Here is a 115343-nt window from a genome sequence, read left to right as displayed (position 1 = left end):
GATCGCGAAGTCGAATGCGCGCAGCACGTGGAAGCATTCGTGCGCTTCAGAGAGGTCGGGCTGAGCCTGCTCTACGACCACGCCGGATTCGGCGAAGCGCTCGGCCGCCTTGCGGGTGATCGCGGCGACCTCGGGATCGACCGGGGTGATGCCGAGGTCGGGCGAATAAGCCACGCGCAGCGGCTTGGTGCGCGCGCGCGCGGCGGCGAGGAACGAGGTTACCGGCGAGGGCAGCGACAGCGGATCGGCGGCGTGTTCGCCGCTCATCGCGTCGAGCAACAGGGCGACGTCCTCGACATTGCGCGCCATCGGGCCCTGCACGCCGAGATTGCGGTCGATCGCTGCTGCGGGCGTGTGCGCGACACGGCCGAAGCTCGGCCGCAGGCCGACGACGCCGCAGAAGCTCGCCGGATTGCGCAGCGAGCCGCCCATGTCCGAGCCGTGGGCGAGCCACGCGGTGCCGCTGGCGAGCGCGGCCGCAGCGCCGCCGGACGAGCCTGCCGCCGAGCGCGACAAATCCCACGGATTGCGCGTCGCCCCGAACACCTCGTTGAAGGTGTTGGCGCCGGCGCCGAATTCCGGGGTGTTGGATTTGGCGTAGACCACCCCGCCACTGGCTTCGAGGTGCTCGACCATCAGGTCGGAGCGGGTAGGGACATGGTCCTTGAAGATCGGCGACCCCTGGGTCGTCCGCACGCCTTCGACCGCGGTGAGGTCCTTGATCGGCACCGGAAGGCCGGCGAGCAGGCCGCGTTCGGACTGCGGCTTCTTCATCAGGTCGGCGGCACGGGCGCGGGCGCGATCGAAGCACAGCGTCGGCAGCGCGTTGACGGCGCCGTCGACCTCGGCGATCCGCTGCTCCAGCGCGTCGAGCAGATCGAGCGGCGTGACCTCGCCGGTTCGGAGTTGGTCGACGATCTTGCAGGCCGTCGCTTGAATCAGCTCGTGGTGTGCCGCCATCCTGTTGTCTCTCCTGACTTGATCGGCCGGCCGTGCGGGTGCAAGGCAGGCGGGCGATTATGCCGTCCGGCTACGACGCAATGGGTAGCCCGACCTGCTTTTCAAGTCACCGGTTCGGGCCTTATATCGCGCCATGGGTCTCTTCTCACATAACGACTCGAACGGCCACAACCTGTCCGGGTTCTGGCAGTTGTCGCACCGGTTCTGGCTCAGCGGCACGCCCCGCGTGACCGGCCTGATCGCCCTGCTGATCACCGTCGTGCTGGCGCAACTGGCGGTGCAATTCTATCTCAATTTGTGGAATCGGCATTTTTTCGATGCGCTGGAGCGGCGCGACGGCGCCGAACTCTGGACTCAAACTTTCGTGTTTCTGGCCTTGGCCTGCACCAGCATTTGCCTGGCCGCGACCTCGGTGTGGGCGCGGATGACCGGGCAGCGCAATTGGCGTGAGTCGATGACCCGCTCCATCCTGGCAAAATGGTCGCTTAAGAGCCACGACGAGCCGATGAACTGCCATGATCACGGCGCCGAGAATCCCGAATACCGCCTGGCGGAGGACGTCCGCGTCGCCACCGATGCGCCGGTCGACCTGATCCTCGCCTTCCTGTCCTCGGTGCTGACGGCGCTGACGTTCTTCAGTGTGCTGTGGAGCGTCGGCGGCAGCATCGCCGTCAGTCCGTTCGGCTTTCGTCTGGAAATCCCCGGCTATCTGGTGCTCGGCGTCATCGGCTACTCGACGCTGATGACCGCGCTGATGCTGTGGTTCGGACGCCGGATGACCAGCATCAGTGAACAGCGCAATCAGAACGAGGCCGAATTCCGCGCCGCCGCGGAGGTGCTGCGCGGCTGCCACCCGGCGACCGAGGCGGTCGAAGCCGGGTGGATGGACAAGCTCGAGCGGCGCCTCCAGGCGGTACTGCGATCGTGGCGCGATCTATGCTGGCAACTGGTCGACATGACGCTGGTGTCGCACGGCAACTTTCTGTTCGCGCCGGTGGTGGCGTATTTCCTGTGCTTTCCGAAATATCTCAGCGGCGCAATGTCGCTCGGCGAGGTGACGCAGAGCGCCGCCGCGTTCGTCACGGTGCAGGGCGCGGTGAACTGGCTGGTCGACAACTATCAGCGGCTGGCCGACTGGCGATCGTCCGCCAATCGCGTCGCGGCGCTGCTGGCCGCGATCGACAGAATGCCGGACGATAATTCCGCGTCGGTGGAGGCAGCCGAGCCGTTGCCGCGCTGACCGCGGGCGCTTAAGTTGTCGTCTCGCCGCGGGCCCGGCGAATGACGTCGGCGTACCAGCGGAACGATGATTTCGGAATTCGTCGCTGCGTCGCGTAGTCGACATAAACGAGGCCGAAGCGGACCTTGTAGCCCGACTCCCATTCGAAATTGTCGAGCAGCGACCAGACGAAATAGCCTCGGACGTCGGCGCCCGCGGCGATCGCCGCATCGAGGCCGGAGATGTAGTCGCGCAGAAAGGCGATGCGGCCGGGATCGATCACCGCGCCGGTATCGTCGGGCTTCTCGATGTTGCTGCCGTAGCCGTTCTCGGTGACGTAGACCGGCTTGCCGTAGCGGCGGCTGACCTCGATCAACGTGTCGCGAAAGGCGTCGGGCTCGATGGTCCAGTCGATCGGCGTGCGCGGAATGCCATCGGGTTTGGCGCCCCAGCCGAGACCGATGATCGCATTGGGATCGGAGTTGATATACACCGGGCTGTAATGGTTCAGCCCGAACCAGTCGAGCGGACGGTGGATTCGCGCTATGTCGCCGGGCTGGATGTGTGGAGCGATCGCGTCGCGGATCAGCGAGGGATATTCGCCGAGATATTGCGGATCGGAGAATGCCCGGTTCCAGTAATCGCCGATCAGCGCGGCCTCGGTGATGTCCTCGGGCTTGTCGGTCGACGGATAGATCGGCTGATAGTTGGTGACCAGCCCGATTTGGGCGTCGGCGACGGTTTGGCGCAGCGCGTCGACTGCCGCGCCGTGGGCGAGATTGACGTGGTGGATCCAGCGATGCAGCTTGTCGTCGGCGCTGCGGTCGCGGGCGCCGAAAGACCGGCTGAACAGGCTGAAGATGCCGGGCTCGTTGAAGGTGACGAACCGCTTGACGCGCCGGCCGTAGCGTTGGCCAATCAACCGGGCATAGTCGGCGAACCAGTCGACGATGTCGCGATTGAGCCAGCCGCCGCGATCTTCGAGCGCCTGCGGCAGATCCCAGTGATACAGACAGAGCCACGGCTCGATTCCCGCGGCCTCGAGTTCGTCGATCAGCCGGTCGTAGAAGGCGAGTCCGGCCTCGTTCACCGCGCCGGTGCCTTGCGGCAGCACGCGCGGCCAGGCCACCGAGAAGCGATAGGCCTGCAGGCCGAGCGCTTTCATCAGCGCGACGTCTTCCTTGTAGCGATGATAGTGGTCGCAGGCGACGTCGCCGGTGTCGTTGTTGGCGACCTGGCCGGTGCGGCAATAGGTGTCCCAGACGCTTTGACCGCGTCCATCCTCGTTGGCCGCGCCCTCGATCTGAAAGCTCGCCGTCGATGCACCCCAGATGAAGTCGGGCCTGACGTGGGTCAGCGATGGCAGGCCCGGCATCGGCTCGTTGGTGGGCGGTGCGAGCTTGTCCATGGCCTTCGTCTCCGAATTGGCGGCTTTTGGGTTCTGATACGCCGCGCCGCCGGGCGATGCGCTTGCGCTGGATCAAAACGCGACTTTGTGCCGCCGCGGCGATGGCGCTCGCGGCGAGCCGGGCCCCGTTGTAGCAGCACGTCACGACGGGACCATCGATGGCGTCATGGCTGCCCTGCGCAAGCGCCGCGTCCACGCTCGCCGTGGCAAATGTGTGCGGTGCAGCGTTGATCGCCGGCGGCGTTTGGTCCACATCGTTGTCGCCTGCTCGGCTTTCGAAATCGGCGAACTCACGCGATGGATCAGAACATGAAGAAGGACGAATACCGGATCGCCGTCATCCCCGGCGACGGCATCGGCAAGGAGGTGATGCCGGAAGGGCTTCGTGCGCTCGAAGCCGCCGCGAAGAAGCATCGCGTCAAGCTGAGATTCGATCATTTCGACTTCGCCAGCTATGACTATTATGAAAAGCACGGCCAGATGATGCCGGACGATTGGAAGAATCTGATCGGCGGCCACGACGCGATCTTCTTCGGCGCGGTGGGCTGGCCGCAGAAGATCCCGGACCACATCTCGCTGTGGGGGTCGCTGATCAAGTTCCGTCGCGAGTTCGATCAATACGTCAATCTGCGCCCGGTGCGGCTGATGCCTGGCGTGCCGTCGCCGCTCGCCGGGCGCAAGCCGGGCGATATCGATTTCTGGGTGGTGCGCGAGAACACCGAGGGGGAATATTCATCGGTCGGCGGCCGGATGTTTCCCGACACCGACCGCGAATTCGTCACCCAGCAGACGGTGATGACGCGGACCGGTGTCGACCGCATCCTGAAATTCGCCTTCGACCTCGCGCAATCGCGGCCGAAGCGGCATCTGACGTCGGCGACCAAGTCGAACGGCATCTCGATCACCATGCCGTATTGGGACGAGCGGGTCGAGGCGATGGCGAAGGCCTATCCCGACGTGACGTGGGACAAGTATCACATCGATATCCTCACCGCGCATTTCGTGCTGCATCCGGACTGGTTCGACGTCGTCGTCGGCTCCAACCTGTTCGGCGACATCCTGTCCGATCTCGGCCCGGCCTGTACCGGCACGATCGGTATTGCGCCGTCGGGCAACATCAATCCGGACGGCGATTTCCCGAGCGTGTTCGAGCCGGTGCACGGCTCGGCGCCGGACATTGCGGGGCAGGGCATCGCCAATCCGATCGGGATGATCTGGTCGGGCGCGATGATGCTCGAACACCTCGGTGAGAAGACCGCTGCGGATTCGATCGTCAAGGCGATCGAGCGGACGCTGGCGGAGGGCACGCTGCGCACGCGTGATCTCGGTGGTCAGGCCGACACGACGGCTTGCGGCAAAGCTGTGGCGGAAATGGTGGAGTAGGGACGTGCGCTGCTAACGCCGGATGGCGATGACCGGTCTCTGGCTACGTCGGCCGACCGGGGTGGACGGCTTGCAGATCGTCCGGCGACGGAGCAGCGGCCTTGGCCGCTGCGGTTTGCGACGGCGGATCGCGATCGGGTGGTCCGGCTTGCGGCTCGGCAGTTGCGGCTGTGGTTGCTTGGACCTGTCGCGCGCAGGACGCTTCGTCCGCTTCGCGTCGGGGCGCCGGCCGATGGGACGCTGCTTCAGCACCACCGGCTTGTGTAGTTCGCGCGCGCGGACGACGAGCACGCGGCGGGTCGCGGCGGGGATGATCGGCGGCGCAACGATCGCGGAAAGGACCGTGGTCGCCGGCGCGGCGAGCGCCGCCGTCGGCGGCGCAATGGCTGGAGCGGTCTCGATCAGCACGCCATGTGCGCTGGCATCGGGAATTCGCACCCCACGGGGTGGTGGCGCCCGGGTTCCGCGCAGGATTTCGGAGACGTAGAACGCGGCGATCAGCAGGGCGGCGCCGTAGACGATGTCAGCCCTGAACATCAATCCCGCGCCGGTCACTGCGAGTGCGACCGTCGCCGCCTTCAGCAGCTTGTCGCCGTCTCCGAACAATGTGTCGAGCCACATCCAGTTGCCGCGTCGCCAAATCGGCGGCAGGAGCTTGATGTCCAGCGCGTTGCGAGCTGCCGCGAAGCCGATGTCGCGTGCTGCGAGGAGATACCAGGCGATCCCGAATGCCAGCAGGAAGGCTACCGTTCCGCCCAGTCTGGCGGCCGAGCCGACGATGATCACGAGCCCGACGGCACAAGCCGCAAACCAGTCCTTCATGTGCGCCTCCTCTGCTGCTGCGGAAGTGTCGCATGCGGATGGTCGATCCGGCCTTGATCCGGATCACGGCCCGTAAGCAGCGCGCCGCGCGAATCTGGTAGCTAATTGCCGCCCCCGGGTCGCCGGAGCTTGTTAGCTACTCCACTGCCGCGATCCGCCGGCAATGCGCGAGCGATGCGGCGATCAGGTTGTCACTCGCCTCGGGCGTGCGGAATGCCGAGTGGGCCGACAGCGTGACGTTGGGCAGCGTTGTCAGCGGATGGTCCGCCGGCAGCGGTTCGATCTCGAACACGTCGAGCGCGGCGTGGCGCAGATGGCCGGATCGCAGTGCCTCGATCATCGCGGCCTCGTCGGTGAGGCCGGCGCGCGCGGTGTTGACCAAGATCGCGCCGGGCCGCATCGCGGCGATGCGTTCGCGCGACAGGAAACCGCGGGTCTCGTCGTCGAGCAGCAGGTGTAACGAGACGACGTGGCTGTCGCGCAGCAGCGTGTCGATGTCGACGAACGTCACGCCGGGCGTCGGCTTCGGCGTGCGATTCCAGGCGATCACCTTCATGCCGGAGCCATGCGCGATCCGCGCGACCTCGGCGCCGATGCCGCCGAATCCGATCAGGCCGAGGGTCTTGCCGGTGAGTTGCATGCCGTCCTCACGCAGCCATTGGCCGGCGCGCATCTCGCGGTCCATCAGCGCGAGGTTGCGCGCGGCCGCCCACATCAGCGCGATGGTCGCCTCGGCAACGGCCGTATCGCCATAGCCGCGGATCAGATGCACCGAGATGCCGAGTTCGGCCAATTCCTCGATGTTCATGTAGCTGCGCGCGCCGGTGCCGAGAAACACCACGTGCTTCAGGCCGGCGCATTGCCGTGCGATATCGGTCGGCAGATAAGTGTGATCGATGATCGCGATCTCGGCGCCGGCGAGTACGCCGGGCAGCTCCTCCGGCGTCACGTCGGGATCGCGATGGATCACCATCGGCGGATCGTCCGGCAGGGCCTGAGCTTCCATGATCATCGCCAGCGTTTCGCTGGCGTCGACGAACACCGCGTGCATCCTGGTCCCCCGGTTTTGTTTTACTGTTACTTCGCGACGCCCGCGAGCGACAGCACCGTGTGCAGCAGCACATTGGCGCCGGAGGCGCAGTCGGTCTGCGTAGCGTCCTCGAGCTCGTTGTGGCTGACGCCGTCCTTGCACGGCACGAAAATCATCGCCGTCGGCACCTTGGCGTTGAGATTGCAGGCGTCGTGGCCGGCGCCCGAGGTGATGCGGCGATTGGCATAGCCGAGCGCGTTCGCTGCGCTCTCGACCGCGCCGACCAGCGTCTTGTCGAAATGCGTCGGCTCCTTGCGCCAGACCAGATCGAGTGTGACCTCGACCTTGCGCTTCGCCGCGATCCCGGCCGCCGCGGCGCGGATGCGCTCGTCGAGTTGCGCGAGGATCGCCGCGTCGGCGCTACGCGCGTCGATGGTGAAAGCGATCTCGCCGGGGATGACGTTGCGCGAGGGTGAGGCGATCACGGCTTCGCCGACGGTGCCGACTGCATTGCCGAGTTCGACCGCGATGGCTTCGATCGCCAGCACGATTTCCGACAGCGTCGCCAGCGCGTCGCGGCGAAGATTCATCGGCGTCGATCCGGCATGGCTTTCGAAGCCGGTGATCCTGCCGTCGTACCACAGCACGCCCTGACCGTTTTCGACGACGCCGATGGTCTTGCCTTCGGCTTCGAGGATCGGCCCCTGTTCGATGTGCAGTTCGAGGAAGCCGCTGAACGGCTGCGCGCCGACCGGCAGATCACCGCGATAGCCGATGCTGTCGAGCGCCTCGGCGACGCTGATGCCGGCGGCGTCCTTGCGCCCGAGAATGTCGTCGACCGTGAAATCGCCGACGAAGGCGGCCGATCCCATCATCGCCGGCGCGTAGCGCGAGCCTTCTTCGTTGGTCCAGTTCGTGACGCAGAGCGGCAGCTCGGTTTCGATGCCGGCGTCGTTCAGGGTGCGGATCACTTCGAGTGCGGCGAGTGTGCCGAGGATGCCGTCGAACTTGCCGCCGGTCGGCTGGGTGTCGAGATGCGAGCCGAGCCCGAGCGGCGGCTTCGACATGTCGCGGCCGCGGCGCAACGCGAACATGTTGCCGAGCCCGTCGACCTGGACGTCGAGGCCGGCGTTTTCGCAGGCGGCTCGGAACCAGTCGCGGACCTGCTTGTCCTCCGGCCCGAGCGTCAGCCGTCTCACGCCGCCTTTCGGCGTGGCGCCGAATTGCGCGGTGGTGTGGATGGTGTCCCACAGCCGCGACGAATCGATCTGCAGGTTCGAGGCAGGCTTGGTCATGCGATCTCCGGACGAAGCGCCGACGGCGCGAGGAAGGGTGAAGATTTCAACGCCGCGCGGCGCGCGTCAACCTGCCACTGGCTCTTCGGCGGGCAGAATGTCTGGTGCCAGATGAGACGTCTCCGGCATGAAGCCTCCGGAGTGTGCGATCTCGGCCGCAAGTTCGGCGACGCGCTCGATCGCGATGGTGTCGGGCGAGGCGAGCCAACTCGCAGAGAAGCGCAACGGCGAAATCTTCAGATCGGTCTGCAGCAATTGGAGCCGGCGGTCGGCGAGTTCGTCCTCGACGATCGCGGTCGGAATCACGGCCACGCCCAGACCCTGGATCGCCATGTGGATGACGGTGCCGAGCGACGCTGAGGCGTGCAGGCGGATCGGCGGCAATTCCGGCTTGTTGAACAGCGAGCGCACGATCTCGTAGGGCTGGGTCTTGCGCGGGAAGGTGATGATCGGAAACCTGGCGAGATCGTTCACATTCAGCAGTCCGGTGCCGAGGCCGAGTGATGGGCTCGCCAGGAAACCGATCTCGTAGTCGCACAGCACGCGGCTGCGCACCGTCGATGCCGTCATCGGCCCCAGCAGGAACGCCAACTCGATCTCCTGCGCCAGCAGCCGCGCACGCAAATTCGGGGTGATGTCGACCTCGATCTCCAGCGACAGGTTGGGATAGAGCCGGTTCACGCGTTCGATCAGTCGCGGCAGCCACGTGTGCACGATGGTTTCGGCGACGCCGAGCCGCAACACGCCGCGCATGCTGGATTGATCGCCGATCGCGGCCAGCATCTCGGTACGCAGCCCGATCAGCTTCTCCGCATACAGCATCAGTTGCCGTCCGCTCGGCGTCGGCGACGCCATCCGATGGTCGCGCTGCAGCAGCCGCACGCCGAGCTCGCGCTCGAGTTGGGCGATGCGCTGCGAGATCGCCGGCTGGGTGGTGTTGAGTTTCTGCGCCGCGCCGCGAAAGCTGCCGAGCGTGACGACCCAGAGGAAGGTTTCGAGCGCCTTGAAGTCCACCATGGGGCGACTCCTCTTCAAGAGATAACGGCAATTTATCGTTTCTGATCAGAAACAAAGATTAGACATTATATTAGGCTTGCGCTCCATTGCTGTCGAGAGACTAGGCAGGGCGATGGAATGACTGTTTTTGCGGCAAGTCAGCAGTCTGCGGCCGGCGCAGGGATGCTGCCCTCGCATCAGGCCCGGCTGGCCTGCCGTGCCGGACAGGCCGACACCACCGCGGGCGTTGCGCCCGGCTATGTCCAGGGCAACCTGGCCATCCTGCCGGAGAAATTTGCCGCGGCCTTCCACCGCTTCTGCCAGCTCAATCCGAAGCCGTGCCCGATCATCGGCATGTCGGATGTCGGCAACCCGATGATTCCGGCGCTCGGCCTCGACCTCGACATTCGCACCGATTTGCCGCGCTACAGGGTGTGGCGTGACGGTGAGGTGATCGAGGAGCCGACCGACATCATGGCGCATTGGCGCGATGATCTGGTCGCCTTCGTCATCGGCTGCTCGTTTTCGTTCGAGGAAGCGCTGCTGGCGGACGACATTGCGATCCGGCACATCGATTGCAAGGTGCGCGTTCCGATGTATCGCACCAACATCCCATGCGCGCCGGCCGGCCCATTCGCGGGGCCGATGGTGGTATCGATGCGGCCGATGAAGCCCAAGGATGCCATCCGCGCCGTGCAGATTACGTCGCGTTTTCCCTCGGTGCACGGTGCGCCGGTTCATATCGGCCTGCCGCAATCGATCGGCATCGCCGACATCGCCAAACCCGACTACGGCGATCCGGTGCCGATCGCGGACGACGAATTGCCGGTGTTCTGGGCCTGCGGAGTCACTCCGCAAGCTGTGATCGCGGCGGCGAAGGTGCCGTTCGCCATCACCCATGCGCCCGGATTGATGCTTGTCACCGACTTGAAGAACAAGCACCTTGCGGTGCTGTGAGGCCCATTGATTTCGTCCCTTGACCATCAGCGCTGGTAGCAAAGGAACTGACCCATGAAGATCAATCGCCGTCATCTCGTGATCGGAGGCGCCGCCAGCGCCGCCGTCCTGCCGTTCGGAACTGCCGCGCGCGCGCAGGCCAAGGAAGTCGTGATCGGCGTGATCTATCCGCTGTCCGGCGCCAGCGCCCAGATCGGCGTCGACGCCCAGAAGGCGTTTCAGACCGCGGCCGAACTGATCAACAACAAATACGATTTCGACCTGCCGCTGGCCCGTGACGAGGGCCTTCCCGGTCTCGGCGGCGCCAAGGTGCGGCTGGTGTTCGCCGATCACCAAGCCGACCCGCAGAAGGGCCGCGCCGAAGCCGAGCGCCTGATCACGCAGGAAAAGGTCAGCGCCATCGTCGGCACCTATCAGAGCGCGGTCGCCGTCACCGTCAGCCAGATCTGCGAGCGCTACCAGGTTCCCTTCCTGTCGGCCGACAATTCGTCGCCGAGCCTGCATCGTCGCGGCCTCAAATACTATTTCCGCGCCGCGCCGCACGACGAGATGTTCTCGCAGGCGATGTTCGACTTCTTCGATGCGCTGAAGAAGAAGGGCAAGAAGATCGAGACGCTGGCGCTGTTCCACGAGGACACCATTTTCGGCACCGACTCGTCGAACGCCCAGCTCAAGCTCGCCAAGGACCGTGGCTACAAGATCGTCGCCGATATCAAGTATCGCGCCAACTCGCCGTCGCTGACCGCCGAGGTGCAGCAACTCAAGGCGGCCGACGCCGACGTGCTGATGCCGTCGAGCTACACCACCGACGGCATTCTGCTGATCCGCACCATGGGCGAACTCGGCTACAAGGCCAAGAACATCGTCGCGCAGGACGCGGGCTTCTCGGAGAAGGCGCTGTACGACGCGGTCGGCGACAAGATCCCGGGCGTGATCTCGCGCGGCTCGTTCTCGCTCGACCTCGCCGCCAAGCGGCCGATGGTCGGCAAGATCAACGACATGTACAAGGAGCGCTCCGGCAAGGACTTCAACGACTACTCGTCGCGGCAGTTCATGGGCCTGATCGTGATGGCCGACGCCATCAACCGCGCCAAATCGACCGACGGCGAGAAGATCCGCGAGGCGCTGGTCGCCACCGACATGCCGGGCGAAAAGACCATCATGCCGTGGAAGCAGGTGAAGTTCGACGCCGAAGGCCAGAACACCTTCGCCGACCCGGTGTTGCTGCAATATGTCGGCGGCAAGTTCGTGACGATCTTCCCGGAACAGGCCGCAGTCGCCGAGGCGATCTGGCCGATGCCGTAAGCGACGGCTCGCAGCCATTCGCCGTCATTGCGAGCGCAGCGAAGCAATCCAGAAGTTCCGAGTACGGCGCCCCTGGATTGCTTCGTCGCTTCGCTCCTCGCAATGACGGAGACGTGTTCTTTCTGTTCGGGAGCGTTGCCTTTGACCACCGCCACGATCATCCAGTCCCTGGCCAGCGGTCTGCTGATGGGACTTCTCTACGGCCTGGTCGCGGTCGGTCTCGCGCTGATCTTCGGCCTGATGGACGTCACCAATTTCGCCCACGGCGAATTCCTGATGCTGGCGATGTACATCACCTTCTTCCTGTTCACCTTCTTCGCGATCGACCCGTTGCTCTCCGCGCCGTTGGTCGGCGGCGCGATGTTCCTGTTCGGAGCCGTGGCCTATCTGTTCGTCATCCGCTTCGCGATGCGGGCGAAAGCCAATATTGGCATGGTGCAGATCTTCACCACCTTCGGCCTCGCGATCCTGATGCGGGGCCTCGCGCAATATTTCTTCACGCCGGATTATCGCAGTATCAACGTCTCCTGGCTCGGCGGCAAGACGATCTCGTTCGGCGGGATCTTCCTGCCGGTGCCGCAACTGGTCGGCGCGCTGGTGTCGCTTGCGGCGTTCGGCGCGCTGTACTTCTTCATGAAGAAGACCGATTTCGGCCGCGCGCTGGAGGCGACGCGCGAGGACGCCGGCGCCGTGGCGCTGGTCGGCATCGACAAGAACAAGGTGTTCGCGCTCGGTTGGGGGCTCGGTTCGGCCCTGATCGGATTGGCCGGCGCGGTGATGGCGATGTTCTTCTACATCTATCCGGACGTCGGCGCCTCGTTCGCGCTGATCGCCTATGTCACCGTGGCGCTCGGCGGCTTCGGCAGCGTGTTTGGTGCCTTCGCCGGCGGCATCATCGTCGGCCTCGTCGAGGCCACCACCGCGCTGCTGTTGCCGCCATCGCTGAAGGCGGTCGGCATCTACGCGGTGTACCTGCTCGTTGTCTTCATTCGGCCCCGTGGCCTGTTCGGATCGATCTGATGGACGAGGCTCATCTCAAGCGCCGCCGCCGCGATCTCATCGTCGCCACCGTGCTCGCCTGTATCGCGGCGCTGGTGCCGCTGTTCGTCAAGGACGTCTACGTCCAGAACATCATGGTCTTGACCTTGATGTACGCAGCGCTGTCGCAGGCCTGGAACATCCTCGGCGGCTATTGCGGCCAGATCTCGCTGGGCCATGCGCTGTATTTCGGGCTCGGGGCCTATACGACCGCGCTGCTGTTCACCAAGTTCGGCGTGCTGCCGTGGTTCGGGATGCTCGGTGGTGGCCTGATCTCGGCGGCGATCGCGCTGGCGCTCGGCTATCCGACCTTCCGGCTGCGCGGGCATTATTTCGTCATCGCCACCATCGTGATCGCCGAAATCGGCTTCCTGCTGTTCCACAATTGGGACTGGGCGGGCGCCGCGCTCGGCATCGACATCCCGGTGCGCGGCGACAGTTGGGCCAAATTCCAGTTCACCCGCAGCAAACTGCCTTATTACTACTTCGCCCTGGTGTTCTGCTGCGTCGCCTGGCTGGTGACGTGGTGGCTGGAGAATTCGAAATGGGGCTATTGGTGGCGCGCCGTGAAGGACAATCCCGAGGCTGCTGAAAGCCTCGGCGTGGTGGTATTCAACTCCAAGATGGGCGCTGCCGCGGTGTCGGCGTTCCTCACCGCGATCGGCGGCGCGTTCTACGCGATGTTCGTGTCCTACATCGACCCGGAAAGCGTGATGACCTTCCAGTTCTCGCTGCTGATGGCGCTGCCCGCGGTGCTGGGCGGCATCGGCACGCTGTGGGGGCCGGTGCTCGGCGCAGTGATCCTGATCCCGCTCACCGAACTGACTCGCTCCTTCGTCGGCGGCTCCGGCCGCGGCGTCGATCTGATCCTCTACGGCACCGTGATCGTGCTGATTTCGCTGGCGCGCCCCGAAGGCCTGATCGGATTGTTCTCGCGGCGACCTGCCTCGAAGGGAGTGCCGCAATGACCGCGCCACTGCTCGAGACCCGCGGCGTCTGGCAGCGTTTCGGCGGCCTGATCGCCAACAGCGACGTGTCGATCTCGGTCGACCGCGGCGAGATCGTCGGGCTGATCGGACCTAACGGCGCCGGCAAGTCGACGCTGTTCAATCTGATCGCCGGCGTGCTGCCGCCGACGCAAGGTTCGATCATCTTCGATGGCGAGGACGTCACGAAGCTTCCGGCCACGGCGCGCTGCGCGCGCGGCATCGCCCGCACCTTCCAGGTGGTGAAGAGCTTCGAATCCATGACGGTGATCGACAATGTCATCGTCGGCGCGCTGATCCGCACCACGGTGATGCGCGAGGCGCGGCGCAAAGCGCACGAGGTGCTGGCGTTCTGCGGGCTGGATGCGCGCGCGGATGTGCTCGCGAACCAGCTGATCCCTTCGGAGAAGCGCCGGCTCGAAGTGGCCCGCGCGCTCGCCACCGAGCCGAAGCTGCTGCTGCTCGACGAGGTGTTGACCGGGTTGACGCCGACCGAAGCGCAGACCGGCGTCGAATTGGTCCGGCGGGTCCGCGACACCGGCGTCACAGTGCTGATGGTCGAACATGTCATGGAGATCGTGATGCCGCTGGTCGATCGCGCCATCGTGCTGGATCTCGGCAAGGTGCTGGTCGAGGGCAAGCCGGCCGACGTCGTGCGCGATCCGAAAGTCATCACCGCCTATCTCGGGGATCGCCATGCTGTCAGTGCGTGACGTCACTACTGCCTACAAGGGGCTGGTCGCGATTTCGCAGGTCTCGATCGAAGTCGAGAAGGGCGAGATCGTCTGCGTCGCCGGCGCCAACGGCGCGGGCAAGTCGACGCTGCTGAAGTCGATCGCCGGCGCCGAACGTCCGCGCTCGGGGCAGGTGTCGTTCGACGGCGAGCGCATCGACGGCACGCCGCAGCACCTGATCACCGCGCGCGGCATCGCTTACGTGCCGGAGAACCGCAGGCTGTTTCCGCGCCTGTCGGTGCACGACAATCTGCGGCTCGGGAGCTATCTGTTTCGCGGCAAGGTCGACCGCGAGCAGCCGCTGGAGCTGGTGTTCAGCCTGTTCCCGCGCCTCAAGGAACGGCTCGAGCAGCGCGCCGAGACACTCTCCGGCGGTGAGCAGCAGATGCTGGCGATCGGCCGCGCGCTGATGACAAGGCCTCGCTTGCTGATGCTCGACGAGCCGTCGCAGGGCATCATGCCGAAGCTGGTCAGCGAGATCTTCCAGTCGGTGAAGAAGATCCGCGACGCCGGCATGACCGTGCTGATCGTCGAGCAGCGGATGGCCGAATGCCTCGAAATCGCCGACCGCGCCTACATCCTGCAGACCGGCCGCGTGCTGATGCAGGGCAAGTCCGCGGAGCTGATGGACAACCCGGACGTCCGCAAGGCGTATCTGGGGTTGTAGCCGGCCGGTTTGTCGGAAAGGCGGGCCGGCATGAGCCGGCCGCCAGTTGTTCGATCGTCTATTTCACCAGCGAACACTCGCCGTCCTTCAGCGGTCGGAACGCCTTGTCGGCGGGGATGGTCGAGACCAGCGTGTAGTAATCGTAGGGATACTTCGAGTCGGCGGGCTTCTTCACCTCGAACAGATACATCGGGTGAACCACACGGCCGTCCTGGCGAATGGTGACGTCGCCGAACAGTTTGTCCTTGCCGGAGAATTTCTTCATTTGCGGAACGACCTGCTTGGCGTCGTCGCTCCCGGTCGCGGCGACGGCGTTGAGATACGCGAGCGTGGAGGCGTAGACGCCGGCCTGGTTGCCGCTCGGCATCTTGCCGTTCATGCCGGGGCGCGCCGCGAAGCGCTTGGCGAAGGCGCGGGTGTCGTCGTTCATGTCCCAGTAGAACGCCTCCATCAATTGCAGGCCTTGCGCCACCTTCAGGCCCATGCCGTGGACGTCGTTGATGAACAGCAGGAACGCGACCAGCTTCTGGCCGCTCTGCTGAATGCCGAATTCGGCGGCCTGTTTGACGGTGTTGATGGTGTCGCCGCCGGCATTGGCGAGGCCGATCACACCGGCTTTCGAGCCCTGCGCCTGCAGCAGGAACGAGGCGAAATCCGAGGTGCCGAGCGGGTGCTTGCTCGAACCGACCACCTTGCCGCCATGGGCCTCGATGTACTTGGTGGCTTCGGCCTCGATGCCCTTGCCGAGCGCGTAGTCGACCGTGATGAAGTACCAGTCCTTGCCGCCGCGGCCGATCATCGCCGCCGCGGTGGTGTTGCCGGTGGCCCAGGTGTCGTTGACCCACTGAATCGTGTTCGGCGAGCAGGCCTTGCCTGTGAGGTCCGAGCTCGCGGTCGACGACGCCAGGAACGTCATCTTGGTGTCGCGCAGCAGCGTGTTGATCGACAGGCCCACCGAGGAATTCGGCACGTCGACGATCGCATCCACGCCCTCATTGTCGAGCCAGCGGCGCGCGATCGCGTTGCCGACGTCGGCCTTGTTCTGGTGGTCGGCATAGATGATCTCGACTTTGACGTTCTTGCCGCCGCCGGCGAAGTCCTCCGCGGCCATGCGTGCGGCTTCGACCGAGCCCATGCCGTTGGTGTCCTGGAAGATGCCGGAGATGTCGTTGAGCACGCCGACGCGCACGACATTGCCGGAAATCTCGGCGTTGGCGGTGCTGCAGAGCAGGCACGAGAGTGCGAGGCCCAGAAGGCTCTTGGTGCGGTTCATGGTTGGTCTCCCCTTGTCGATGTTGTTGAGCGCGCCGGTGTTCCGGTCACGAGGTCGCTTCGTCAGGTCTGTCGTTCGGGCAGGCGCAGCACGAGCCCGTCGAGCTCGGGCGCGATCTTGATCTGGCAGGACAGCCGGCTGTTCGGAAGCCGGTCCGACGCGGTGCCGTCGAGCAGATCGTCTTCGTTGGCATCGACCGGCGGCAGCTTCGCCAGCCAGAGGTCGTCGACATAGACGTGGCAAGTGGCGCAGACGGCGTTGCCGCCGCATTCGGCGACGATGCTGTCGATGCCGTGGTTCAGCGCCGCGAACATCGCGCTGTCGCCGATCGCGGCGTCGACGATCTCGCTGCGGCCGTCGGGATGGATGAAGGTGATACTCGGCATGGTACTCTCAGGCAGGAGTCAGCTTGACCGGCAGGCTTTCCAGCCCGCGCAGCGTGTTGTTGAAGCGGCGCTTGACCGGGCCGTCGATGTCGATGGCGGCGACCTTGCGGGCGAGCGCGGACAGCATCACTTCGCCCTCCAGCCGCGCCACCAACTGGCCGACGCACATATGGACGCCGGAGCCGAAGCCGACATGGCCAGAGGTCTTGCGGGTGATGTCGTAGAGGTCGGGATCGCTCCAGCGTCGCGGATCGCGGTTGGCGGACCCCAGGAACATCAGCACCTTTTCGCCTTCGCCGATCACCGCGCCGCCGAGCTCGACCTCGCGCGTCGTCGTCCGGAAAAACGTCTGCACCGGGCTCTCGAACCGCACCGCTTCTTCGAATGCATTGCGCGCCAGCGTCGGATCGCTGCGCAGCCGCTGCAATTCGCCGGGGAAGCGGGCCAGGCAATACACTGCGGCGCCGATGCCGTTGACGGTCGTGTCCAGCCCCGCGGACAGCAGCGAGCGCACCAGCAGCGGCGCTTCGTCCGGGGTGATTTCGCCGGTGTCGGTGAAGGCATGGATGCAGGCGCCGAAGCCACCCGGAGCGAGGTTCGGCCGCTGGCACTGCTCGTTGACATAGGCCTGATGCGGCGCCGAGCGCTCGATCGCAGTCTGGCGCAATTCATTGGGCGGCCCGAATGCGTTGAACACCAGGCCGGCATAGGGCAGCAGATGCTCGCGACCTTCCTGCTTCAGCCCCATCGCATCGGGAAAAACCGATAGCGGATAGGCCTCCGCGAGATCGGCGATCGCATCGATGCAGCCACGTTGCAGCAGTTCGTCGACTTTGGCGTCGGCCGCCGCCGCGAAGCCGTCGCGGATGGTCTTCATGGTGGCCGGCGACAGCACCTTGCTGAGCACCGCGCGCGGGCGCGTATGGGCCGGCGGATCGGCCTCGAGAATCAGGCTCGGCGGCCGCCACGGCTTTTCCTTCTTGAAGTCGCTGAGCCCAACCCCGCGGCTGGAGCAGAACGTCGTCGGATCATTGAGCACCGCATGGACCTCGGCGTAGCGCGCCACGCCGTAGACGTTCCATTTGTCGAGATAGACGACGGGCCCGGCGTCGCGCAGGGTTTGCTGATCCGGGTAGGGATCGTCGAAGAAGTCGAGCGAGAACGGATCGATCGCGAGATGCGGAATAGTGCTGTCGTTCGGGGGCGCGGAGATCGACTCCGCGGAGCTATTGCTGATCATTCGAGCCTCTCCATTCGGATCCGGCCGTTTCGGGCCTTGTGAAGTCGCGCGCCATGTCTTTATGTCTGGTCGTCCGCCGCCAGCTTCGAAAGCGATATGACCGCCAGATCTGTTTCCCGGAAGCCGAACCGAAAAGCATCAGAGCGGCCCGAGGCGAGAGGTCCGACGCTCGATCTCGAGCGTTACGTGCCGGCCTTCATCACCTTCATCGCCAACAAGCTGTCGAACAGCGCCACCGCGTTCTATCAGGGCCATTTCGGCGTCAACGTCACCGAATGGCGGATGATGTCGCTGCTGGCGATCGAGCCCGGGATTTCGGCGGCGCGAATCTGCGAGGTGATCGGTTTCAACAAGGGGCCCGTCAGTCGCACGCTCGCGGACATGCAGCAGCGCGGCCTGATCGCCATCCGCACCGACCCGGACGATGGCCGGACCCACTCGATTTCGCTGACGGCGAAGGGGCGCGCGACGCACGACAAGGTGATCGTCGCCGCGCTCGAGCGCGAGCGGCGGCTGATGTCGTGCCTGAACAAGAGTGAGCAGGAGGTGCTGATCGATCTGCTGCGGCGGCTGCACGACAATCTCGACGCCGTCACCGGCGACAAGGTGTAGCGCCGTCCGGTGCGTCGAGATCTGCGATGGGGCCCGACCGGCATTGATACATGCAGACGCAATGCTGCGATGGCCGGCTGCTGCGCTGCCGAGCATGACTCCTCCCTGAACACGGCGACCGGGTCGCTCTTTGTTCGGAATAATTTGCACGAAATCGTTGCCTTGGCAACAGTCTCCTCGTCATGAGGGCCAAGCGGCTCGAGGGCCGATAGAGCAGGGACCGATCGATGCCGCGCTTTGCCGCTAATCTCAGCCTGATGTTCAACGAGCACGCTTTCCTCGATCGCTTCGATGCCGCGGCAGCCGCGGGTTTTACCGCGGTGGAATTTCTGTTTCCGTATGATCACAGGCCCGACGACATCGCCGAGCGGCTGAGGCGCAACAATCTCATGCAGGCGCTGTTCAACCTGCCACCGGGCGATTGGGCCGGCGGCGAAAAAGGCTTCGCGGCGCGGCCGGACAAATTCGAGGACCTGCAGCAGAGCCTGCACACCGCGCTGCCTTATGTGTTGGCGACCGGGGTCAGGCGCGTGCATCTGATGGCCGGGCTCGCCGACCGCCACGACGGCGCGGCGGCGCTGGCGTTTCGTCGGTCGCTCGCGGTCGCGGCGCATTTCTTCGCGCCGCACGGCATCGACGTGCTGATCGAGCCGCTCAACCAGCGCGACGTGCCGGGCTATTTCCTCGACGATTTCGGTTTTGCGCACGACCTGATCCGCGAATTGCAGATTCCGAACCTCATGCTGCAGTTCGACGTCTATCACTGCCAGATCCTGCACGGCGACGTGGTGATGCGGCTGCGCGAGATGATGCCGACGATCGGCCACATCCAGATCGCCAGCGTGCCGTCGCGCCACGAGCCCGACGGCGAGGAGCTGAACTATCCGTTCCTGTTCGCTGAACTCGACCGGCTCGGCTATGCCGGCTTCGTCGGCGCGGAATATCGGCCGCGTGGCGCCACGCTCGATGGGCTCGGCTGGTTCGCGCCCTTTGCCGGAGCGCGGATGTGACGCTGGCGCTCGGCTGCATCGCGGACGACTGCACCGGGGCGTCGGATTCGCCGACACCTCGCGGTGAAGCCGTCATCCGTTCGTCGTCGAGCCCCCTGCCGATCGAGTGATAGTCAGTCCATTCTCGCATGCGTGGTATGCATTTGATAATTAATACAAGAGTTAGGAACTATTCGTAACGATCAATTGCGCGTGGCTGGACCGGGGGCGGCGACCTCGCGCTGATCGGCCACCGACGACGGTGGATCGATTTTTCGCGCCTCCATCTCGTGAGGCCTCATCTTATGTTTTCCAGACTGTCGATCCGCGCCAAGATCACGATCGTGGTGGCGTTCATGCTGGTGACGATGTCCGTGTTGGGCGCTGTCGCCGTGCAGAAGCTGTACGCGATGAACGCCAGCACCGAAGACATAGCCACCAACTGGCTGCCGAGCGTTCGGGTGCTCGGCGAACTGAGGGCCGGGGGCATCACCTACCGCAACGTCATTCGCCAGCACATGCTGTCCTTCGCGGCCGAAGAGAAGCAGGCGATGGAGAAAACCCTCGAGACCGTCAAGGGCAACATCGCGAAATCGCGGGCGGCCTATGAACCGCTGATCACCACGCCTGCAGAACGCGCGCTCTATCAGGAATGGTCCGGGCTGTGGGGAGACTACGTCCGGGCGACCGAGGAGGTGCTCAACCGATCCCGCGCCGATATCGGCAAGGTCTCGCAGGAGACCCGTGATTTCAATGCCAAGACCGCGAACCCGATCGGCGTGAAGGCGGACGACGTGCTGCAGAAGGATATCGCCCTGAACAACGCTGGCGCCGACGCGGCGACCAAGTCCGCCGAGCAGACGTTCCGTTCGGCGATGGTCATGTTCGTCAGCATCCTCGTTCTCGCCGCGGCCGCCAGCATCGGTCTCGGCATATTCCTGATCCGCGACGTGTCGCGCGGCATTTCCTCGATCATTCAGCCGATGCAGGCGCTCGGCCGTGGCGACCTCACCGCGACCGTGCCGCATCAAGGCGAGAAAACGGAAATCGGCGCGATGGCCGATGTGCTGCAGGTGTTCAAGCAGGCGCTGATCGACAAGAAGGCCGCGGATGAAGCCGCCGCGGTCGACGCCGAAGCCAAGATCGCACGTGGCCAGCGTGTCGACGCGATCACCCGGCAGTTCGAGTCGATGATCGGCGAGATCGTCCAGACCGTGTCCTCGGCGTCGACCCAACTCGAAGCGTCGGCGGCGTCGCTGTCCTCGACCGCCGGTCGATCCCAGGAAGTCACCACCGTCGTCGCCTCGGCCTCCGAAGAGGCGTCGAACAACGTCCAGTCGGTCGCCTCCGCGACCGAAGAAATGGCCTCGTCGGTCAACGAGATCAGCCGCCAGGTCCAGGATTCGGCGCGGATCGCGGGCGAGGCGGTGTTGCAGGCGCAGAAGACCAATGCCCGCGTCAGCGACCTGGCGCAGGCCGCGACCCGGATCGGCGATGTCGTCGAGTTGATCAATTCGATTGCCGGCCAGACCAACCTGCTCGCGCTCAACGCCACCATCGAGGCGGCGCGGGCGGGCGACGCCGGACGCGGATTCGCCGTCGTTGCCAGCGAGGTGAAGGCACTCGCCGAGCAAACCGCCAAAGCCACCGGCGAAATCAGCCAGCAGATCGCCGGCATCCAGTCCGCCACCCAGGAATCCGTCGGCGCGATCCAGGAGATCGGCAACACCATCGGACGGATGTCGGAAATCGCCTCGACCATCGCTTCCGCGGTGGAAGAGCAGGGCGCCGCGACCAAGGAGATCGCCCGCAACGTCCAGCAGGCGGCCCAGGGCACACAACAGGTGTCGGCGAACATCGTCGACGTTCAGCGCGGCGCTGGCGAGGCCACGGCGGCTTCGACGCAGGTGCTGTCGGCGGCCCAGTCATTGTCGGCGGAAAGCGGCCGGCTGAGGGCCGAGGTCGGCAAGTTCCTGGAGTCGGTGCGCGCAGCCTGAGGTCGAGGAGCTCCAGCATCAGGCCGCTCGCGATCACTCTGTCGTGAGCGGCCTCTCGCAGCATTCAACTGCGCGCGATATCGCCGTGCATCAGGGTTGTTCGTCCACGTGGTGGCTTGGCTAATTTCGGGTCTTCGGCAATAGTTGCGCAGGTGCACCGAAGCAGCAGCACCTGCCCTACAAGAAGATCGGGAACGGCCTGACGGATGATATCGCTGGTTCGCATCGCTCTGAGCCGGCCCTACACGTTCGTGGTGCTCGCGCTACTCCTGCTGATCGTCGGGCCGCTCGCGGCGATGCGCACCCCCACCGACATCTTTCCCGAGATCCGGATTCCGGTGATCGGCGTGGTCTGGCAATACACCGGCCTGCCGCCGGACCAGATGGCCGGCCGCATGACCACGCCGTTCCAGCGCGCGCTGACCACCACGGTCAACGACATTGAGCACATCGTCGCCAACTCCTATAACGGCTTCGGTATCGTCAAGATCTTCTTCCAGCCCAACGTCGACATCCGCACCGCCAACGCCCAGGTGACGGCGATCTCGCAGACGATGCTGAGGCAGATGCCGCCCGGCGCGACGCCGCCTCTGATCCTGAACTACTCGGCCTCGACGGTGCCGATCATCCAGTTGGCGCTGTCCGGCGACGGCTTGACCGAGCAGAACCTCGCCGATCTCGCCATCAATCAGCTCCGCACTCCGCTCGTCACAGTACCCGGCGCAGCGATTCCGTGGCCGTTCGGCGGCAAGCAGCGCCAGGTCCAGATCGACCTCGACCCGGCCGCGCTGCAGGCCCGCGGCCTGTCGGGCCAGGACGTCGCCAACGCGCTCGCCGCACAAAACCTGATCACCCCGGTCGGCACCCAGAAGATCGGCGAGTTCGAATACGTCATCCAGCTCAACAATTCGCCGAAGCAGATGGCCGATCTCGGCAATCTGCCGATCAGGGCCGTCAACGGCGCCATGGTCTATATCCGCGACGTCGCCTCGGTGCGCGACGGCAACCCGCCGCAGACCAACATCGTCCATGTCGACGGCAACCGCTCGGTGCTGATGATGGTGCTGAAGGCGGGCGCGGTGTCGACGTTGGACATCATCTCCGGCATCAAACGCAAGGTCGCCGAGGTCAAGGACGCGCTGCCGGAGACGCTGAAGATCGCCTTCATCGGCGATCAGTCGGTGTTCGTGCGCGGCGCCATCACCGGCGTCGCGGTCGAGGGCGTGATCGCCGCGCTCCTGACCAGCGTGATGATCCTGCTGTTCCTCGGGAGCTGGCGCTCGACGATCATCATCGCGGTCTCGATTCCGCTGTCCGTTCTCGGCGCGATCGTCTGTCTGGCGGCGATCGGCGAGACGCTGAACATCATGACCCTCGGCGGCCTCGCGCTCGCGGTCGGCATCCTTGTCGATGACGCGACGGTGACGATCGAGAACATCAACTGGCATCTCGAGCAGGGCAAGGAGGTCGAAACCTCGATCATGGACGGTGCACGCCAGATCGTGACGCCGGCCTTCGTGTCGCTGCTGTGCATCTGCATCGTGTTCGTGCCGATGTTCTTTCTGGAGGGCGTCGCGCGGTTCCTGTTCGTGCCGATGGCCGAAGCGGTGATGTTCGCGATGATCTGGTCGTTCATCCTGTCGCGCACGCTGGTGCCGACGATGGCGAAATATCTGCTGAAGCCGCACGTGCATCACGGCAGCCTCGACGGCAAGCAGCGTTCGCGCAATCCGCTGGTTCGTTTCCAGCAGGGTTTCGAAGGCCTGTTCGCCCGGTTCCGCCACGGCTATGGCGACCTCCTGACGCTGGCGATGGGCCATCGCAAGCTGTTCGTCGTGGGCTTTCTCGGCGTCGTTGCGGTGTCGTTCGCGCTGGTGCCGTATCTCGGGCGTAACTTCTTCCCGTCGGTGGATTCCGGCCAGATCCTGATGCACGTCCGCACCCAGGTCGGCACCCGCGTCGAGGAAACCGCCAATCAGCTCGCCGAGGTGCAGAAGGCGATCCGCAAGATCATCCCGCCGGACCAGATCGAGACCATGACCGACAACATCGGCATGCCGATCTCGGGCATCAATCTGACCTACAACAACACCGGCGTGATCGGCACGCAGGACGGCGACATCCAGATCAAGCTGAAGGCCGAGCACGAGCCGACCGAGAAATACGTGCGGGCGCTGCGCGAGCAGTTGCCGCGGCAGTTTCCCGGTATGAGCTTCGCGTTCCTGCCGGCCGACATCGTCAGCCAGATCCTCAATTTCGGCGCGCCGGCGCCGATCGACCTGCAGGTGCGCGGCGCCAATCTCGCGGCGAATTTCGAATACGCCGGAAAGCTGCTGGCGAAGATCAAGCGCATTCCCGGCGTCGCCGATGCGCGGATTCAGCAATCGCCCAACAACCCGATGTTCAATATCGATGTCGACCGCACCCGCGCGCAATATGTCGGGCTGACGACGCGCGACGTCACCAACAGCCTCGTCGTCAACCTCGCCGGCTCGTCGCAGGTGGCGCCGACCTACTATCTCAACCCCGACAACGGCGTGTCGTATTCGATCGTGATGCAGACGCCGCAATACCAGATCGACTCGCTGGGCAAGCTCGAGACGATCCCGATTTCGGCCACCGGAAGCGCCGGCGCCAACGCGCCGATCCTCGGCGGCCTTGCCGATATCAAGCGCTCGGCCGGCAACGCGGTGATCTCGCAATACGACATTCAGTCGATGGTCCAGATCTTCGCCACCACCCAGGGTCGCGATCTCGGCGCGGTGTCCGCCGACATCCGCAAGGTGATCGACGAGACCCGGGCCGAGGTGCCGAAAGGCTCGTCGGTGGTGCTGCTCGGCCAGGTCGAGACCATGAACAGCGCGTTCTCGGGGCTACTGTTCGGCCTGCTCGGCGCGATCGTGCTGATCTATCTGCTGATCGTCGTCAACTTCCAGTCCTGGGCGGATCCGTTCGTCATCATCACCGCGCTGCCGGCGGCGCTCGCCGGCATCGTCTGGATGCTGTTCGCCACCGGCACGACGCTCTCTGTGCCGGCGCTCACCGGCGCGATCATGTGCATGGGCGTCGCCACCGCGAACAGCGTGCTGGTGATCTCGTTCGCCCGCGAGCGTTACGCCGTGCTCGGCGATCCGGTGCGGGCGGCGCTGGAAGCCGGCTTCGTCCGGTTCCGCCCGGTGCTGATGACAGCGCTGGCGATGATCATCGGCATGGCGCCGATGGCGTTCGGACTCGGCGAAGGCGGCGAGCAGAACGCGCCGCTCGGCCGCGCCGTGATCGGCGGCCTGATCTTTGCTACCATCGCGACGCTGATGTTCGTGCCGGTGGTGTTCAGCATGGTCCACAAGAAACAGCCGGCGCAGGACGAAGCCCCGGTCGCGGAGATGTCGCATGTCCACTGACGCCCCGCCGCGCAAATCCCGTCGCGGGCTCGGCATCGCCGGCATCCTGCTCGCCTGCGGTGCGGTCGCCGTCGTCGTCACCGGGATCAGCGCACGCGAGAAGAGCAGCGCGGACCTGCGCCACTGGACCGACGAGCAGGCGATCTCCAGCGTCGCGGTGACCCGGCCGGACGGTAAGGTGCTGACCAATACGCTCGATCTGCCGGGCCGGCTCGAGGCCTATTCCCGCGCGCCGATCTACGCCCGCGTCTCCGGCTATGTGAAGAGCTGGAGCGCCGACATCGGCGCTCGGGTCAAGGCCGGGCAGGTGATCGCCGAGGTCGAGGCGCCCGATCTCGATCAGCAATTGCTGCAGGCGCGCGCCGATCTCGCCAGCCAGCAGGCCAGCGCGCGATTGTCCGAGGCGACGCTGAACCGCCGCAAGACGCTGCTGGCGTCGAACTTCGTCTCGGCGCAGGAAATCGACGAGCGCAGCGCGGACCTCGCCAACAAGAAGGCCGCGGTGAATTCCGGCCAGGCCAATGTCGAACGGCTGGAAGCACTGGCCGGCTACAAGAAGATCACCGCGCCGTTCGACGGCGTCGTCACCGAGCGCAACACCGACGTCGGCGCGCTGATCAGCGCCGGCTCCAGCGCCGGACCCGCGATGTTCGTGGTGTCCGACATCGCGAAGCTGCGCGTCTACGTCAACGTGCCGCAGACTTATGTGCCGATGATCAAGATCGGCGCCAAGGCGGTGATCACGCTGCCGGAATATCCGAACCGCAGCTTCCCGGCGACGGTCGAGGCCTCGTCGCAGGCGGTCGACGTGTCCTCGGGCACCACGCGGATGCAACTTGCCCTGGACAACGCCAAGGGCGAGTTGATGCCGGGCGGCTACGCCAATGTGAAGCTCAGCCTGGTGCGCGACGAGGTGTCGCTCTACATCCCGGCCAGCGCGCTGATGTTCAACCGCAGCGGGCTGCGCGTCGCGGTCGTCGGCCCCGACGATCGCGTGCAGCTCAAGACCGTGACGATCGCTCGCGATCTCGGCCGCGAAATCGAACTCGCCTCCGGCCTCTCACCCGATGACCGCATCATCGTCGCGCCGCCCGACGGCATCGCCGACGGCGAGAAAGTCCGCGTTGTCGGCAATGATGCAGGCAAGGCCGGCAAGCCGACCGCGTCGGAGAAGCAGGACGTGAAGGGGTAGTTCTCCGTCATTGCGAGGAGCCGTAGGCGACGAAGCAATCCAGCAGCTCCGTGCACGGCGCCGTTGGATTGCTTCGCTTCGCTCGCAATGACGGAACGCATTGCTTGCGCCACGAGCATCATTGTCGCTGAGAGCTAGACAGCACGCCACTCCAGCACGCCATCGGCGCTCGTCGTGATCGGACCGTTCGTGCCGACCGGACTGCGATCCATGTTCGTCAGCACGGCCAGCGTCGCCTGATCCTGCGCCGGCACCCGCGCCAGCGTGCGCGCGCCGTCCGAGGTGCGTAGCACCACGACGCCGTGTTCGACGTCGCCCTTGCCGGTGAAGATCACGGTGAAGCTCTCGACCGTGCCGTCGCCCGAGGCGTCTGTCACGAACGGCGGGACGTCGCCGTAAGCCGCATCGGCCTTCGTCTGTACGCTGACGCTCTCGCTCAGCGCTTGTTGCGATGGCGTGCGCGACAGCACCAGCGCGTGGTGCTTGGTGACGAAGCCCCCCTGTCCATACAGCAGGCCGAGCCTGGCGCCGCCCCGCAGCCTGCGCACCATCGCGCAGGCCGCGTGGGTCATATAGGTGTTGAGCGGCGCGCCGAAGAAGGTGAGGCCGCCGGTCACCGTCGGCTGCACGTCGTCGCCGAGCCCAAGCGTGCGCCGCGCCATTTTCGGCACCACAGGGAAGCAGGAATACAGCTCGATCGCGTCGAACACGCGGCCGTCGCCGCCGACCATCGCCTTTATCGTCTCCAACACCGCGTTCTGGGCGTGGCTCTGGTGGAATTGATCGCGGGCGAGATAATCGCGCGGCTCTTCGGCCGAGGCGCCGCCATGGATGTAGATCAGTTTTTCCTCGGCGATGCCTGCCTCGCGTGCCTTCGCCAGCGAGGTCAGCAGCACTGCCGCGCCGAGATTGACGCTCGGATTGGCGACCATCAGCTTGGTATAGGGCCAGGCGATCAGCCGGTTGTCGGGCGAGGGCGTGGTGATCTCGCTCGGTGCGAAGGCGCGCTTGATCCAGGCGTTCGGATTGGCCGCGGCGGCCTGCGCGTAGCGCGACCACAGCACGCCGGATTCGTCGAGCGCCTGCCGCGGCGTCTGGCCCCAATGCGCGGCCGTCGCCGCCTCGTACAGCGGATACACGGTGATCGGCCGCGCGACGCCGAGCTGCGTGGCGATCGGCTTCTGGAACGCGGCGCCGCGCTTCGGTTCGGGCGCGTCGCTCGCGAACGGCGTCCACGGCAATTCGAGCTTGGCGCGCGCCGCCTTGGTGACGGTCGATTGCGCCTCGGCGCCGCAGACCACGGCGACGTGCGCTTCGCCGCGCGCGATCCGCAGCGCCGCTTCGTGGATGAAGCGGATCGGGCTCTCGCCGCCGACCGGCCCGTAGTAGCAGTGCCGCGGCGAAACGCCGAGTTTCGCGGCGAGCTGCTGCTCGGGCGCGTGATAGCGCCAGCTCAGGAAGTTGACGATATCGAGCGAGTCGATCTCGCGCAGCAGATGCACAGAGCTGTCGTCGCCGGCGCGTCGCGCCGCCTGTTCGAGCAGCGCCAGCGGCTCCAGCCCTTGCGCAATGTCCTTGGGGTGATCGGCGATTTCGCCGATTCCGGCGATGACGGGAATGCGCTCGGGCGGGAGTTGGCTGGCCATGGTCTTCTTCTTTGATGGGTCGTGGTCGTCAGAACGCGGTGTAGCCGCCGTCGATCACGAAGGTGTCGGCGGTGTGATAGGACGACGCCTTGCTCATCAGATACACCGCGATGCCGCCGAAATCCTCGGGCTCGCCGAACCGGCGCACCGGAATGCGCGGCATCACGTTGGCGACGAATTTGTCGTTGCCCATGATCCCCGCGGTCATGTCGCTCTTGATCCAGCCCGGCAGGATCGCATTGGCGGTGACGCCGTTGCGAGCGAGTTCGACCGCGAGCGCGCGCACCAGCGCGTTGATCGCCGCCTTGGTCGCGGCGTAGTGCTCGTTGCGCGCGGTGCCGAAGATCGAGGCGAGGCTCGAGGTCGCGACCAGCCGGCCGAACGGATCGCCGTTCGCGGCGCGGTCGGTCATGTGCCGCGCGGCGGCCTGGAAGGCGTGGAAGACGCCGTCGAGATTGGTGGCGAACATCGTGCGCCATTGCTCTTCGGTGCGTTCGATGAAGGGCTGCCGTCCGCCGCCGCCGATGCCGGCATTGGCGAAGCAGCCGTCGACACGGCCGAAGGCTTTCAGCGTCGCCTCCATCGCGGCCTTCACCGAGGCGGGGTCGGTGACGTCGCAGATCTGCGCCTCGGCCTTGCCGCGCGCGCCGGCGAGGCTCTGCACCGCCGCCTTGTTCTTCTCGGGATTGCGGCCCCAGATCGAGACGTTGCAACCGGCGGCGGCGAGCGCCTGCGCCATGCCGAGCCCGATGCCGCCATTGCCGCCTGTGATGACCGCGACGCGTCCGTTCAGATCGAAAATGCTCATACAGCGTTTCCATTTTTGTTTGTCGCGCGCTAAACCATTCGCAACGGCATGCGCGCTGTTATCGTCGGCGGACCATGGACAAGCGCGCTGCAAAAATCAAATATGGCTCCGGGTTCGCGAGCCTTCCACGCCGCGGAATAACGCGGAGCAAGCGCGAGGAAACAGATGCAGTTCAAACACGTCACGCTCGATTTCGACGGCCCGGTCGCGGTCCTCAAGCTCGATCATCCGGAAGTGATGAATGCGGTCTCGATCGACATGCTGGGCGGCCTCGGCGAGGCGCTCGACGCGATCGAGGACAAGCGCGCCGAAGTGCGCTGCCTGGTCATCACCGGCGCGGGCCGCGCGTTCTGCACCGGCGCCAATCTGCAGGGCCGCAATTCCGGCAACAACATGAGCCAGAGCGGCAAGGGCGCCGGCGCCGCGCTCGAGACCGCCTTTCATCCGTTCCTGCGCCGCTTGCGCAAGCTGCATTGCCCGATCGTCACTTCGGTCAACGGGCCTGCCGCGGGCGCCGGCATGAGCTTCGCGCTGATGGGCGACATGATCCTGTGCGCGCGTTCGTCCTACTTCCTGCAGGCGTTCCGCCGCATCGGCCTAGTGCCGGATTGCGGCTCGACGTGGTTGCTGCCGCGCCTGGTCGGCAAGGCGCGCTCGCTCGAATTGTCGCTGCTCGGCGAGAAGCTGCCGGCCGAGAAGGCGCTGGAATGGGGCCTCGTCAATCGCGTCTACGACGACGCCGAGCTGTGGACCGAAACGATGAAGCTTGCGCAGGAACTCGCCAACGGCCCGACCATAGCGCTGTCGCTGATCCGCAAGCTGTATTGGGACTCGCCGGAAAATTCGTTCGAGGAGCAGCTCAACCTCGAATTCGAATCCCAGCGCATCGCAGGCTCGACCGACGACTTCAAGGAAGGCGTCGGCGCGTTTCTCGAAAAGCGCCCCGCGAAGTTCCAGGGCAAATAAGCGCGCGATGGCCGCAACGGCTTTTGTCGAGGCGCTGGCGCGCAGCGTGCGATCGTGGTGCGCCGGCGCGACCGGCGTCCGCGACGTCGCGCAACTCTCCGGCGGCGCCAGCCAGGAGACCTGGTCGTTCGTGATCGAGCGGCCGGACGGCGACATCGCGGCGATCCTGCGCCGCTCGCCGCCGGGCTATGGCAGCGTTTCCGGACGCGCCGCGGGGCTGGAGGTCGAAGCCGAATTGATGCGGCTCGCTGACGAGGCCGGGGTGCCGTCGCCGCGCGTGCTGCACGTTCTCACCGAGCGTGACGGGCTCGGCGACGGTTTTTTGATGCAGAAGGTGGAGGGCGAAACCATCCCGCGCAAGATCCTGCGCGACGAACTATTCGCCGCCGCACGGCCGAAACTGGCGCGGCAGATCGGCACCATCCTCGCCGGCCTGCACGGCATCGACAGCGCCGCGCTGCCGGGCTTGCGGACGATCAGTTCGACGCAGGAGATCGAGCTGCTGCGCGCCGACTATCGCAGCATGGATTGGCCGCGGCCGGTGTTCGAACTGGCGCTGCGCTGGCTCGCCGATCACGACCCCGGCGTCTCCAAGCAGATCACGCTGGTGCACGGCGATTTCCGCCACGGCAATCTGATCATCGGGCCCGACGGCGTGCGCGCCGTGCTCGATTGGGAACTCGCGCATCGCGGCGACCCGATGGAAGACCTCGGCTGGGTCTGCGTCAATTCGTGGCGGTTCGGCGAGATCGACAGACCGGTCGGCGGGCTCGGCTCGCGCGAGGAGATGTTCGCGGGCTATCAGGACGCCGGCGGAACCGTCGATGCCGATCGGGTCAAATTCTGGGAAGTAATGGGCACGTTGCGCTGGGGCATCATGTGCTGCGGCATGATGCAGCGGTTTCGGCAGGGTCCCGACCACTCGATGGAACGCGCGATGATCGGGCGCCGCTCGTCGGAAACCGAGATCGATCTGCTGCGGTTATTGGCGCCGCGCGCCTAGATAACGAAGGGGCGAAGCCGAGATGCAGGACGAACCGAGGCCCGACGAACTGATCAAGGCGGTGGCCGATTTCCTGCGCGAGCAGGTCGCGCCGCAGCTCACCGGCCACGCCGCGTTCAAACTGCGCGTCGGCATCAACGCGCTGGATCTGGTGACGCGGCAGCTCACGCTGACGCAGGCGAGCGACACCGACGAGCTCGCGCGTCTGAAGGAACTGCTCGGCCATGACGGCGCGCTGCACGACCTCAACCGCGAATTGTCAGAACGCATCGCGTCGGGCGCGATGGATCTGTCGACGCCGGGTTTGCAGGATCATCTGTGGCGCACCACGCTCGCCAAGCTCGCCGTCGACCAGCCGAACTACGCGAGCTATCGGCGCGAGCTGGAAGGCGCGGGACAACACCTTTCAGCAAACGCTCCGTCATCCTGAGGTGCGCGCCCTTGCGCGCCTCGAAAGATGAGCCGCAGGCCATCGACGTCAGCGGCTCGTCGCCGCATCCTTCGAGGCTCGCCCGAAGAGGGCGAGCGCCTCAGGATGACGACTCGGTAGTTGCCGTCCGGCTTCGCTCGCTGCGCTCGCGCCCCGGATGACCGACGTTGGTTTCCCGTCATTGCGAGGAGCACCCGGATCGGCGCTTTGCGCCGTCCGAGTACAGGCTCCGCGACGAAGCAATCCAGCGCTGCGCTCGGAGCTTCTGGATTGCGTCGCTTCGCTCGCAATGACGCGGAGAGGCGGGCCGACGAACTACTTCGGGCCGACGAACTACTTCCCAACCCAGTTCGGCTTGCGCTTCTCCGAGAACGCCTTCGGGCCTTCGATGTAGTCCTGCGAGGCGACCATGGCTTTGACCGCCGGATAGTCGCGCTGCTCGGCGATCGCTTGCGGCAAGGAGACTTCGAGGCCGCGCATCAGGGCCTGCTTCGAGGCGCGGATCGACATCGGAGAGACGGCGCAGATCGCTTCGGCCCAGCGCTCGGCGGCGGCGAGGGCCTCCCCCGGGGGGACGACTTCGTTGACGAAGCCGAGTTCCAGCCCCTCCCGGGCGGGGACGTGGCGGGCGGTGAGGATCATGCCCATCGCGCGCTTCAGCCCGATCTGGCGGGGCAGGCGGTGCAGGCCGCCGGCCAGCGCGGCGAGGCCGACGCGCGGCTCCGGCAGCGCGAATGTGGCGTTCTCCGCGGCGATGATCAAGTCGCAGGCGAGTGCGATTTCGAAACCGCCGCCCATCGCCACGCCGTTGACCGCGGCGATGATCGGCTTGTCGCAATCGAACCGCGAGGTCAGCCCGGCGAAGCCGGTCTCGCCCCAGCCGCGCTTGCCGCCCGAGGCCTGCCACTTCAGATCATTGCCGGCGCAAAACGCCTTGTCGCCGGCGCCGGTGATGATCGCGACCCATTGCTCGGGGTCGGCGGAGAAGTCGTTGAACACGCCTTCGAGTTCGTAATGCGCGTCGGTGTGCAGCGCGTTGTAGACCTCAGGTCGCGACAGCGTGACGATGGTGATCGGGCCCTTGCGGGTCACGGTGGAGAATTGCAGCGCCATCGACGTTTCCTCTTTTCGTTGGGCAGAATTGGTGCGGCTGAAGCGCGCTTGACTTGTCGTTCGCGGCGCATGTTAATCACTCGCTTAACAAGATCAACAACAACACGAACACCGTGGGAGCACGCCTTGGATTTTTCCCTGCCGCCGGATCTGGTCGCCTATCTCGCCGAGCTCGATCGCTTCATCGACGCCAAGATCAAGCCGCTGGAACAGGCGGACGACAACATCCGCTTCTTCGATCATCGCCGCGAATGGGCGCGCACCGATTTCGAGGGCGGCGGACTGCCGCGGCACGACTGGGAAGAGCTGCTGCGCAAGGCGAAGAACATCGCCGATGACGCCGGGCATCTGCGCTTCGCGATTCCGAAGCGCTATGGCGGGCAGGACGGCACGAATTTGTGGATGGCGGTGATCCGCGAGCACTTCGCCGCCAAGGGCCTCGGCCTGCACAATGATCTGCAGAACGAGCATTCGATCGTCGGCAATTTCCCGATCGTCAAGATGCTCGACCTCTACGGCCGCGACGATCAGAAGGCGATGATCGACGGCTCGATCACCGGAAAATATCGCATCACGTTTGGTCTGACGGAGCCCGATCACGGCTCGGATGCGACGCATATGGAAACGCGTGCGGTCGAGGCGGTGCGCGACGGCAAGAAGGGCTGGGTGATCAACGGCGAGAAGATGTGGACGACCGGCATGCACGTCGCCACGCATTGCGCGCTGTTCGCCCGCACCACCGGCCAAGACGGCGACGCCCGCGGCATCACCTGCTTTCTGGTGCCGGCCGATGCGCCCGGCGTCAAGGTCGAGGAATATCTCTGGACCTTCAACATGCCGACCGATCATCCGCGGGTGAGCTTCACCGACGTCTTCGTCACCGAAGACGCGTTGTTCGGCGAGGTCGGCCGCGGCCTGTCGCTGGCGCAATGCTTCGTGCACGAGAACCGCATTCGCCAGGCGGCGAGTTCGCTGGGTGCTGCGGTGTTCTGCATCAATGAAAGCGTCAAATACGCGCGGGAGCGAAAACCGTTCGGCGAGGAACTGGCGCGCAACCAGGCGATCCAGTTTCCGCTGGTCGAACTCGCCACCCAGGCCGAAATGCTGCGCCTCTTGATCCGCAAGACCGCGTGGGAGATGGATCAGATGACCCAGGCGCAGGTCGAGCACACGCTGTCCGACAAGGTGTCGATGTGCAACTACTGGGCGAACCGGCTGTGCGGCCAGGCCGCCGATCGCGCGATCCAGGTCCACGGCGGCATCGGCTATTCGCGGCACAAGCCGTTCGAACACATCTATCGCCACCACCGCCGCTATCGCATCACCGAAGGCAGCGAGGAAATCCAGATGCGCAAGGTCGCGGGATTCCTGTTCGGCTATATGGGTGTGAACAAGAGGTGATCTCATCAGTGCCCCGGACGCGCTGCGGCATGCCATGCCGCGGCGCAGATCCGGGGTCCCGGTGAGTGGTGCGCAGCCAGACCGGGGTCCCGCATCTGCGGAGCAGCGCTGGCGCGCTGCGCCGCGTGCGGGACACAGGAGGTCTGCGTTGAGCGGACGCGATATTCTCTGCGTCGTCATCCTGAGGTGCTCGCCCGCAAGGGCGAGCCTCGAAGGATGCGGAGACCCGCACAGCCGGTGCCTTGCGGCCCATCCTTCGAGGCTCGCTGCGCTCGCGCCTCAGGATGACGGCGTGCGCGTCGCGAGATTCGCGACGCGCTGACGGATTCGAATATCAAACAGCCACGCGAAATCCGTCTCGCGGCTCCGCTGAGCCCGAGTTCTGCACCCGTCGCTTCACAGCGAGGGGTGGGGGCGCGCCGCGTGGCGCGGGTGATGGTGGTTCTCGCGATCACTTCTTGCGAAGGATCGCGCAACGCCTCGTCGGCGCGCCCACCTGCGGCGGTTTTCGGCTTTCAGGCCCGTGCTTCCGTTGACAGGCAAGGGTAATGAAACCCCACGGTCCGGCGGATTTCGCCGCCTTCACCTGCCCCCGTGCAGCGAACTAACAAGTCGCAGAGCCTCGTAGTAGGCCCGGACGGGTCCCCGAAGCCTCCCGGACGTGCGGGTGCGAGCCGCAACGCGCAGGACGCCGCGTCCGTCCGACTCCACCGGCACAGCGCCGGCTTCATCGAACCATCGTTCCGGGCTGGTTTCCCAGCCCGCCGATCTGTCCCGCTTGTACGACGCCTCGCGAAGCGCCCCTCACGGACAGGACGAGACGGATTATAATCATAATAGGAATTCTGTCAAGGGCGATGTGATGGGTTTCGCTGCGCTCAACCCATCCTACGGCCACGAACAAACCTCTCGTTCGTCATTCCGGGGCGCGCGCAGCGCGAACCCGGAATCTATAACCCTTGGTATCGATGATGGAGCAATACGACTTCGGCGCTGTGCATCGACATCGTCACGGGGGTTATGGATTCCGGGTTCGCTCACTTCGTGAGCGCCCCGGAATGACGAACGGGAGGTGATTTGCGCGACGAGAGACGTTGGCCGTCGCGCGCAGCGCCAACGCGCCTAGTTCACCTGGCGGTCTTTCCCGGTCCAATACGGATCGCGCAGATGCCGGCGCAGGATTTTGCCGGAGGCGTTGCGGGGCAGGGCCGGGATGAAGTCGATCGACTTCGGCGTCTTGAAGCCGGCGATGCGGGTGCGGGTGAAGCCGATGATGTCCTGCGCGGTGGCTTCCTTGCCGGGCTTCATCACCACCACGGCTTTCACCGCTTCGCCCCATTGATCGTCCGGCACGCCGACGACGGCGACTTCGGCGACGTCCGGATGATCGCAGATCGCGCTCTCGACTTCGGCCGGATAGATGTTCTCGCCGCCGGAGATGATCATGTCCTTGATGCGGTCGTGGATATAGACGTAGCCGTCCTCGTCCATGTAGCCGGCGTCGCCGGTGCGCAGCCAGTTGTCGCCGTCGATGGTCTTCTTGGTCGCCTCCGGCAGATTCCAGTAGCCGGCCATGTTGGAGCCGGAGCGGGTGGCGATCTCGCCGACCTGGCGCGGCGGCAGCGGCTTGCCGTCGGGATCGAGAATCGCGATCTCGACGCCGGGCAGCGCCTTGCCGGCCGAGCGCATCCGCTCCAGCCCTTCGACGTGGTCCTCGGGCGGCAGCGCGACGATCGTGCCGGTGGTCTCGGTCATGCCGTACATCTGCACGAAGCCGCATTTGAAAACGTCGATGCATTCCTTCAGCAGCGCCGCCGGAATCGGCGAGGCGCCGTACAGCATGTATTTCAGCCGCGAGAAATCCACCTCGCGGGCGCGCGGCTGCCGCACCACGAATTGCATCGCGGCGGGCACCATGAACAGCTTGGTGATCTTGGCCTGCTCGAAGAAGTCGAGCACCTTGGTCGGATCGAATTCGCGCGCGATCACGCCCTTGGCGCCGTGATAGATGCTCATCATGCCCCAGCCGGAGCCGCCGATGTGAAACACCGGCATGGCGATCAGCGAGACGTCGTCGCTCGACCAGATGTTCCACTCCGGCGTGTTGTCGCGGCCGGCGCGGACCAGCGACAGGAAATTGGCGTGGCTGAGCATCGCGCCCTTCGGCTTGCCGGTGGTGCCGGAGGTGTAGAGCTGGATCGCGATGTCGCTCGGCGCCACCGCGACCTGCGGATCGTCGCTCGGCTGCGCGTCGCGCCATTGGGCAAAATCCTGCCACTCCGGCGCGCCGCCTTCGGTGGTGATGATGGCGCGAACGCTGGGGATCTGATCCGTCAGGCCGCGGACCTGATCGACGAATTCAGGGCCGACGAAGAGGATCGCCGCCTTGCAGTCCTCGACGATATAGGCGATCTCCGGCCCGGCGAGCCGCCAGTTCACCGGCGCGATCACCACATTGGCCTTCATCGCGCCGGCCCACAGCTCGAAATAGATGTCGCTGTTCTTGCCGAGATAGGCGATGCGCTCGTTCGGTTTGACGCCGGAGGCCGCGAGCGCGCGGGCGATCCGGTTGGTGTGGGCATCGAACTGCGCGAAGCTGGTGATGCGGCCTTCGAATTCGTAGAGAATTTCGTCGCCGCGCGTCTTGGCCTGCGCACGGATCACGTCGGCCAAATTGGCCGGCTCGGTCTGCTCGGACATTGTCACTCCCTGGGACGATTTTTGTTAGTTACTTGTTGATTGGCCCGAAGTCTGCCGCGCTTCGCAGGCAAACACAAGCGGGAGCGTTATTTGCTGGGAGGGCCGGTCACAGCGATGTGCAGCCGAAAGCGGCGCACCAAAAGTCACGTCATCGCCCGGCTCGACCGGGCGGCCCAGTATCCCAGGGCCTTCGTGATCGCCACCGGAGCTCTGGAATACTGGATCCCCGGCTGTCGCGGGGGATGACGTCGTTAGTTGGCTCGTGCGCGCGAGCCGAATTGCTCGGCCCGTCCGCTCGCACGACGTCATCCTGAGGTGCCGTCGCATCTGCGACGGCCTCGAAGGATGGGCCGCAGGCGCTCGCTGCTGTCATCCTTCGAGGCGCGCAAGAGCGCGCACCTCAGGATGACGGCCGTGAACGTATCACCCCCGCTGTGCGCGGTCTTTTTCGTTCTGCGCCTTGATCGAGGCCTTGGCCTGGTCCCAGTCGGCGTTGCTCCAGTCGCGCAGCTGATAGAAATTGCCGCCCATCGCCAGGCCCTGGGCGCCGTCCATCGCGATGGTTTCGCCGTTGATCCAGTCGCAGCCGCCGGAGATCAGGAACACCGCGACGTTCTGCAGTTCCTCCATGGTGCCGACGCGGCCCATCGGATTCACCTTCACGGTGCGGGCGCCGGCCTCGTCGCCGGGCTTGATCCGCTTGCTCATGCCTTCGGTGGGAATTTCGCCGGGCGCAATGGTGTTGAGGCGGATGCCGTAGCGGCCCCATTCGGTGGCGAGCGACATCGTCATGGCGTGGATCGCCGATTTGCTCATCGCCGAGGGCACCACATAGGGGCTGCCGTTGCGGACCCAGGTGGTGGTGATCGACACCACATTGCCGCGGTGGCCGCCGGCGATCCAGCGCCGGCCGACCGCATGCGTCACGTAGAAGGTGCCGTGCATCACGATGTTGGCGACGGCGTCAAAGCCGCGCGGCGACAGCTCTTCCGTCCGCGAGATGAAATTTCCGGCGGCGTTGTTGATCAGATCGGTGAGCGGGCCGTCGGCGAAGATGGTCTCGACCATGTGGTCGACCGCGGCCGAGTCGCGGATGTCGACGCCGTAGGTCATCACCTTGCCGCCGTACTGATCCATCAGTTCGGTCGCGGTCTCGTCGCAGACGCCCTTGCGGCGGCCGCAGATATGGACTTCGGCGCCGAGCTGCAGGAAGCGCGCGGCCATCGATTTGCCGAGCCCGGTGCCGCCACCGGTGACGAGGATACGACGGCCTGCGAGAAGCTGATCGGAGAACATGTCAGGTGCCCGGAAAAGTGGATGATCGTTGTTGATTAAGCGATTGACTAAATTCCGACAACGCTTTTCTGTAGCGCCGCGAACAGATCACAACATATCCAGGGAAACGGCTCGATGAATGATCGCGTTGCGGTATCGGTGACGGACGGCGTTGCCGACGTCCGATTGGTGCGGGCGGACAAGATGAATGCGCTCGATGCCGCGATGTTCGAGGCGCTTGTCGCGACCACCGAGCGGCTTTCGCAGGAGAAGGGCGTGCGCGTCGTGGTGCTGTCCGGCGAGGGCAAGGCGTTCTGCGCCGGCCTCGACATGGGGCGTTTTGCCGCGATGAACGAGGGCGGCGGCAACGGCATTCCGGGCGGCGAATTTCGCGATCTCACCAAGCGCACCCATGGCCAGGCCAACGCGCCGCAGCAGGCGGTGTGGGGCTGGCGGATGCTGCCGGTGCCGGTGATCGCCGCGATCCACGGCGTCGCGTTCGGCGGCGGCTTTCAGCTCGCGCTCGGCGCCGACATCCGGCTGATGGCGCCGGATGCGCGGATGTCGATCATGGAAATCAAATGGGGCCTGGTGCCCGACATGGCCGGCACGCCGGTGCTCGCCTCGCTGGTGCGCGACGACATCCTGCGCGAGCTCACCTACACCGGCCGGATCTTCTCGGCGCAGGAGGCGCTGAGCTACGGCCTCGCGACCAGGATCGTCGACGACCCGCGCAGCGCCGCGCTGGAGATGGCGCGGGAGATCGCCGGCAAGAGCCCGGACGCCATCCGCGCCGCCAAGCGGATGTTCAACAACCTCTCGGTCGACCCCGGCCCTGCGCTGCTCGCCGAAAGCGTCGAACAGCAGAAGCTGATCGGCTCGCCCAACCAGACCGAAGCGGTCCGCGCCAACATGGAAAAGCGCGCGCCCAATTTCGTCGACGGTTAGTTACACCTTCGGCCGTCATCCTGAGGTGCTCGCCCGCAAGGGCGAGCCTCGAAGGATGCGATACCTGTACCTGCGGCTCATCCTTCGAGGCTCGCTTCGCTCGCACCTCAGGATGACGGTTCCTGCTCACAACAAGAAGAAGACCATGCCCAACCAATTCCTCCACGGCATCCTGTCCGGCGAACGCCATCGCAGCTTCGACGAGGTCGATACGCGCGTCGCGCTGATCGCCGGCGGGCTGCAGCGGCTCGGTGTCGCGCCCGGCGACTGCGTCTGTTTGCTGATGCGCAACGACGTGGCGTTTCTGGAAGCCGCCTATGCGGTGATGATGCTCGGTGCCTATGCGGTGCCGGTCAACTGGCACTTCAAGCCCGAAGAGGTGGCGTATGTGCTGGGCGATTCCGGCACGCGGGTGCTGATCGGCCACGCCGATCTGCTGCACCAGGCGGCCGGCGTGGTGCCGGCGGGCGTGACCGTCCTGAGCGTGCCGACGCCGCCGGAAATTCTCGCCAACTACAAGATCGATCCCGGCCATCGCGCCGCGCCGCAAGGCGCGGTCGATCTCGACGGCTGGCTGGCGCAGCAGAAGCCCTATGACGGTCCCGTGCTGCCGCAGCCGCAGAACATGATCTACACCTCCGGCACCACCGGCCATCCGAAGGGCGTCAAGCGCTTCGCGCCGACGCCGGAGCAGGCCAAGAGCGCCGAAGCGATGCGCGCGCTGATCTATGGTCTGAAGCCCGGCGCCCGCGTGCTGTGCCCGGGTCCCTTGTATCACTCCGCGCCGAACGCGTTCGGCATCCGCGCCGGCCGGCTCGGCGGCCTGCTGGTGCTGATGCCGCGGTTCGAGCCGGAAGCGCTGCTGCAACTGATCGAGCGGCACCGGATCGACACCGTGTTCATGGTGCCGACGATGTTCATCCGGCTGATGAAGCTGCCGCCCGAGGTCCGCGCGAAGTACGACGTGTCGTCGCTGCGCCACGTCATCCACGCCGCGGCGCCGTGTCCGGCCGATATCAAGCGCGCGATGATCGAGTGGTGGGGGCCGGTGATCTGCGAGTTCTACGGCTCGACGGAGTCGGGTGCCGTGACCTTCGCGACCTCCGAGGATGCGCTCAGCAAGCCCGGTACCGTCGGCAGGATCGCGCCCGGCGCGGAACTGAAATTCATCGACGACGACGGCAAGGAGCTGCCGCAGGGCGAGATCGGCGAGATCTTCTCGCGGATCGCCGGCAATCCGGATTTCACCTATCACAACAAGCCGGAGAAGCGCGCCGAGATCGATCGCGACGGCTTCATCACCTCCGGCGACGTCGGCTATCTCGATTCCGATGGCTACGTCTTCATCTGCGACCGCAAGCGCGACATGGTGATCTCCGGCGGCGTCAACATCTACCCGGCCGAGATCGAAGCGGCGATCCACGCCGTGCCCGGCGTGCATGATTGCGCGGTGTTCGGCATTCCGGACGCCGAATTCGGCGAGGCGCTGATGGCGATGCTGGAGCCGCAGCCCGGCGTGACACTCGACGAGGGATATCTCCGCGAGCAGCTCAAACACGTCCTCGCCGGCTACAAGATTCCGAAGCATATCGAGATCATGGCGCAATTGCCGCGCGAGGATTCCGGCAAGATCTTCAAGCGCCGTCTGCGCGATCCGTATTGGGCCAAAGCCGGGCGGGTGATCTAACGGGCGCTGGCGCGCGACGAGGGTGCCGCCGCGATCCCGGTCGGCGGGACGTGCACGTCCTTGCCGAGTGCGGCGCGGACCATCCGGGCCAGATCCGACCTGCGATACGGCTTGGTCAGCAGCAGCGCGCCGCTGTCGAGCCGGTCGTGATGCACGATCGCGTTCTCGGTGTAGCCCGAGGTGTACAGCACCCGCACCGGCCGGACCCGGGCGATCGCGTCGGCGAGTTGCGGGCCGTTCAGGCCGCCCGGCATGATCACGTCGGTGAACAGCAGATCGAACGCGGTGCCGCGCTCCGCCTCACGCAGCGCCGCCTGGCCGTCGCACATCGCGATGGTGCGATAACCGAGACCCGCGAGCTGGGCGATCGCGAATTTGCGCACCAACTCGTCGTCCTCGACCAGCAGGATGGTTTCGCTGCCGCCCTCGGTCGCCGGGCCGGCGTCCGGTGCGCTGTCGACGGCCGGGTCGGAATCGGCCTGCGGCAGATACAGCTTGAGCGTGGTGCCGTGGCCCTCCTCGCTGTAGATGTTGATGTGCCCGCCCGATTGCTTGACGAAGCCATAGACCATGCTGAGGCCGAGGCCGGTGCCCTGGCCGGCGCTCTTGGTCGTGAAGAACGGCTCGAACACCTTGTCGCACAACTCGGCTGGAATTCCTGTGCCGGTGTCGCTGACCGCGATCATCACGTAGCGGCCGGGCTGGACGTCGGGATTGTGCTGCCCGTAGGCGGCGTCGAGCACCACGTCGGCGGTTTCGAGCATCAGCTTGCCGCCGTTCGGCATCGCGTCGCGCGCATTCACCGCGAGGTTGAGCAGCGCCGACGAGAGTTGCGACGGATCGACCCGCGCCGCATCGACGTCCTGCGCCAGCCTGACTTCGACGTCGATGTGTTCGCCGATCGTCGCTTTCAGCAATTGCTGGGTGTTCAGCACGATGGCGTTGACGTCGATATTGCGCGGTTGCAGCGGCTGCCTGCGGGCGAAGGCGAGCAGTTGCCGCGTCAGGTCGGCGCCGCGCCCGGCGGCCTGCTCGATCATCCTGGCGATGCTGCAGAGGTCCGGCCGGTCGGCAAGTTCGTCGAGCAGGATCTCGGCGGTGCCGTTGATCACCGTCAGCATGTTGTTGAAGTCGTGCGCGACGCCGCCGGTGAGCTGGCCGATCGCTTCCAGCTTCTGTGACTGATGCAGCCGGTGCTCGGTCGCCCGCATCTCGGTGACGTCGCGGAACACCACGACCGCTCCGGTTTGCGTGCCCGCGGCTTCCCACAACGGCCGCGCGCTCCCCATCAGATGAACCGTCTTGCCGGAATCGCGCCTTCGGCAGACGATCTCGTAATTATCGACGGTCTCGCCGCGCAGGACGCGGGCGGAGGGCCAATGGTCGGCGGACAGCCGGGTCGAGCCGTCCGGCGTGTAGATGTCGTAGAGCTCCTGCCACTGGTCGACCCTGATATCGAGTGCGCTGAGCAGTTCCCGGTTGGCGCGGTTCTGATAGATGGCCTCGCCGTTGCGGTCGATCAGCACGACACACTCGGCCATCGTGGTCATGATGCTCTCGAACAGCTCCTTCTCGTGCCGGATCGCGGCGGTCTTCGCCTGCACGTCCTGCACCATGGTGTCGAACGCCCGCGCCAGCACGCCGATTTCGCCACTGGCCGCGACCGGCATCTTCGGCGGCGCGTCCTCGGCAAATCCCGCCACCGCCTTCGTCATCTGCGACAGCGGCTTGATCAGGGTCCGGGCCATGACGAAACCCAGCAGAACGGCGGTCAGCACGGCGACCGAGCCGCCGGTCAAGGTCGAATCCAGCCACGCGGTCATGATGTCGTCGAGAATGAATTGCTGCGGCACGGTCTCGACGATGGCCAGGGGCGCCCCTTCGACACGGTCGATCGCAACCCCGATCGGCACGCCGTTGCGGTCCTCGACGATCGCCGTCTGATCCTTGCCGCTGGTGATCGCGGTGGCGAGGCTTGGAAAGTCGTCCTGGATGCGGGCGGGCCGATCGAATTCGAAACCGAACTCGCGAGACTTGTCGGGATGCAGCAGGTAGTCGCCGCGGTCGTTGATGATGAAGACGGTGCGGCCTTTTCGCGTTTTTGCGGTGGCCGTCGCGAAGGCGGGGCGCAGACCGACATCGGCGATGATCAGCCCGAACATCGTACCGTCGGTCGCAAACAGCGCGGCCGACACGCGGATCAGCGGCATCGGAGGTTGCAGGATCGCGCCGTCGGTCCGGGCGAGTTCCACCGGCGAGACCACCACCTCGCTTCCGGCCGCTCGGATGGCCTGTTCGAAGAAGGCGTATTCGCTCTGCCCGCGCAACTCGTCGTCCGGAACAATCCGGACCGTATCGTTCCGTCGCTCGACCCGGATGATCTCGCGGCCGTCGTTGCTCGCTCCGATCAGGCGGTATCGGATCAGATAGGCTTTCGCTCCGAGTTCGTCGGCGAATCGCTGCTCGATCCGCGCGCGCCACTCCGCCAGCGTCCGGCCGCCGGCGGTCCGGAGCGTCGCGTCGTGGCTGAGCGCGATCAATTCGCCCAGGCCGATCATCGTGCGAAAGCTCGCGACGTCGGCGCTGACGTTCCGAATCTGGCTCGCGAGTTCCACAGCTCGCGACCGCGCAGTAGCATCCAGCCCGGCCAGCGTGCGTTCGATCGCAATGGCCGCGAGGTTTCGGTACCCCAGATAACCGACGGTCGCCGCGGTCAGCGCCACGAGAGGCACGATGGCGAGGGTGAGCCGGGTGGATAAGTTCAATCGTCGGGGCAATATCGGCTCCTTCAACGGCCGCGATTCTAAGCCGATACGTGGCCGCGTCGCAATATTCCGGAGCTGGTACGCGAAGATATGCCTGTGTAGAGGTGATTGTGACGAGTTTCAAATCAACAAATATGGAATTCATCACTCGCACGCAGAACGTTTTCCGGTGTTAGTTCACTCAGCGTACAATGCCGCGAGCATGGCCTTTTCGGCCTGTCCGCCGCTGTGTTCTCTGTGACGAAGCACACAGAACGAACGACGCGGCAATTCGAAACGAACACGGTGCAGGGTCCCCGCCGCGAGTGACGGCGCAACCACCAGATCGGAGATCGCGGTCGCGTAGTCCGAGCTTTCGACCGCGGCCCGGATCGCCTCGTTGGACGGAAGCTCGAGTTTGACGTCGAGGCTGGACGGATCGACGCCGATATCGCGCAACGCCGCCTCGAACATCGACCGCGTGCCGGATCCGCGCTCGCGCAGGATCCAACCGGTAGTTGTCAATTTGTTTTCCGCAATTTGCGTCGTGCCGATCCACGGATGCCGTTTGCCGACCACGATCGCGAGACTGTCGCCGTCGATGCGGTCGTTGGTGAGCAGCGGATCGTCGATCTCGCCTTCGACCAAACCGAGATCGGCGTGCCCGTCGCGCACCGCGCGCGCGACCTGCTCGGTATTGGCAATCGTCACCTGCAGCGCGATCCCCGGATAGTTGCGCTGGAACGCGAGCAGCCGCGGCGGCAGCCAGTAGTTGCCGACCGTCTGACTGGCTGCGATGCTGAGCGCGCCTCGCTTCAGGCCGGCGATGTCGTCCAGCGCCTGCGCAGCCGCCCTGGCGCGAGCGACCACAGCGCGGGCTTCTTCAAGGAAGTCGCGGCCGGCCTGAGTCAGCACGATGCCGCGGCCGACACGATCGAACAGTCGGACGTCGTAGCGCGATTCCAGCGCGGCGATCGCCGCGCTGGTGGCCGATTGGGTGAGGTTCAGTCCGCTCGCGGCGCGGGTCATGTGTTGCTGTTCGGCGACCGCGATGAAGATGCGGAGCTGTTCCAGGGTCATCCATGCCATCCTGTGAGTTTGATCAGGCTCAGCGAGAAGCCCGAGATGAACAAGGCCGCGCACAGGCCGAGCAAGGCCGGACGCAGGCCGCGCGCGGCGAGCTTGCGCAGATCCGTCTCGAGCCCCATCGCCGCCAGCGCCATCGACAGCAGGAAGGCGGTGGCGGCGACGATCGGGGCTTTGACGTCCTGCGGGATGGCGATCAGCTGGTTGACGCCGACCATCGCCACGAAGCCGAGCACGAACCACGGCATCGGCGGCGCAGCGGTGCCGGCGGCCGAAGGCTCGTGCCGCGCACGGGCCCGCGCCAGCATGCCGAGACCGATCACCAGCGGCGCCAGCATCATCACCCGCGACAGCTTGGCGATGGTGCCGAACTCGCCGGCATCGTGCCCGCCCTGGAAGCTCGCGGCGACGACCTGGGCGATCTCGTGGATCGAGGCGCCGGTCCACAGCCCGAAGCCGTGGGCGTCGAGACCGAACGCGTTCTGGAGCAGTGGCGTACCGACCATCGCCAGCGACCCGAATACCGTGACGCAGGCGACGCCGTAAGCGACATCCTCGTCGTCGGCGCGGGTCACGGTGTTGGTGGCGATGATGGCGGAGGCGCCGCAGATCGAGGTGCCGGCGGCGATCAGCTCGCCGAGTTTGCGATCGACACCGAGCATGCGGCCGAGCCACACGGTGAAGCTGAAGGTCGCCAGCAGCGTCGCGGCGATGATCGCCAGCCCTTCGCCGCCGACCTCGAGCAGTTGCGCGACGGTGAGCTGCAGTCCGAGCAGGATGATGGCGAAGCGCAGCACCCGTCGAACGCTGAATTTGACCCCGGGCAGCGCCCATCCCGGCGTCCCGACGACGTTGTGGGCGACGATTCCGATCAGGATCGCCAGCAGCATCGGACTGACGCCCGCGAGCGCGGGGATCCGCTGCAACCCGAGAGCTGCGGCGGCGATCGTGGCCGTCAGCACCACGCCCGGCAGGATCGCGGCCAGGTGCCGGTCGATGCGGGGGTGCGGTTGATGGGTTCTGGCGTTCGAGGTCATGGGCAGGCTCCTTTTCCGGCCCATTCGATCGCGCGATGATCAATCAATCAAACAGATTATAATCGTTATATCAATCGATTTTACTGATTAAATAATCGCCTTGGTTCCGGTCGGCGCGTGGCGCAGGATCGCGGGGAACCCGGGCGGCCGGGGTTCGTTGCCAAGGCGCATGGCGTATCGCCCGCGTTGTCGCGGTGCGCGCCTGCGCAATCCAAGCGGAGCACGATCATGACCATGCTGGATGACGACACGGTTCAGTCCCGCAAATGGCATTCCGGATTCGGCGGCTTCCTGCTGCGGGACTGGCCCTACATTCTGATGCTGCTGCTGTCGCTCGGCGGCGTGGCCTATACCAGTTTCACCCAGACCGAGTTGTACTGGCTGCTGCTGACGCCGTTCGTCGGACTGGTGTGCGTGATCACCCGCTGGCCCCACGTCGAGGGCCGCGACGAGCATCTGCACCTCATCGTGTCGCAGGCGCTGCACTGGGCCGCGGTGCTGGTCGCGATGGAATTGATGTCGCTGCAGGTGCTCCGGCAGGTCACCGGCCTCGCGTCGCCGCTGAGCGTGCTGACGCTGCTGGCGCTGGGCACGTTCACCGCCGGTCTGCACATCCGCTCCTGGAAAGTCTGCGCGGTCGGCGCCATCCTCGGCGTCAGTGTGCCGGCGGTGGCGCTGCTGCAGCAATCCGCGCTGCTGATCCTGCTGGTCGTCGCCGTGGTGGTTGCGATCGCGGTGCCGTTCTTCTGGGCGCGGTCGCGCGAACCGGTCGGCCCGTCGCATCCGCTCTACGAAGCCCCGACCACCGCGAACGCACCGGTGACCGCGCCGCCGGCGGCCGCCGCTCCGGTGTCGCAGACGCCGCTGTTTGAGCCGCCGGTCGCCACGCCGGCGGCGCCGCAGCCGCCGTTCTATGAACCTGCGCCGCCGCCGACCGGGGTGGCACCGCCGGCCGCGGTCGCCACCGAACCGACCAGCGATGTCGAGCCGGAGCAATCCGACCGCGTTGCAAAGCCCGATGCCCAAGAGCCGCCGGCAGACGGCGAACCGCCGGGCAATGTCCGGAATATCTTCGCCGGGCGTTGATCCGATCGCGCGATGGCGGCGCCGCGCCGGCGTCGCCCGTTTCTTGACCTTGCGTGCGGCGCACAAAATACATCAGGATACGCATCGCCAGCCTGGAGCAATGCGATGTCGTCCATGATCCTGCCGACCGAGCCCGAGGCGCTGCCGAACCGCGCCGACGACAGTGCCGCGCTGGAGGCCGAGACGCGGCTGCGCAACGACATCCGGCTGCTCGGCCGGATTCTCGGCGACACCGTGCGCGACCAGGAAGGCGCCGCGGTGTTCGATCTGGTCGAGGGCATCCGCCAGACCTCGATCCGGTTTCACCGCGACGACGACACCACCGCGCGGCGCGAGCTCGAAGCCATCTTGGACGGCATGTCGGCCTCCGACACCGTGAAGATCGTTCGTGCCTTCAGCTATTTCTCGCACCTCGCCAACATCGCCGAAGACCAGAACAACATCCGCCAGATGCGGGTCGGCTCGACCGCGGGCTCGGCGCCGCGTGCCGGCATGCTGGCCAAGACGCTCGCGCATGCGCGCGCGGACGGGATCGGCGCAGCCGAGCTGCGCGATTTCTTCAAGACCGCTCTGGTGAGCCCGGTGCTGACCGCGCATCCGACCGAGGTGCGGCGCAAGAGCACGATGGACCGCGAGATGCAGATCGCGGCCTTGCTCGACGAGCGCGAGCGCGTCCAGCTCACGCCCGAGGAATGGGAGCAGAACGAGGAGCAGCTCCGCCGCGCGGTGGTGACGTTGTGGAAGACCAATCTGTTGCGCCGGACCAAGCTGACGGTGCTCGACGAAGTCACCAACGGCCTGTCGTTCTACGACTACACCTTCCTGCGCGAGGTGCCGCGGCTGCATTGCGCGCTGGAGGATCAGCTCGGCGGCGGCGAGGGCGCCGAGGCCGATGCGGAACTCGCGAGCTTCCTGCGGATGGGAAGCTGGATCGGCGGCGACCGCGATGGCAATCCGTTCGTCACCGCCGAGGTGCTGCACGGCACGTTGCAATTGCAGAGCGCCCGCGTGCTGCGGTTCTATCTCGACGAACTGCACGAGCTCGGCTCGGAATTGTCGCTGGCGTCGCATCTGGTGGCGATCAGCGACGAGGTCCGCGCGCTGGCCGAGCGCTCACCGGATCATTCGCCGCATCGCCGCCACGAGCCGTATCGGCTGGCGGTGTCGGGAATTTATGCGCGGCTGGCCGCGACCGCGGCGAAGCTGAGGATCGACAGCATCCGCGCCCCGGTCGGCGAAGCCGAGGCTTACGCGAGCGTGCACGACTTCAAGGCCGATCTCGACGCGATCCATCGTTCGCTGGTCGCCCACAATGCCGGCGTGATCGCGCGGGGCCGGCTGCGGCAGCTGCGCCGCGCCGCCGATTGCTTCGGCTTCCACCTCGCCAGCCTCGACATGCGGCAGAATTCCGCGGTGCACGAGCGCACCATCGCCGAACTGATGAACGCGGCGCATCCGGCCAGCGCCTATCTGGAGATCGGCGAAGACGCACGGATCGCGCTACTCACTGCCGAGCTGCGCAGCGCCCGGCCGCTGACCTCGATCTTCGTCAAATACAGCGACGAGACCGTCGGCGAACTCGCGGTGCTGCACGAGGCGGCGCAGGCGCACGCCACTTACGGCGCGGCGGCGATCCCGCAATGCATCATCTCGATGACCAAGGGCGTCTCCGACCTGCTCGAAGTCGCGGTGCTGCTCAAGGAGGTCGGACTGATCGATCCGTCGGGGCGCAGCGCGATCAACATCGTGCCGCTGTTCGAGACCATCGAGGATCTGCAGGCCTCCTCGGCGATCATGGACCGGCTGCTCGGCATCCCGGAATATCGCCGGCTGGTCGACAGCCGCGGCGGCGTGCAGGAAGTGATGCTCGGCTATTCAGACAGCAACAAGGACGGCGGCTTCGTCACCTCCGGCTGGGAACTGTACAAGGCCGAGATCGGGTTGATCGAGATCTTCGAACATCACGGCATCCGGCTGCGGCTGTTCCACGGCCGCGGCGGCTCGGTCGGCCGCGGCGGCGGGCCGAGCTACGACGCCATCGTGGCGCAGCCCGGCGGCGCGGTGAACGGCCAGATCCGCATCACCGAGCAGGGCGAGATCATCACCAGCAAATATTCCAACCGCGAGGTCGGCCGCAACAATCTGGAGATCCTCACCGCGGCGACGCTGGAGGCGAGCCTGCTGCAGCCCAAGCGCGTCGCGCCGCAGCGCGACTATCTCGACGCGATGGAGCAGCTCTCGGCGATGGCCTTCAAGGCCTATCGCGGCCTGGTCTACGAGACCGACGGCTTCGTCGATTACTTCTGGGCCTCGACGGTGATCACGGAGATCTCGACGCTGAACATCGGCAGCCGGCCGGCGTCGCGCAAGAAGACCCGCGCGATCGAGGATCTGCGCGCGATCCCCTGGGTGTTCTCATGGGCGCAATGCCGGCTGATGCTGCCCGGCTGGTACGGCTTCGGCAGCGCGGTCGAGGCCTGGATCGCCGCGCATCCCGACAAGGGCGTCCCGTTCCTGCGATCGATGTATCAGGAATGGCCGTTCTTCCGCACGCTGCTGTCGAACATGGACATGGTGCTTTCGAAGAGCTCGCTCGGCATCGCCTCGCGCTACGCCGAACTGGTTCCCGACGAGACGCTGCGGCGGGAGATCTTCGGCCGCATCCGCGCCGAATGGCACGCTTCGGTCGACGGCCTGCTGGCGATCATGGGCCACGACAAGCTGCTGCAGGGCAACCCGCTACTCGACCGCTCGATCCGCCACCGCTTCCCGTATCTCGACCCGCTCAACCACGTCCAGGTGCAGTTACTCCGCGAGCACCGCACGCATGATCCCGACGAGCAGATTCTGCGCGGCATTCAGCTGACGATCAACGGGATCTCGGCGGGGCTGCGGAACAGCGGCTGAGGGGGCGGGCGATCACGGTTGTGCTTTCCCGATCGTCTTCGGCGTCTTCCAGGAACCATCCCTCCGCTTCCACATTCTCCCGACGACAGCACTTTGGCTCGTGGAGAATTCGATGGAACAAACTTTGGCGACCGGCGCGCGTGGCGACCTGTCGGGAAAATCCGGTGTGTCGTGGGCCGCGGTGGTGGCAGGCGCCGTCGTGTCTTGCGCACTGACGCTGGTGCTGCTCGCGTTCGGCGCCGGCGTGGGGTTTTCGGTGGTCTCGCCCTGGGGCTCCGAGGGCGTCTCGGCGACGACCTTCAAGATCGGAACCGGTCTGTACTTCATCGTCATCGCGATGATCTCGTCGGCGGTCGGCGGCTATCTGGCCGGCCGGTTGCGCGCGAAATGGGTGGGGATCGATTCCAATGAAATCACATTCCGTGACACCGCGCACGGGCTGCTGGTGTGGGCGTTGGCGACTGTCGTGGGTGCGGCGCTTCTCGCGGCTCCGGCCAGTGCGCTGATCGGCGGCGTCGGCGCTGCGACATCGACCGTCGCCTCGGCCGCGCGATCCTCCGGCGCGATGGACGGTTATGTCGATCAGTTGCTGCGGGCTGGGCCGGCGCCCCAGGCCCAGGGCAATCCATCCGAATCCCGGGGTGAACTCACCCGACTGCTGACGTCGTCGGTCGAGAACGGCGACGGGCTGTCCGCCGGCGATCGCAGCTACGTCGCGAACCTCGTCGCGGCCAGGACCGGCCTCAGCCAGGCCGACGCCGAGCAGCGCGTCGATCAGGTGGTGACCGGCCTGAAGTCCAGCCTCGAGGACGCGCGCCAGGCCGGCCAGCAGCTCTCGATCTGGCTGACCTTGTCGCTGTTCATCGGCGCATTGAGCGCCTGTCTCGCCGCGATGGAAGGCGGCGGCTTGCGCGACGGAACGTGGGGCAAGCAGCCGGTGTTTCGTCGCAACTCGACTGCAACCTAAGGAGTGAACCAATGCCGATTCTCTTGTGGCTCGTCGGAATTCCCATTCCTCTCATCCTCCTCATCATGTTTCTGACGTGATGGAGATTCGAACAGGACGGCCTTCGGGCCGTCCTTTTTTGTGCGCGCCGACGGCCTCGGCGCGCACCGCGGATCATGGCGACAATTGCCGTTGCCAGGACTGCTGCGCTCGGAAACAGGCAATTCGCATCCAGATACCGCGAGCGGATGAATTACCCGCGACTTGGTAGGTGGGTAGTTGGCCTGTGCCGCGATATTCATCGTTCGTGACTACGAACTAATCAAATTCGGACGGCGGTCAAACTTTAGTCAGGATGGTGGCGACCGCGCCGACGGCGCTATTGAACGACGGCCGATCCGGCGACCGCGCGAGCGGTGCCGCGGCGGCCTGACATTCAAGCGCGCGCGCTCGCCCTGCATCTGCGGAGCGACCCCGACGATCAGCGGGGCACCGAGGTGGCGTCGATCGCGGCGGAGAAGGATGCGCCTCGATGTTGTATCTCCTGACTCATTACTGGATCTGGCTGGCCGTCGCGTTCGCGGTCGGGGTCGTCACGCCGCTGCTGGCGCAGAAACTCGGCTGGGCCGCGGACCTCGAAAACTACTGGCTGCAGCGCATCGGTGTGGTGCTGGCGATCGTCGTGGTGGTGATCGTGATGCAGCTCGTCTCGGGCCGGCCGGAGCTGATGCTGGAGGCGGCCGCCGGGCTGGTCGCCGCTTACATCGTCGGCGGCATTGCTGGTGGTATCGCGCCGGGGCTGCTGCCGGCGCGGTTCGAGGGCTGGTGGGTCGGGCTGTTCGCCACCGGGCTGATCTGGCTGGTGTTCAGCATCACCACGATGCCGAAGGTCGAGCCGGACCTGCGCGAGCGCGTCGCCGAGGTGGTGAAGAGCGCCGGCGCCGATCCGTTGAATTTCGATGTGTCGGGCCGCGACGTGCTGCTGCCGGACGATCTCGGCGCGAAGCGCGCGGTGCTGAGCGAGCAGATCGGGCAGGTCAAGGGCGTGCGGCTGGTATCGGAGGTCGAGGAGCTGAGCGGCGCGGCGCTGGCGGCGAAGACGGTCGCCAGGCTGCAGGCGGAAGTTGCCGCGAAGGCCGAGGCCGACGCCAAGGCCAAGGCCGAAGCCGAGGCGCGCGAGGCGGTCGAGAAGGCAGCGGTCGCCAAGGCCGCCAAGGACACTGCGGCGAAGCAGGCGGCGGCCAAGGCCAAGGCCGACGCCGAGGCGAAGGAAGCCGCGGCGAAGGAAGCCGCGGCGAAGGAAGCCGCCGAGATCGCGGCAAAGGAAGCGGCCGCCAAGGAGGCGGCGGCGAAGGAAGCTGCGGCCAAGGAGGCAGCCGCCAAGGAGGCCGCGGCCAAGGAAGCGGCTGCGAAGTCGGCCGCCGCGGAAGAGGCCAAGCCGGCCGCCGTCGCGCCGCCGGCCGCGCCCGCCGCCGCCGCGGCGACCCGCACCGCCGATGCCGCCGGCACCGCGTCGATCCCGTCGGTGGAGGCCTGCCAGAGCAAGCTGTCGACATTGGTCGCCGCGCAGAAGATCAATTTCATGCGCGGCAGCGCCGAGATCGCGCAGGCCTCATTGCCGGTGCTGAAGCAACTCGCGGAGGTGATCGCGCATTGCCCGGCGGCGACCATCGAGGTCGCCGGCCACACCGATGCCGCCGGCAAGAAGGCCGCCAACGAGGCGCTGTCGAAGCGCCGCGCCGAGGCGGTCGCCGACAACCTCACCAAGGCCGGGATCGGCTCGGCCAAGCTCACCGCCGTCGGCTACGGCGCGTCGAAGCCGCTCGCGGCCAACGACAGTGCGGACGGTCGTGCGAAGAATCGGCGGATCGAGTTCGTGGTGAAGTGACTAAGCGGTGCTCTCTTCACCCTCCCCTGAAGGGGGAGGGTCGGCTCGCAACTCGCGAAGCGAGATGCGGGACGGGGTGGGGTGAGCCGCGGGCACGGTGGATGAACTCTTCGCCACCCCACCCCGCTCGCTGCGCGAGCGACCCTCCCCCTCCAGGGGAGGGTGATCATCATGGCGACCGCAACTCTCGAAGTGCAGCCTCTCCCCGCACGCGGGGAGAGGTGAGGGCAGCTATGCTCAGATCGCGTCCCAGTTGAAGATGTCGGCGGAGCGGTCGAGCTTGTAGAACGAACCTTTCAGCGCCGGCATGCCGTGCTCGGCCAGCGTCTCGCAGGTCCAGCCGCCGTCGCGGTGCACCGAGCGGATCGGGCGCGACTGGCCCATCAGGAAGATCTCGTTCATCCGCACCGCGAAGATCTGGCCGGTGACGTCCTTCGCCGCATCGCCGAGCAGGAACACCGACAGCGGCGCGATCTTCTCCGGGCCCATCTGCTGCATCCGCGCGACGCGCGCCTTTTCGGCTTCGGTCTCGGTCGGGATGGTGCCGATCAGCCGCGACCAGGCGAACGGCGACACGCAATTGGAGCGGACGTTGAAGCGCTGCATGTCGAGCGCGATCGACTTCGACAGGCCGACGATGCCGAGCTTGGCGGCGGCGTAGTTGGCCTGGCCGAAATTGCCGATCAGCCCCGAGGTCGAGGTGAAGTGCACGAACGACCCGCTCTCCTGCTCGCGGAACAAGCGCGCGGCAGCGTGCGACACGTAGAACGAGCCCATCAGATGCACCTTGATGACCTGCTCGAAGGCGTCGATGCTCATGCGATGGAAGATCGCGTCGCGCAGGATGCCGGCATTGTTGACGACGCCGTCGAGCTTGCCCCAGGTGTCGACCGCCTGCTTGACGATCTTGCTGGCCGGCACGGCTTCCGCCACGCTTTCGAAATTGGCGACCGCGATGCCGCCTTCCTTCTTGATCTCCTCGACCACCTGCTCGGCCGGCGAGGCGTCAGTGCCCGAGCCGTCGGCGGCGACGCCCGGATCGTTGACGACGACCTTGGCGCCCTCGCGCGCCGCGAGCAGCGCGATCTCGCGCCCAATGCCGCGCCCCGCGCCGGTGACGATGATGACTTTGCCGTCGAGTGCCTTGGCCATGTGGTGTGTCTCCTTGTTGTTGTTCGTTGGTGGATGCGTCTGCGATGACCTCTCCCCGCGCGCGGGGAGAGGTCGACCCGGCGTCGCGCAGCGAAGCCGGGTCGGGTGAGGGGGCGTCTCCGCAAGGCCGAGCCGCTCAGGCTCGTCGAGGCGCCCCCTCACCCCAGCCCTCTCCCCGCACGCGGGGAGAGGGAGCGCGCCTCGCGGCGCTGATCGTCTGTAATTACTTCCTCCGGGCTCCAGTCGTCATGCGCGGGCTTGACCCGCGCATCCATCTTCTTCGAGCGATGGATCGCCGGGTCGAGCCCGGCGATGACGTGGTCTATTGCGGCTTGCGCCGAACTACTTCTCGTTCGTAAAGATGATCGTTCCCGACGCCGCGAACATGCCGCCGACGCCGTGGCAGACCGAGATCTTCGCGCCTTCCACCTGCGCCGGCGCGATGCCGCGCATCTGCCGGACGCTCTCCTGCAGCGCGTACATGCCGTACATGCCGGAGTGCATATAGCTCAGCCCGCCGCCATTGGTGTTGAGCGGCAGCTTGCCGCCGGGGCGGGTGTTGCCGTCGGCAATGAACTTGCCGGTCTCCTCATACGGCATGAAGCCGAGGTCGCCGAGGCCGAACAGCGGCAGATGCGCGAAGGCGTCGTAGATCATCAGGTGGTCGACGTCGCTGTGGCTGATGCCGGCCTCGCGGAACGCGGTCGGCCCCGCCACCTTGAAGGCGCGCGAGGAGTTGAAGCTCTCCATCTGGCTGACCATCGGCGTTTCCACGCTCTCGCCGGTGCCGAGCACATAGACCGGCTTGTGCGGGAAGTCCTTGGCGCGATCGGCCGAGGTCATGATCAGCGCGCCGCCGCCGTCGGTGACGAGGCAGCATTGCAGCAGCCGGAACGGATAGGCGATCATCCGCGAGTTCAGCACGTCGGCGACGGTGATCGGGTCCTTCATGGTCGCGCGCGGATTCTTCGCCGCCCATTCGCGCTGCACCACGGCGACCATCGCGAGCTGCTCGTGGGTGATGCCCCAGGTCTTCATGAAGCGCAGCACCGGGATCGGAAACTGGCTCGGCGGCCCGTAGATGCCGTAGGGCGCCTCGAACTGGCCCTGCAGGCTGTCGGCGGGGATCGAGCGCGGCAGCTTGCCGATCATCGATTTGCCGCTCTCGGCGTGGGTGATCAGCACGGTCTTGCACAGCCCGGCCTCGATCGCTGCCGCCGCGTGACGGACGTGCAGCATGAACGAGCAGCCGCCGACCGACGTGCCGTCGACCCAGCTCGGGGTGATGCCGAGATAATGCGCGATCTGCTGCGGGCTCTCGACCGCGGTGGCGACGCCGTCGATGTCGGACGGCTTCAGCCCGCAATCGGCCATCGCGTTCAGCGCGGCGTCGGCGTGGAGCTGGATCTGCGACATGTCGGGAATGACGCCGAGCTTGGTGGTCTCGGCGGCGCCGACGACGGCGACCTGATTGCGACGCATGGCGCTTACCCCTTCGCCGGACGGAATTGCGGAAGGGTGAGATTGTCGTCGATTTTCTGGAAGGTGACTTCGAGCTTCATGTCGAGCTCGAGCGCCTCCGGGGTCTGCGGACAATCGAGGATGTTGCTCATCATCCGCGGGCCTTCTTCCAACTCCACCACCGCGATGGCGTGGGGTTCGGTGAAGCCGGGCGCGAGCGGGCGGTGATTGATGACGTAGCTGTACAGCGTGCCCTTGCCGGAAGCCTTGAACACCGAAACGCCGCGCGAGCCGCATTTCGGGCAGAACGGACGCGGCGGGAAATACGCGTGCGCGCAGGAATCGCAGCGCTGCAGCCGCAACTCGCCCGCTTTGGCGCCGTCCCAATAATGCTGGGTTTCCGGGGTGATCTTCGGGCGTGCGCGCGCTGGTTCGGCCATCGTCTCTTGTTCTCTCCCTGAGCATTCGGCTTGTGAGCCCATCGGTTCCGGGCCTTGATGCGACATCGACCGGCCAGCGTCAACACGCGCCCGGCGCGGGGGGATGTGCGGGAAACGTATTCCGGGGCGCGAACAATCGGCGTCGTGGCGCATGGCCAAATGCCGGACTCCGCGCTACAGGAGACGCCAAGCAACCCTCAGTTCGGCGAAGCCGTGCGCGCCCAGACCGGCGTCGCCGGTCGACCTTCCAGCGGAATAGACGCCATGACGAAATTGCCCACGCTCGCAGTCCTCGCCGCCGATCTCGACGCCGGCCGCACCACCGCGCGCAAACTGGTCGACGATTGCCTGGCGCGGATCGACGACGCGGCGGGCGAGGGCGCGCGCGCCTTCATTCATGTCGATCGCGATGCGGCGCGCGAAGCCGCCGAGGCGATGGACAAGCTGCGCGCGATCAAGGCGGCGCCGTCGCCCTATGCCGGCATTCCGGTTTCGATCAAGGACCTGTTCGATATCAGGGGCCAGGTCACCCGCGCCGGCTCGCGCGCGCTCGACGACAATCCGCCGGCGGAGGACGACGCCCCCGCGGTGGCGCGGCTGCGGCGCGCCGGCTTCGTGGTGATCGGCCGCACCAACATGACCGAGTTCGCCTATTCCGGCATCGGCATCAATCCGCATTACGGCACGCCGAAATCGGCCTATGGCCGCGACGTCGGCTACGTGCCGGGCGGCTCGTCCTCGGGCGCGGCGGTGTCGGTCGCCGACGGCATGGCGCATGCCGGGCTCGGCACCGACACCGGCGGCTCGTGCCGGATTCCGGCGGCGTTCAACGGCATCGTCGGCTACAAGCCGTCGCAGCAACGCGTGCCGCGCGACGGCGCGGTGCCGCTGTCGTTCTCGCTGGATTCGATCGGGCCGCTGGCGCGCAGCGTCGCCTGCTGCGCGGTGCTCGACGCCGTGCTCGCCGACGAAGAGATCGTGCCGCTGGCGCCGCGGCCACTGAAGGGGCTGCGGCTGGCGGTGCCGACCACGGTGGCGCTCGACGAACTCGATGAAGCGGTGAGACTCGCGTTCGAGCGCGCGCTGAAGGCGCTGGCCGGCCACGGCGCGATCATCGAGAAGATCGAGGTGCCGGAATTCAACGACGTGGCACCCCTCAGCGCCAAAGGCGGCCTCACCGCGGCGGAGAGCTACGCCTGGCATCGCTATCTGATCGTGGCGCAAGGCGACGTCTACGACCCGCGGGTGCGCGAGCGCATCCTGCGCGGCGAGAGCCAGAGCGCCGCGGACTATGTCGACACCATCACGGCGCGCAAATCGCTGATCGCGCGCGCCACCACGCGGCTCGCGCCCTACGATGCAGTGGTGATGCCGACCACGGCCAACACGCCGCCGGCCATCGCCGACCTCGCCGACGACAAGGCGTTCACCAAGGCCAATCTGCTGGCGTTGCGCAATTGCACGCTCATCAACATGATCGACGGCTGCGCGATCTCGCTGCCGTGCCATCAGGACGGCGAAGCGCCGGTCGGGCTGATGGTGGCCGGCGTCAACGGCGCCGATCGCGACGTTTTCGAAGTGGCGGCGGGCGTGGAGGCGGTGCTTCGTGGTTGATCTGTCGTTCATCCTCGACGCGCAGGGCGCGCGCACGCCGCTGACGCTGCCGATCTCGCAGGCCGTGATCGCCGGCTGGACCGGGCGCGATCCGGTGGCGCGCGACAAGCACATCGTCGAACTCGAAGCGCTGGGCATCGCGCGGCCGGCGTCAACGCCGATCTATTATCGCGTCGCGGCGTCGCGCCTCACCATGGCGACGTCGATCGAAGTCTCGGGAGGCGATTCGTCCGGTGAGGTCGAGTTCGTGCTGATCGGCCATGCCGGCCGTATCCTGGTCGGCGTCGGCTCCGACCACACCGACCGCAAAGTCGAGGCCTATGGCGTCACGGTGTCGAAGCAGATGTGCGACAAGCCGATCGCACCGGAGCTGTGGGACTTCAGCGAAGTCGAAGCGCATTGGGACCGGATCGTGCTGCGCTCGTTCGCCACCATCGGTGGCGTGCGCGTGCTGTATCAGGAGGGCACGCTCGACCACATGCTGCCGGCGCGCGAACTGATGTCGCGCGGGTTCGGCGCGGGCGGACTGCCGGACGGCTGCGCGCTGTTCGGCGGCACCTTCGCGGCCAAAGGCGGCATCCGCCCGGCGACCCGGTTCGAGTTCGAGATCGACGATCCGGTGCTGGGGCGCGTCATTCGTCACGGTTACGATGTGATCGAGCTGCCGATTTTGGGGTGAGGGGCGCGTTGCGCGTCCTTTTGGTCCCCCACGTCATTCCGGGGCACGCGCGTTAGCGCGTGAACCCGGAATCCAGACGTTCAGGGCACCTCGGGATTCCGGGTTCGCTCACTTCGTGAGCGCCCCGGAATGACGAACGCTATGTTCGTGGAAGCGCGAACTAGACCTTCGCCTTCGCGACGCTGAAGGTGGCGTTGGCGCGAGCGCAGCGGGCGCCGTCGGCGATGACGAAGCACTGCACCACGCACAGCGACCCACCGAGCTTGACCACCTCGGGCTCGATCTGCAGCCATTGCCCGATCTTCGCCGAGCCGAGGAAGTCGATCGCCAGCGAGGCGGTGAGCAGCCGCTCGCCGCCGCCGAGCTTGAGCGCGCAGCTGTAGCCCATCGCGGCGTCAGCGAGCGCGGCGATCAGTCCGCCATGGGCGAGGCCGCGCGAATTGGTGTGGGCGTCGCGGATGCGCAGGCCGAGCATCACCGCATCCACCGTGGTCCTCGCATAGAGCGGCTCCCACGGCGCGGTGAGGGGGCTCGGCCGGGTGTGGCGGGTGAAGCCCGCGGGGATGTCGGGCGTTTCGGTGTGGTCGGATTCGGTCATGCAAGCGCTCGCGTTGAACCTGCGCATTTGACCGCACGCGCGTCGCTGCCGCAACGCCGACAAAGTTTGAAGCGCGGTTTGAGAGGGTGTTTGAAACGGCGCGTCGGAGGCCGCGATGCGCGCCGCACCCGCCTTCGTCATTCCGGGGCGCTCGCGCAGCGAGCGAACCCGGAATCCAGAGGTTCAGGGCATCTCGGGATTCCGGGTTCGCGAGCTTGCGCTCGCGCCCCGGAATGACCTGCGCGACGGAGCTTACGTGAACCTTGTCAGTACGGCAGGCCGACGTAGTTTTCCGCCAGCGAGGTGATCGCGGCCTGCGAGCTGATCAGATAGTCGAGCTCGGCGGTCTGGATGCGTTGGGAGAAGGCGTCGCTGTCGGGGAAGCGGTGCAGCATCGAGGTCATCCACCACGAGAACCGCTCGGCCTTCCACACCCGGCGCAGCGCGTCGGCCGAATAGGCGTCGATCCCCGCCTTGGAGTGCTCGCCGTAGAATTCGCGCAACGCGCGCGACAGGTAGTACACGTCGCTGGCGGCGAGGTTGAGGCCCTTGGCGCCGGTCGGCGGCACGATGTGGGCGGCGTCGCCGGCCAGAAATAATCTCCCGAACCGCATCGGCTCGGCGACGAATGAGCGCAGCGGCGCGATGCTCTTCTCGATCGACGCCCCGGTGACCAGCTTGTCCGCGGCTTCAGGATCGAGCCTGTGCTTCAACTCGTCCCAGAACCGGTCGTCGCTCCATTGCGCGACGTCGTCGGAGAGCGGGCACTGCACGTAATAGCGGCTGCGCTGCGTCGAGCGCATCGAGCACAGCGCGAAGCCGCGCTCGTGGTTGACGTAGATCAGTTCGTGCGACACCGGCGGCGTATCCGACAGCACGCCGAGCCAGCCGAACGGATACACCCGCTCGAAGCTCTGGACCGCGCCGGCCACGCTTTGCCGCGACACGCCGTGGAAGCCGTCGCAGCCGGCGATGAAATCGCAGGCGAGCTCGTGGGTGACGCCGTCCTTGACCCAGCGCACCTTCGGCGTGTCGCCGTCGAAATCGTGCAGGCTGACATCGGCGGCATCGTAGACGGTGGTGAGGCCGGCGGCCTTGCGCGCCTCCATCAGGTCGCGCGTCACCTCGGTCTGGCCGTAGACGGTGACGTGCTTGCCGCCCGTGGTGCCGGCGAGATCGATGCGGTGGCGCTTGCCGGAGAACGCGATCTCGAAGCCGTCATGCACCAGGCCTTCCTGATGCAGCCGTGCGCCGACCCCGGCTTCGTCGAGCAGCCCGACCAGGCCCTGTTCCAGCACCCCGGCGCGGATCCGGGACAGCACATAATCGGGGTCTTTGCGTTCCAGAATGACCGCGTCGATGCCGTAGCGGTGCAGCAACTGGCCGAGCAGCAGGCCGGATGGGCCGGCGCCGATGATGGCGACTTGCGTGCGCATGGGCGTTCCCCGCAGGTTGGTTCGTCGCCTCGTTACGAGACCCTGCCGCCGCCGTCCAGTTGTCGTCCGATATCTACCAGCTATTACAAGGCTGTCACTTGCTTTAATGGTTATGTTCTATAACAATGCAACCAAAGGCCGAATGAAGCCGTCCAACAGGGAGAGACCCAAATGAGGAAGACGATGCTCGCGCTGCTGCTCGCAGCCAGCATGACGCCTGCGGTTGTATCCGCCGCCTCGGCGCAGGACAAAACCGTCAACTGGAAGGTCTCGTTGTGGGTGCCGCCGGCGCATCCGCTGGTTCCGGCGACCAAGGAATGGGCCGCCGACATTGAGAAGGCCTCGGGCGGCACCATCAAGATGGCCGTCTTCCCCTCCGAACAGCTCGGCAAGGCGTTCGACCATTACGACATGGCGCGCGACGGCATCGCCGACGTCACCTATGTGAACCCCGGCTATCAGCCCGGCCGCTTCCCGATCGTCTCCGCCGGCCAACTGCCGTTCCTGTTCAAGGACGGCAAGAAGGGCACGCTGGCGTTCAACGAATGGTACCACAAATACGCGCCGACCGAGATGAAGGACACCAAGCTGTGCTTCGCCTTCATCCATGATCCGGGGGCGCTGCACGGCAAGAAGAAGGTGGTGGTGCCGGCCGACATGAAGGGCCTCAAGGTGCGGCCGGCGCAGTCGACCATCGGCGAGATGGTCAAGCTGTTCGGCGGCACCAATGTGCAGGCTTCGGCGCCGGAATCGCGCGACGCGCTGGAGCGCGGCGTCGCCGACGAAATCACCTTCCCGTGGGGCTCGATCTTCCTGTTCGGCATCGACAAGGTGGTCAAGTATCACATGGACGTGCCGCTGTATTCGACGGTGTTCACCTACAACATCGGCCTGAAGGCCTACAACGCGCTGTCGGCCACCCAGAAGAAGGTGATCGACGATCATTGCACGCCGGAATGGGCCTCCAAGGTTACCGACCCGTGGGTCGATTTCGAGGCCAACGGCCGCACCAAGATGAAGGCGCTGGAAGGCCACGAGGTGTATCCGCTGACGGCCGAACAACTCGCCGAATGGAAGAAGGCGACCGAGCCCCTGCACACGAGCTGGGCCGAGGCGGTGAAGAAGGCGGGTGGCGACGCCGCTGCCATCGATGGCGAACTCAAGGCCGCGCTGAAGAAGTACGACGCCGGGCTGTAAGGCTCCGGCGTCATCCTTCGAGGCTCGCGCCATCGGCGCGAGCCTCGAAGGATGGCAACGGCCGCCGTCGCCCTTCGAGGCCGTCGCTGCGCGCCGGCGCCTCAGGGTGACGGCTCCTTTCCCGTTCCGATGATGACAACGTTCGCCCCATGACCTTCGCCCCATGACCTCCGATTTCGACAGACTGACCAATCGTCTGCCCGGCGCGCTGCCGACGCGGCGGTTTCCGAAGAACGGCATGGATCGCTTCATCGACGTGATCGAATGGATCGCGGCGTTCTTCGTCGGCGTCGTCGCCCTGAACACCTTCCTCGCGGTGTTCATGCGCAAATTCTTCTCGGTGACGATCCCCGATTACTACAATGTCGGCCAGTTCCTGCTCGGCATCCTGATCTTCTGGGGGATCGCGGCGACGTCCTATCGCGGCACCCACATCACCGTCGATCTGCTGTGGGGCAATGTCGGCCCCCGGGCGCAGCGCTGGATCGACGTGTTCGCGACGCTGGTGCTGCTGTTCGTCGTCACGGTGCAGACCTACACGCTGTTCGACAAGGTGGTGACGACCAGGGCCGACCACATCGTCACCATGGACCTGCAAATGCCGATCTGGCCGTTCTTTCTCGTCGCCTGGCTCGGCGACGTCGCGGCCGTCGTGCTGATCGCGATTCGAACCTGGCGGCTGATCTTCCATCCGGACGAACTGCACGACCCCAAATTCAAGCCGGTGGAATGACCATGGACAACGACGTGGTGGCGCTGATCGGTTTCGTCAGCCTGTTCGCGCTGATGCTGCTGCGCGTGCCGATCGGCATGGCGATGGGGCTCGTCGGCATCACCGGCTTCGGCTATCTCACCGGCTTCGAGCCGGCGCTGAAGCTGATCGGCCAGACCACGATGCGCACGGTCACCGACTATTCCTTCGGCGTGATCCCGATGTTCCTGCTGATGGGCGCCTTCGTGTCGGTGTCGGGCATCAGCCGCGAATTGTTCCGCGCCGGCTACACCTTCGTCGGGCATTGGCGCGGCGGCCTCGGTATCGCCACCATCGCGGCCTGCGGCGGCTTCGCGGCGATCTCCGGCTCGTCGGTGGCGACGGCGGCGACGTTCTCCTCGGTCGCCTATCCGGAAATGCGGCGCTACAATTATCCGCAATCCTTCTCCACCGGGGTGATCGCGGTCGGCGGCACGTTGGGCGCGATGCTGCCGCCCTCGACCGTGCTCGCGGTCTACGGCATCATCACCCAGCAGGACATCGGCAAATTGTTCATGGCCGGCATCGTTCCCGGCCTGCTGGCGATCATCATGCACATGATCACCATCGCGGTGATCGGCGTGGCGCGGCCGGGCTATCTGCCGACCGCCCCGCGCAGTTCGTGGCGCGACCGGATGCTGGCGTTCCGCGACGTCTGGTCGCCGCTGCTGCTGTTCATCTTCGTGATCGGCGGGCTGTATGGCGGGTTCTTCATCCCGACCGAGGCTGGCGCGGTCGGTGCCGTCGGCGCCTTCCTGATCGGCATCGCGCGCGGCAAGCTGACCCGCGACGGCATCCTGCAATCGCTGCTGCAGGCGACACGCACCGCGGCCGCGGTGTTCACCGTGCTGATCGGCGCGCTGTGTTTCGGCTATTTCCTCACCATCACCCAGACCCCGCAGGCGATCACCGAGTTCCTCACCGGCCTCGGCCTCGGGCCCTACGGCGTGCTGGCGCTGATCCTGGTGATGTATCTGGTGCTCGGCTGTGTGATGGACGCGATGGCGATGGTGATCCTCACCGTGCCGATCGTGTTCCCGGTGATCACCTCGCTCGGCTTCGATCCGATCTGGTTCGGCGTCATCGTGGTGGTGACGGTCGAACTCGGACTGATCTCGCCGCCGGTCGGGATGAACGTGTTCGTGATCAAGAGCGTGATCAAGGATGTCAGCATGGGCACCGTGTTCAGGGGCGTGGCGCCGTTCGTGGTCACCGACGTGATCCGGCTGGTGATCCTGATCCTGTTCCCGATCCTGGCGACCTGGCTGCCGCAACGCATGGTAGGATGACGCAATGAAACCCGTGCTCGAGACCCGTTACGTCTTCACCATCACCGCGAGGATCGGCGAGGTGATCTCCGCCGGCGACACCGGCGCCGGCGTGCGCCGGGTGATTCCGGTGATCGGCGGCGAGGTCAAAGGCGAGGGCATCAGCGGCCGCGTGCTGGCGTCGGGCGCCGATTTCCAGATCATCCGGCCGAACGAACTGATCGAGCTCGAGGCCAAATACGCGTTCGAGACCGACGACGGCGCGGTGATCTATGTCGAGAATGTCGGCATCCGGTTCGGGCCGGTCGAGCTGTTGCAGAAGCTGAAGCGCGGCGAGCCGGTCGACCCGAAGCTGATCTATTTCCGCACCCGGCCGCGGTTCGAGACCGGCCATCCGAACTACCAATGGCTGACCACGCATCTGTTCATCGGCTCCGCCGCCCGCCACGCCGACCGCGTCGTGATCGACGTGCATCAGGTGCTGTGAAGCGCGACCTCGCCGGCCTCTCAACACGTTCGCCGTCATCCTGAGGTGCGAGGGCAGCCAGAGCGGCAACCTCGCCGCATTCGCGGCCGCCCGAGCCTCGAAGGATGGCCGCGCGCGAGGTGCCCGTGGCGGTCCCCCTTCGAGGCTCGCCGAAGACGGCGAGCACCTCAGGTGGCGGTCCGGGATGTGGCGTGCTGCGATCGACAACGGGCTCGAAATGTCCGCGCACACCGCATTGACTCCCGCCAAATTCGTTATAGTCTATAACTATTCTGCACAGGACGTAATAAGTGCTCACAGGAAACGCCTCCGCCGCGACGCTCGCGGACCCCTCGACTCTGGTGATCGACACCGTCGGCTCGGTGCTGACGGTCGGCCTCAACCGTGCCAAGAAACGCAATGCGCTGAACGACGGCCTGATGGCCGCGCTGAAGGATTGCTTCGACGATCTGCCGGCCGACATCCGCTCGGTGGTGATCCACGGCATCGGCGATCACTTCTCCGCCGGCCTCGATCTGTCGGAGCTGCGCGTGCGCGACGCCACCGAAGGGCTGGTGCATTCGCAGACCTGGCACCGGGTGTTCGACAAGATTCAATATTGCCGCGTGCCGGTGATCGCGGCGCTGAAGGGCGCGGTGATCGGCGGCGGGCTCGAACTGGCCTGCGCCGCGCATATCCGCGTCGCCGAGCCGTCGGCCTACTACGCACTGCCGGAAGGCAGCCGCGGCATTTTCGTCGGCGGCGGCGGATCGGTGCGCCTGCCGCGGCTGATCGGCGTGGCGCGGATGGCCGACATGATGCTGACCGGCCGGGTGTATTCGGCAACCGAAGGCGTCGTGCACGGTTTCTCGCAATATCTGTCGGAAGACAAAACCGCCTACGACAAGGCGCTCGAACTCGGCAATCGCGTCGCCCAGAATGCGCCGCTGACCAATTTCGCGGTGCTGCAGGCGCTGCCGATGATCGCCGAGGCCAATCCGCAGACCGGTCTGCTGATGGAATCGCTGATGGCGACGGTGGCGCAGAGCGACCAAGAGGCCAAGAACCGGATTCGCGACTTCCTCGATCACAAGACCGCAAAGGTTAAACCGACCTGAGATGGGCGCCATGACCAACCCGACTGCGCGCGCCGGCGACGTGGAGCACGGCGAGCCTCATCCGCTACGCGACATTTCGTTCGGCGACATCGGGATCGCCACCGAACGCCGCCCCGACGGCACGATCTATGTCCGTTCGACCACGACGCTCACCGACTATCCGGTGCGGATCACCGACCGGCTGCATCATTTCGCCGAAACCGCGCCCGACCGCGTGTTCATGGCGGAGCGCGACGGTTCGGGCGGCTGGCGCAAGATCACTTACGCCGGAATGCTCGGCGCAGCGCGCAAGATCGCGTCCGCGCTGCTGGCGCGCGGGCTGTCGGCCGAGCGGCCGGTGATGATCCTGTCGGGCAATTCGATCGACCACGCGCAAATGATGTTCGGCGCGCTGTATGCCGGTGTCGCGATGTGTCCGGTGTCGCCGCCTTACTCGCTGGTGTCGAAGGATTTCGGCAAGCTGCGCTACATCGTCGGCCTGCTCACGCCGGGGCTGATCTTCGCCGACGACGTCACCCCGTTCGCGCCGGCGATCCTCGCCACCGTGCCGAGCGATGTCGAGATCGCGGCGACGCGCGGCGCTGTCGAAGGCCGCCGCGTCACCTCGCTCGACGAGTTGCTGAATACGCCCGAGCATCCCGGGCTCGCCACGGCGCATGATGCGATCGGCCACGACACCATCGCCAAATTCCTTCTCACCTCGGGCTCGACCGGCAATCCCAAGGCGGTGATCAACACCCAGCGGATGATCTGCGCCAACCAGGTGATGATCCGCGAGGCGATGGCGTTCCTCAAGGACGAGCCGCCGGTGATCGTCGACTGGCTGCCGTGGAATCACACCTTCGGCGGCAACCACAATATCGGGCTGACGCTGTTCAACGGCGGCTCGATGTATATCGACGACGGCAAGCCGACGCCGGCCGGCATCGCGGCGACGATCCGCAACCTGCGCGAGATCGCGCCCACGGTGTATTTCAACGTCCCGAAAGGTTACGAATCGCTGCTGCCGGTGCTGCGCGAGGACGCGCAGTTGCGGAAGATGTTCTTCAGCCGGCTGCACGCGATGTTCTTCTCAGGGGCCAGTCTGGCCGCCCATGTCTGGAAAGGGCTCGACGAGGTGGGCGCGCAGGAGACCGGCGCGCGGGTGCCGATGCTGACCGGCCTCGGCGCCACCGAGACCGCGCCGTTCTTCATGTCGGTGACGCCGCAGACCTCACGTTCGGGGCATGTCGGCCTGCCGGTGCCGGGCAACGAGGCCAAGCTGGTGCCGAACAACGGCAAGCTGGAGGTCCGCGCCCGCGGACCCAACATCACGCCGGGCTACTGGCGCGCCCCCGAACTCACCGCCAAGGCGTTCGACGAGGAGGGCTTCTACAAGCTCAACGACGCGCTGAAGCCGGTCGATCCCAACGATCTCAGCGCCGGCTTCGATTTCGACGGTCGCATCTCCGAGGACTTCAAGCTCGCCTCGGGCACCTGGGTCAGTGTCGGGCCGCTGCGCGCGAAATTGATCGCCGCCTGCGCGCCGCTGGTGCGCGACGTGGTGATCGCGGGGCTGGATCGCGACACCGTGTCGGCCCTGGCGATCCTCGATGCCGACGGCTGCAAGCTGATCAACCCGACGCTGCAGCTCGACGATCTCGCCGGCATGGCGGCGGACGATCTGATCCGCGATGCGTTTCGCGAACGGCTCGGACGGCTGCTGTCGCAGGCGACCGGCTCGTCGAACCGCATCACCCGCGCTGTGCTGCTGGACGAGCCTTTGTCGATCGACAAGGGCGAGGTCACCGACAAGGGCTCGGTCAACCAGCGCGCCGTGCTGGAGCATCGCGCGGCGCTGATCGCCGACCTCTATGCCGAGCCGCCGCCGGCGCATGTGATCGCGGTGGGGTAGGGCGGACTGTATGGCCTCAGTGGTTGTCATTCCGGGGCGCGCGCAGCGCGAACCCGGAATCCATAACCCCTGCAGGGAGTATGGATTCCGGGCCCGCACCAAGAGGTGCGTCCCGGAATGACGAACGTAAAGTTTGCGTATGAATATTGAGCCGGGTGCCGATCACGATGTTCACCAACCGCCGCGATGTGCAGATCCAGTGGGGCGATTGCGACCCGGCGAACATCGTTTACTACCCGCGCTATTTCGCGATGTTCGACGATTCGACCTCGGCGCTGTTCGCCGCCGCCGGCTGCTCCAAGCGGGATCTGGTCCACGTCTACGGGCTGGTCGGCATTCCGATGGTCGACACCCGCGCCAAATTCTACATCCCGTCGACCTATGGCGACGTGATCACGATCGAAAGCCGGATCGAGAAAATCAATCGCTCGAGCTTCGAGGTGATTCATAAGGTCACCAAGGACGACGCGCTGGCGATCGAGGCGTTCGAAACGCGGGTGCTGGTCGGCCGCGATCCGGCCGATCCGTCCAAGCTGAAATCCGCGGCGGTGCCGGCGGAGATCGTCGAGAAATTCATGCGGGGCTGACTCGCCGCCCCGGATGCCGTAAAGTCGACGCGACAAGATCAGGCCGACAGGCCGGCTGCACAACAAGAGGGAGGAGAAGCACATGAACGGGTTCAAACTATCTGCTGCTGCGTTCGCCGTGGCGATCGCGCTGCCGGCGATGTCCGGCGCCGCGCTCGCCGAGACCAATGAAATCACCGTGGGCATCACCGTCACCACGACGGGCCCGGCCGCCGCGCTCGGCATTCCGGAGCGCAACGCGCTGGAATTCGTGGCCAAGGAAATCGGCGGTCACCCGATCAAGATGATCGTGCTCGACGACGGCGGCGACCCGACCGCGGCGACCACCAACGCGCGGCGTTTCGTCACGGAGTCGAAGGCCGACGTGATCATGGGTTCGTCGGTGACGCCGCCGACCGTGGCGGTCTCGAACGTCGCCAACGAGGCGCAGGTGCCGCATATCGCGCTGGCGCCGCTGCCGGTCACGCCGGAGCGGGCGAAGTGGTCCGTGGTGATGCCGCAGCCGATCCCGATCATGGGCAAGGTGCTCTACGAGCACATGAAGAAGAACAACATCAAGACCGTCGGCTACATCGGCTATTCCGACAGCTACGGCGATCTGTGGTTCAACGATCTCAAGAAGCAGGGCGAGGCGATGGGCCTCAAGATCGTCGCCGAGGAACGCTTCGCGCGCCCCGACACCTCGGTCGCGGGTCAGGTGCTGAAGCTCGTTGCCGCCAATCCCGACGCCATCCTGGTCGGGGCGTCCGGCACCGCCGCGGCGCTGCCGCAGACCGCGCTGCGCGAGCGCGGCTACAACGGGCTGATCTATCAGACCCACGGCGCCGCCTCGATGGACTTCATCCGCATCGCCGGCAAGTCCGCCGAGGGCGTGCTGATGGCGTCCGGCCCGGTGATGGATCCGGAAGGCCAGAACGACAGCGCGCTGACCAAGAAGCCCGGCCTCGAACTCAACACGGCCTATGAAACCAAGTACGGCCCGAACAGCCGCAGCCAGTTCGCCGGCCACTCCTTCGACGCCTTCAAGGTACTCGAGCGCGTGATTCCGGTGGCGCTGAAGACCGCCAAGCCCGGCACGCAGGAATTCCGCGAAGCGATCCGTAAGGCGCTGCTCACCGAAAAGGACATCGCGGCGAGCCAGGGCGTCTACAGCTTCACCGAGACGGATCGCTATGGTCTCGACGATCGTTCGCGCATCCTGCTGACGGTGAAGAACGGCAAATACGTCATCGTCAAGTAAGCGCAGTCGACGACAGCCGTCGACGACGCAGCAATCGAGCCGGCCTCCCTGCGGAGGCCGGCTTTTTCGTCACGCGATTGCGTCGTGCGATGGGGAGCGCCGGTGTTCCGGTGCGCGCCGCTGCCGGAATACGTTAGCGATGCGTTAAGCCTGACCGATCGAATTGCCGGAATTTAACCCGAGCCGCAACGACGGTCTGGTAAGTTTACGGGGCACGACAGAGTGCGTGCGCGCGGAATTGACCGCGCTTTCTTGACAGGGCGGGGACGGGGACCGGAGCGCGTGCGCGTGATCGGCGGCGTCTCTCTTGTGGTGAAGACATGACGAAGCAGATCGTCACGCATCGGGACGCGATCAACTATACCGCGGGGCGGATGGCGCTGGCGGGCGGGCTGACCGCGCTGGTGACGCTGCTCTTCCTTCTCTCCGATCTCGGCGCCGACGCCAAGGCTCTGGTGCCGGTCGGCGAGGTGCAACATGCATCCCTGATAGTCGCGGTCGGCGTATCGACCGTCCTGTCGGGGGCGCTGAGTTATCGCTCGGCGATCCTGATGCGGCAGTTGACGCTGACCCGCGCGGAACTGGCGCGGATCTCGCGCACCGATCCCTTGACCGGGCTGCTCAACCGGCGCGGCTTCGACGACGCGGCCGCGCCCTTGCTGGCGCAGGCCGCGGCGGCGGGGCAGCGCGTGGTCGCGCTGATGTGCGACATCGACCGCTTCAAGACGATCAACGACCGCTACGGGCACGACGCGGGGGATCGCGTACTCGCCCGGATCGGCACCATTCTGAGCGACTTCGCCGAAGCCAATGGTGCGGTGATCGCCCGCCACGGCGGCGAGGAATTCGCCGGCCTGATGGTCGGAGTCAGCGACGAGGAGGCCACCCGCTACGCGCAGGCCCTGTGCAAGCTGTGCTCGACCGACGTGGCAGGAAACGACGTCGCGGTGCCGGTGACCATGAGCTTCGGCCTCGCCACGCATCTGCCGGGCGGCGATCTCGCCGCGCTGATGCGCCGGGCGGATCAGGCGCTGTATCGCGCCAAGGATCTCGGCCGCAATTGCGTCGTGCAGATCGACGAGCTGGAAGCCGTGGCGGCCTGCTAGCGCAGCTCTGAATTTGATGGAACCATCGCCGTCATCCTGAGGTGCCCGCTGGGCCGCGCCATGCGCGGCCCAGCGGGCCTCGAAGGATGAGCCGCAAGCGCCTTGGCCGCATCCTTCGAGGCGCGCAAGAGCGCGCACCTCAGGATGACGAATCCGCACTCGAGAATGCCGCGTTGCGGTCTCAGGCCGGGTGCGAAAATCCGAGATAGCTCGCCACCACCTGCTCGTTCTGCGCGACGTCCGACGCCGGGCCGTCGAGCACGAATTCGCCGAGCTCCATCACATAGGCGCGGTCGGCGATCTGCAGCGCCGCCTTGGCGTTCTGCTCGACCAGCAGCACCGAGACGCCGGCTTCGCGCAACTCGCCGATGATGCGGAAGATGTCGGCGACGATGATCGGGGCGAGGCCGAGGCTCGGCTCGTCGAGCATCAGCAATTTCGGCGCCCCCATCAGCGCGCGGCCCATCGCCAGCATCTGCTGCTCGCCGCCCGACAGCGTGCCGGCGAGCTGCTTGCGTCGCTCCTTCAACCGCGGAAACAGGCCGTAGACGCGTTCCTGAGATCGGGCCGCGGTCGCCTTGGCGATGCGAAAGGCGCCGAGTTCGAGATTGTCCTCGACCGTCATGGTGGCGAACAGCTCGCGATGCTCCGGCACCAGCGACAGGCCGGCGGCGACGCGGTCCTCGATGTCGAGGCTGGCGATGTCGACACCGTCGAAGGTGACGCCACCCTTCAGCGGAAAAATCCCCATGGTGGCGTTGAGCAGCGTGGTCTTGCCGGCGCCGTTGGCGCCGATCACGGTGACGATCTCGCGCGCGCGGACTTCGAGCGTCACCGACCGCACCGCCTCGACTTTGCCATAAGACACGGAGACGTCGGACACCTGCAGCAACGCGCTCATGCCAGGGCTCCGAGATAGGCCTTGATGACTTCGGGATTGGTCTTGATCGCGTCGGGCGTGCCCTCGGCGATCCGCGTGCCGAAGTCCAGCACGACGATGCGGTCGGCGAGATCCATCACGAAGCCCATGTCGTGTTCGACCAGCAGCACCGACATGCCGCCGTCGCGCAACTGGCGCAGCAATGCGGCGAGGCGCTGTTTCTCCATGTGGCGCAGGCCCGCGGCGGGTTCGTCGAGTAGCAGCAGCATCGGATCGGCGCACAGCGCGCGCGCGATCTCGACGATGCGCTGCTGACCGAGCGACAGACTGCCTGCGAGCTGATCGATCTCGCCGCCGAGCCCGACGCGCTCGATCTGCCGGGTGGCTTCGGCGAGCAGCTTGGCCTCGTCGGCGCGGTCGAGCCGCAGCATGCTGGTCAGCGCGCCGGCATTGCCGCGCAGATGCGCGCCGATCGCGACGTTCTCCAGTACGGTCATGTCCGGCACCAGCTTGACGTGCTGGAAGGTGCGGGCGATGCCGAGCTGCACCACGTCCTGCGGCGGCGCGTTGTCGATCGGCTTGCCGTGCAGCTCGATCCTGCCGCCGGTGGTGGTGAGAATGCCGGTGATCAGGTTGAAGGTGGTCGACTTGCCGGCGCCGTTCGGTCCGATCAGCGCGACGATCTCGCGCGCATCGACCTCGAACGAGACGTCGTTGACCGCGACCACGCCGCCGAACTGCTTTCGCGCGCGTTCGACTTTGAGCAGCGGGCCGGTCGCGCCCGGCGTGCGTTCGCGGGGCGTGAGCGCGGCGCTGGCGTCCACCCGGGAGCGTCGGATCTTGATCGGGATCAGACTGCTCAGCCACGGCCAGACGCCACCGGGCGCGAGCTGCAGCAGCAACACCAGCAGGATGCCGAACACGATGATCTCGAGCTGACCCTGGCCGCCGAACAGCATCGGCAGATAGCCCTGCAGAACTTCTTTCAGGATGATCACGATCGCAGCGCCGAGCACGCCGCCCCAGACATAGCCGGCGCCGCCGACCACGGCGATGAACAGATACTCGATGCCGGCCTGCGGGCCGAACGGGGTCGGGTTCACGTTGCGCTGGAAGTGCGCGTAGAGCCAGCCGGACAGGCCGGCCAGCACCGCCGCATAGATGAACACCAGCAGCTTCGCCCGCGCGGTCTGCACGCCGAAGGCTTCCGCCGCAATGTGCCCGCGGCGCAGCGCGCGGATGGCGCGGCCGGTGCGGCTGTCGAGCAGGTTCATGGTCAGCACCGCGCTGATCAGTACCATGCCCCAGATCACGAAATAGATCGTCTCGGGATCGAACATTTGCAGCGATCCGATCGACAGCGGCGGCACTTGCGAGATGCCGTCATTGCGGCCGAGAAAATCCAGCTTGCTGAACAGGTAGTACAGCGAGATGCCCCAGGCGATGGTGCCGAGCGGCAGATAATGGCCGCTGAGCCGCACCGTCATCAGCCCGAGCAGCACCGCGGCCGTGCCGGCGACCAACAGCGAGAGCGGCAGCGTCAGCCACGGCGAGACGCCGTAGACCGTGGCCAGATAGGCGGTGGTGTAGGCGCCGAAGCCGCAGAACGCCGCCTGGCCGAACGAGGTGAGGCCGCCGACGCCGGTCAGCAGCACCAGGCCCATCGCCACCAGAGCGGCGAGGCCGATATTGTCCAAGAGCACGATCCAGAACGGCGGCATGCCAGGGATCAGCGGCAGCGCCGTCATCACGGCGGCGAACAGCAGAATGGGAAGCCAACGCGGCATCGCGCTCAATCCTTTTCTTCGTCGACCGCGGGGGCGGCGAGCGACCGCAGCACCAGCACCGGCAGGATCAGCGTGAAGACGATGACCTCCTTGTAGTTCGAGGCGTAGAACGAGGAGAAAGCCTCGACCACGCCGACCACGATCGCCGCGAAGGCGGTGAGCGGATAGCTGATCAGGCCGCCGATGATCGCAGCGACGAAGCCCTTGAGGCCGATCAGGAAGCCGGTGTCGTAATAGAGCGTGGTGATCGGGACGATCAGGATGCCGGAGATCGCGCCGATCACCGAGGCGAGCAGGAAGGCGAGCTGGCCGCTCAATGAGGTGCGGATGCCGACCAGGCGGGCGCCGAGCCGGTTCACCGCGGTGGCGCGCAGCGCCTTGCCGTAGCGAGTGTAGCCGAAGAACAGCCACAGCGCCGCCATCAGCGCGATGGTGATGGCGTAGACCGCGATGCTCTGGCCGGTGAAGCGCAACGGCCCGATCGTGACCGCGGCATCGGACAAAGGCGGGCCGCGCAAGCCCTCGGCGCCGAAGAACACCAGGCCGAAGCCCTGCAAGGCGAGGTGGACGCCGACCGAGGCGATCAGCAGCACCAGCACCGAGGTGTGCGCCAGCGGCTGGAACGCGATGCGGTACAGAAACAGCCCGATCGCCGCGACGATCAGCAGCGACAGCGCGATGTTGACCGCGACGCCGGGACGGGTGGCCGGCAGCAGCGTCGCCAGCGCGAGCACGACCGCGGGAAACACCAGATAGATCAGCGCGGCGCGAAACACCCTGGCGGCGCGTAATGATCTGCGCGTGCTGAACAATTCGAAGCCGAAGGCGACGATGCCCATCACCATCGCGAGCCCGGCGGTGCCCGGTACGCCGCCCGCCGACAGCGTCGCGTAAGTCAATGCGCCGAAGGTGATGAATTCGCCCTGCGGGATCAGGATCACCCGCGTCACCGCGAACACCAGCACCAGCGCCAGCCCGAGCAACGCGTAGATCGCACCGTTGGTGATGCCGTCCTGCAGCAGGAACAGCAGTATTGTCGTGTTCAAGCGGACGCTCCCCTCACGCGCGAGCGGCGGTCTCCGCCGCGCTCGCCAGCCAGCAGTTGAATTCTGCACGGGCTATTTGATATAGTTCATAACAATTATCGAGTATAAGCTCAAGGCCCGCGCGTGCCGGGCCGTTCGAAAACGCGAGAACCACGGGCCAGGCGATGACCGCTCCGAAATCCGCCGTCGCCAAGCCGCCCCGCGCCGCGCGCAAGGAGGCGCCCGCCGCGGCGGCTGCCGATCCCGGCGAACTGGCGATGGGCGAACTGTCGGAGCTGCTCGGCTACGCGCTGAAGCGGGCCCAGCTCCGGGTGTTCGAGGACTTCCTGCAATGCGTCGCGCCGGTGCAGCTCACCCCGGCGCAGTTCTCGGTGCTGCTGCTGCTCGACAACAATCCCGGCCGCAACCAGACCGAGATCGCCAATACGCTCGGCATCCTCCGGCCGAATTTCGTGGCGATGCTCGACGCGCTGGAAAGCCGCGGGCTGTGCCAGCGCACGCGATCGCCGAACGACCGCCGCTCGCACATCCTGATTCTGACCGACAAGGGCCGCGCCACGCTGGCGCGCGCCAAGAAACTGGTGGCGACCCGGCACGAGGAACGGCTCAGCGAACTTCTCGGCGACGACAATCGCGCCGCGTTGCTGGCGATGCTCGGCAAGATCGCGCGGGAATTCTGATCGCCGGCCGCCGCCGCTAAGGCAGCACTTCGCGACGCTCGGCGAGCCGCGCGTCGAGTTCGGCGCGCTTGTCCGACAGCAGGCCGCATTCGACCGCGTCGATCACGCTGAACAGCTCCTCGGCGTCGCTGAGCCGGGTCACGGTGACGTAGTCGGCGCCGGCCGCGTACAGCGCCGCGACGTCGGCCAGCAGATCCGCGGTGGCAACGATCTTCGCGGTCGGGTTGAGCACGCGGACGTGGCGTACCAGGCGTTCGTTGTTGGCGCCTTTCAGCAGCGAGTCCGGCACGCTGAGGATGATCATCTCGGCCTTGCCGACGCCGGCGTGCAACAGCGTGTCGACATTGCTGATGTCGCCATAGACGACGTGCATGCCGCGATCGGTGAGGGTGCGATACACCATCGGGTTGAAATCGATCACGCTGATCTGCTTCAATAGCTCGGGATTCTGCCGCTCGATCTCGCTGATCAGCGCGCTGGCGGCGCGGAAGAAGCCGAGAATCACGATCCGCCGCACCGCGCCGTGGCCGGCGGCGTCGTCGGCGTCCTCGGCCTTGTGGTCGAGATCGCGCAGGCCGATCGCCTTCAGCATCCGGATCGCCGCACGCGTGATCTGATCGCTGCGCACCATCACGAAGGTCGACAGCACCGCCAGCAGCACGAAGGCGAACGACGCCGCGCTCGCGGTTTCGGTGCGGATGTGGCCGGCGACGATTCCGGTCTGGATCACCACCAGCGAGAATTCGCTGATCTGCGCCAGATTCAGCGCCGGCAGCAGGCTGGCGCGCAGCCCCTGTCGCATCAGATACAGCGGCACGAAGGTGGTGACGACGCGGCTGACCACGGTGAAGGCGGCGATCGCCAGCGCCAGCATGATCACCGACCCGTTCGGGACCGGGATCGTCATGCCGACGGCGACGAAGAACAGCGTGATGAAGAAGTCCCGCAGCGTCGTCACCTTGGCGGTGACGTCGAGCGCATAGGGGAAGGTCGACAGCGACACGCCGGCGACCAGCGAGCCCATCTCGCGCGACAGATGCAGCCGCTCGGCGATCTCGCCGATCAGGAAGCACCACGCCAGCGCGCCGAGCAGCACCAGTTCGGGGGTGCGCGCGATGCGGTGGAACAGCCAGGGCAGCACGTAGCGGCTGAGCACGATCGCGGTCGCGACCAGCGCCGCGACGCGGCCGATCGACAGCAGCAGCACGCTGATCTGCAACTCGGCGAGGCTGGGTTGCACCGCGAGGAACAGGATCGCGAAGATGTCCTGCAGCACCAGCACGCCGAGCGTGAGGCGGCCGGGCAGGGTGTCGAGTTCGCGCTTCTCGTACAGCACCTTGACGATGATGACGGTGGAGGACAGCGCGCAGGCGACGGTGAGGTACAGGGCATCGAACCGGCCGCCGCCGAACGACAGGCCGATGGCGAGGAAGAAGGCGAAGCCGAGCAGGCAGCCGCCGATCAACTGCCCGCCGGCGGCCACCAGAATCACGCTGCCGGCGCGCACGACCTTCTTCAGGTCGATCTCCAGCCCGATCATGAACAGCATGAAGATCAGGCCGAGCTCGGAAATCACCGAGATCGATTCTTGCGACTGCACCAGCCCGAGGCCGAACGGTCCGATCGCGAAGCCGGCGACAAGATAGGCGAGGATCAGCGGCTGACGGAAAAAATGCGCCGACAGACCGAGCATCCAGGCGAACAGGATGCACAGCGTGATGTCGCGAATCAGTTCGTGCATGCCCTCAGCCGCCGTTGAATCTGCCGGGCGGACATTAAAGGTAATGTCATGCATCCGAAAGACATAAGTCGCCCGTTGCCGATCGGCCGGCCCCCTCGGGGACCGAACGGTCGAGGGGGGCGTCGTGTTGGTGAGGCACTGGCCGCCGATCCGTGGGGCTGGACGGGGAGCGGGCCGATGGCGCGGCGAGCGGGCGGGGCGGCGGTCGCCCGGCCGGTGGCGGCCGCGCTGCGGGAAAAAACGGGTAGCTCTGCACCGTTGACGCTTCTCATTGCCCGCCGCCGCCTCTAGTTTGCCGCCGCTGGCAAGGAATGGTGGGACGGCGCGTGCAGAAAGACCGAGACGACAACGACAAGCTGCGATCGCGCAGCGTGCTGACCGGCTGCCTGATCGCGTTGCTGCTGCTCGCGCTGCCGGTGGCGGTTTGGCTCGACCTCACCCATCTCGCGGACGCGGCGCTGCGGCGGCAGGCCAACGACCTCAATTCGGTGATCACCAGCGTGCGCGGCTACTACGCCAGCAACGTCGTCGGCCGCGTTCTCGCGCATCCCGACAACGTCCAGGTGGTGCATGATTATGAGAGCACGCCCGGCGCCATTCCGATCCCGGCGACGCTGTCCCTCGAACTCGGCAAGGTGATCGGCGCGCAGCAGAGCAACATCACCTATCGGTTCGTTTCCGACTATCCGTTCGCCAATCGCGCGCCGCACCAGCTCGACGGCTTCGAGCGCGAGGCGCTGGCGACGCTGCGCAGGGATGCGTCCGAGAACGTCGTCGCCGGCACCACGGGGCTGCTCAGCGACAGCGTGCGGCTGGTGGCGCCGGTGGTGATGGGGCAGGCCTGCGTCGCCTGCCACAACACGCACCCGGAGAGTCCAAAGCGCGACTGGAAGGTCGGCGACGTCCGCGGCATCCAGGAGGTGATGATCACCCAGCCGATTGCCGCCAATCTGTTCTCGTTCAAATTCCTGCTGGCCTATCTGGTGCTCGCGGCGGTGTCGGGCGTGTCGTTCGTCGCGATGCAGCGCCGGCAGGCGCTGAAGATCGTGGCGATGAACAAGGAACTGGAGACCAACAACGACTTCCTCGCCTCGCTGTCGATGAAGATCTCGCGCTATATCCCGCCGCAGATCTACAAGAGCATCTTCTCCGGCCAGAAGGACGTCGTCATCCACACCGAACGCAAGAAGCTGACGATCTTCTTCTCGGACATCCAGAACTTCACCGCGACCACCGAGCGGCTGCAGCCCGAGCTGATCACCCAATTGCTCAACGAGTACTTCACCGAAATGTCGGAGATCGCGCATCGTTACGGCGGCACGATCGATAAATTCATCGGTGACGCGATGCTGATCTTCTTCGGCGACCCGGACACCAAAGGCGACCGCGCCGACGCGCAGGCCTGCCTGCGGATGGCCTGGGCGATGCAGCGGCGCCTGGCCGAGCTCAACGGCAAATGGCGCGCCGCCGGGATCGAACAGCCGTTCCGCGCGCGGATCGGGATCAATTCCGGCTATTGCAATGTCGGCAATTTCGGCAGCGCGGACCGGATGGACTACACCATCATCGGCGCCGAGGCGAACCTCGCGGCGCGGCTGCAGGCGATCGCCGAGCCCGGCGGCATCGTCATCAGCTACGAGACCTACGCGCTGGTCAGCGACATCATCGCCGCGCACACGCTGCCGTCGATCACCATGAAGGGCATCAGCCGCGAAGTGGTGCCCTATGCGGTCGATCATCTGCGCGACGGCAGCGAGGCGTCCGACGTGGTGATCGAAAAGCTGCCGGGCCTGGAGTTCTATCTCGACGCCGCCGCGATGAATCCCGCCGACAGCGACAAAGTCCGCGCCGTGCTGGAGCAGGCGCTGGCGTCGCTGGAACGGAGGGAAGAGAAGGCGGCGGAGTAGGTGCGTTTTCGTCCTGGTAGGTCTTGGGGCGATCGAAGGAGATGGATGCGGGTCAAGCCCGCGCATGACGCAGCGTTGCGGTAATTGGCCCTTCAACCGTCATTGCGAGGAGCGAAGCGACGAAGCAATCCAGGGGCTCGGTGCGCGGAGCCTCTGGATTGCTTCGCTTGCGCTCGCAATGACGGGGAGGGGCCGACTACACCAGGATCACCCGGATATCGTTGACGTTGGTCAGCGTCGGGCCGGTGACGAGCAGGTCGCCGGTCTGGTCGAAGAAGCCGGTAGCGTCGTTGTTCGCCAGATAGGCGGTAGGGTCGAGATCGCGCTCGTCGATCTTCGCGAAGGTGCGGGCGTCGATCAGCGCGCCGGCGGGGTCGGTGGCGTGGCCGGCGCCGCCGTCGGCGCCGTCGGTGTCGGCGGCGAGGGCTGCGATGTCCGGCAGGTCGCGCAGGTGCTGCGCCAGCGCCAGCGCATATTCCTGGTTGGGGCCGCCGCGGCCGTTGCCGCGCACGGTGACGGTGAGTTCGCCGCCGGAGATGATCGCGAGCCGCCTGCCGGCCGCACGGGCCTCGCGCGCGAGCCGGGCGTGGGCGGCAGCCACGTCGCGGGCTTCGCCTTCGAGATCGGCGCCGAGATCGGCGATCGCATAGCCGGAATCGCGCGCCAGCTTGATCGCGGCGTCCAGCGATTGCCGCGGCCGCGCGATGATGGCGAAGCGGGCGCGGGCGAAAGCGGCGTCGCCCGGCTTGCAGCTTTCGTTGCGTGGATCATTCAGCGCGGCATGGACTGCGTCGTCGATGTCGAGCTTGTAGCGCGCCACCAGTGCGCGGGCGTCGTCCAGCGTCGTCGGATCGGGCACGGTCGGCCCGGACGCTATCGCCGATGCCTCGTCGCGCGGCACGTCGGAAATCGCCAGCGTCACGATTTCGGCGGCGCTGCTGCCGGCGCAAGCGAGGCGGCCGCCCTTGATCCGCGACAGATGCTTGCGGACGGTGTTGACCTCGCCGATCGGCGCGCCGGAGCGCAGCAGCGCGCGCGTGGTGGCCTGCTTTTGCGCGAGCGTGATGCCGTCGGCCGGCAGGATCCAGTTCGCCGAGCCGCCGCCCGACAGCAGCACCAGCAGCAGATCGTCGGCGGTCGCGGTGGCGGCGAGCTTCAGGCTCGCTTCGGCACCGCGCAGCCCTTCGGCGTCGGGCATCGGGTGCCCGGCCTCGATCACGTCGATGGCGCGGGTCGCCACGCGATGGCCGTGGCGGGTGGTGGCGATGCCGATCAGACGTGAGGGCGCGAGCCCGAGCGTGTCGAGATAATGCCGCTCCGCGGCGGCGGCCATCGCGGCGGCACCCTTGCCGGCGGCGAGGCAGATGATCCGGCCGCGCGGCAGCGGCGGCAGATGCGCGGCGAGAATGCTGTCCGGATGCGCGGCCGCGACGGCGGCGTCGAACAGCGCGCGGAGCAGGGGACGTTGGTCGGTCATGCTGCCGTTGTCGCAGGCCGGCCGGGACGCGGCAAGGGCTGGGCGAGAGACGGTGCGCCTGCAAACCCTCTCCCTTTGTGGGAGAGGGTGCCGTCGCGACAGCGACGGCGGGTGAGGGGCGCGACGAGGTGGGCTTTTCGTCGTGCGCACGCGGTGCCGCGCCGCCCCCTCATCCGACGCGGACTGCGTCGGCGCCACCTTCTCCCACAAGGGGAGAAGGAAGAAAGAAAAAGCCCCCCGCCGCGGCGGAGGGCTCGATGTCTAAACGTTGGAGGCTGAACTAGCCGCCGGTCGGCGCGGCGACTTCGCCCTCGATCACGTCGCCGAACAGCTTCCAGTTCTCGCCCTGGAACTTCATCAGCTGCAGCTGTTCGATCGGCGCGAAGTCGGTCGCGCTGGTGTTGAGCTTGATGCCCGGCAGCAGGCCGCCGAGCTGGACGTCCTTGAGGTTGGCCGCCTGCTTCATGACGTTCTCGCGGGACAGATCGTCGCCGCATTGCTTGATCAGCACCGCGACCGTCTCGGCGATGTTGTAGCCGGTCATGAACGATGAGTCAGCGCGGCTGGCCTGCGGCGCATACTTCTCCATGAACTCGTAATACGCCTTCATGCCGGGGTCGTTTTCCCACTGCTTGTCGGTGGCGTCCTTGGCGTAGGAGGCGGAGACGATGCCCTGGGCGTTCTCGAAGCCGGCGGGCTTCATCACGCTGCCGGTCGAGGCCGAGACGTTCGGCACGATCATCATCGGCTTCCACGCCAGTTCGGCGACCTTCTTGATGGTCTGCGCCGCGAATTTCGGCGTGGCGAAGATCACCAGCACGTCGGGATTGGCGGCCTTGATTTTGACGATGTGGGAATCGACGGTCGGCTCGGTCAGCTCGTAGCTGTCCTCGATCACCACCTGCGAAGCCTTGGCGCCGAGGCCGTCCTTGAGGCCCTTGAGATAGTCCTTGCCGAAATCGTCGCCCTGATACAGCACGGCGATCTTGGCGTCCGGCTTCTCCTTCATCAGATACTTGGCGTAGATCCGGCCTTCGCTCTGGTAGCTCGGCAGCCAGCCCATCGTCCACGGAAAGTGCTTCGGATCGTTCCACTTGGTGGCGCCCGACGCCAGGAACAGATGCGGCACTTTCTTGGCGTTGAGATATTTCTGGATCGCGGTGTTGGACGGCGTGCCGAGCGGGCTGAACATGAACAGCACCTCGTCGCTCTCGACCAGCTTACGGGTCTGCTCGACCGATTTCGGCGGCGAATAGGCGTCGTCGTTGGAGATGTAGACGATCTTGCGGCCGTTGATGCCGCCCTTGTCGTTGATCATCTTGAAATAGGCTTCTTGCGCCTTGCCGACGCTGCCATAGGCCGACGCCGGGCCCGAGTAAGGCACGATGTTGCCGATCTTGACTTCGGTGTCGCTGGCGCCGGGGCCATATTTCTTCTGCGCCATCGCCTGTCCGGCGGCTGCGGACAGCAGGGCGGCGGCCGCCAGGGTGGCGATCGAACGGGAGAGGGCCGACATCTGGATTCCTCGTTGGTTGTTGTTGGTCTTGCTGCAGGCGCTGCTCTGCAGTGCAGCAGTGCGGGAATGGGTTAGCCGGTTCGCGGGCGTTGCTCAACCCGCAGAGGTTGCGACGGTTACCGAAATTCTCGCGCGTTCCGTCGAATGGAAAGTGTCACCCGCGTGTTGCATACGGCCTGAGCAATTGAGCAGGATATGCGCGGCGCGCGCGACGGCGCTCACTCTCCCCGAAGGGCTCGGCGGGGGAGCGCGCCGTGCAGCTCCGCCGCGCGCGCTTCTTGCCTCGCAACTTCTTGGCCTCGCAACTTATTAGTTCGTCATCCTGAGGCGCCGTCGCGCAGCGACGGCCTCGAAGGATGGGCCGCTTGCACTTGACTCTGTCATCCTTCGAGGCTCGCTACGCTCGCATCTCAGGATGACGGTCTGTGATTGCATCAAAATCCAAACCCCTGTTGCTGCGTCTTCGGCTTGAAGCGTTCGGCCAACCGCGCGCCGTCGAGCTGGCGGCACCCGCAGCAGATCCTCGCGGCTGTCGCGTTGCTCCGTCCCGCTAGAGGCGCAGGAGGCGTCGTATTTCGCCGCATCGGCCCGAATGGCCAGCTTGCGCTGCACGTCCATGCTTGGAATCTCCTTGATTCAACTGCTGAAAAAAATTGCTCGCCGGACTCGGGATGATCCCGATTGACTCCTTCCCGGGGCAGGGATTTATTAGAACATATCATGAACAAATGAGCCGGCAACGGGTTCATCGACTCTCGTTACGGCAACCCAGGAAAAGGAGCGGCGCATGACCGGCGCCCGCCTCGATACACTCGCGCGCCTGCAGGGCGCCATCGATCGGCTGGAAAGCGGGACGACCGAACTCGTCCGGCGCGTGCCGCTCGGCCACGCCGACGCCGATGCCACGCTGCAAGGCGGTTTGGCGCTGGGCGCGCTGCATGAAGTGTTCTGCGATGGCCGCCACGGCGCGGCGGCGACGGGATTCGTCGCGGGGCTGGCGCGGCGGTTGGCCGAGCAGCGTTTCCTGCTGTGGATCCGGTCGGATTTTTCCGCGCGTGAAAACGGCGAACTGGCAATGGAGGGTTTCGCCGAACTCGGGCTCGATCCGCGCCGCCTGGTGGTGGTGCGCGCGCACGACGCCGAGAGCGCGCTGCGCGCGTCGGCCGATGCGCTCGCCTGCAACGGGCTCGGCGCGGTGGTGACCGAATTGTGGGGCGAGATCCGCGCCTTCGATCTGGTCGCCTCGCGCAAGCTGACGCTGGCCGCGATGCAGTCCGGCGTCACCGCGCTGATGCTGCGGATCTCCGCGATGCCGCAGGCCTCGACCGCAGAGACGCGCTGGGTGGTGCGCGCGGCGCATTCGCCGCCGATCGAGGGGTGGGGCGCGCCGGTGCTCGAGACCTCGCTCATCCGCAATCGTCACGGCCAGACCGGCCGCTGGATCATGGAATGGAATTGTGATGTGTGCCGCTTCCGTGAACCGCAGACGCATCCTCGGCCTCTGGCTGCCGCGGTTGCCGACCGATCGCATCGAACGGAAATCGCCGGGCCCGAGCGTCGGCTCGCCGGGTGAATCGTCGCGTCCGCCGCGCGTGGTCGCCGCCAAGCGCGACAATGCACTGGTCGTCGTCGCCTGCGATGCATGCGCGACGCAGGGCGGGTTGATGCCGGGGATGCCGCTCGCCACCGCGCGGGCGATGCATCCGTCGCTCGACGTGATCGATCACGATCCGCATGCCGACGCCGCGCTGCTCGCGTCTGTCGCCGACTGGTGCGACCGCTTCACGCCGCTGGTGGCGTTCGACGGCGCCGACGGATTGCTGCTCGACATCACCGGCTGCGCGCATCTGTTCGGCGACGAGGCCGAACTGCTGCGCATGCTCACCACTGCGCTGACGCGGCAGGGCTTTGCGGTGAGCGCGGCGATCGCCGGCACCGCGGTGGCGGCGCGGGCACTGACCCGCGGCGCGCCGGGCAGGATCGTGGCGCCGGGCGAGGAAGCCGCGGCGGTCGCGCCGTTGCCGGTGGCGGCGCTCGGCGTCAGCGAGGCGATCGTGCGCGGCCTTTGCCGCGCCGGCCTCACCACCATCGGCGATGTGCTGGCGCGGCAGCCGTCCGAACTCGCGGCGCGGTTCGGCGAAGCCTTCATCGCGGTGCTGCGTCAGGCGACCGGCGAGGACGACGCGCCGATTTCGCCGCGCAAGCCGGCGCCGGACTATGTCGTGGACAAGCGCTTTGCCGAGCCGGTCGCCACCACCGAGGTGATCCTGCCGACGCTGCTGGCGCTGGCGCGGCTGCTGATCGCCGCGATGGAACGCAGCGGCAAGGGCGCGCGGCAGCTCACCGCCTCGTTCTTCCGCAGCGATGGGGCGGTGCGCAGCCTTGTGGTGGAGGCCGGACAGCCGGTGACGCGGGTCGAGGTGGTGCAGCGGCTGTTTGCGGAGCGGCTCGATGCGCTGGCGGACCCGCTCGATCCCGGCTTCGGCTACGACCTGATCCGCCTCGCCGCGAGCCGGTGCGTTGCCATCGCCGAGGCGCAGCGCGGCTTCGACACCACCGCGCACCAGGCCGAAGACGTCGCTCTGCTGGCCGACACGCTGTCGGCGCGGCTCGGGGCGCGGCGCGTGGTGCGCTATCTGCCGCAGAACACGCACATCCCCGAGCGTGCGGCGCTCGCCGTGCCGGTGCAGCATTGCCCGCCGGACGCGGACGATGCGCCGTGGCCGGCGCGCGCCGACGAGCCGCCGCTGCGGCCGCTGCGCCTGCTGCAGCCGCCGGAGCCGATCGAGGTGCTGGCCGGCGTGCCGGACGGGCCGCCGGCGCAATTCACCTGGCGCCGCGTTCTCCACCGCGTCGCCCGCGCCGAAGGCCCGGAGCGGATCGCGATGGAGTGGTGGCGCGCCGCCGAGCCCGGCCTGACCCGCGATTACTTCCGCATCGAGGACGAATCCGGCACGCGGTTCTGGCTGTATCGCGACGGCCTGTATGGCCGCGAGGTGATGCCGCAGCCGGACGGCGGCGGCCAGCCGCGCTGGTACATGCACGGCCTGTTCGCGTGAGGGACAGGCGAGTGTGTGTACAGCCTCTCCCCGTCATTGCGAGGAGGCGAAGCCGACGAAGCAATCCAGGGGCTCAGTGCACGGAGCTTCTGGATTGCTTCGCTTCGCTCGCAATGACGGAGTTGTCGCTTAATTTCTAAGACGAGACGCCATGAACGCCCCGCGCTACGCCGAGATCGGCGTCACCACCAATTTCTCGTTCCTCGAAGGCGGCTCGCACCCGCAGGACTACGTGCATCAGGCGAGTCGTCTCGGCCTCGATGCGATCGGCATCGCCGACCGCAACACGCTGGCCGGCGTGGTTCGCGCCTACAGCGAGCTCGACAACGAGGAGCTCGCTTACAAACCAAAGCTGCTGATCGGTGCAAGGCTGTGTTTTGTCGACGGCACGCCCGACGTGCTGGCCTATCCGACCGACCGCGCCGCCTACGGCCGGCTGTGCCGGCTGCTCAGCGCCGGCAAGCTGCGCGCCGGGAAGGGCGAGTGCCATCTGACGTTTGCGGATCTGGAGGCATTTGTGTCGAGCAATGCTGCTCGACCCTTTCCTTCGTCATGGCCGGGCTTGACCCGGCCATCCACGTCTTTGCAGCCGCGCGTCTTGCAAGACGTGGATGCGCGGGACAAGCCCGGGCATGACGGGGGAAAACGCGAAATCGGCCGCTCGCAGATCCTGTTCGTCCTGATGCCGCCCTATCGCTTTCAGGCGAAGGCGATTACAGCCGCGTTGGAGCGGCTGACGGCGCTGAACAGCGGCAATGTCTGGCTCGCCCTGGCGCCGTATTATCGCGGCGACGACAAGCGCCGGCTGGCGCGGTTGCGGCGGATCGCGGCGGCGGCGGACGTGCCCGGCATCGCCACCAACGACGTGCTGTATCACCACCCGTCGCGGCGCGCGCTGCAGGACGTGCTGACCTGCGTGCGCGACAAGACCACCATCGACAAGGCGGGGCGACGCCTGGAAGGCAACGCCGAGCGGCATCTCAAGCCCGCCGCCGAGATGGCGCGGCTGTTCCGCGCCGACCTCGACGCGGTCGCCGAGACGCTGCGCTTTGCGGATCGCATCTCGTTCACGCTGGACGAATTGAAATATCACTACCCCGACGAGCCGGTGCCGCCCGGCAAGACCGCGCAGCAGCATCTCGAAGATCTCACCCGAGAGGGCATCGCAACCTATTTCCCGAACGGCATCAGCGACAGATTGCGCGCCACCATCGCCAAGGAATTGACCCTCATCGCCAAGCGCGACTACGCGCATTACTTCCTCACCGTGCACGACATCGTCCGCTATGCGCGGTCGCAGAACATCCTGTGCCAGGGGCGCGGCTCGGCGGCGAATTCGGCCGTCTGCTACGTGCTCGGCATCACCTGCGTCGATCCGACCGAGATCGACCTGTTGTTCGAGCGCTTCGTCTCGGAGGAACGCGACGAGCCGCCGGACATCGACGTCGATTTCGAACATTCGCGCCGCGAAGAGGTGATGCAGTACATCTATCGCCGCTACGGCCGGCATCGCGCCGCGATCGTCTCCACCGTGATTCACTATCGGCCGCGCTCGGCGATCCGCGACGTCGGCAAGGCGCTGGGGCTCTCCGAAGACGTCACCGCGGCGCTCGCCGACACGGTGTGGGGAAGCTGGGGCAAGGGCCTGAGCGAGATGCAGGTGCGGCAGGCCGGGCTCGATCCGACCAATCCGATGATCGGGCGCGCGGTCGAGCTCGCCACCGAGCTGATCGGCTTTCCGCGGCATCTGTCGCAGCATGTCGGCGGCTACGTGCTGACGCAGGACCGGCTCGACAGCTACGTGCCGATCGGCAACGCCGCGATGGCGGACCGCACCTTCATCGAATGGGACAAGGACGACATCGACGCGGTGAAGATGATGAAGGTCGACGTGCTGGCGCTCGGGATGCTGACCTGCATCCGCAAGGGTTTCGACCTGATCGCGCAGCACAAGGGCGTGCGCTTCCAGCTCTCCGACATCAAGTCGGAGGACGACAACAACGTCTACCAGATGCTCCAGCGCGGCGAGTCGATCGGGGTGTTCCAGGTCGAGAGCCGGGCGCAGATGAACATGCTGCCGCGGCTGAAGCCGCGCTGCTTCTACGATCTCGTCATCGAGGTCGCGATCGTGCGGCCGGGGCCGATCCAGGGCGACATGGTGCATCCTTATTTGAGACGGCGGAACGGCCAGGAGCCGGTGGTGTATCCGTCGCCGTCCGGCGAGGCCGGCGACAAGAACGAACTGCAGCAGATCCTCGGCAAGACGCTCGGCGTGCCGCTGTTCCAGGAGCAGGCGATGCGCATCGCCATCGAGGCGGCGCATTTCACGCCGGACGAGGCCAATCAGCTCCGCCGCGCGATGGCGACGTTCCGCAATGTCGGCACCATCGGCAAGTTCGAGAGCAAGATGATCGGCAATCTGATGGCGCGCGGCTACGACGCCACCTTCGCCAAGAACTGCTTCGAACAGATCAAGGGCTTCGGCTCCTACGGCTTTCCCGAAAGCCATGCCGCCAGCTTCGCCAAGCTGGTCTATGTCTCGGCGTGGATGAAATGCGAGCACCCCGACGCGTTCTGCTGCGCGCTGCTCAACTCACAGCCGATGGGTTTCTACGCGCCGGCGCAGATCGTCGGCGATGCACGGGCCAACAAGGTCGAGGTGCGGCCGGTCGACGTGTCGTTCAGCGACGGGCAATGCACGCTGGAGGAGCGCTGCGGCGCGTATCACGCGGTGCGGCTCGGCTTCCGCCAGATCGACGGCTTCCGCTGGGCCGATCCGGACGAAGAGCGCGTGCGGCTGGAAGCCGGCCTGCCGCCGAGCGACGACTGGGCGGCCCGCATCGTCGCGGCGCGGGCGAGGGGGCCGTTCGGCTCGCTCGAACAGTTCGCGCGGATCACGGCGCTGCCGAAGCGCGCGCTGATCCTGCTGGCGGACGCCGATGCCTTCCGCTCGCTCGGGCTCGATCGCCGCGCCGCGCTGTGGGCGGTGCGGCGGCTGCCCGACGACGTGCCGCTGCCGTTGTTCGAAGCCGCGAGCGCGCGCGAACAGCAGGACGAACAGGCCGCGCCGCTGCCGCAGATGCCGATGGCCGAGCATGTCGTCGCGGATTATCAGACGGTGCGGCTGTCGCTGAAGGGCCATCCGTTGGAATTCCTGCGGGCGGTGTTCGCGACGGAGCGGGTGGTGACGTGTCGCGAGGTCTCGGAGACGCGGCGCAATGGCCGGCGCGTGCGCTGCGCCGGCGTGGTGCTGGTGCGGCAGCGGCCGGGTTCGGCCAGCGGCGTGATCTTCATGACCATCGAGGACGAGACCGGCATCGCCAACATCGTGGTGTGGCCATCGGTGATGGAGAAATTTCGCAAGGAAGTGATGGGCGCCCGGCTGATCCTGGTCGAAGGCAAGATCCAGGCGAGCCCGGAAGGTGTAGTGCATCTGGTGGCGGAGCGGTTGGTCGATCGCTCGTCCGAGATGGGCCGCCTGTCCGAGGGCCTCGCTCGTCCGCCGCTGCCGACCGGGGCCGACCTGTATGAACCGCTGACGTATGAACCGCTCAACGGCGACCGCCGCGACAATCCCGACGCGCCCGCCCAGCGCCTGCGCCACCCCCGCGACGTCCGCATCCTGCCGCCGTCGCGGGATTTTCATTGAGGACTCGCAACGCAACGGCCGTCATCCTGAGGTGCGAGCGCAGCGAGCCCCGAAGGATGCTGACGACCACCAAGCGGCCCATCCTTCGAGGCCGCCGCTGCGCGGCGGCGCCTCAGGATGACGCTGCGAGATGGGAGCTATGTGTCGCTTGGCTGTCCTTCGTCATTGCCGGGCTCGACCCGGCAATCCATCATTCCGAAGACGATGGATACGCGGGTCAAGCCCGCGTATGACGCTGACAGTGTGGTGAGCGGTCGTCTCAGCGTCGCCCTCAACAAGCCGGAAGAAATCACACGATGCCATCTCCCCGCGATCTGCTCGCTGACCTGTGGACCTCCGTCGGCGGCGATGCTGCCGCGCTCGACGCCGTCACGCTCACCGGCGACGAGCCGCAATTGCCGTCGTCGTTCCGGGTCGATGCGGCGGCGCAAGTGTCGATCGCCGCGAGCGGGCTCGCTGCGGCAGAGATCTGGCGGATGCGCAGCGGGCAGACACAGCGCGTCAGCGTCGACATGCGCCATGCCGCGATCGAGTGCCGCTCCGAGCGCTATCTGCGCCGCGACGGCGAACCGCCGCCGCCGATGTGGGATCCGATCGCCGGCGTGTATCAGGTGAGGGGTGGCCGCTATGTCCGGTTGCACACCAACTTTCCGCATCATCGCGACGCGGTCTGCAACGTCTTGCCGTGCGACGCGACGCGCGAGGCGGTGCAGGCGGCGCTGCTGCAATGGGACGGCGAAACGTTCGAGACCGCGGCCTACGACGCCGGCGGCGTGGTGGCGCTGATGCGGTCGCGCGATGAATGGCAGGCGCTGCCTCAGGCGTCGGCGCTGGATGCGCTGCCGCTGGTCGAGATCAGCAAGATCGGCGAGGCGGCGCCGAAGCCGTGGCCGGCTGGTGAGCGGCCGCTCGCGGGACTGCGCGTGCTCGATCTGTCGCGCGTCATCGCCGGACCCGTCGCCGGCCGGACGCTGGCGGCGCACGGCGCCGACGTGATGCTGGTATCAAGTCCCAGGCTGCCGTCGATCCCGTGGCTGGTGATCGACACCGGCCGCGGCAAGCTGTCGAGCTACGCCGACCTGACGACGCCACAGGGGCACGCGGCGTTGCGCGAACTGCTGAGCGAGGCCGACATCTTCTCACAGGGCTATCGCCCGCAATCTTTGGCTGCGCTCGGCTTCTCGCCGGAGGAGGCCGCCGCCATCAATCCGGGTATCGTCTATGTGTCGCTCTCCGCCTATGGCCGCAACGGGCCGTGGGCGACGCGGCGCGGGTTCGATTCGCTGGTGCAATGCGCCACCGGATTCAACCATGCCGAAGCGCAGGCGGCCGGGGTCGAGGGGCCGAAGGAATTGCCGATGCAGATCCTCGACCATGCCACCGGCTATCTGATGGCGTTCGGCGCGATGATCGCCAGGGCGCGGCAGGCGCGCGAAGGCGGCAGCTGGCACGTCCAACTGTCGCTCGCCCGCACCGGCAAATGGCTGTGGGAGATGGGGCGATTGGCGCAAGGCCTCGCCACGCCGGACATCACGCCCGATCTGGCGGCTTCGTATATCGAGGATCTGCCGTCCGGCTTCGGGCGACTCACGGCCGTGCGCCACGCCGCGATGCTGTCCGAGACGCCGGCGCATTGGGCGCGACCCGCGGTGCCGCTCGGCACCGATCCACCAGGCTGGCCCGCCCGGGGCTGACGGCGAGGCGGTGACCGGTCTGGGACATCTCGAGGGTTGCGCGGGAGTAATCGATCAACCGAACCCCGGCTGCTGCTCACTATTGACGGAGATTGTCGGCGGACAAAGCGAGCATTAATGCTGCGTTCAGATTCCGGTCTCTACGAAACGATATCAGGGCCGTCCGTCGCGAGCGGAATGCTGCGCCGCAGAAACTCATCCCGGCTGACGCCGGTCCGCCTTTGTGGTTAGCGTGTCATGGTTCGGCACTATCAGTCGCCCGGAGGCAATGCGGTGATCAAGCCCATGTGGAAACACGTTACGCGAAGGCTGCGACGTGTGACGCGGAAGCGGCTGGTGCTGACCGGCTGCCTGGTCGTCGGCGTCGCCGTGGCCGGCTCCATCGTCGCGGACCGCTACGCAGCCACCGAGGTCCATTCGGAGATCTCCAGCCAGTCGCGTCGCAGCGCCGATCGCTACACCCCGAGCGCGGCGGAATGGGCGAGCCTGACCATCGAGAAGGTGAGCGATTTCAGCTTCCGCGCCGAGCACGTCACCGAAGGCAAGATCGCCATCGACGAGGATCGCTCGACGCCTGTGTTCTCGCCTTATGCGGGTCGGGTGACGAAACTGCTGGCGCGCCCCGGCGATCATGTCGTGCAGGGTCAGCCGCTGTTCACGATCGAGGCGCCGGACACGGTGCAGGCGCAGAACGATTTCATCGTCGCCTCCACCGCGCTGAACAAGGCGAAGTCGCAGCTCGAACTGGCGCAGTTTCAGGACAAGCGTGCGCGCGATCTGTTCGACGGCAAGGCGGTGCCGCTGAAGGACTATCAGCAGGCCCAGGCGACGCTGACGAGCGCGCAGAACGACATGCAGTCGGCGACCACGGCGCTCGAAGCCGCGCGCAACCGTTTGCGGATCCTCGGATTGACCGAGAGCGCGATCACGGCGTTTCAGGACAAGGGCAGGATCAATCCGGAGACGACGATCTACGCGCCGATCGCCGGCACGGTGGTGCAGCGCAAGATCGGCCCCGGGCAATACGTCAATGCCGGCGCCAGCGATCCGGTGTTCGTGATCGGTGACCTGTCGACGGTGTGGCTCACCGCCTTCGTCCGCGAGTCCGAGGCTGCCGACGTCGAGGTCGGCCAGGACATCAGCTTCCAGGTGCTGGCACTGCCCGGCCGCACGCTGACCGGCCGCATCAACTACGTCGCCGCCGCGATCGACCCCGCCACGCGCCGGCTGATGGTTCGCGCCACCATGGACAATCCCGACGGCGCGCTGAAGCCGGAAATGTTCGCCAATGTCACGATCTACTCGGCGTCCGACCACCCCGCAGTCGGCGTGCCGCGCACGGCGCTGATCTACGAGGGCGACCAGGTCCGGGTCTGGGTCGCGCGCGACGACCGCTCGATCGAGCTGCGCACCATCAAGCCGGGGCTCACCGCGGGCAATCTGGTCGAAGTGATCGGCAATCTGCAGCCGGGCGAAAAGATCGTCACCAAGGGCGCCCTGTTCATCGATCGCGCGGCGACCGGTTGAGGTTCGCAGGCGCTGCCCGCGTGAAGATACGCCGCCGCCTTCCTTCTACTCCTTCCTTGCCCGTTCTCTCCGATTTCTCGCCTGCGACGTGATCTTCCGGTCCACCTGTCGCAGAGTTCATTTGAACGGCGCGGGACGATGAGCGAGAGGAAGTCCGCACGACCCGACGCGCCTCGCGTCCGCCTGCCTGCCTGAAAGGTCCGATCCGGATGGGTCGCCTCGTTGCCATTGCCGTCAACCGCCGCTTTCTGATGGTTGCGATGTTCCTGCTGGTGATCGCCGGCGGGGTGGTCGCCTTCAACCAGCTCAACATCGAAGCCTATCCCGATCCGACGCCGCCGATGGTCGATATCGTCACGCAAAGCGCCGGGCTGTCAGCCGAGGAGGTCGAGCGCTACATCACGATTCCGATCGAGACCCAGGTCGCCGGCATCAAGAACCTCAAGACGATCCGCACCATTTCGCTGTACGGCCTGTCCGACGTCAAACTGCAGTTCTCGTTCGACTACACCTACGACGAAGCGCTGCAGCAGGTGCTCAACCGGCTGTCGCAGCTGGCGCCGCTGCCGGGCAATGCGCAGCCGGGCATCTCGCCGCTCAGCCCGATCGGCGAGATCTTCCGCTATCGGCTGGTCGGCCCGCCCGGCTACAGCGTGCTCGATCTCAAGACGTTGCAGGACTGGGTGCTGCAGCGCCGCTTCCGTGCGGTGCCGGGGGTGATCGACGTCACCGGCTGGGGCGGCAAGACCAAGACCTATGAGGTCCAGGTCGATTTCAACAAGCTGGTCGCCAACGGCCTGACGTTGCCGCAGGTGCTGCAGGCGGTCTCCAATTCCAACATCAATGTCGGCGGCAACACCGTCGATATCGGCGCGCAGTCCGCGGTGGTGCGCGGCGTCGGGCTGATCCGCTCGATCGACGATCTCGGCAGCACCATGGTGGCGTCGAGCGGCGGCAATCCGGTGCTGATCCGGGATATCGCCAAAGTCAGCGTCGGCGAGAAGCCGCGGCTCGGCATCGCCGGCATGAACCAGGACGACGACATCGTCCAGGGCATCGTGCTGATGCGGCGTGGCGAAAAGAGTTCGCCGACGATCGCGCGTGTCGAGCAGACGGTGAAGGCGATCAACGCCTCCGGCGTGCTGCCGCCGGGCGTGCGAATCGAGCGGATCTACGATCGCAAGGACCTGATCGACACCACCACCCACACGGTGCTGCACAACATGGTGGTCGGCATCCTGCTGATCGTGTTCCTGCAATGGGTGTTCCTCGGCGACCTGCGCAGCGCGCTGATCGTCGGCGCGACGATTCCGTTCGCGCTGTTCTTCGCGGTGATCATCCTGGTGCTGCGCGGCGAATCCGCCAATCTATTGTCCGTCGGCGCGATCGATTTCGGCCTGATCGTCGACGCCACCGTGATCATGGTCGAGGCGATCTTCAGGCGACTGTCGCACACCACCGCATTGTCGGCCGAAGAGCTCAGCCATATCTCGGCCGACACCGTCATGGGGATGAAGAGCCATGCCATCCTGTCGGCGGCCGCCGACGTGTCGCGCTCGATCTTCTTCGCCGCCGCGATCATCATCGCGGCGTTCCTGCCGCTGTTCACGCTGTCGGGCGTCGAGGGCAACATCTTCAGCCCGATGGCGAAGACCTATGCCTACGCGTTGGCCGGCGGCCTGCTCGCCACCTTCACCGTGACGCCGGCGCTCTCCGCGATCATCCTGCCGGCGCATGTGAAGGAGACCGAGACCTTGCTGATGCGCTGGCTGCATCGCCTGTACACGCCGTTGCTGGGCTGGGCGGTCGCGAACCGGCGGCTGGTGATGGCCGGCGCGGTCGGGCTGGTGGTGATGACGGTGATCGCGACGCGCTTCCTCGGCCTCGAATTCCTGCCGAAGCTGGAGGAGGGCAATCTGTGGGTGCGCGCGACGCTGCCGCCGACGATCTCGCTGGCCGAGGGCAACGGCTACGTCAACCAGATGCGCAAGCTGATCGCGACCTTCCCCGAGGTCGAATCGGTGGTGTCGCAGCACGGAAGGCCCGACGACGGCACCGACGCCGCCGGCCTGTTCAACGCCGAGTTCTTCGCGCCGCTGAAGCCGGCGTCGCAATGGCCCGGGTCGAAGGACAAGGACGATCTCACCGCGCGGATGCTGAAGCAGCTCCAGGAGAAATTCCCCGGCGTCGAGTTCAATTTCTCGCAGTATCTGCAGGATAACGTCTCGGAAGCGGTGTCCGGCGTGAAGGGCGAAAACTCGATCAAGCTGTACGGCAACGATCTGCAGGCGTTGACCGACACCGCCAACAAGATCAAGTCGGTGCTGGCGACGGTGCAGGGCGTGCAGGATCTCGCGGTGTTCACCTCGCTCGGCCAGCCGACCATCCAGATCGATGTCGACCGCGCCCGCGCCGCGCGCTATGGGCTGACGCCCGGCGACATCAACGCCACCATCCGCATCGCGATCGGCGGCGACAGCGCCGGGGATCTGTACGAACCGGGCAGCGACCGGCATTTCCCGATCATTGTTCGTCTGGCGCCGGAATATCGCAAGAGCGCCGAGGCGATCCACAATCTGCGGATCGGCGTGCAGGGCCCGAACGGCATCACGCAGATCCCATTGACCGAAGTCGCTTCGATCCAGCTCGTGTCCGGCGCCGCCTACATCTATCGCGAAAATCAGGAGCGCTATCTGCCGATCAAGTTCTCGGTGCGCGAGCGCGATCTCGGCAGCGCCATCAAGGAGGCGCAGGACAAGGTTGCGGAACAGGTCCAGTTGCCGCCGGGTTCGCGTGCCGAATGGGTCGGCGAATTCGGTAATCTGCAGGACGCGATCAAGCGGCTGTCGATCGTGGTGCCGATCAGCCTGGTTCTGATCGGCGTGCTGCTGTTCTTCAATTTCGGCTCCTTCACCGACACGCTGCTGGCGATGAGCGTGATTCCGATGGCGATCTTCGGCGGCGTGCTCGGGCTGCTGGTGACCGGCATCCCGTTCAGCGTGTCGGCTGCAATCGGCTTCATCGCACTGTTCGGCATCGCGGTGATGGACGGCATCATCATCCTGTCGCAATACAATCAGCTCATCGATCAGGGCCTCGACCGGGTCCGAGCCATCCTCCGCACCGGCGAGTTGCAATTGCGGCCGGTGCTGATGACCTGCGTGGTGGCGGGCGTCGGGTTGTTGCCAGCCGCGGTGTCGAGCGGCATCGGCTCGCAGGTGCAGAAGCCGTTGGCGATCGTGGTGGTCACCGGGATGATGCTCGCGCCGGGGGTGATTCTGGTCACGCTGCCGGTGCTGATCTCCTATTTCTCGCGCCGCCGCCTGGGATGATTACTTAGGCGGCCTCGTCGTCGTGTGACGAGCCGCAATTCGTCGGTCCTCAGACGAGCAATAAAATCAGCTGGATCTGCAATGTTGCAATGCGATGACACGGCGATCGCCGCGTGTCGCGTCATTTGAACGCATCCACCGATTGACTTGCGTCAAGCTGCGAGCGTGCACGGCGTGGCACCATGCAACCATGGCTAGATTGCTGGTTTACCGATGTCCGCAAAACGGTCTGATGACTCAGACCTGGCTCGCCGATGAAGCGGCGGGCAGGGATCGGCTGACCTATGAGCCGGTCTTTTGCCTCGCCTGCTCGCAGCAGCATTTCATCTGCGTCGAAACCGGCCGGGCGCTCGGTGATCGCGTCGAGGCCGTGACCGCGACCCATAGCCCGACGTTCCCGCCGGGGCAGGCCAAGGCGAGGGGCGCCGGCAGCCTGCGCGAGGCGACCGATGCATTCGGCGCACGCCCGGTGGCCGCGCCGGCTCGAGGTCACGCCAAGGCGCTCTGAAAAGGCGCTCTGAAAAGGCGCTGAAAGGCCCATCGAGAAAACGCGCCGGCGCACCGACCTGATCGACCCGGCAAGGCCGCCACACGCGCGTTAGGCACCGGGGTGATGTCGGCGGTTGCGGGCGCGTCCGGCGGATCGCGGCCGGCGTCACTGACCCGACGGCGTGCGCAGGCCGTGCCAGGCGTCGCGGACCTGATGGTAGTGAACATCCGGCAGATAGTCCGGCGTATTGAGCTTCAGCGTCTTGACGTCGAGACGGCCGATGGCGCTGAGCAGCGTGTAGGACGCGATCACCCGATCGCGCTGCGCGCCGATCAGGCGCGCGCGGGCGAGCGTGAGGTCCTGCTGCGAATTCAGCACGTCGACCGTGGTGCGCTGGCCGCCTTGCGCTTCGCGGCCGACGCCTTTCAGCGCGATCTCGGCGGCGCGCACTTCGGCTTCCGACGCGCTGACGGCGATCTTGGCGCCCTCATTGCTGACCCACGCGCCGACCGCCGCGGTGCGCGACTGATTGCGGATCTGATCGAGCACCAGACGGCTCTGCGCCGCGATCTCCTTGGACTGCCGGGTCTCCGCGGCGGCGAGTCCGCCGTCGTAGATCGGCGCGGAGACCTGGCCGAGGATCGAAGCCTGGTCGGTGCCTTTGGTGCCGAGCGTCGAATCGGTGTCCCGGCTGCGACTGGCGTTGCCTTGCAGCGTCACGCTCGGCAGCAGGCTGCCTTCGGCGACCTTGATCGTCGTGGTGGCGACGTCGACGTCGTAGCTCGCCGCCAGCACTGCGGGATTGCCTTGCAGCGCCAGCGCGATCGCTTCCTCACGGCTGCGAGGCAGCAGCCGGTCGACCGGCGCGGCTGGGCTGAGCCGCGACGGCGGATTGCCGATCACCTGCGCGTAGGTGGCCTCGCTGACGGCGAGGTTCACTTCGGCGGCGTTGAGATCGGCGCGGCCGCGGCTGAGCCGCGCTTCGGCCTGCGCGGTGTCGGTCGGCGTCACATCGCCGGCGTTCAATCGCTTGTTGGTGATGTCCAGCGTCTGGCTGAGAAAATCGACGTTGGTCTTCTGGGCCGCAACCAAGGCCTGGTTGGCGAGCACGTTGGTGTAGGCGGTGACCGCGTCGAGCAACACGCCCTGTCCGACATTGCGCAACGCTTCGCGGCCGGACTTCACCTGAAATTCGGCGACGCGCACACTGTTGGCTGTCCTGAAACCGTTGAACAGGTTCTGCGTGACGGTCACGCCGATCGTCCACGGCTTCAGCGTTGCGGTCTGGATGGTGTTGTCGGGCAGCAGGTTCCGCACCGCCTGCATACCGACGCCGAGACTTGCGATGATCTGCGGCCGATAACCCGACAGGGCGGCCGGCACATTCTCGTCGGTCGCGCGCTGCCGGGCGCGCTCGGCATTCAATTGCGGATTGGTCTGATAGGCTTTCGCGAGCGCTTCGGGGAGTCCCTCGGCGGATACCGGAAAGGTCAGCGCAAGGCTGATCGCGGCGGCGCAAACGCCCGCAAGCGAACGACGTGCCGTCGTACCGGCGCTGCTAATCAATCCTGACGACCAAGCCATTTGTTCCGCAACAACCCTTCGACATCCGCCCCCGCTGACATCACCGCAGTTTTAGAACGCGCTGCAGTGTGACGCAAATCATCGAGGCGCGCGGACGGCGGTTGTCGCCGCGACTGTGGTCATGGAGCAACGCTGCGACGATCAGGCGCGTGGCATGATGCGGCGTCAAATCGCCCCGGCCCTTGCCTGTCAGCCGGCTGTCAGCGGTTCTTGTTGTTCGGTTTGCGCTTTTCGATGAAGGCCGCCATGCCCTCGGAGCGATCTTCGAGTGCGAAGCTGGAGCGGAACAAATCGCGCTCGACCGCGAGACCTTCGGCCAGTGTGGTTTCCAGCGCACGGTTCACCGCGCTTTTCGCCATCGCGGCCGCAGGATACGACATCGACGCGATCTTCTCGGCGGCGGCGAGCGCCTCTTCCATCAGCTTGTCGGCGGGCACGATCCTGCTGACCAGGCCGGCGCGTTCGGCTTCCTGCGCATCCATCATCCGTCCGGTGAGGCACAGATCCATCGCCTTCGACTTGCCGATGGCGCGCGTCAGGCGCTGCGTCCCGCCAATGCCCGGGATTGTTCCGAGGGTGATTTCCGGCTGGCCGAACTTCGCAGTGTCGGCCGCGATGATGATGTCGCACATCATCGCCAATTCGCAGCCGCCGCCGAGCGCGTAGCCGGCGACCGCGGCGATGGTCGGCTTGCGGCAGCGCGCCAGACGGTCGCCGCCGATCGAGGTGAAGTCCTCGTTGAACATGTCGATGAAGCCCTTCGGCTGCATCTCCTTGATATCGGCGCCGGCGGCGAACGCCTTGTCACTGCCGGTGATCAGGATGCATCCGATCGCGTCGTCGGCTTCGAGATCATCGACCGCCGCGCCGATCTCGCCGAACACACCGAACGACAGCGCGTTCAACAGCTTCGGACGGTTGAGCTTGATGATGCCGACGGCGTTCTGGCGTTCGACGATGATGAATTCAAAAGTGCTCATGATGCATTCCCGCTCGAGGGCCGGTCGCGGCCGCGGGCAATCTGCCCGCTGGCGGCTCCGGCTTCAAGGGGAGGCGGGTCAGGCCATGAACATCCGCGCGGCCGAGGCGAGCGTCAAAAGCCCGCCCACGGCGATGAAGATCTTGCCGATCACGGACGCCTTGTCCCAGGCGCCGTCGTTGCTGGTCGCGGACGACATCTGGGCCGCGCCGACGGTGGTCTGATCCGAGCTGGCCGCGGCCGGGCCCGGCGCCGGGGTCGTTGCCGCCATCACAGCCGGCGGCGGGGCTTCCGTCGCGGCGCGGTCGAGCTCGTTGACCTCGTCGGGCGGAACCACCTGCGCGTCCGCCGAGCCATCGGACGCGGCCGGCGTCGCGCCTGCGACCGGCAGCACCTGGGCATTGGCATTGGCGACCGAAGGCGGCAGCGCGGCCGACGGTGTCTCGGGCCCGGCTGCGACGCCGCTCTTGGGCGCGCCGTCCGGCGTCGTCTCGGTCGACGCGGCGGCGCTGTCGCGTTCGCTCTCGGCTGGGGTCTTTTCGGCCGTGGGCTTGGCCGCCTTGGCCGGAGCCGCCTTCTTCTTCTTCACCTGTCGGGTGGAAGGGCGCGCGGCCTTTTTCTTGTTTGCGACCGCCGACGTGGACTGCTGCGTCGCGTTGTCCTGCGAGGCGGCCGGCGCGGCGGCGGCCGGCACGAGCTGCAGCGGTCCCCAAAGACACGCACACAAGCCTGCTGCGATGATCAATCCCGAGCGCCCGTTGGCCTTGCTTTTCATGGCAATATCCCCAGTTGCCAGCCCCGAGCGGCAGATTGACCCTGCGGCAATGGCGCCACCGGGGCCAAACCATGGGAAATCGGCGCGGACCCGCGGCAATAATTTGGCAATACTTGTGGCAGGCGTCTCGATGGCATCACGGCCGACAAGGATGGTAAGGAGTTCCGCGGCGCCGCCCGAACGGGTGCGCTGGTCCTGATCACGACGCCGTGAACATCGCTTTCGACCGTAACAAATTGAGTTTGGAGCCGAATTGCTTCTGAGGAGCGCGTGTGCGCGGACGTGACGACGAATGGACCGACCTGATGCTGTCGGCCAATGCCGGCGATAGCGTCGCGTATCAGCGGCTGCTGAAGGCCGTGACGCCGGTACTGCGGGCCGGCGCCCGCCGGGGCCTGGCGCGGGCAGGGCAGCCGATCGACCAATCCGAGGACATCGTGCAGGAAATTCTGTTGGCGGTGCATCTGAAGCGACACACTTGGGATCCGGAGGCGCCGTTTGCGCCCTGGCTGTTCGCGATCGCACGCAACAAGCTGATCGACGCGTTGCGCCGCCGCGGCCGGCGGGTGTTCGTCAATATCGACGATTTCGCCGAGACGATCCCGAGCGAAGCGGCGCCGGAGACGCTGCCGTCCGGCGAGATCGCGCGGCACCTCGAGGCTCTGCCGCAGCGCCAGCGCGAGGTGCTGCAATCGATCGCGGTCGACAGCGCCTCGATCAAGGACACCGCTAACAGGCTGTCGATGAGCGAGGGCGCGGTGCGCGTCGCGCTGCATCGTGGTCTGGCTGCGCTCGCGGCCAAAATGAGATCGGTCTGACGATGGATACGGATCACTTCATCAAAACCCTGGCCGCCGACGTCCCGCAGCGCGGGAGGCCGGTCGGACAGGTGTTGGCCGCGGCGCTGCTGGTGGCGCTGCCGGTGTCGGCCGCGATGTTGCTGTCGACGCTCGGGCTACGCCCGGATATCGCGACCGCGATCGGCAATCCGTTCTTCGACCTGAAATTCGTGGTGACGCTGGCGCTGGTGCTGTCCGCGATCACGGTCGCGCTGCATCTGTCGCGGCCGGAGGCAACGGCACGACGCTGGAATTTGTTGCTGCTGGCGCCACTCGCGATCCTCGGTCTTGCGATCGGCGGCGAGGCGATGCTGCCGCACCGCACGTCGATGATGACGCGGCTGGTCGGCCACAATGCGATGCAGTGCCTGACCGCGATTCCCGTCGTGTCGCTGCCGTTGCTGATCGCGGCACTGATCGGCCTGCGCCGCGGCGCACCCTCCAATCCGACGCTGGCCGGTGCGCTGGCCGGCATGATCGCGGCCGGGCTCGCCGCGACCTTGTACGCGGCGCATTGCGTCGACGATTCGCCGCTGTTCGTGGCGACCTGGTACACGCTGGCGACTGTGATCGTCGCCGCGATCGGCGCTGCGGCTGGTCGCCGGGTGCTGCGGTACTGAGGTAAATCAGTCACACTGCGGAAGTTTCTAATTGCGAGTGAGTGTGACTCGCTTTTCGGCTGTGCTAGCAAAACAGCCGGGGAGCTTCTGTTGGGCAAAATTGCAAAAATGCGGGCAATTGGGTTGGTGGCCATCTGGGCCGCCGCCTACGCGCTCGTGCTCAACGTCGTCCTCGCCAGCACCTTGATCGCAGCGCAATCGCCGCTCCAATTGCTGGCCGGCGATCAGTTCTGCCTCGCGACCGCCGACCACCAGGCGGCGCCGGTCGAGCCCGGCAAAGCGAAACCCGGGGCGATCCATTGCCCGCTGTGCATCGGCCAGCACGTCGCTGCCGCGCCGCCGCCGGTGGCGCCGTCGATCGCGATCCGGTTGGCATTCGGCGTCGCCTATGACCCGCCGCGCGTCACGCCGTTCGTTGCGCTGACGCAGAGCCGCGATCACCAGCCGCGTGGACCTCCGGCCCTGAGCTGACGACCTGCGCCTGTCGGCGCGCCTTGTTCTCGTCATCTCGGTTTCCGGAGTCTATCCATGTCGTCCGCTCGTCCGCGGTCGCGCAGCCTCGTGCTGCTGCAGGCCACTGCGCTCGTTTCCACTTGTCTTGTTTCGCTGCCGGCGATGGCACAGAGCCCTCGCGACGGCACTTTGCCGCCGGTGACGGTGCAGGCGCCGGATCAGGCCCGCCCGGCCGTGCCGCGCGCGCAGCGCAGCCCGTCGCGGGCGACGCGAGCGGTGCGCGCCACCAGCCCGGCGCCGTTGCCGGCCGCCGCACCGGTCGACAGCGCGCAGGCGGCGAGAGGCCCGGCGTTGACCGTGCTCACGGTGCAGCAGGCCTTGAACGACATTCAGCAGACGCCCGGCGGCGTCGCGCTGGTGCCCGCCAACGCCTATCGCAACTCGACGGTGTCCAACACCATCAAGGACATTCTCGACTACGTGCCGGGCGTATTCGCGCAGCCGAAATGGGGCGACGACACCAGGCTGTCGATCCGCGGCTCGGGGCTGTCGCGCAACTTCCATCTGCGCGGCGTGCAGCTCTACATGGACGGCATTCCGATCAACACCGCGGACGGCTATGGTGATTTTCAGGAGATCGACCCCACCGCGTACAAATACGTCGCGGTCTACAAGGGCGCCAACGCGCTGCAGTTCGGCGCCAATTCGCTCGGCGGCGCGATCAATTTCGTCACCGCGACCGGCCGCGATCCGTTCCCGAACGGCGTGAGCGTCGACGCCGGTGCGTTCGGCTATCGCCGGCTGCAGGCCAATGCCGGTGGCGTCAACGGCCCGTGGGACGGCTATGTCACCGCCTCGACGCAGGCGGCTGAAGGTTTCCGCAACCACAGCGACGGCGAGGCCCACCGGCTCAGCGCCAATATCGGCTACCAGATCACGCCGGACATCGAGACCCGGTTCTATCTCAACGCCAATCACGTCCGGCAGCGGATCCCCGGCAGCGTCACCAAGACCTCGGCGCTGACCTCGCCGGAAACAGCCGCAGCCAACAACGTCGCGCTCGACCAGCAGCGCAACATCGACACGGTGCGGCTCGCCAACAAGACCACGATCCGGTTCGACAACACGGTGGTCGATTTCGGCGCCTTCGGCGTCGATCGCCACCTGATGCATCCGATCTTCCAGTGGCTGGACTATCGCTATCAGGACTATGGCGGCTTCGCCAAAGTCACCGACGATCGCTTCATCGGCGGCTATCGCAACCGTCTGGTCGCCGGCGTCAACCTGCTCAACGGTCGGATCGACAACAAGCAATACGTCAACCTCGCCGGGCAGAAGGGTGCGCTGGCGTTCTCGTCGATCGACAAATCCACCAACACGTCGTTCTACGTCGAGGACTCGTTCTATTTCCTGCGCAACGTTGCGCTGGTCGCCGGCACGCAGTTCCTGCACGCCACCCGTGACCGGGTCGTCCGATTCACGTCGAACAACGATCCGTCGGGGACGACGGAGTTCAACTTATGGAGTCCCAAGGCTGGGTTGTTGTGGGACATCGATCCGACCTGGCAGGCGTTCGGGAACATCTCGCGGAGCGCCGAAGTGCCGAGCTTCGGCGAGAGCTCTGCAGCGCAGTCGATTCCCTTCACCAGCATCCGGCCGCAGCGTGCGACGACTTACGAGATCGGCACCCGTGGCCGTCGGCCCGATCTGGTCTGGGAGCTGACCGGCTATCGCGCCGAGATCAAGGACGAGCTGCTCTGCATCTACAGTTCGTTAGGCAATTGCAACGTGACCAACGCCGATCGCAGCGTGCATCAGGGCATCGAGGCCGGGCTCGGCGTCGCGCTGTTCAAGAACCTGTTCGAGCGAGGACACGCGCCCGACCGGCTGTGGCTGAACATGGCCTACACGCTGAACGACTTCCGCTTCGACAACGATGCGACCTTCGGCAACAATCTGCTGCCCGGCGCGCCGCGGCACTATCTGCGCGCCGAATTGCTCTACAAGAATCCGAACGGGTTCTATGCCGGCCCGAACGTGGAGTGGGTGCCGCAGGCCTATTTCGTCGACAGCGCCAACACGCTGAAGACCGAGCCCTATGCGCTGCTCGGCCTCAAGGCGGGGATCGACAATGGCGGGCCGTACTCGATCTATATCGAGGGCCGCAACCTCACCAACAAGGCCTACATCGCCTCCGCCAGCATCATCGACAAGGCCACCGCGACCTCGCCTCTGTTCGAACCGGGCACCGGACGCGCGGTCTATGCCGGCTTCAAGGTGCGCTGGTGATGCACGTCAGGATGCGGCGGCGATCAGCTCCGCCGGCGGCGCGATGAGGTGACGAGTCGTCGGCCGCTCAGGCGGCCGGCGCCTTGGTTGCGGCGCTGGATTGCTGCATGCGGTGAAAGCGGAGCACCTGCTGCGCGGTCGCGATGCGCAACCGCTCGTAGGTGAAGCGACATTCGTCGAGATCGGTGGACATCGTGCCGGTCGCCTCGTCGCGCATCCTGATGATCGCCTTGACCGTCGGCCACGACAATTTGCAGACCTTGGCGAGGATCAGCAGACCCTCGTCGCGGGATTCGATCATCATCGCCTCGGCGGTCTCGACCGAGGTGCCGGCGAGGCATGCGAGCGCCTGATTGATCTCGTCGAATTTGCGTTCGTTTGCGAAGGTGTTGACCTGCTCTTCGGTGATGCGGCCGTCTTCGTACAGCGACCGGACCAGACCATGGGCGATGCTGGTCTGGCGGCTGATCGCCGCCGGCGCCGAGCGCGCCAGACGCGACGCCTGCTTCACCGCGGTCGCGACCTCGGAGGCCGCGTTCGGGTTCGCGGCCTTGAGTTTCGCCCGCACCGAGGCCGATGCGATCGCGATCAGCTTGAGATATTGCGCGCGAGGGATCGCCCGCCGGCCCAGCTCGGTGGCGAGGTCGTCATCCAGTTCGGCGCGCTTGACCAGTACCGAATAGCCATTGTCCGAGAATTCCGCGCCGGGATTCTTGACGGTGCTCTGCACCACCTGCTGATTGCCGAGCTCGACCAGGACGTCGGTCACCGCGCCGCTGAGCGATCTGCGGGTCGAGATCGCCATCATGTGGCTCTGCCCTTTGCTTCGGGCATTGGCGATCAGCATGGCGTCGTCGAGCTGATCGGACTGCGACAGCACCGGCGCCGCGATCTCGATCAGGTCCTCGAAGGCGAGATGATGAATGATCCGCGGCGGGGCATTGACGGGCGCCAGGCGCTCGGCCAGCAGCACCTTGGCATGGGTCTCGATACTATCCACCAGACAGTTGAAGACGTCGTCGAACACCGCGATCTGATCGTCGCTGTAGTCCACGCCGCTGTCGAGATACAGGTCGGTGACGCGGCGCAAGGTCTCGACGCGTCGCGCCACTGTGCCATGCGCCAGCGTGGATTGCAGCTCGTCGAGGAGGGTGGCGGCGGAAAGGGCCGATTTCGGGCTCATACTCTGTCCTGGAGTCACGTTTTGAACCTGAGTTCCTCAGGTCGTGGCGATTCTGTTGCGTCCCTTTTCCTTGGCCGCATAGAGCGCACTGTCGGCGCGGGCCAGCACGGATTCGGCAGTCTCGTCCGGAGACATCGTCGTGACACCGGCGGAGAGCGTCACCCGCATCCCGGGCGAGAACGCCGTCCAGTCCAGCTCCCCGACGATTTCCCGCAGCCGGTCCAGCAGGGCGTGGGCGTCTTCGCGCGACGTGTTCGGCAGCAGCAGCAGGAATTCCTCGCCGCCGTAGCGGCCGAACCGGTCGAAGCTGCGGATGTTGGCGAAGATGGTGATCGCGAAGGTGCGCAGGACCTCGTCGCCGGTGGGGTGGCCGAAGCTGTCGTTGATCCGCTTGAACCAGTCGAGGTCGATCAAGGCGAGCGACAGCGGCGTCGCGCTGCGTTCGGCCCGGGCGATCTCGTCGTCGAGCATCCGCATGATACAGCGGCGATTGAACGCGCCGGTGAGTTCGTCGAGCTCCGCGAGCTCCTCGATCCGCCGGTAGGCCTCGCGCAACTGGAGACCGCGTTTGTAGAGCGACACCCGCATCGCGCTGGAATACATCCCGATGAACATGCAGCGGCCGAGGGTCAGCACCAGCGCCAGCATCGTCACGGTGCGCTCGAGCAGAGTGTCGTGCGGAATCGCGATCGGCGTGTCCGTGAAGACCAACAGCACCACCAACGCGGCAGCCATCGTCGCCCAGCAGATCAAGCTCTGACTTGTGCTGGCGCGCAGCGACGCGAAATTGAAGATGATGAACAGCGAGCACAGGAACAGGAATGCGATCTGCGGCACCCAGATGCAAAATCCCATCACCAGCGCGACATTGAGCGCGACGGTCGGCAGAACCAGATAGTGGTCCTTGAAACGATCGTAAAAACCCGATTCCGACAGCGCAATGCTTCCGACGATGATGCCGAAGCCGCAGGCGATGTAGGTCGGAACGACGATCTCGGGGATCGTGCCGGTGAAGCTGTAGATCAGCAGGAGCAGGGCGTCGGTCAGATAGCTCGCTGCGACCAGATCGAACATCTGCCGGCGTTGCTTCATTCTCCGCGCACGGACAGCAAGCGTCCGAGCCCGTGTGGCCCCGTCCACCGTGCCCGCTGGCATGCCCGAAATGACGGCAGCTGATCCCATCGCCCGCTTCAACGCCTTTGAGTTGAGGGAACTTACGAGCAAAGCCTTTAGGTTTCGTATCTGCGGGGAACCCGCCGCTCGCTCCGATTAAGTATATGACGTAAAGGTATTATTCAGTGAAAGGTATCCGGCGATGGCTCGCGGCCCGACGGGCCCTTCAATAGGCCGCGCAATTCGGTCGAGGGCTTGATAAGACGGTTCCGTCAAGCTTCGGACGTCCGAGTCGGGCCCAAGCACGCCGGTTCGGCGGGGGGCGGCGAGGGGAATGCGTGCCTTACACTTCTGTGCTCGACCTCACAGAAGTGGCGTGGCACCTAGCTACGGTGATAAATTTGCCTTTGACTGTCGAACCTTCCGCGGGTTTCAGCCGACCTATTGTGCGAGACGGCCAGTGAGTAACAAGCAGGCGACTGCGGACGAGGTGTTGATCGCCCGGATTGCTCAAGGCGACCGTTCTGCGATGCAGGTCCTCTATGGCAGGCATCAGGTGCGGGTGTTTCGCTTCGGGCTGAGGCTGGTGCGGAACGAACAGATCGCGGAGGACCTTATCAGTGAGGTCTTTCTTGATGTCTGGCGCCAGGCGGGGAAGTTCGAGGGGCGATCATCCGTTTCCACCTGGCTGTTGGCGATCACGCGGTTCAAGGCGCTCTCCGCGCTGCGACGCCGCAAGGATGCCGAACTGGACGACGAGGCTGCCGCCGCGATCGAGGATCCATCGGACGATCCGGAAGTGGCGGTCCAGAAAAAGGACACCAGCGATGTGTTGCGAAAGTGCCTCGAGGGGCTTTCGTCGGACCATCGGGAGATCGTCGATCTCGTCTACTACCATGAGAAATCGGTGGAAGAGGTCGCTCATATTGTGGGAATTCCGGAGAACACCGTGAAGACCCGACTGTTTTATGCGCGCAAGAAACTGGCCGATCTGCTGCAGGCAGCCGGCGTGCAGCGAGGCTGGCCATGATGGCGATGAGCAAATCGATGCTGGAGCATCAGGAGCCGGGCGACATCGAGGCGCTGCTGCCCTGGTATGCCGCGGGCACGCTGAATGCCCGCGACAGCGAGCGCGTGGCCGAAGCGCTGGAGCGAGATCCCGAACTCGCCAAGCAATACGCGGCGGTGCTCGAAGAATATACCGCGACCATCGAGCTGAACGAAAGCCTCGGCGCGCCGTCGTCGAAGGCGATCCAGAAACTGTTCGCGGCAATCGACGCCGAGCCGGCGCGTCCGGCCGGGGGCGCGTTGCCGCAGGCGCGGCAGGGGCTCGGCGCGCGGTTCGCCGGCTTTTTTGTCGGTCTGTCGCCGAAGGCATTGGCTTGGTCGGCCTCCGTCGCCAGCGTCGCGCTGGTGCTGCAGGCCGGGTTGATCGGCGCGATGCTGGTGTGGACCCCGGCCGGCGTGTTCGAGACCGCCTCCTACCAGCCGCAGGCGGATATGGCTCCGGCCCCGCGCGCCGAAATGGCGCGGCCGGCCGCGCCTGCTGCGCCGCCTGCCGCGCCTGCGCAGCGCGCCGCGCCGCTGACGCGAAGCCTCGGCGCCGACAGCGGCTCCCTCCGCGTGTTCGTTCGCTTTACGCCGGACGCCCGCGTGTCCGAAATCACGGCGCTGCTCGATGCGTATCAAGCCGCGGTGGTCGACAGCAGCAAGGGTGGCGTGTTTCGGCTGCGCGTCGGCGCCGACGCCATGTCGAAGCAGGAGCAGGACAGGCTGATCTCGCGCCTGCAGAACGAAGCGATCGTCGCGATGGTGTTGCCCGCGCCATAGCAGGTCCGAGCCGGAGGCTGCGATGAGCGATCGAGCATGGCAAAGGCCGGTATGGATTGCGGCGGTGGCGGCGGCGACGCTGGTGATGACGGCGGGGGTCGCATTTTCCCAATCGCTGGCGCCTCCACCTCTGACCAACCTTCCGCCAGTCACCACGGCGCCGACCATCACGCCGTCGGTCGGCCCGACCATTCCCGCGCTACGCCCGCCAGGGCCGGACGTGCTGCCGTCGGTCGAGCGTGAGTATCGGCGGCTGCGCGATGCGCCGCTGCCGCCCTCGCGCTGCAACTATCTCGACAATGGCCGAACCTGCGCCAAGCTGTGGGTGATCGGCGATTGGCGGTCCGTGACCAAGCACAAGCGCGGCAAGGCAAAGGCCGATCGCGTCCGCCGGGCTCCGCCGCAAATCGTCGCCGCGCGCGGGCAGCGCCCGGCGGTCGCCGCTCGCGACCATGTTCCCGGCGAAGTGCTGATCGAATTCGACGGCGGTCTGTCCGAGCAGCAACTCCGTGCGCTGGCGCGACGGCACCGGCTCACGCGCGTCAGCGTTGACACCGTCGCACTGGTCGGGACCCGCATCGGACTGTTTCGGATCAACGATCGCCGCTCGCCGCAAACGGTCGCACGCGCACTCGCCGCTGACGGTCGGATACGCGCCGCGCAGGCCAATTTCGTCTACACGCTGCAGAGCGATGCCAAGCCCGCTGCCGCCGACAATTCGATGCTGTATCCGCACGGCCGGCTGCGGCTGGCCGAGGCGCATGCGCTGGCGCGCGGACGCGGCATTGTCGTTGCGGTGATCGATTCCGGCGTCGACATCGCCCATCCGGAACTCGTCGGTGCGCTCGCCGGTTCGTTCGACCCGCTCGGCAGCAAGGAGAAGCCGCATCAGCACGGCACCGGCGTCGCCGGGGCGATCGTCGCGCGCGCCAAACTCACCGGTGGCGCACCGGAGGCGAAAATACTGGCGATCCGGGCGTTCGGCGAGGGCAAGACCGGAAGCCAGAGCAGCACGTCTTATCTGATCCTCAAAAGCCTCGATATCGCCCTCGGTCATGGCGCCCGAATCGTCAATATGAGCTTTGCCGGATCGCAGGACCCGCTGATTGCGCGCGGCGTCGCGGCTGCTGCAGCGCGGGGGATCGTGATGATTGCCGCCGCCGGCAATGCCGGGCCGAAGTCCCCGCCATTGTATCCTGCGGCGCTGCCGGGCGTGATCGCGGTCAGCGCGACGAGTCCGGGCGACACGTTGTTTGCGGCATCGAACCGTGGCCCGCAAATCGCCGTGGCAGCTCCCGGCGTCGACGTCCTGCTGCCGGCGCCCGACGGCAAATACGAGGTGATGACGGGGACGTCGTTCTCTGCAGCATTCGTCAGCGGTATCGCCGCGCTGATGATCGAGCGCAATCCCACGCTCGTGCCCGATCAGGTGCGGGCCGTTCTGAGCCAGACCGCCCGCGATCTTGGAGCGCCGGGCCGTGACGATCTGTTCGGGGCCGGCGAAGCCGATGCATTTGCTGCCCTGTCGCGGGTGGACAGCCTGGCGGCCCCGCTGGTTGCGGCGCCCGCGACCGCGCCGCAGCCCTCTGTCGCGACAGCGCAACCTGCGACGCCCGGCGCTGCGTTGGCAGCGCCCGCCGGGGCAGAGCAGGAGGTCGGCCCGGCGCCGGCCGCCGCGATCCCGGCCCGCTGATCGGCGCCGATCAGGTTCGAAAAAAATCTGCGACGGCTTTGAACGTTCGGCCTGGTCTCGATGACGAATAGGTGTGGGAGCGGAAAGCCCCTCCCCAAAGAGGCTGTATTCGGCGCGAGCGCCCATCCACCCCAGCGCCAATACGGCTTGACCCGCCCGGCTGTCCCCCCGGGCGGGTCATCTCGTTTGAGCCCCATGCGCCCGATCCACCGTCCGCAGCCGCAGGAAGGCCCATGGGCCCCCATTGGCGCTGCAGCGGACGGCCGCGACCGAGTCACCGCGATCTCATTTTAGACTTCGTGTCATTACGGGGGCACCGCCGCGGCTGGACATGGTAAATTTTTGTTAACAAACTGACTCTTATGCTTGCGCTGATTCGTAGTTGCGTCGCGTCCGTTTCCCCCCATCCGACGGATTGATCATGGAAGTCAACGACGCAGCAGCGCGTGGCCGCGCGATCATTGAGCGCTGGTGTGTGCTCGCCGAGCAGCGGCTGGAATACCTCACGGAAATGTTCGAAAGCGGTCGCTGGCGGCGTTTCTTCAGCGAGACCGCGTTTCTCGAGAATATTCAGGAAGCCAAAGCCGCAGTCGAGACCTGGCGCGATTTGCTGTATCGCGAAGCCACGATCGACAACCAGCCGATCGACCTGTCCTGGCTGGGCCACAACAAGAATCTGCCGCCGCGGCAGATCTTCTACCTCAGCGACGAAACGGCGGCCGATTCGGCCCGGACGCTTCAATTCGCACCGACGTCCGTCGTCCCGGCTCTCGAACAGGCATCGGTCGCGGCCGATTACGAACTGGCGGGCCTGCCGCGGTTGAGCATCGTGCCGTCCTTCGAGTCAGACGACATCCTCGAGGCGGACATCTTCGAACCGGTCGAGCGCGACGAGCGCCCTGCCTGGCAGCATGCGCTCGATCTGGGCCAGCTCGCTCAGCGCTATCCGCTGCTGCGCAAGGCTGGTTAGTCCCGCCGGCTCGTTCGACAGGACATCCAGCACCTATCGTTTGCAGCGCTCGGGCGCCTCGGGAAACCCTGGTGGTCAAGGGACCAGATCGTCGACACGGTCGGGAGACGCGCGGGCGATCCGCGCGCCGAGCAGGCCGCCGCTGGCAAACCCGGACTTTCTCTCGAGCGCTTGATCGATTCACCATGAGGTTGTGCCGTGGCGAGCGTCCCAGAACGCCAGTGCTGATTCCATCGAACACAGAACCGCTCTAGACCTTCGGTGAAAGGGAAATTCCCCGGGCGGAGTCGAGCAACAACCGGCACGGCCAATCAACGAAAGGCGCCGCTTGCAATACACGCAATGGAAACGGTGCTTTCTCTTGCTGATTTGATCCGGATCAACCTTCGGCCGGAGGGTTTGTCTCAAAGCGCAGCTAACTGATCGTTGCATTTGAGCGGCTGTGCAATTTTCCTCTTTATACTTTTCAAATGATTTCGGCGCACTCCTCGCTGCGGGACGTCGTCGTCCGTTTCAAAACAATCACGCCAGGGGGTCCGCCGCTACAACTGCGTTGCGTCGCGTTGCCGCGGATCCAAGACTGATGTGGCCCCGAATAGGTTGCAGCCGAGCTGCCGACTCCGCGCTCGAAATGAAAGTCAGGCCATGACCCACACCGCTTCGTCGATTGCAGTCGCACCGAAATCCTCCATTCTCTTCGCGATGTTCACCAATCGCAAAATCGGCACCAAGATCGCCATCGGCTTCGCCGCTATCCAGGTACTGATGGCGGTGCTCGCTGTGATGAACTACTCCAGCTTCGGTACGATCGGCAGCGCGTTCACCTCGTTCGGACAGCGCGTCGCGGTCGTCGGCATCGCCCGGGAGATCGACCGCAGCTTCACCGCCTTTCGCGGTATCGTGCGCGAGTTCGGCATGACCGGCGACGAAGCGCTGCTCGGCGAAGCGGAGGAGCGCAAGCAGAAGCTCGCGGACAGCATCGCGCAAGGCTCGCGCCAGCTCCAGAGTCCCGAGACGAGGCCGGTGATGGCCGAGATCGACCGCGAGGTTACCGTCTACGGCAAGGGGTTTGCGGATGTCGTCAAGCTGCGTCAGGAGCAGAATCGACTGACGCTCGAGGTGCTCGGACCGATCGGGCAGCGCGTGATGAGCCGACTGGAGCAGTTGCAGAACTCGGCGATGACCGGCGACGGCCGTAGCGGCGACGCGCTGCTGGTCGGACAGGCCATGAAGCAACTCCTGACGCTGCGGCTCGCGGCCAGCAAGGTTCTGGGGATGCGCCTGGAGCGTGAAGCCTCGGTGGCGGCTGAAAAGGCGATTACTGAACTCAAGACCACGTTGTCGGCCCTGAAGATCTCGCTCGACACAGCCGGCGAGCAGAGCCAGCTCGTCGCGATCGACGCCGACCTCGCCAGCTACACCGAGGCCTTCCGCAGGGCGTCAGCCGACGTCAATGCGGTCGAGACGAAGATCGGCGAGATGGCCAAGGTGGCGGATGCTCTGGCTGCATCGGCCGCGCGGATCAATCAGATCGGCGCCGCCGAGCAGAAGCAGATCGGGCAGGAAACGCAGGCGCTGGTCGCCGACACCAGGAGTCAGACGCTGATCATCACCATCACGGCGCAGCTGATCGGCGTGGTTCTGGCCTGGCTGATCGGCCGCGCGGTGTCGCGCCCGATCATTCAGATGTCGGATTCGATGCGGGAATTGGCGTCCGGCAATCTCGACGTCGCCGTGCCCGGCTCGGGGCGGTTGGACGAGATCGGCCTGATGGCCTGCACGGTCGAAGTGTTCAAGTCCCACGCGATCGAGGTGCAGCGGCTGACGCAGGAGCAGGAGGAAGCCGAGCGCCGCGTGGCCGAGGAGCACAAGGCCGAGATGCGGCGGCTGGCCGACGATTTCGAAGGCGCGGTCGGCCAGATCATCCAGACCGTGACCTCGGCCTCGACCGAACTCGAAGCTTCCGCCGGCTCGCTGACTTCGACCGCCGATCGCTCGCAGGAGCTTGCGACCTCGGTCGCGGCGGCATCCGAGCAGGCCTCTGCGAATGTACAGTCGGTGGCGTCCGCGACCGAGCAGATGTCGTCGTCGATCTCCGAAATCAGCCGTCAGGTGCAGCAGTCGGCGCGGATCGCCGGCGATGCCGTCGATCAGGCGCGCAAGACCAACGGCCGGATCGGCGAGCTCGCGGATGCGGCGAGCCGGATCGGCGCCGTCGTCGATCTGATCAACACCATCGCCGGGCAGACCAATCTGCTGGCGCTGAACGCCACGATCGAGGCGGCCCGCGCCGGCGACGCCGGCCGCGGCTTCGCCGTGGTGGCGCAGGAGGTCAAGGCGCTGGCTGAACAGACCTCGAAGGCGACCGGCGAGATCAGCCAGCAGATCAGCGGCATGCAGACGGCGACGCAGGAGTCGGTCGGCGCCATTCGCGAGATCGGCGGCACCATCGAGCGGATGTCGGAAATCGCCTCGACCATCGCCTCCGCGGTGGAAGAGCAGGGTGCTGCGACCCAGGAGATCGCCCGCAACGTGCAGCAGGCGGCGCAGGGCACGCAGCAGGTCTCGGCCAACATCACCGACGTGCAGCGCGGCGCCACCGAGACCGGCACCGCGTCGACGCAGGTGTTGGCCGCGGCGCAGTCGCTGTCGCGCGACAGCAACCGTCTGCGCGACGAAGTCAGCCGCTTCGTCGAAACCGTGCGGGCGGCGTAGCAGGGTTCCATTGGTGCGGAGACCGCGGGAGTAATCCCGCCGTCACCGCACCGAGTTGCTGCCGAGGGCGATCTGCGCGAATTTGGCTGCGCCGGGCGCGGTGAGGTCCGGCGTCACCGGGCGGGCGTGGTCGAGCCCGACCACGGCGCCGCGCGGCGCTTCGGCGATGACGTTGCCGTTGATCGCGGCCGTGCCGGCGCCGTCCATCACCGAGACGCCGATGCCGATGAACGCCCTGCGCACGACATTGCCGGTGATGGCGACATCGCGCAGGTACTTGCCCCATCCGGCGACGATGCCGAACGACGGTGCGTTCTCGATCACATTGCCGGTCACTGCGGTGTCGGCCTCGACATAGATGCCGATGCCGGCGTCGTCGTCCGGCGCGGTGCCGATCGGCCGCTTCGGCTTGAGGTTGCGGATGATGTTGCCCTGCACGACCGAGAGCCTGCCGCCCTCGTTGAAGTTGCACACCGAGACGCCGAGCGCTGCGCCGTCGACGGTGTTGCCCGAGATCACCGCACCTTCGAACGCGAATTCCGAATACAGCGCGACCTCGCGCACGTCGCTGACGCTGTTGTCGGTGATGTGGATGTTCGACGCCGAATTGCCGCGCACCGCGGAGTAATCGCAGTTCCTGATCCGGTTGCCGCTGACGATGACGTTGCCGGCGCGAAACGCGTTGATGGCGTTGCCGTACTGCCCCGAGCCGCCGGGGCCGGCCTTGATGTTCTCGATCCGGTTGCCGGTGACCAGCGTGCCGTCGTCGCCGATCGAGGTGCGCAGGATCTCGACGCCGTTTGAGTTGGCGCCGATGATGGTGTTGCGCGTCACGCTCAGCCCCTTGGCGTCGAACGACACCACGCCGGTGACCGCGATCGCGGTCAGCGTGTTGTCGCTGATCATGCCCGAGGTGGTTTCCAGCCAGACGCCGCAGCCGCCGCTGGCGGTGATCTCGCAATCGGTGATCCGCAGGTCGCGCGCGCCGACGCAATGCACCAGGCCGCGCCGCGCCGGCAGCGGGATGGCGCCACCGTCGAGGACGAGGCCGCTGAGCGTCGGCGTCTCGGCGCCGGCGCTGTCGAACAGCGAGACGCCGCCGGTGAAGACGAGTCGCGTCGCGCCGCGCACGCCGCTGAGCTGCGCGCCCGACGGCAACCGAAGTGGGCCGGTGCGATAATGGCCCGGCGGCAGCGCCAGCGGGACGCGGGCGCGGGCGGCGCTGTCGATCGCGCGCTGCAGGGCCGCGGTCTGGTCGTCGGAACTGTCGGGGCGAAGGCCGGCCTGCGTGGCGTCGCGGCCGCGTTGCGAGGTGAGCGGCTGCGCGGCGAGTGGCGCCGCCGACAGCGCCAGCGCGCCGGCTGTCAGTCCGATCAAACGGCGCCGGTCGAGAGTCATCTGCGCATCCCTCGGTGAGCGAACTCGCTGCTTGAAGTAACGCAGAAATCGCCGCCGTCGCGGTCGCGGCGGTGTCGCAGGGCGACGATGTTTGACGATAGGGTTAACCCGGATCAGGCCGAGCGAGGCGCGGTCTGCCGCGCGCCAGTTTCACCAGTTCGAGCAGGATCGCCTCGCCGGCATCGACCAGATGGTCGGCGGTGATCGCGCTGCCCGGCCAGGCCCGCCCATCGCGCGCCGTCAGCGGCACATGGACGAAGGCGGCGAGGCGGGGGCCGTGCGGCGTTGCCGTGGCTTCGATCGCACGCCAGCTCAGATAGTTGCACAGATAGCGGCCGGCGTCGCGCGAGGCCCTTGCGTCGATCCCGGTGGCGCGTGCGGCGCGGACGAGCTTTTCGCAATGTGGTCCGAACACCCGCGCGGATTCGCCCGCCGCGATCGAGGCGGTGCGCAGCGTGATCCGGTCGGCGTCCGGCCACAGCGTGGTGATCGCATTGCGGGCGCGGGTCTCGATCCGCAGATGCCGCGTGCGGGCGGCGAGGCCGAACATCAGTAGCGCGTCGGGGCGATGCATCGCCAGGAGATCCGGCAGTTCGGCATCCACCGCGCGATAGCTCACCGGAAACACGTGGCCGATGCGCTCGATCGCATCGAGCGCCGGCCGCCGCAAATTCATCAGCCGCGCGACCAGCGCCGGCGTCGGATTGAACGGCGCACCGGGAAACGGGCCGAACCCGGTGATCAGGATGCGCAGCGCGCTCATGCCAGGAGCTCCGCGATCTGGTCGGCGCCGATCGCCGGCGTGACGCGGCCTTCGGCGACGGCGGCTTCTGTGGACTTCACCTTGGCGCGGATCGCGGGGTCGCTCTTCAGCCGTGCCTTCCAGCGATCCTCGAGCATCGTCCACATCCACTTCACCTGCTGCTCGCGCCGTCGCGCGTCGAATTCGCCGGGTGCGGTCGTGGCCGTGCGATGATCGAGGACGCTCTGCCACAGTTCGGCGATGCCTGTCCCGGTGATCGCCGAATAGGTCACCACCGGCGGCTGCCAATGCGGCGAGCGCGGGGTGAGGATATGCAGCGCGGCGCGATATTCGCCGGCGGCGAGATTGGCGCGGGCGATATTGTCGCCGTCGGCCTTGTTGATCGCGATCATGTCGGCGAGTTCGACCAGACCCTTCTTGATGCCCTGCAACTCGTCGCCGGCACCCGGCAGCATCAGCGCGAGGAAGAAATCGGTCATGTCGCAGACAGCGGTCTCGGACTGGCCGATGCCGACGGTCTCGACCAGCACCACGTCGAAGCCGGCGGCCTCGCACAGCAGCATTGCCTCGCGCGTCTTCGCCGCGACGCCGCCGAGCGTGCCCGACGACGGCGAGGGACGGATGAAGGCGTCGGGTTCGGCGGAGAGCCGCGCCATCCGCGTCTTGTCGCCGAGGATCGAGCCGCCGGTGCGCGCGGAAGATGGATCGACCGCCAGCACCGCGACCTTGTTGCCCTGCGCGATCAGATACATCCCGAGTTCGTCGATCGTCGTCGATTTGCCGACGCCGGGCGAGCCGGTGATGCCGACACGGATCGCGCGGCCGGTCTGCGGCAGCAGCTCCTGCACCAGCGCGCGCGCGGACGCCTGATGATCGGCGCGGCGGCTCTCGATCAGCGTGATCGCGCGCGCCAGCGCTGCGCGATTGCCGGCGCGGACCTCGCCCGCCAGCGACGGCAGATCGAGCGGCTTCTTACTTGGCGCGTTCATCGTCGCCTTTCGGCCGATCGCCGCCAAAGATCGCGGTGCCTTCCGCGGACAGATACGGCTTCAGACTCTGCCACGGCACGTAGGCGTCGTAGCTACCCTCCGCATAGGCGCCGACCGCATAGGGCGCGTAGTGGAACATCAGGCCGGCGCTCTTGCCGGCTTCGGTCGAGCGGGCGAGCGTCACCGGGCCGATCGTCAAGAGCTTCGGTTCGATGCTCTTGACGTAGTCCTCGCCGTCGTCCTCGGTGCCGCGCGCCTTCTTCTCGGCTTTCAGCGAGGTGAGCACGCCCTTGACCATCGCTTGCATCGCGGCGCTGCCGTCGGACAGATCGGTGAAGAACGGCCGGATGCTGATGCGCTTGCCCTGCTGTTTGTCCCATAGGATGGTGTTGATGTCCGTATTGGGATGCGCGCCGCCGGTGTAGCTGTAGTCGGTGCGCAGCACGCTGACATAGCGGTCCGCGACCAGCGAGTCCGTCGCGTAGCTGCGCTCATAGGTCCAGGGGCCGTTGCGGAACAGCTCCGGGTCGCTCTTGAATTCCGGTTCGGCTTCTGCGCGCTGCTCGCCGATCCATTTCTTGCCTTCGGTGAGGCAATTGTCCGCGAGCTTCGGATCGGCCTTGATCCCGGCGTCGAGCAGCACCTTGCCGTCGATCGCCTTGGTCTTCACCGCGAAGTCGGGCTTGGGCTTCGCCGGCTCGGCGAGGGCGGGGGAGAAGGCGAGCAAGCCGGCGAGTAAGGCAAACGTCGTGGCGCGTGGATTGAGAGACATGAGTGGAGCCTTTTGGAGCGCCGACCGAACAGTCAGCAACTACTCGCCTGATTGATGAAGACGACGTTCAGCGAACGCTTGCAGCGGTGGTAATCGGTTTCGAATGATCTCCCAAACCGTATCCGCCCGCGTCGAATGATAGGCATGGCGCAACAAATTGCCAAAGTCGATCATGCTGCGCCAGTCGATCGTCGGTTCGCCTTGCTTGATTGCATCTGGAATGCTGCGCGAGGCTTCGCAGACGATCTCCAGCAAGCGCTCGGTCAGAAGTCTGGTACGTCGCTCGCGGGAAAACTTCTCGAAGTCGTAGCCTTGGAGGAGATCGTCGAGTTCGGCGATGGCATCGAGGATATCGCGAAAGCGATCGTCAACGCTCGGCGGCATCTAGAAGACCTCGACGACGTCGTCTGCGATCCGCTCGACGATCCGAGGCTTCAGTTCCGTCCGTGTCGTGATCTGCGTCCGGATTCCGGTCTCGTCTTCGATCAGATGCATCACCTTGAAGAGATCGAATGCGGGGGCTTCTCCATAGGCCGTCGTATCGACCAGAATGTCGAGGTCGCTGTCGACGCGCGCATCCCCCCGAGCGCGGGAGCCGAACACCGCCAGCCGCGTGACGCCCAGAGCCTTGATCGCAGGCGTGAGCTCGACCAGCTTCGCGACGATCTTGTCCAGCGGCATGTCGGCAATGGCTGTCATTCGTGCATCCTAGCACAAGGTTGCCGTCCCCCGCAGCTACTCCGCCGCCTGGCTCGAATGCCCGAGCCTTGCGTTGAGCTTGTGGATCAGTTCCTCGGCGGCGTCGGCGATCACCGTGCCGGGCGGGAAGATCGCCTCGGCGCCGGATTTGATCAGCGCGTCGTAGTCCTGCGGCGGCACCACGCCGCCGATGATGATCATGATGTCCTCGCGACCCTGCTTCTTCAGCGCCGCCTTCAGCTCCGGCACCGCGGTGAGGTGGGCGGCGGCGAGCGACGACACGCCGAGAATGTGGACGTCGTTCTCGACCGCCTGCCGTGCAGCCT

92 protein-coding genes (2 of these 92 only partly in view) are annotated in these 115343 nt (G+C 66.2%); 52 read left to right on the top strand and 40 right to left on the bottom strand.

The window, feature by feature from the left end; all coding sequences use genetic code 11:
* Positions 1–960 carry the 5' portion of an amidase gene (locus RPB_RS18310; RefSeq protein WP_011442508.1) on the bottom strand. It extends 474 nt beyond the left edge of the window, so only the first 960 of its 1434 coding nucleotides appear in the window; its start codon is at positions 958–960; the stop codon falls past the left edge of the window.
* Positions 961–1093: 133 nt separating this feature from the next.
* On the opposite strand from RPB_RS18310, the gene RPB_RS18305 reads away from it, so the two are divergent.
* Positions 1094–2200, top strand: a complete 1107-nt coding sequence (locus tag RPB_RS18305; RefSeq protein ID WP_011442507.1) for an SbmA/BacA-like family transporter — start codon at positions 1094–1096, stop codon at positions 2198–2200.
* Between the two features lie 10 nt (positions 2201–2210).
* Here the strand turns inward: RPB_RS18305 and RPB_RS18300 are convergent, their stop codons facing one another.
* The gene (locus RPB_RS18300) at positions 2211–3587 is read right to left on the bottom strand and encodes a GH1 family beta-glucosidase (protein ID WP_011442506.1); all 1377 of its coding nucleotides are present in this window, start codon (positions 3585–3587) and stop codon (positions 2211–2213) included.
* Between the two features lie 309 nt (positions 3588–3896).
* Between RPB_RS18300 and RPB_RS18295 the strand changes: the two genes are divergently transcribed.
* The gene (locus RPB_RS18295; protein ID WP_041798857.1) at positions 3897–4970 is read left to right on the top strand and encodes a tartrate dehydrogenase; all 1074 of its coding nucleotides are present in this window, start codon (positions 3897–3899) and stop codon (positions 4968–4970) included.
* A gap of 12 nt (positions 4971–4982) precedes the next feature.
* Here the strand turns inward: RPB_RS18295 and RPB_RS18290 are convergent, their stop codons facing one another.
* The 4 genes from RPB_RS18290 to RPB_RS18275 form a co-directional block, all read right to left on the bottom strand.
* Positions 4983–5792 (bottom strand): hypothetical protein, encoded by an 810-nt coding sequence (locus tag RPB_RS18290; protein WP_011442504.1) that lies wholly within the window; start codon positions 5790–5792, stop codon positions 4983–4985.
* Between the two features lie 136 nt (positions 5793–5928).
* Positions 5929–6843 carry an NAD(P)-dependent oxidoreductase gene (locus RPB_RS18285; protein WP_011442503.1) on the bottom strand — a complete coding sequence of 305 codons (915 nt, stop codon included), beginning with the start codon at positions 6841–6843 and terminating at the stop codon, positions 5929–5931.
* A gap of 26 nt (positions 6844–6869) precedes the next feature.
* Entirely contained in the window at positions 6870–8117 is a 1248-nt protein-coding gene (locus RPB_RS18280) for a Zn-dependent hydrolase (RefSeq protein WP_011442502.1), read from the bottom strand.
* A gap of 66 nt (positions 8118–8183) precedes the next feature.
* Positions 8184–9134, bottom strand: a complete 951-nt coding sequence (locus RPB_RS18275) for a LysR family transcriptional regulator (protein ID WP_011442501.1) — start codon at positions 9132–9134, stop codon at positions 8184–8186.
* 117 nt (positions 9135–9251) lie between these two features.
* On the opposite strand from RPB_RS18275, the gene RPB_RS18270 reads away from it, so the two are divergent.
* The 6 genes from RPB_RS18270 (at position 9252) to RPB_RS18245 (ending at position 14800) form a co-directional block, all read left to right on the top strand.
* Complete coding sequence (locus RPB_RS18270; RefSeq protein ID WP_011442500.1) at positions 9252–10070, top strand: putative hydro-lyase; 819 nt, start codon at positions 9252–9254, stop codon at positions 10068–10070.
* 54 nt (positions 10071–10124) lie between these two features.
* Positions 10125–11375, top strand: coding sequence for an ABC transporter substrate-binding protein (locus RPB_RS18265; RefSeq protein ID WP_011442499.1), 1251 nt, complete (start codon positions 10125–10127; stop codon positions 11373–11375).
* 141 nt (positions 11376–11516) lie between these two features.
* Positions 11517–12395, top strand: coding sequence for a branched-chain amino acid ABC transporter permease (locus RPB_RS18260; RefSeq protein WP_041798334.1), 879 nt, complete (start codon positions 11517–11519; stop codon positions 12393–12395).
* Positions 12395–13381, top strand: a complete 987-nt coding sequence (locus RPB_RS18255; protein WP_011442497.1) for a branched-chain amino acid ABC transporter permease — start codon at positions 12395–12397, stop codon at positions 13379–13381. The genes RPB_RS18260 and RPB_RS18255 overlap by 1 nt, the downstream gene beginning before the upstream one ends.
* Positions 13378–14112: an ABC transporter ATP-binding protein gene (locus RPB_RS18250; protein WP_011442496.1), complete on the top strand. Its 735-nt coding sequence runs from the start codon at positions 13378–13380 to the stop codon at positions 14110–14112. The genes RPB_RS18255 and RPB_RS18250 overlap by 4 nt, the downstream gene beginning before the upstream one ends.
* Positions 14096–14800 (top strand): ABC transporter ATP-binding protein, encoded by a 705-nt coding sequence (locus RPB_RS18245; RefSeq protein WP_011442495.1) that lies wholly within the window; start codon positions 14096–14098, stop codon positions 14798–14800. Before RPB_RS18250 ends, RPB_RS18245 begins: the two co-directional genes overlap by 17 nt.
* Positions 14801–14858: 58 nt before the next feature.
* Here the strand turns inward: RPB_RS18245 and RPB_RS18240 are convergent, their stop codons facing one another.
* The 3 genes from RPB_RS18240 to RPB_RS18230 all read right to left on the bottom strand — a co-directional run bounded on the left by RPB_RS18240 (position 14859) and on the right by RPB_RS18230 (position 17699).
* Positions 14859–16073 carry an ABC transporter substrate-binding protein gene (locus RPB_RS18240; RefSeq protein WP_011442494.1) on the bottom strand — a complete coding sequence of 405 codons (1215 nt, stop codon included), beginning with the start codon at positions 16071–16073 and terminating at the stop codon, positions 14859–14861.
* 62 nt (positions 16074–16135) lie between these two features.
* Entirely contained in the window at positions 16136–16459 is a 324-nt protein-coding gene (locus RPB_RS18235) for a 2Fe-2S iron-sulfur cluster-binding protein (RefSeq protein ID WP_011442493.1), read from the bottom strand.
* A gap of 7 nt (positions 16460–16466) precedes the next feature.
* The gene (locus RPB_RS18230; RefSeq protein WP_011442492.1) at positions 16467–17699 is read right to left on the bottom strand and encodes a cytochrome P450; all 1233 of its coding nucleotides are present in this window, start codon (positions 17697–17699) and stop codon (positions 16467–16469) included.
* 96 nt (positions 17700–17795) lie between these two features.
* Between RPB_RS18230 and RPB_RS18225 the strand changes: the two genes are divergently transcribed.
* From RPB_RS18225 to RPB_RS18205, 5 genes are all read left to right on the top strand, one after another.
* A complete protein-coding gene (locus RPB_RS18225) occupies positions 17796–18311 on the top strand; it encodes a MarR family winged helix-turn-helix transcriptional regulator (protein ID WP_011442491.1) in 516 nt (171 codons plus the stop codon).
* Positions 18312–18538: 227 nt separating this feature from the next.
* On the top strand, positions 18539–19321 hold the full coding sequence (gene otnI, locus RPB_RS18220) for a 2-oxo-tetronate isomerase (protein WP_011442490.1): 783 nt from the start codon (positions 18539–18541) through the stop codon (positions 19319–19321).
* 284 nt (positions 19322–19605) lie between these two features.
* A complete protein-coding gene (locus RPB_RS18215; RefSeq protein ID WP_011442489.1) occupies positions 19606–21297 on the top strand; it encodes a methyl-accepting chemotaxis protein in 1692 nt (563 codons plus the stop codon).
* A 206-nt stretch (positions 21298–21503) separates the two neighbouring features.
* Positions 21504–24698 (top strand): efflux RND transporter permease subunit, encoded by a 3195-nt coding sequence (locus tag RPB_RS18210; protein WP_011442488.1) that lies wholly within the window; start codon positions 21504–21506, stop codon positions 24696–24698.
* Positions 24688–25890 (top strand): efflux RND transporter periplasmic adaptor subunit, encoded by a 1203-nt coding sequence (locus RPB_RS18205; RefSeq protein ID WP_011442487.1) that lies wholly within the window; start codon positions 24688–24690, stop codon positions 25888–25890. The genes RPB_RS18210 and RPB_RS18205 overlap by 11 nt, the downstream gene beginning before the upstream one ends.
* A gap of 134 nt (positions 25891–26024) precedes the next feature.
* On the opposite strand, the gene RPB_RS18200 is transcribed toward RPB_RS18205, so the two are convergent.
* Together RPB_RS18200 and RPB_RS18195 are read right to left on the bottom strand one after the other, a co-directional pair.
* A complete protein-coding gene (locus RPB_RS18200; RefSeq protein WP_011442486.1) occupies positions 26025–27536 on the bottom strand; it encodes an acetyl-CoA acetyltransferase in 1512 nt (503 codons plus the stop codon).
* A gap of 28 nt (positions 27537–27564) precedes the next feature.
* Complete coding sequence (locus RPB_RS18195; protein WP_011442485.1) at positions 27565–28344, bottom strand: SDR family NAD(P)-dependent oxidoreductase; 780 nt, start codon at positions 28342–28344, stop codon at positions 27565–27567.
* Positions 28345–28509: 165 nt separating this feature from the next.
* Between RPB_RS18195 and RPB_RS18190 the strand changes: the two genes are divergently transcribed.
* Genes RPB_RS18190 through RPB_RS18180 form a run of 3 tightly spaced genes read left to right on the top strand, consistent with a single transcriptional unit; the run spans position 28510 to position 30743 of the window.
* The gene (locus RPB_RS18190) at positions 28510–29310 is read left to right on the top strand and encodes an enoyl-CoA hydratase/isomerase (RefSeq protein ID WP_011442484.1); all 801 of its coding nucleotides are present in this window, start codon (positions 28510–28512) and stop codon (positions 29308–29310) included.
* Positions 29311–29317: 7 nt separating this feature from the next.
* Positions 29318–30313 carry a phosphotransferase family protein gene (locus RPB_RS18185; RefSeq protein ID WP_011442483.1) on the top strand — a complete coding sequence of 332 codons (996 nt, stop codon included), beginning with the start codon at positions 29318–29320 and terminating at the stop codon, positions 30311–30313.
* 22 nt (positions 30314–30335) lie between these two features.
* On the top strand, positions 30336–30743 hold the full coding sequence (locus tag RPB_RS18180; protein WP_011442482.1) for a DUF6285 domain-containing protein: 408 nt from the start codon (positions 30336–30338) through the stop codon (positions 30741–30743).
* Between the two features lie 333 nt (positions 30744–31076).
* On the opposite strand, the gene RPB_RS18175 is transcribed toward RPB_RS18180, so the two are convergent.
* Positions 31077–31856, bottom strand: a complete 780-nt coding sequence (locus RPB_RS18175) for an enoyl-CoA hydratase-related protein (RefSeq protein WP_011442481.1) — start codon at positions 31854–31856, stop codon at positions 31077–31079.
* A gap of 126 nt (positions 31857–31982) precedes the next feature.
* On the opposite strand from RPB_RS18175, the gene RPB_RS18170 reads away from it, so the two are divergent.
* Complete coding sequence (locus tag RPB_RS18170) at positions 31983–33257, top strand: acyl-CoA dehydrogenase family protein (protein ID WP_011442480.1); 1275 nt, start codon at positions 31983–31985, stop codon at positions 33255–33257.
* Between the two features lie 1122 nt (positions 33258–34379).
* Here the strand turns inward: RPB_RS18170 and RPB_RS18165 are convergent.
* A complete protein-coding gene (locus tag RPB_RS18165) occupies positions 34380–35957 on the bottom strand; it encodes a fatty acid--CoA ligase (protein WP_011442479.1) in 1578 nt (525 codons plus the stop codon).
* 423 nt (positions 35958–36380) lie between these two features.
* Positions 36381–37253, bottom strand: a complete 873-nt coding sequence (locus tag RPB_RS18160; protein WP_011442478.1) for an SDR family oxidoreductase — start codon at positions 37251–37253, stop codon at positions 36381–36383.
* A gap of 114 nt (positions 37254–37367) precedes the next feature.
* Here RPB_RS18160 and RPB_RS18155 point away from each other — a divergent pair, with 114 nt between their 5' ends.
* Both RPB_RS18155 and RPB_RS18150 read left to right on the top strand, forming a co-directional pair.
* Complete coding sequence (locus RPB_RS18155) at positions 37368–38180, top strand: crotonase/enoyl-CoA hydratase family protein (protein WP_011442477.1); 813 nt, start codon at positions 37368–37370, stop codon at positions 38178–38180.
* Positions 38181–38325: 145 nt separating this feature from the next.
* Positions 38326–39867, top strand: a complete 1542-nt coding sequence (locus RPB_RS18150) for an acyl-CoA synthetase (protein WP_041798855.1) — start codon at positions 38326–38328, stop codon at positions 39865–39867.
* Here the strand turns inward: RPB_RS18150 and RPB_RS18145 are convergent.
* The 3 genes from RPB_RS18145 to RPB_RS18135 form a co-directional block, all read right to left on the bottom strand.
* Positions 39864–42644, bottom strand: coding sequence for an ATP-binding protein (locus RPB_RS18145; protein WP_011442475.1), 2781 nt, complete (start codon positions 42642–42644; stop codon positions 39864–39866). The genes RPB_RS18150 and RPB_RS18145 overlap by 4 nt on opposite strands.
* A 165-nt stretch (positions 42645–42809) precedes the next feature.
* Positions 42810–43691: a LysR family transcriptional regulator gene (locus tag RPB_RS18140; protein WP_011442474.1), complete on the bottom strand. Its 882-nt coding sequence runs from the start codon at positions 43689–43691 to the stop codon at positions 42810–42812.
* Complete coding sequence (locus tag RPB_RS18135) at positions 43688–44734, bottom strand: YeiH family protein (RefSeq protein ID WP_011442473.1); 1047 nt, start codon at positions 44732–44734, stop codon at positions 43688–43690. The genes RPB_RS18140 and RPB_RS18135 overlap by 4 nt, the downstream gene beginning before the upstream one ends.
* A 228-nt stretch (positions 44735–44962) precedes the next feature.
* On the opposite strand from RPB_RS18135, the gene RPB_RS18130 reads away from it, so the two are divergent.
* The 4 genes from RPB_RS18130 (at position 44963) to RPB_RS18115 (ending at position 51561) form a co-directional block, all read left to right on the top strand.
* Complete coding sequence (locus tag RPB_RS18130; protein ID WP_011442472.1) at positions 44963–45820, top strand: hypothetical protein; 858 nt, start codon at positions 44963–44965, stop codon at positions 45818–45820.
* Between the two features lie 105 nt (positions 45821–45925).
* Entirely contained in the window at positions 45926–48727 is a 2802-nt protein-coding gene (gene ppc, locus RPB_RS18125; RefSeq protein ID WP_011442471.1) for a phosphoenolpyruvate carboxylase, read from the top strand.
* Between the two features lie 112 nt (positions 48728–48839).
* A complete protein-coding gene (locus RPB_RS18120; protein WP_011442470.1) occupies positions 48840–49694 on the top strand; it encodes a hypothetical protein in 855 nt (284 codons plus the stop codon).
* 511 nt (positions 49695–50205) lie between these two features.
* The gene (locus RPB_RS18115; protein WP_011442469.1) at positions 50206–51561 is read left to right on the top strand and encodes an OmpA family protein; all 1356 of its coding nucleotides are present in this window, start codon (positions 50206–50208) and stop codon (positions 51559–51561) included.
* Between the two features lie 237 nt (positions 51562–51798).
* Here RPB_RS18115 and RPB_RS18110 read toward each other — a convergent pair whose 3' ends face one another.
* The 3 genes from RPB_RS18110 to RPB_RS18100 form a co-directional block, all read right to left on the bottom strand.
* Complete coding sequence (locus RPB_RS18110) at positions 51799–52713, bottom strand: SDR family NAD(P)-dependent oxidoreductase (protein ID WP_011442468.1); 915 nt, start codon at positions 52711–52713, stop codon at positions 51799–51801.
* A 342-nt stretch (positions 52714–53055) separates the two neighbouring features.
* Positions 53056–54195 (bottom strand): thiolase C-terminal domain-containing protein, encoded by a 1140-nt coding sequence (locus RPB_RS18105; RefSeq protein ID WP_011442467.1) that lies wholly within the window; start codon positions 54193–54195, stop codon positions 53056–53058.
* Between the two features lie 5 nt (positions 54196–54200).
* Positions 54201–54614 carry a Zn-ribbon domain-containing OB-fold protein gene (locus RPB_RS18100; RefSeq protein ID WP_011442466.1) on the bottom strand — a complete coding sequence of 138 codons (414 nt, stop codon included), beginning with the start codon at positions 54612–54614 and terminating at the stop codon, positions 54201–54203.
* Positions 54615–54878: 264 nt separating this feature from the next.
* Between RPB_RS18100 and RPB_RS18095 the strand changes: the two genes are divergently transcribed.
* Entirely contained in the window at positions 54879–56228 is a 1350-nt protein-coding gene (locus tag RPB_RS18095) for an amidase (RefSeq protein WP_011442465.1), read from the top strand.
* Positions 56221–56907, top strand: coding sequence for a DUF2848 domain-containing protein (locus tag RPB_RS18090; protein WP_011442464.1), 687 nt, complete (start codon positions 56221–56223; stop codon positions 56905–56907). Before RPB_RS18095 ends, RPB_RS18090 begins: the two co-directional genes overlap by 8 nt.
* Before the next feature lie 160 nt (positions 56908–57067).
* On the opposite strand, the gene RPB_RS18085 is transcribed toward RPB_RS18090, so the two are convergent.
* Together RPB_RS18085 and pobA are read right to left on the bottom strand one after the other, a co-directional pair.
* A complete protein-coding gene (locus RPB_RS18085; RefSeq protein WP_011442463.1) occupies positions 57068–57505 on the bottom strand; it encodes a PaaI family thioesterase in 438 nt (145 codons plus the stop codon).
* Positions 57506–57771: 266 nt separating this feature from the next.
* Positions 57772–58941, bottom strand: a complete 1170-nt coding sequence (pobA, locus tag RPB_RS18080) for a 4-hydroxybenzoate 3-monooxygenase (RefSeq protein WP_011442462.1) — start codon at positions 58939–58941, stop codon at positions 57772–57774.
* 171 nt (positions 58942–59112) lie between these two features.
* Between pobA and RPB_RS18075 the strand changes: the two genes are divergently transcribed.
* From RPB_RS18075 to RPB_RS18035, 9 genes are all read left to right on the top strand, one after another.
* Positions 59113–60138, top strand: a complete 1026-nt coding sequence (locus RPB_RS18075; protein ID WP_011442461.1) for a TRAP transporter substrate-binding protein — start codon at positions 59113–59115, stop codon at positions 60136–60138.
* Between the two features lie 238 nt (positions 60139–60376).
* Complete coding sequence (locus RPB_RS18070; protein WP_041798851.1) at positions 60377–60871, top strand: TRAP transporter small permease; 495 nt, start codon at positions 60377–60379, stop codon at positions 60869–60871.
* Between the two features lie 2 nt (positions 60872–60873).
* Positions 60874–62178 carry a TRAP transporter large permease gene (locus RPB_RS18065; RefSeq protein WP_041798333.1) on the top strand — a complete coding sequence of 435 codons (1305 nt, stop codon included), beginning with the start codon at positions 60874–60876 and terminating at the stop codon, positions 62176–62178.
* A gap of 4 nt (positions 62179–62182) precedes the next feature.
* Entirely contained in the window at positions 62183–62644 is a 462-nt protein-coding gene (locus tag RPB_RS18060; RefSeq protein WP_011442458.1) for a DUF3237 domain-containing protein, read from the top strand.
* Positions 62645–62934: 290 nt separating this feature from the next.
* Positions 62935–63741 (top strand): crotonase/enoyl-CoA hydratase family protein, encoded by an 807-nt coding sequence (locus RPB_RS18055; RefSeq protein WP_011442457.1) that lies wholly within the window; start codon positions 62935–62937, stop codon positions 63739–63741.
* 1 nt (position 63742) lies between these two features.
* Positions 63743–65635 (top strand): feruloyl-CoA synthase, encoded by a 1893-nt coding sequence (locus RPB_RS18050; protein WP_011442456.1) that lies wholly within the window; start codon positions 63743–63745, stop codon positions 65633–65635.
* Between the two features lie 167 nt (positions 65636–65802).
* Entirely contained in the window at positions 65803–66222 is a 420-nt protein-coding gene (locus RPB_RS18045; RefSeq protein WP_011442455.1) for an acyl-CoA thioesterase, read from the top strand.
* Between the two features lie 82 nt (positions 66223–66304).
* Positions 66305–67462, top strand: a complete 1158-nt coding sequence (locus RPB_RS18040; RefSeq protein WP_011442454.1) for an ABC transporter substrate-binding protein — start codon at positions 66305–66307, stop codon at positions 67460–67462.
* A gap of 320 nt (positions 67463–67782) precedes the next feature.
* Positions 67783–68568: a GGDEF domain-containing protein gene (locus RPB_RS18035; protein WP_011442453.1), complete on the top strand. Its 786-nt coding sequence runs from the start codon at positions 67783–67785 to the stop codon at positions 68566–68568.
* Between the two features lie 181 nt (positions 68569–68749).
* On the opposite strand, the gene RPB_RS18030 is transcribed toward RPB_RS18035, so the two are convergent.
* The 3 genes from RPB_RS18030 to RPB_RS18020 are packed head-to-tail and all read right to left on the bottom strand — an operon-like array spanning position 68750 to position 72281.
* Positions 68750–69469 carry an ABC transporter ATP-binding protein gene (locus RPB_RS18030; RefSeq protein ID WP_011442452.1) on the bottom strand — a complete coding sequence of 240 codons (720 nt, stop codon included), beginning with the start codon at positions 69467–69469 and terminating at the stop codon, positions 68750–68752.
* Positions 69466–71235, bottom strand: coding sequence for a branched-chain amino acid ABC transporter ATP-binding protein/permease (locus tag RPB_RS18025; RefSeq protein ID WP_011442451.1), 1770 nt, complete (start codon positions 71233–71235; stop codon positions 69466–69468). The genes RPB_RS18030 and RPB_RS18025 overlap by 4 nt, the downstream gene beginning before the upstream one ends.
* Positions 71236–71240: 5 nt before the next feature.
* On the bottom strand, positions 71241–72281 hold the full coding sequence (locus RPB_RS18020) for a branched-chain amino acid ABC transporter permease (protein ID WP_011442450.1): 1041 nt from the start codon (positions 72279–72281) through the stop codon (positions 71241–71243).
* A 164-nt stretch (positions 72282–72445) separates the two neighbouring features.
* On the opposite strand from RPB_RS18020, the gene RPB_RS18015 reads away from it, so the two are divergent.
* Positions 72446–72961, top strand: coding sequence for a MarR family winged helix-turn-helix transcriptional regulator (locus RPB_RS18015; protein WP_011442449.1), 516 nt, complete (start codon positions 72446–72448; stop codon positions 72959–72961).
* A gap of 16 nt (positions 72962–72977) precedes the next feature.
* Here RPB_RS18015 and RPB_RS18010 read toward each other — a convergent pair whose 3' ends face one another.
* Entirely contained in the window at positions 72978–74702 is a 1725-nt protein-coding gene (locus tag RPB_RS18010) for a cation:proton antiporter (RefSeq protein ID WP_041798332.1), read from the bottom strand.
* Between the two features lie 326 nt (positions 74703–75028).
* On the opposite strand from RPB_RS18010, the gene RPB_RS18005 reads away from it, so the two are divergent.
* A complete protein-coding gene (locus tag RPB_RS18005; protein ID WP_011442447.1) occupies positions 75029–76609 on the top strand; it encodes an adenylate/guanylate cyclase domain-containing protein in 1581 nt (526 codons plus the stop codon).
* Positions 76610–76805: 196 nt separating this feature from the next.
* On the opposite strand, the gene RPB_RS18000 is transcribed toward RPB_RS18005, so the two are convergent.
* Positions 76806–78086 (bottom strand): glycerate kinase type-2 family protein, encoded by a 1281-nt coding sequence (locus tag RPB_RS18000; protein WP_011442446.1) that lies wholly within the window; start codon positions 78084–78086, stop codon positions 76806–76808.
* 280 nt (positions 78087–78366) lie between these two features.
* A complete protein-coding gene (locus RPB_RS17995; protein ID WP_011442445.1) occupies positions 78367–79602 on the bottom strand; it encodes an ABC transporter substrate-binding protein in 1236 nt (411 codons plus the stop codon).
* A 787-nt stretch (positions 79603–80389) separates the two neighbouring features.
* Between RPB_RS17995 and RPB_RS17990 the strand changes: the two genes are divergently transcribed.
* From RPB_RS17990 to RPB_RS17960, 7 genes are all read left to right on the top strand, one after another.
* On the top strand, positions 80390–81175 hold the full coding sequence (locus tag RPB_RS17990; protein WP_011442444.1) for an ImuA family protein: 786 nt from the start codon (positions 80390–80392) through the stop codon (positions 81173–81175).
* Positions 81063–82661: a Y-family DNA polymerase gene (locus tag RPB_RS17985; RefSeq protein WP_041798329.1), complete on the top strand. Its 1599-nt coding sequence runs from the start codon at positions 81063–81065 to the stop codon at positions 82659–82661. The genes RPB_RS17990 and RPB_RS17985 overlap by 113 nt, the downstream gene beginning before the upstream one ends.
* A gap of 151 nt (positions 82662–82812) precedes the next feature.
* Complete coding sequence (locus tag RPB_RS17980) at positions 82813–86310, top strand: error-prone DNA polymerase (protein WP_011442442.1); 3498 nt, start codon at positions 82813–82815, stop codon at positions 86308–86310.
* A 296-nt stretch (positions 86311–86606) separates the two neighbouring features.
* A complete protein-coding gene (locus RPB_RS17975) occupies positions 86607–88004 on the top strand; it encodes a CoA transferase (RefSeq protein ID WP_011442441.1) in 1398 nt (465 codons plus the stop codon).
* Between the two features lie 285 nt (positions 88005–88289).
* Positions 88290–89531: an efflux RND transporter periplasmic adaptor subunit gene (locus tag RPB_RS17970; protein WP_011442440.1), complete on the top strand. Its 1242-nt coding sequence runs from the start codon at positions 88290–88292 to the stop codon at positions 89529–89531.
* Between the two features lie 209 nt (positions 89532–89740).
* A complete protein-coding gene (locus RPB_RS17965) occupies positions 89741–92863 on the top strand; it encodes an efflux RND transporter permease subunit (protein WP_011442439.1) in 3123 nt (1040 codons plus the stop codon).
* Between the two features lie 232 nt (positions 92864–93095).
* On the top strand, positions 93096–93371 hold the full coding sequence (locus tag RPB_RS17960) for a hypothetical protein (RefSeq protein ID WP_245258252.1): 276 nt from the start codon (positions 93096–93098) through the stop codon (positions 93369–93371).
* Between the two features lie 147 nt (positions 93372–93518).
* On the opposite strand, the gene RPB_RS17955 is transcribed toward RPB_RS17960, so the two are convergent.
* The 3 genes from RPB_RS17955 to RPB_RS17945 form a co-directional block, all read right to left on the bottom strand.
* On the bottom strand, positions 93519–94937 hold the full coding sequence (locus tag RPB_RS17955) for a TolC family outer membrane protein (protein WP_011442437.1): 1419 nt from the start codon (positions 94935–94937) through the stop codon (positions 93519–93521).
* A gap of 200 nt (positions 94938–95137) precedes the next feature.
* On the bottom strand, positions 95138–95917 hold the full coding sequence (locus RPB_RS17950; protein ID WP_011442436.1) for an enoyl-CoA hydratase: 780 nt from the start codon (positions 95915–95917) through the stop codon (positions 95138–95140).
* Positions 95918–95995: 78 nt separating this feature from the next.
* Positions 95996–96610, bottom strand: a complete 615-nt coding sequence (locus tag RPB_RS17945; protein ID WP_245258251.1) for a hypothetical protein — start codon at positions 96608–96610, stop codon at positions 95996–95998.
* A 353-nt stretch (positions 96611–96963) separates the two neighbouring features.
* Between RPB_RS17945 and RPB_RS17940 the strand changes: the two genes are divergently transcribed.
* From RPB_RS17940 to RPB_RS17925, 4 genes are all read left to right on the top strand, one after another.
* Entirely contained in the window at positions 96964–97509 is a 546-nt protein-coding gene (locus tag RPB_RS17940; RefSeq protein WP_011442434.1) for a sigma-70 family RNA polymerase sigma factor, read from the top strand.
* 2 nt (positions 97510–97511) lie between these two features.
* Positions 97512–98150, top strand: a complete 639-nt coding sequence (locus tag RPB_RS17935; protein WP_011442433.1) for an NrsF family protein — start codon at positions 97512–97514, stop codon at positions 98148–98150.
* A gap of 126 nt (positions 98151–98276) precedes the next feature.
* Complete coding sequence (locus tag RPB_RS17930) at positions 98277–98621, top strand: DUF2946 family protein (RefSeq protein ID WP_157038860.1); 345 nt, start codon at positions 98277–98279, stop codon at positions 98619–98621.
* Between the two features lie 57 nt (positions 98622–98678).
* Positions 98679–100892: a TonB-dependent receptor family protein gene (locus RPB_RS17925; RefSeq protein ID WP_011442431.1), complete on the top strand. Its 2214-nt coding sequence runs from the start codon at positions 98679–98681 to the stop codon at positions 100890–100892.
* A 67-nt stretch (positions 100893–100959) separates the two neighbouring features.
* Here RPB_RS17925 and RPB_RS17920 read toward each other — a convergent pair whose 3' ends face one another.
* Together RPB_RS17920 and RPB_RS17915 are read right to left on the bottom strand one after the other, a co-directional pair.
* Positions 100960–102075 carry a DUF2336 domain-containing protein gene (locus tag RPB_RS17920; protein ID WP_011442430.1) on the bottom strand — a complete coding sequence of 372 codons (1116 nt, stop codon included), beginning with the start codon at positions 102073–102075 and terminating at the stop codon, positions 100960–100962.
* Positions 102076–102111: 36 nt separating this feature from the next.
* The gene (locus RPB_RS17915) at positions 102112–103257 is read right to left on the bottom strand and encodes a GGDEF domain-containing protein (protein ID WP_011442429.1); all 1146 of its coding nucleotides are present in this window, start codon (positions 103255–103257) and stop codon (positions 102112–102114) included.
* A 391-nt stretch (positions 103258–103648) separates the two neighbouring features.
* On the opposite strand from RPB_RS17915, the gene RPB_RS17910 reads away from it, so the two are divergent.
* From RPB_RS17910 to RPB_RS17890, 5 genes are all read left to right on the top strand, one after another.
* Positions 103649–104218 (top strand): sigma-70 family RNA polymerase sigma factor, encoded by a 570-nt coding sequence (locus tag RPB_RS17910; protein WP_011442428.1) that lies wholly within the window; start codon positions 103649–103651, stop codon positions 104216–104218.
* Positions 104215–105018: a hypothetical protein gene (locus tag RPB_RS17905; protein ID WP_011442427.1), complete on the top strand. Its 804-nt coding sequence runs from the start codon at positions 104215–104217 to the stop codon at positions 105016–105018. The genes RPB_RS17910 and RPB_RS17905 overlap by 4 nt, the downstream gene beginning before the upstream one ends.
* A gap of 22 nt (positions 105019–105040) precedes the next feature.
* Entirely contained in the window at positions 105041–106711 is a 1671-nt protein-coding gene (locus tag RPB_RS17900) for a S8 family peptidase (protein WP_011442426.1), read from the top strand.
* 421 nt (positions 106712–107132) lie between these two features.
* Entirely contained in the window at positions 107133–107681 is a 549-nt protein-coding gene (locus RPB_RS17895) for a TIGR03809 family protein (protein ID WP_011442425.1), read from the top strand.
* Between the two features lie 645 nt (positions 107682–108326).
* Positions 108327–110396 (top strand): HAMP domain-containing methyl-accepting chemotaxis protein, encoded by a 2070-nt coding sequence (locus RPB_RS17890; protein ID WP_011442424.1) that lies wholly within the window; start codon positions 108327–108329, stop codon positions 110394–110396.
* A 42-nt stretch (positions 110397–110438) separates the two neighbouring features.
* Here RPB_RS17890 and RPB_RS17885 read toward each other — a convergent pair whose 3' ends face one another.
* The 7 genes from RPB_RS17885 to scpA all read right to left on the bottom strand — a co-directional run.
* Positions 110439–111794, bottom strand: coding sequence for a TIGR03808 family TAT-translocated repetitive protein (locus tag RPB_RS17885; RefSeq protein ID WP_011442423.1), 1356 nt, complete (start codon positions 111792–111794; stop codon positions 110439–110441).
* A 103-nt stretch (positions 111795–111897) separates the two neighbouring features.
* Entirely contained in the window at positions 111898–112557 is a 660-nt protein-coding gene (locus tag RPB_RS17880) for a pyroglutamyl-peptidase I (RefSeq protein WP_011442422.1), read from the bottom strand.
* Complete coding sequence (gene meaB / locus RPB_RS17875) at positions 112554–113546, bottom strand: methylmalonyl Co-A mutase-associated GTPase MeaB (protein ID WP_011442421.1); 993 nt, start codon at positions 113544–113546, stop codon at positions 112554–112556. Before meaB ends, RPB_RS17880 begins: the two co-directional genes overlap by 4 nt.
* Positions 113530–114318 carry a DUF3298 and DUF4163 domain-containing protein gene (locus tag RPB_RS17870; protein ID WP_011442420.1) on the bottom strand — a complete coding sequence of 263 codons (789 nt, stop codon included), beginning with the start codon at positions 114316–114318 and terminating at the stop codon, positions 113530–113532. Before RPB_RS17870 ends, meaB begins: the two co-directional genes overlap by 17 nt.
* Positions 114319–114357: 39 nt before the next feature.
* Positions 114358–114702 carry a HepT-like ribonuclease domain-containing protein gene (locus RPB_RS17865; protein WP_011442419.1) on the bottom strand — a complete coding sequence of 115 codons (345 nt, stop codon included), beginning with the start codon at positions 114700–114702 and terminating at the stop codon, positions 114358–114360.
* Entirely contained in the window at positions 114703–115017 is a 315-nt protein-coding gene (locus tag RPB_RS17860) for a nucleotidyltransferase family protein (protein WP_011442418.1), read from the bottom strand.
* A 36-nt stretch (positions 115018–115053) separates the two neighbouring features.
* A protein-coding gene (gene scpA, locus RPB_RS17855; RefSeq protein WP_041798327.1) for a methylmalonyl-CoA mutase crosses the window boundary here: on the bottom strand, positions 115054–115343 show its end. 1870 nt of this gene lie beyond the right edge of the window; 290 of the gene's 2160 nt are visible here — the last part of the coding sequence; its start codon lies beyond the right edge, outside the window — the gene reads right to left on this strand; the stop codon is at positions 115054–115056.

Origin of the sequence: Rhodopseudomonas palustris HaA2 (genome assembly GCF_000013365.1) — a bacterium.
Taxonomy (GTDB): Bacteria; Pseudomonadota; Alphaproteobacteria; order Rhizobiales; family Xanthobacteraceae; genus Rhodopseudomonas; species Rhodopseudomonas palustris_J.
The sequence above is the reverse complement of the archived record's forward strand: the minus strand, read 5'-3'. Positions and strand labels throughout refer to the sequence as shown.

Bases quoted from the DNA above. Each gene is read 5' to 3' on its own strand.
- RPB_RS18200 (WP_011442486.1), bottom strand. From the start codon at position 27,536: ATGGCCAGCCAACTCCCGCCCGAGCGCATTCCCGTCATCGCCGGAATC.
- RPB_RS18015 (WP_011442449.1), top strand. From the start codon at position 72,446: ATGACCGCTCCGAAATCCGCCGTCGCCAAGCCGCCCCGCGCCGCGCGC.
- RPB_RS18295 (WP_041798857.1), top strand. From the start codon at position 3,897: ATGAAGAAGGACGAATACCGGATCGCCGTCATCCCCGGCGACGGCATC.
- RPB_RS17985 (WP_041798329.1), top strand. From the start codon at position 81,063: ATGTGTGCCGCTTCCGTGAACCGCAGACGCATCCTCGGCCTCTGGCTG.
- RPB_RS18165 (WP_011442479.1), bottom strand. From the start codon at position 35,957: ATGTCCGAGCAGACCGAGCCGGCCAATTTGGCCGACGTGATCCGTGCG.
- RPB_RS18175 (WP_011442481.1), bottom strand. From the start codon at position 31,856: ATGGCGCTGCAATTCTCCACCGTGACCCGCAAGGGCCCGATCACCATC.
- RPB_RS18025 (WP_011442451.1), bottom strand. From the start codon at position 71,235: ATGCCGCGTTGGCTTCCCATTCTGCTGTTCGCCGCCGTGATGACGGCG.
- RPB_RS17865 (WP_011442419.1), bottom strand. From the start codon at position 114,702: ATGCCGCCGAGCGTTGACGATCGCTTTCGCGATATCCTCGATGCCATC.
- RPB_RS18060 (WP_011442458.1), top strand. From the start codon at position 62,183: ATGAAACCCGTGCTCGAGACCCGTTACGTCTTCACCATCACCGCGAGG.
- RPB_RS17935 (WP_011442433.1), top strand. From the start codon at position 97,512: ATGGATACGGATCACTTCATCAAAACCCTGGCCGCCGACGTCCCGCAG.
- RPB_RS17960 (WP_245258252.1), top strand. From the start codon at position 93,096: ATGACTCAGACCTGGCTCGCCGATGAAGCGGCGGGCAGGGATCGGCTG.
- RPB_RS18100 (WP_011442466.1), bottom strand. From the start codon at position 54,614: ATGGCCGAACCAGCGCGCGCACGCCCGAAGATCACCCCGGAAACCCAG.
- RPB_RS18270 (WP_011442500.1), top strand. From the start codon at position 9,252: ATGACTGTTTTTGCGGCAAGTCAGCAGTCTGCGGCCGGCGCAGGGATG.
- RPB_RS17965 (WP_011442439.1), top strand. From the start codon at position 89,741: ATGGGTCGCCTCGTTGCCATTGCCGTCAACCGCCGCTTTCTGATGGTT.
- RPB_RS18010 (WP_041798332.1), bottom strand. From the start codon at position 74,702: ATGCACGAACTGATTCGCGACATCACGCTGTGCATCCTGTTCGCCTGG.
- RPB_RS18210 (WP_011442488.1), top strand. From the start codon at position 21,504: ATGATATCGCTGGTTCGCATCGCTCTGAGCCGGCCCTACACGTTCGTG.
- meaB (WP_011442421.1), bottom strand. From the start codon at position 113,546: ATGAACGCGCCAAGTAAGAAGCCGCTCGATCTGCCGTCGCTGGCGGGC.
- RPB_RS17990 (WP_011442444.1), top strand. From the start codon at position 80,390: ATGACCGGCGCCCGCCTCGATACACTCGCGCGCCTGCAGGGCGCCATC.
- RPB_RS18225 (WP_011442491.1), top strand. From the start codon at position 17,796: ATGACCGCCAGATCTGTTTCCCGGAAGCCGAACCGAAAAGCATCAGAG.
- RPB_RS18255 (WP_011442497.1), top strand. From the start codon at position 12,395: ATGGACGAGGCTCATCTCAAGCGCCGCCGCCGCGATCTCATCGTCGCC.
- ppc (WP_011442471.1), top strand. From the start codon at position 45,926: ATGTCGTCCATGATCCTGCCGACCGAGCCCGAGGCGCTGCCGAACCGC.
- RPB_RS18230 (WP_011442492.1), bottom strand. From the start codon at position 17,699: ATGATCAGCAATAGCTCCGCGGAGTCGATCTCCGCGCCCCCGAACGAC.
- RPB_RS17915 (WP_011442429.1), bottom strand. From the start codon at position 103,257: ATGGGATCAGCTGCCGTCATTTCGGGCATGCCAGCGGGCACGGTGGAC.
- RPB_RS18240 (WP_011442494.1), bottom strand. From the start codon at position 16,073: ATGAACCGCACCAAGAGCCTTCTGGGCCTCGCACTCTCGTGCCTGCTC.
- RPB_RS18065 (WP_041798333.1), top strand. From the start codon at position 60,874: ATGGACAACGACGTGGTGGCGCTGATCGGTTTCGTCAGCCTGTTCGCG.
- RPB_RS18045 (WP_011442455.1), top strand. From the start codon at position 65,803: ATGTTCACCAACCGCCGCGATGTGCAGATCCAGTGGGGCGATTGCGAC.
- RPB_RS18285 (WP_011442503.1), bottom strand. From the start codon at position 6,843: ATGCACGCGGTGTTCGTCGACGCCAGCGAAACGCTGGCGATGATCATG.
- RPB_RS17995 (WP_011442445.1), bottom strand. From the start codon at position 79,602: ATGTCGGCCCTCTCCCGTTCGATCGCCACCCTGGCGGCCGCCGCCCTG.
- RPB_RS18030 (WP_011442452.1), bottom strand. From the start codon at position 69,469: ATGAGCGCGTTGCTGCAGGTGTCCGACGTCTCCGTGTCTTATGGCAAA.
- RPB_RS18085 (WP_011442463.1), bottom strand. From the start codon at position 57,505: ATGACCGAATCCGACCACACCGAAACGCCCGACATCCCCGCGGGCTTC.
- RPB_RS18105 (WP_011442467.1), bottom strand. From the start codon at position 54,195: ATGCGTCGCAATCAGGTCGCCGTCGTCGGCGCCGCCGAGACCACCAAG.
- RPB_RS18000 (WP_011442446.1), bottom strand. From the start codon at position 78,086: ATGACCGACCAACGTCCCCTGCTCCGCGCGCTGTTCGACGCCGCCGTC.
- RPB_RS18205 (WP_011442487.1), top strand. From the start codon at position 24,688: ATGTCCACTGACGCCCCGCCGCGCAAATCCCGTCGCGGGCTCGGCATC.
- RPB_RS18250 (WP_011442496.1), top strand. From the start codon at position 13,378: ATGACCGCGCCACTGCTCGAGACCCGCGGCGTCTGGCAGCGTTTCGGC.
- RPB_RS17900 (WP_011442426.1), top strand. From the start codon at position 105,041: ATGAGCGATCGAGCATGGCAAAGGCCGGTATGGATTGCGGCGGTGGCG.
- RPB_RS18095 (WP_011442465.1), top strand. From the start codon at position 54,879: ATGACGAAATTGCCCACGCTCGCAGTCCTCGCCGCCGATCTCGACGCC.
- RPB_RS18150 (WP_041798855.1), top strand. From the start codon at position 38,326: ATGCCCAACCAATTCCTCCACGGCATCCTGTCCGGCGAACGCCATCGC.
- RPB_RS18050 (WP_011442456.1), top strand. From the start codon at position 63,743: ATGGGCGCCATGACCAACCCGACTGCGCGCGCCGGCGACGTGGAGCAC.
- RPB_RS18155 (WP_011442477.1), top strand. From the start codon at position 37,368: ATGAATGATCGCGTTGCGGTATCGGTGACGGACGGCGTTGCCGACGTC.
- RPB_RS17880 (WP_011442422.1), bottom strand. From the start codon at position 112,557: ATGAGCGCGCTGCGCATCCTGATCACCGGGTTCGGCCCGTTTCCCGGT.
- RPB_RS17925 (WP_011442431.1), top strand. From the start codon at position 98,679: ATGTCGTCCGCTCGTCCGCGGTCGCGCAGCCTCGTGCTGCTGCAGGCC.
- RPB_RS18245 (WP_011442495.1), top strand. From the start codon at position 14,096: ATGCTGTCAGTGCGTGACGTCACTACTGCCTACAAGGGGCTGGTCGCG.
- RPB_RS17860 (WP_011442418.1), bottom strand. From the start codon at position 115,017: ATGACAGCCATTGCCGACATGCCGCTGGACAAGATCGTCGCGAAGCTG.
- RPB_RS17895 (WP_011442425.1), top strand. From the start codon at position 107,133: ATGGAAGTCAACGACGCAGCAGCGCGTGGCCGCGCGATCATTGAGCGC.
- RPB_RS17870 (WP_011442420.1), bottom strand. From the start codon at position 114,318: ATGTCTCTCAATCCACGCGCCACGACGTTTGCCTTACTCGCCGGCTTG.
- RPB_RS18075 (WP_011442461.1), top strand. From the start codon at position 59,113: ATGAGGAAGACGATGCTCGCGCTGCTGCTCGCAGCCAGCATGACGCCT.
- RPB_RS18035 (WP_011442453.1), top strand. From the start codon at position 67,783: ATGACGAAGCAGATCGTCACGCATCGGGACGCGATCAACTATACCGCG.
- RPB_RS17950 (WP_011442436.1), bottom strand. From the start codon at position 95,917: ATGAGCACTTTTGAATTCATCATCGTCGAACGCCAGAACGCCGTCGGC.
- RPB_RS18235 (WP_011442493.1), bottom strand. From the start codon at position 16,459: ATGCCGAGTATCACCTTCATCCATCCCGACGGCCGCAGCGAGATCGTC.
- RPB_RS18190 (WP_011442484.1), top strand. From the start codon at position 28,510: ATGCAGTTCAAACACGTCACGCTCGATTTCGACGGCCCGGTCGCGGTC.
- RPB_RS18300 (WP_011442506.1), bottom strand. From the start codon at position 3,587: ATGGACAAGCTCGCACCGCCCACCAACGAGCCGATGCCGGGCCTGCCA.
- pobA (WP_011442462.1), bottom strand. From the start codon at position 58,941: ATGCGCACGCAAGTCGCCATCATCGGCGCCGGCCCATCCGGCCTGCTG.
- RPB_RS18290 (WP_011442504.1), bottom strand. From the start codon at position 5,792: ATGAAGGACTGGTTTGCGGCTTGTGCCGTCGGGCTCGTGATCATCGTC.
- RPB_RS18185 (WP_011442483.1), top strand. From the start codon at position 29,318: ATGGCCGCAACGGCTTTTGTCGAGGCGCTGGCGCGCAGCGTGCGATCG.
- RPB_RS18215 (WP_011442489.1), top strand. From the start codon at position 19,606: ATGTTTTCCAGACTGTCGATCCGCGCCAAGATCACGATCGTGGTGGCG.
- RPB_RS17970 (WP_011442440.1), top strand. From the start codon at position 88,290: ATGTGGAAACACGTTACGCGAAGGCTGCGACGTGTGACGCGGAAGCGG.
- RPB_RS17890 (WP_011442424.1), top strand. From the start codon at position 108,327: ATGACCCACACCGCTTCGTCGATTGCAGTCGCACCGAAATCCTCCATT.
- RPB_RS18305 (WP_011442507.1), top strand. From the start codon at position 1,094: ATGGGTCTCTTCTCACATAACGACTCGAACGGCCACAACCTGTCCGGG.
- RPB_RS18180 (WP_011442482.1), top strand. From the start codon at position 30,336: ATGCAGGACGAACCGAGGCCCGACGAACTGATCAAGGCGGTGGCCGAT.
- RPB_RS17905 (WP_011442427.1), top strand. From the start codon at position 104,215: ATGATGGCGATGAGCAAATCGATGCTGGAGCATCAGGAGCCGGGCGAC.
- RPB_RS18135 (WP_011442473.1), bottom strand. From the start codon at position 44,734: ATGACCTCGAACGCCAGAACCCATCAACCGCACCCCCGCATCGACCGG.
- RPB_RS18130 (WP_011442472.1), top strand. From the start codon at position 44,963: ATGACCATGCTGGATGACGACACGGTTCAGTCCCGCAAATGGCATTCC.
- RPB_RS18195 (WP_011442485.1), bottom strand. From the start codon at position 28,344: ATGAGCATTTTCGATCTGAACGGACGCGTCGCGGTCATCACAGGCGGC.
- RPB_RS18275 (WP_011442501.1), bottom strand. From the start codon at position 9,134: ATGGTGGACTTCAAGGCGCTCGAAACCTTCCTCTGGGTCGTCACGCTC.
- RPB_RS18160 (WP_011442478.1), bottom strand. From the start codon at position 37,253: ATGTTCTCCGATCAGCTTCTCGCAGGCCGTCGTATCCTCGTCACCGGT.
- RPB_RS18110 (WP_011442468.1), bottom strand. From the start codon at position 52,713: ATGGCCAAGGCACTCGACGGCAAAGTCATCATCGTCACCGGCGCGGGG.
- RPB_RS18280 (WP_011442502.1), bottom strand. From the start codon at position 8,117: ATGACCAAGCCTGCCTCGAACCTGCAGATCGATTCGTCGCGGCTGTGG.
- RPB_RS17920 (WP_011442430.1), bottom strand. From the start codon at position 102,075: ATGAGCCCGAAATCGGCCCTTTCCGCCGCCACCCTCCTCGACGAGCTG.
- RPB_RS17980 (WP_011442442.1), top strand. From the start codon at position 82,813: ATGAACGCCCCGCGCTACGCCGAGATCGGCGTCACCACCAATTTCTCG.
- RPB_RS18115 (WP_011442469.1), top strand. From the start codon at position 50,206: ATGTTGTATCTCCTGACTCATTACTGGATCTGGCTGGCCGTCGCGTTC.
- RPB_RS17885 (WP_011442423.1), bottom strand. From the start codon at position 111,794: ATGACTCTCGACCGGCGCCGTTTGATCGGACTGACAGCCGGCGCGCTG.
- RPB_RS17955 (WP_011442437.1), bottom strand. From the start codon at position 94,937: ATGGCTTGGTCGTCAGGATTGATTAGCAGCGCCGGTACGACGGCACGT.
- RPB_RS18265 (WP_011442499.1), top strand. From the start codon at position 10,125: ATGAAGATCAATCGCCGTCATCTCGTGATCGGAGGCGCCGCCAGCGCC.
- RPB_RS18140 (WP_011442474.1), bottom strand. From the start codon at position 43,691: ATGACCCTGGAACAGCTCCGCATCTTCATCGCGGTCGCCGAACAGCAA.
- RPB_RS18040 (WP_011442454.1), top strand. From the start codon at position 66,305: ATGAACGGGTTCAAACTATCTGCTGCTGCGTTCGCCGTGGCGATCGCG.
- RPB_RS18070 (WP_041798851.1), top strand. From the start codon at position 60,377: ATGGATCGCTTCATCGACGTGATCGAATGGATCGCGGCGTTCTTCGTC.
- RPB_RS18120 (WP_011442470.1), top strand. From the start codon at position 48,840: ATGGAACAAACTTTGGCGACCGGCGCGCGTGGCGACCTGTCGGGAAAA.
- RPB_RS17975 (WP_011442441.1), top strand. From the start codon at position 86,607: ATGCCATCTCCCCGCGATCTGCTCGCTGACCTGTGGACCTCCGTCGGC.
- otnI (WP_011442490.1), top strand. From the start codon at position 18,539: ATGCCGCGCTTTGCCGCTAATCTCAGCCTGATGTTCAACGAGCACGCT.